This is a genomic window from Hylemonella sp. W303a (assembly GCF_046452315.1).
Taxonomy (GTDB): Bacteria; Pseudomonadota; Gammaproteobacteria; order Burkholderiales; family Burkholderiaceae_C; genus Hylemonella.
On sequence record NZ_JBKFDG010000004.1, the window covers coordinates 283498 to 394957 of the forward strand.

Sequence of the window (111460 nt, forward strand, 5' to 3'; positions counted from 1 at the left end):
GAGGGTGGCGCCGCCGATGCGGGCGCGGACGCGGCCAGCATCAGGGAGGCCGCCAGCATCGCGGTCGACAGAGGGGTCATGCGTGTTTTCATGGCTTCATCCTTTCGAGCATCCCGCCGTGAAAGAGCGGGTGAATGAAGTGTGGGTTGCCTGCGTTTCCCCTGCGTGTGCGCATGCTGATCACAGGTAAAGATGGACAAAGTCAAGTCAAAGAGTGGGAAGCCCGCCCCGGGCCACTCTCACGTCGCAACTGGCGCTGGCGGCTCGTCGTCGTAGTCCCGGGCCCGGCCCTCGTGTTTGGCGCCGTAAAGGGCACGGTCTGCCCGTTGGTACAGCGTTGCCGCCTCAACGTCCTGTGCGTTCATCTGGGCCAGGCCACTGGAAAAGCTCAGGCTGATATCAGGATGGGCGGGCACAGGCACGCTTTGCGCAAGGTCTTCCCTCAGGCGTGCCAGCACCTGACGCGCGCCCTGCACGGTGGTGTTGGGCAGCACCATCAGGAATTCTTCACCGCCGATGCGGCCCACCAGATCCAGCGGTCTGCGCCGAGCCTCGAGTTTCTGGGCGAAGTGAACGAGCACGGCGTCACCGACGCTGTGGCCGTGGCGGTCGTTGACTTGCTTGAAATGGTCCAGGTCGATCACGGCCAGTGTCAGGGGGTAGCGCAGATCACGGGCCTGATGGAACAAGGCGCCAAGCCGAGCAAAGACATGGCGTCGATTGAACAGACCCGTCAGAGGGTCGGTGATGGCCAATTGCACGGCTTGGTCTCGCGCTTGCTGCAGCATGGACTCATGGGCTTTGAGCGCGGTGACGTCGGTGACCACCGTGAGCAGCCAGCCATCGTTGTGCAGGGTTTCGGTGACCCGCATCCAGCGGCCGTCCACCATGTCGGATTCGAAGCAGCGCACAGCGGTTTGGCGCCGCCGTTGCGCGACCTGTCGCAACCAGCTGTTGATGTCGTTCGTCTGGATCAGTAGACCGGCGCGCGCCTGAAAGCAGTTGCGCATCATCTCGGTCCAATACGGGAACGCGCCAGCCGCGATGCCATAGGCTTCGCGCATGTACCGATTGGCGTAACGCAAACGATCGTCGGGATCGAACAAGCCGATCCCACTGGCTGCGTCATCCAGGCACTCGAGCAGTCGAAGGCGTGGGTCGTCGGTAGTCAAGCCGTGGTAGGTGAGTCCTAACTGGCTTGAATTGGAACACAGGCCCAGCGGTCTGGTCGAGACCCCTTGCCCCTTGCGGGTTGTGGGGCCGCGCTCCGCACGGCCCACCGCTCAAGCGGCGTCGCCGGACTTGCTCGCGCAGGTGTTCCAGCCCAACAGCGCGTAGGGCGGGCACCAACCTGACAGGCCCGTGGCCAGAGGAAGCAGGCCCAGCCAGCCCCACCCACCGACGACGCCTGTCAAGGCCAGGCCGATCAGCACCAGGCCGATCGTGATGCGGAGCGCGCGGTCGATGCCGCCAACATTGCGTTTCATGACAATCTCCTCAGTTGAGTGAAGCGGTGCGGCGATCGGTGTCGCCTGCGAGGTCATCCAGGATGGGGCAGTCCGGCCCCTCGTCTCCATGGCAGTCATTCAGCAGCGCCTTGAGGCTGCGTTGCATGGCTTGCAGCGACGCAATGCGGTCGGTCAGTTCGTCCACATGCCGCTGCGCGATGCGTTTGACGCTGGCGCTGGCGCGGCCCCGGTTGCTCCACAAACCCAGCAATACGGTGATCTCATCGAGGGAAAAGCCCAGGTCGCGGGCGCGCCGAATGAAGCGCAATTGGCGCACGTCCGCTTCCCCGTACTGCCGGTAGCCGCTGTCCGTGCGCATGACCCGGGGCAGCAAGCCCAGGGATTCGTAGTGCCGCACCATCTTGGCCGAGATGCCCGCGCGACGGGCGGCCTGACCGATGGCGATCGGCCAGCCGTCCGCGCCGCGTGTCCCTTCAGGCAGCGACGACATACCCTTCTTCCGTGATGGCGCGGCTCAGGGTTTCGCGCGGTTGTTGTGATTGCACCTCGACGAGGTTGTGGCTGCGGTCGATGCGGACTTCGGCTTGCGGATCGACCTGTCGGATCGCCTGGGTAACGGCTTTTTCACAGTGGCCGCAGCTCATGCCGGTGACAGTGAAGGACTGGTTCATACGGTCTTCCTCAGGGGGTCAAATGCCTCATCCGGCGGATGCCGCGGATGGAATGACGTCATTTTCAACCTTGCCACCAGGGCAAGGTCAAGCCCCCCAGGTGGGCGCTGTTTCGTCCGCCGTGAGTCATGCCGCCGAGCCGACGCAGTCGCTTGACCTTGCCCTGGGGGCAAGGTTCAGAATCCTGCGCATGGACACACTCGCCACCCCACTCGCCGCTGCGGCCCGCCCGGACCGTGCCTTGACGACCCTGGACCTCGGCATCGGCGGCATGACCTGTGCCGCTTGTGTGCTGCGCGTGGAAAAGGCCTTGAAGAAAGTGCCCGGTGTGCAAGACGCGGTGGTCAATCTGGCCACCGAGACGGCTCGGATTACCTGCAGCCCTGACACGCCGGATGGGACGGCGCAACTCAGGCGCGCGGTCCGAAGTGCCGGGTACGAGCCACGCGCCGCCGACGCACTGATGCGCGAGGAGGACTCGTCTTGGGCCGGCTTCGCACCCGTGGCCTTGGGCGCGGTGTTCTCCTTGCCCTTGCTGTTGCCCATGCTGCTGGGCTGGTTGAGTCTGGGGCAAGGCGGCGAGATCGGCATGCTGCCTGCCTGGGCGCAGTTTCTGCTCGCCACGCCCGTGCAATTCATCCTTGGTGCACGGTTCTACCGGGGGGCCTGGCATGCCGTGAAGAGTCGCACAGGCAATATGGATCTGCTGGTGGCGCTGGGGACCAGTTCGGGCTGGGGCCTGTCCGTATGGTTGTGGCTGAACGCGTCCTCGAGTCCGCATGCGGTCGCTCACACGTCGATGCAACCCCATCTTTACTTCGAGGCGAGCGCCGTGGTGATCACCTTGGTGCTGCTCGGCAAGTGGCTGGAGGCTCGCGCCAAACGCCAGACCACGGCGGCGATCCGCGCCTTGCATGCCTTGCGGCCCGAGTTGGCCCATTGGCTGGGGTCTGAGCAAGCACCCCATGAGGAGACCGATATCCCGGTCGGCGAGTTGCTGATAGGGGACCGCGTGGCCGTGCGTCCCGGGGAGCGCGTGCCTGCGGATGGTGTTCTGCTGGACGGCGAGACCCAGGTGGACGAGTCCATGCTGACCGGCGAACCCCTCCCGGTCAGCAAGTGTCCCGGCGCGACCTTGACCGGGGGCTCGGTCAATGGAGAGGGCCGTATCGTTGTGCGCGTCACGGCCACGGGCAGCGAGACGGTGCTCGCCCGCATCATCCGCCTGGTGGAAGACGCGCAGGCGGCCAAGGCGCCGATCCAGCGCTTGGTCGACCAGGTCTCCGCGGTCTTCGTGCCTGTGGTGCTGGTGCTCGCCTTGATGACCTTGGTCGGATGGTTGTGGGTTGGCGCGGACGTGGAGGCGGCCTTGATGCATGCCGTGACGGTGCTGGTCATCGCCTGCCCCTGTGCGCTGGGCCTGGCCACGCCCACGGCCTTGATCGCGGGCGCCGGTGTGGCTGCACGGCGCGGCATTTTGATCAAAGACGCACAGGCCCTGGAGTTGGCGCATCGGGTGGATACGGTCGCTTTTGACAAAACAGGCACCTTGACTGTTGGCCAACCGCGACTGACGGCCCTGCTGGTGTCGCCTGGGCAAGATGAGCGCGTGCTCATGCAGGCCGCCGCCGCCCTCCAGAGTGGCAGCGAGCACCCACTTGCAAAGGCCGTGCTGCAGGCAGCACATGACCGGGGTCTGGCCTGGTCTCCGCCGCAGGCGATGCAGGCCGTGCCAGGCCGGGGCAGCCAGGGCGAGGTCGAGGGCGTGACGTGGCGCATAGGCAGTCTGCGTTGGATGGCCGAGTTGGGTGCTGAGCTGGGCGACTTGGAGCCCCAGGCGACCCGCCTGCAATCCGAGGGCGCGACTTTGTCCGTGCTGGCCGAATCGGTGCCGGGCGCCGGGGACGTGACGTCAGTCGTTCAGGTGCGTGCCTTGCTGGCCTTTGGCGACGAGCCCAAGCCCGGCGTCGCAGCGGCCTTGCAGCGCCTGCGTCAGCGGGGTCTAAGGTTGGTGATGATTTCCGGAGACAACCTGGGCGCTGCCGAGGCCATGGCTCGCCGCCTCGGGCTGCGACCCGAGGCCGGCGAGGTGCTGGCCAATGTGCTGCCCGGCGACAAGGCTGCCCAGGTGCGTGCCTTGCGCGAGGGCCAGCACGTCGTCGCCATGGTGGGCGATGGTGTGAACGACGCCCCCGCGCTGGCGGCTGCCGATGTGGGCATCGCCATGGGCAATGGCACCGACGTGGCCATGCACGCGGCAGGCATCACCTTGATGCGCGGTGACCCGGCCCTGGTCGAGGCGGCACTGGACATCTCCCGTCGCACCGTGCGTAAGATCCGGCAGAACCTGTTCTGGGCCTTCATTTACAACGTGGCCGGCATCCCGCTGGCTGCCTTGGGCGTGTTGAGCCCGGTGGTGGCGGGCGCGGCCATGGCCTTGAGCTCCGTCAGCGTCATGGGCAATGCCTTGTTGCTGCGGCGCTGGAAGGGACGCTAGGGCCTGTTCACACTCCGTTCCCTTCGGGTTGCGACCCCGGCTGCGTTTCGCGCCTTGCGCATGGCCTTTTTGATCCGCAACGCATCTCGGGAAATGAGTGTGAACAGGCCCTAGGGCCGACAGGGTGCGGGTGGGCCGACCGGCGAGGGCGAGGTGTCCTGCTCCAGCCAGCCGAGGAAGCGCAGCGCCTGGTCCCGGCTGTCCCCGCACATGTCGAGCGCAGGCATCAGGCTGCCGCAGACGGTGGGCCGTTCTGGGCGACCGAAGAGCTTGCAGCGCAGTTGCTCGTCCAGATGGATGCAGGGCACACCCGCCGGCTTGCTGATGCCGCCGACCACCGGCATGCCCGGGATGGGGCTGGAGATCGAGGGCGCGATGCAGCAGGCGGCGCAGCCGGGGCGGCAGTCCATGGCCGGATGGAGCTGCTCAGCCGTTCAGGCGTTGTGCCGCGAACAGCACCTGGTCGAGCACGGCCTGGACGGCGCCGCGTGCGCGGTCCGACGACAGCTGCCCTGCGGCGTCAAATGCTTCGCCCGCGCGACCCAATGCAAAGCTTTGCGGTGTGACCCAGCATTGCAGGTTCATGAGCAGGGGCACCAGATGGCTTTGCGAGCGCAGGCCGCCGAGCGCACCTGGCGAGGCGCTGAGCACCCCCACCACCTTGCCGCGCGTGGCTTTGTAGCCATCGGACCATTCCGGGTTGTTGGCGACGGGGCGCGAGAGCCAGTCGAAGGTGTTCTTGACCAGAGCGGGGTAGCTGGCGTTGTACTCGGGCGTGCAGATGATCCAGGCCGGGTGCTCGAAAAAGACCTGCTTGAGGCGCACCACGTCGGGCGGTGTACCCCGTGTTTCCAGGTCGCCGTTGTACAGCGGAACATCGTAGTCCCCCAACTCAAGGTGCGTGACCTCGGCGCCGCTGGCGCGGACCATGGCCGCCGTGACACGGGCGAGTTGGCGGTTCAGGGATTGCTGGCGAGTGCTGCCCGCGAAAACGAGGACTTTCATGGCGGGCATTGGACCACAGACTTGGGGGCCGTGGACATCGCCGTGCCGTGTTCGCGCGCGGGGCTGCTGTGGGATCTGCGTCTCGCGGGTCTCAGCGGCGAGACATCAACAACCTGTTGGCGCTGGGCGCCTTCTGCGAGTTGTTCCACGTGAAACACAAAACCTCGCCAGTCCCTGTGATGGCGCAAAAACAGAGGGCCCGGTAAAATTTCGCCCCTCGCACGCCTACTCTGTCTGTGCGTCCCGCCTTGATTCCCAAGGCCGCTGCCACAGGAGAAGCCCCCCATGCTGTACCCCGAAGAATTTGAAGTCATCGTTGTCGGTGGCGGCCATGCCGGCACCGAGGCAGCCTTGGCGGCTGCGCGCATGGGTTGCAAAACCTTGCTGTTGACCCACAACATCGAAACCCTGGGGCAGATGAGTTGCAACCCCAGCATCGGCGGCATCGGCAAGGGGCACCTGGTCAAGGAAGTGGACGCGCTGGGTGGCGCCATGGCCATCGCGACGGACGAGGCGGGCATCCAATTTCGCATTCTCAATGCCAGCAAGGGGCCGGCCGTGCGTGCCACGCGCGCCCAAGCCGACCGGATTCTTTACAAGGCGGCGATCCGTCGCCGCCTGGAGAACCAGCCGAACTTGATGCTGTTCCAACAGGCCGTGGACGATTTGATGGTGGAGGGGGATGGCGACGGTGCGAGGGTGGTCGGCGCCGTCACCCAGGCCGGCATCGCCTTCCGCGGGCGCACGGTCGTGCTCACGGCCGGGACTTTTCTGGACGGGAAAATCCACATCGGCTTGGACAACTATGCGGCGGGCCGGGCCGGGGACCCGCCGGCGGTCAGCCTGTCGGCGCGCCTCAAAGAACTCCAGCTGCCCCAGGGCCGGCTCAAAACGGGCACGCCGCCGCGCCTGGATGGGCGCACCATCGATTTTTCGCTGTGCACGGAGCAGCCCGGGGATGGCATGCCCGGCGCGGCCAGCCAGGGTGCGAACGAGGGCGAGGTGCCCGTGTTCAGCTTCATGGGCCGCCGCGAGATGCACCCCCAGCAGATGCCCTGCTGGATCACGCACACCAATGAACGCACGCACGAGATCATCCGCTCGGGTTTCGACCGCAGCCCCATGTTCACGGGCAAGATCGAAGGCGTGGGGCCGCGGTACTGCCCCAGTGTGGAGGACAAGATCAACCGCTTCGCGGGCAAGGACAGTCATCAGATTTTCCTCGAGCCCGAGGGCCTGACGACGAACGAGTACTACCCCAATGGCATCTCCACCAGCTTGCCGTTTGACATCCAACTGGCCCTGGTGCGCTCCATGCGCGGCCTGGAAAATGCCAACATTTTGCGACCCGGCTACGCCATCGAGTACGACTACTTCGATCCGCGTTCGCTCAAGAGCAGTTTCGAGACTCGCCAGATCCAAGGCCTGTTTTTCGCCGGTCAGATCAACGGCACTACCGGCTACGAAGAGGCTGCCGCTCAAGGCCTGTTCGCCGGCATCAACGCTGCGCTGCAAAGCCGAGGCGAGGCAGCCTGGCTGCCGGGCCGCGACCAAGCCTACCTGGGCGTGCTGGTCGATGACCTGATCACCAAGGGCGTGACCGAGCCGTACCGCATGTTCACCAGCCGGGCCGAGTTCCGCCTGCAGCTGCGGGAAGACAACGCCGACATGCGCCTCACCGAAACAGGCCGTCGGCTGGGCCTGGTGGACGATGCCCGCTGGGAGGCATTCAACCGCAAGCGGGACGCTGTTTCACGTGAAACCGAACGCCTGAAATCGACCTGGGTGAACCCGCGCATCCTGCCGGCCGCCGAGGCTGAGCGGGTGCTGGGGGTGGGCATCGAGCATGAATACCATCTGTTTGACCTGCTGCGCCGCCCGGGCGTGAAGTACGCGGAACTGATGTCCATGGACGGCGGCAAGTACGCCCGTCCGATGCCCAGTGCGCGTGACGGGACGCAGGATGCCGCTTCCGCTGCAGCGCCCCTGGCCGGTGTTTCACGTGAAACCTTGGGCGATCTGTACGAACCCGTGGTGGACCAGATCGAGATCGCGGCCAAGTACGCGGGTTACATCGATCGCCAACGGGACGAGGTGGAACGCGCTGCCCATTACGAGCAGCTTCAGCTGCCTGCGGACCTGGACTACATGGCTGTGACCGCGCTGAGCATTGAGGCCCGGCAGAAGTTGCAGAAGCACCGCCCCGAAACCCTGGGCCAAGCCTCGCGTATCTCCGGTATCACGCCGGCCACCATCTCTCTGCTGCTGATCCATCTGCGCAAGAGCGGCTTCAAGGGCTTTGCCAAGATGGCTGAGGCGGCATGACGACGGCTGTGTTGGCAAGTGATCTGGCCGTTCGTCTGGAGGCGGGTGCCAAGGCACTGGGCTGGGCGCTGACCGACACCCAGCAAACTCAGCTGTTGGACTACCTGGCCCTGATCCAGAAGTGGAACAAGGTCTACAACCTGACGGCGCTGCGGGATGCCCAGGACATGTTCACGCACCACCTGCTGGACAGCCTGGCCGTCGTGGCCCCACTGCGGCGGCAGACCCAGGGACAGCCCAAGCGTTTGCTCGACGTGGGTTCCGGCGCGGGCTTGCCGGGCGTGGTCGTCGCCATCTGCTGCCCGGAGATCGAGGTGACCTGCGTGGACACGGTGGCGAAGAAAGCCACTTTCATCCAGCAAGTGGCCATCGCGCTCAAGCTGCCCCATTTGCACGGTCTGCATGCGCGGGTGGAAAGCCTGACGGGACCTTTTGACGTGGTGACTTCCCGCGCCTTTGCCTCCCTGGCTGATTTCACTGCGTGGTCCTCTGGCGCGTTGGCGGCTCAGGGTGTCTGGATGGCGATGAAAGGGCGGCACCCGACGGAGGAAATGGCCGCCTTGCCCGCCGAGATCGAGGTGTTTCACGTGGAACCACTGAGGGTGCCGGGCTTGGATGCGGAGCGTTGCATGGTCTGGTTACGCAAAAAAGCGGGTGCAAACGCCTCCGGCTGAGTCCCCTGTGCGGCGGGCGTCGTACACTCGACGCCTTCTTTTGAGAGACGGCTCCCATGTTCGGCATTGCAGACTACGGTGCTTTTGTCACCGCCATCATCCTGTTCCTGTTGATCCCCGGGCCGGGCAACCTGGCCATCATCACGTCCACGGGCAAGGGTGGCCGGGCTGGGGGGCTGGCGGCATCGTTTGGCATCATCGTGGGCGACCAAATTTTGATGTGGTCCGCCGTCGCGGGCGTGGCCGCGTTGTTGGCGGCTTACCCCACCGCCTTTCATCTCGTGCAGTGGCTGGGCGCGGCGTATCTCGCGTGGATGGGTTTCAAGATGCTGACGGCGAAGCCCGGCGATGCGCCTGTGCTGCACATCGAACCCCGTCACTACTTCCGGCAAGCCTTCATCATCACCTTGCTCAATCCCAAGGCCATCGTGTTTTACATGGCTTTCTTTCCGCTGTTCATTGATCCGGCCCAGCATCAAGGGGTGCTGACCTTTGGCGTGATGGCGGCCACGGTTGCGCTGCTTGGCTTTCTGTACTCCTTGATTGCCGTGTTGCTGACGCATCACCTTGCCGAGCGCTTGCGCGCCAGCCCGGGCATTGGACGAATGCTGGAAAAAATCGCGGGAATCTTCTTGATCGGTTTTGGCCTGAAGCTTGCGCTGACCAAGTAAGACAGCGCTCCCTAGAGATATACGGATAGTCGAAGTTCAAAACACGAGGGCTGCATGGCCAAGATTTTTTGCGTTGCGAATCAAAAGGGTGGTGTGGGAAAAACCACCACCACGGTCAATCTGGCGGCTGGTTTGGCCAAGTTGAATCAGCGTGTGCTGATGGTCGATCTCGATCCACAAGGCAACGCCACCATGGGCTCGGGCGTGGACAAACGCCAGCTGGCACGCACGGTGTACGACGTGCTGCTGGGCACGGCCTCCGTGGCCGAGGCCCGCGTCAAGAGCGACAAGTTGGTGGAGGCGGGCTACAGCTACGACATCCTGGGCGCCAACCGTGAATTGGCCGGTGCCGAAGTCGAACTGGTCGATCTGGAGCAGCGCGAGCGCCGCCTCAAGAACGCGTTGGCTCTGGTCATGGACGAGTACGATTTCGTGCTGATCGATTGCCCGCCCAGCCTCTCCATGCTGACGCTCAATGGCTTGTGCGCGGCGCATGGTGTCATCGTGCCCATGCAGTGCGAGTACTTCGCGCTCGAGGGCCTGGCCGATTTGGTGAACACCATCAAACAGGTGCACGCCAACCTGAATCCGGACCTGCAAATCATCGGTCTGCTGCGCGTCATGTACGACCCGCGTGTCACCCTGCAGGCCCAGGTCAGCGACCAGCTCAAGGCCCACTTCGGCGACAAGGTCTTCGACGCCGTGATTCCGCGCAATGTGCGTCTGGCGGAAGCACCGAGTTACGGCCTGCCCGGCGTGGTGTTTGATCCGGCCGCGCGCGGTGCCCAGTCCTTCTTCACCTTCGCGGAAGAAATGGTCGGGCGCATCGGCAAGATGTGATGGCAAAGTAAGCGCATGCTATCGGATGAATAATTGCAACGTCTTGCTCCTGCCTGGGTGGTACAACTCCGGCGCCGCACATTGGCAGAGCCTGTGGGAAGCCCAACACGGCTATGTGCGGGTCCAGCAGCATGATTGGGAGCGCCCACTTCGTGGCGACTGGCAGATTCAGTTGGAGGAAGCCATCCTGGCGTGTGACACCGATCGCAGCGGCCCTGTGGTGCTGGTGGCCCACAGCCTGGGCTGCATCCTGGTGGCGGCCTGGGCCGCGCACAGCCGCAACACGCACCGTGTCCGAGGGGCCCTGCTGGTCGCTCCAGGGGATGCGGAGCGTGAGGAGATCCGGGGTCCGTTGCCCAGTTGGTCGCCCATCGTGCGCCAGCGCCTGCCCTTTCCCAGCATCCTGTTGGGCAGCCGCAATGACCCGTACTGCCGCTTCGAGCGCGCACAGGGCCTGGCGACGGACTGGGGCGCGCGCTTCATCGATTACGGCGAGCGCGGCCACATCAACGCCGACTCGGGCCTGGGCGACTGGCCCGAAGGCCACACCTTGCTGCAGACGCTGATGCAGCCGCCCGCCTAGTTCCGAGGCGCGATGAAACAACGACACCTGAAACGGCGGTTGCCCCCCACCGCCTTGGCGGTGATGCCGCCCGATCTGAACCTGAACTTGACGCCACCGGGAGTACATACAGACATGGTCACGAAAAAATCCAGGGGCCTGGGCCTGGGCCTGGAAGCCCTGCTGGGCCCCAAGGTCGAGGAACACCAGGCTGAACCCGCGCCGGACGGCGTCGTGCCCCAGGCCGGTCAGGTCGGCAGCCTGCGCTTGGAAGAGATGGTGCCCGGCATGTACCAGCCGCGCACCCGCATGGACGAGGGTGCCTTGTACGAGCTGGCCGAGTCCATCAAGGCCCAGGGCATCATGTCGCCCATCTTGGTCCGCAAGCTCCATGAAGGACCGAACGCGGGCAAGCACGAAATCATCGCCGGTGAACGCCGGTTTCGCGCCGCCAAGCTCGCGGGCCTGGACAGCGTGCCCGTGCTGGTGCGCGAGGTGCCCAACGAGGCCGCCGCCGCGATGGCCCTCATCGAGAACATCCAGCGCGAGGACCTCAACCCCTTGGAAGAGGCCCAGGGCCTGCAGCGCTTGATCCGCGAGTTCGGCCTGACGCACGAGCAAGCCGCGCAGGCGGTGGGCCGCTCGCGCAGCGCGGCCAGCAACCTGCTGCGCCTGCTCAACCTGGCCGAGCCAGTGCAGGCCATGCTGATGGCGGGTGACCTCGACATGGGTCACGCGCGCGCGCTCCTGGCGTTGGACCGTGCCACCCAGATCACGGCGGCCAATCAAATCGCCGCGAAGAAATATTCCGTGCGCGAGGCGGAGAGCCTGGTCAAGAAGCTGGGCGCCGAATTCAGCCTGGCACCGCAGAAACCTGGCAAGGAAAAATCGCGCGACCTCAAGCGCGTCGAAGAAGAACTGTCGGACCTGCTGACCGCGCAGGTCGAAGTGCGCGTCAAGAAGCGCGTCAAGCGCAATGGGCGCGTGGAGGAAATGGGCGAGCTGTCCGTGCAGTTCGGCTCGCTGGACGAGCTCAACGGCCTGATCGACCGCCTGCGTCGCACGGGCAGTGGCGATTGAGTCCGCCCGGCGCAGCGAGCCCACCATGCGATCTTCCTTGCCTCGGATGTCGTTCCGGTCTTTTGGCTGGCCTTTGCCAGCCTTGATGGCCTGGAGCGTCTGCTGGTTTCTTTATTCGCTGCTTCAGCTCAAGACCAACCTGCCCCTGTGGGCGGTGTTGGGCCTGGTGACCCTGGCGGGCGTGCTGCTCAGTCTGTTGGGTGGCACGTGGTGGCGTCGCTTGGTGATCGGCCTGGGCTTCCCGCTGTCGCTGTTCTTCTCGGGGGCGTTGAGCGTGCCCGCCTGGGCCTGGCTGTTGCCACTGGCCCTGTTGGCCTTGATCTACCCGCTGAATGCCTGGCGGGACGCGCCCTTGTTCCCGACGCCCGAGGACGCCTTGAACGACCTGCCCGAGGTGGCCCCGCTGGAGCCCGGCGCCAAGGTGCTGGACGCCGGTTGCGGCCTAGGCCAGGGCTTGGAGGCGCTGCGCCAGGCCTATCCGCTGGCGGAGCTGCATGGCGTGGAGTGGAGCCGCCCCCTGGCCTGCTGGTGCCAGCGGCGCTGCCAGGGCCTCGGCATCCGCGCGCATGTGGAGCGCGGCGATATGTGGGAGGTCGACTGGTCGGTCTACGATCTGGTCTACCTGTTCCAGCGCCCCGAGACGCTGCCCCGCGCCATGGCCAAGGCCGCGACGGAGCTGCGACCCGGCGCCTGGCTGGTGAGCCTGGAGTTCGAGGCGCGCGGCTTCAAACCCGCGGCCAAGCTGAAAACCGTTTCGGGTAAGCCGGTCTGGGTGTATCGCTGGCCTGTCGAGCCCCTCGACAACGCGGCGCCGACAGAGTCTGCCAGGCGCTGAAACCGCTGCGTCCCTGTGCCATGATGCCCCATGGCATCGACGGCGTTACCAACCTCCGCTGGCCTCGCCGCAGGCGATGCAGGCGTTCGCGTGCTGGTCGTGGACGACGATGTCCTGAACTTGCGCGTCGCGTCGCGCCTGCTGCGCGAGATGGGCTGTCAAGGCGCCCTGGCCCCGGACGGACACACGGCCGTGGAGCTCGCGCGGAAAGAGGCCTTTGACCTCGTGCTGCTCGACATCTACATGCCCACGTTCAATGGCCAGGACACCTTGCTGGCGTTGCGCAAGCTGGCCGGGCGGCATCTGCCCATCGTCATGGTCAGCGGAAACGACGATGAGGTCACGCGCAGGCATTACTTGGCCCTGGGCGCGGATGGTTTGGTTCCCAAGCCTTTGTCCATTCCTGCGCTGCGCGAGGTCATGCGTGGCGCAGGGCTGCGCGTGCCCGGCTGAGTCCTCATGGATGTGGCCGCGCTGATCGGGTTGTCCGCGGTGCTTGCGCAAGCTGGCGTGCTCGGCGCGGCGTGGTGGCTATGGCGGCGCCAGCGCCATGGACGCCCCCCCTTGGACATCGCGCACGTGGTCCGCATGGCCCGCTCACCCCAGGACGCCGTGGCCTTCACGGACGCTGCCGGCCGCATCGTCTGGGCCGACACAGCCTACAGCCATCTGACAGGTTATGGACAAGGCGAGTTGACGCGCATGACCTTGGCTGAACTTCTGCGCAAATCCGTGCTGCCCGGACCGCGTCGCCTCGAACTGGACTCGGCCTTGCACGCTCGCGTGCCCCTGCGCGTGGATGTGCAGTTCCGCCACGCGGGTGGCCCACCACGCTGGATGATTGTTGAACTCCACCCCTTGCAAGATGCAGCTCAGGCGGAGTTCATTGGCTGGATGGTCGTGCAAATCGACATCGACGTCGCGCGCGCAGAGCAAGAGCGCGTGCGGCAGGCCTTGCGGGACCATGAGAACCTCAACAGCATCATGGACCAGCACGCCATTGTTTCCGAAACGGATCTGCAGGGCCGCATCCTCCGTTTCAACGAACGCTTCACGCACATCAGCGGCTATGCCCAGGATGAATTGCTGGGACTGAACCACAACCTGTTGAACTCGGGCCACCACACGTCGGAGTTCTGGCGGGACATGTGGACCACCATTGGGCAAGGGCGCGTTTGGCGTGGCGAGATCTGCAACCGCGCGAAAAGCGGTTCGCTCTATTGGGTGGACAGCGTGATCGCCCCACTGATGGGGCCGGACGGACTGCCCGAGCGCTATGTCTCGGTCCGGACCGACATCACGGCACGCAAAAACCATGAAGTGCTGCTTCAGCGCACGGGCCGCATCGCGGGGGTGGGCGGGTGGCATGGCGACCTGGGTTCGGGGGTGCTGAATTTTTCCGAGGAGGCGCGCGCCATTCTTCGCTTGGACGCGGCGCAGTTGCCAGTCAGCGAGGTCATGCAACGCTTGCCACCGCAGGTGGCGCAAGAGCTGCGGGGCAACGTCGACGCCCTGCTTCAAGGGCGTGCCCAGGTCTTCAGTCAGGCCCTCAAAGTCGAGCAAGTGGATGGGTCCGAAACGTGGCTGCGCTTGAGTGGCGAGGTGGAACTCCACAAGGGCAAGCCGCAACGCCTGATCGGCTCGGTGCAAGACATCAGCGCCTACGTGTTGGCACGCCAGCGCATCCAGGCGGGCGAGCGCCTCTTGCGCTCGGCCTTCGAGGCCCTGGGTGAAGCCTTTGCCGTTTACGACAAGCACGAGCGTCTGTTGTTCTACAACGAAAAATACCGCGAAATCCTGGGGCCCAAGCGCAATGCCATCACCACCGGTGTGAGCTTCGACACGGTGGCTCAGATGCTGATCGATGCCGGTGTGTACCGCGGCAACGCCGATCCACACGCCCAGCTGCGCGAGATGCGTCAGATGATGGAGCGTCCGGACTTCCGCTATCACGTGCAGCTCAGCACCGGGCGTTGGGTGAAATACATCGGCCATGCGACGCCCGATGGCCTGCATGTGCTGTTTCGCATCGACATCACCGACATCCAGGAGGCCCTCCAGGCGGCCGAGGCGGCCGCGGAAGGCAAGAGTCGGTTCCTGGCCAATATGAGCCATGAAATCCGAACACCGATGAATGCCGTCATTGGCATGCTGCAGTTGCTGGAGCAGACCCCGCTCGATGCGGAGCAGGAAGACCTGCTGGGCAAGATTGGGAGTGCCGCGCGCACGTTGTTGGACATCCTCAACGACATTCTTGATTTTTCCAAGATCGAGGTGGGCAAGATGTCCCTGGATCTGGAGCCCTTCGCGCTGGACGCCTTGTATGCCGAGCTCTCACCCATTTTGTCCGGCGCCTTGGGCGACAAGTCCCTGGAGTTGATCTACGACATCGATCCCGCCATTCCCCCCGTGCTGCGGGGCGACATGCTGCGCCTCAAGCAAGTCCTGATGAATCTGGGGGGCAACGCCATCAAGTTCACAGCCCAGGGGCACGTGGTGCTTCGCGTGCGCCAAATGCGCCGTGACGAGGGGACTGTATTACTTGAGTTCGCCGTCCAGGACACGGGCATCGGGATCAGCCCGGACCAGATCCAGCACATCTTCAGCGGCTTCAGTCAAGCCGAGGCTTCCACCTCGCGTCGTTACGGCGGCACGGGCCTGGGTCTGGCCATCAGCCAACGATTGGTGGGCTTGATGGTCGAGGCCAGCGGTGAAGGGCGCGCGCTGACCGTCGAGAGCGCGCTGGGGCATGGCAGCTGTTTTTCCTTTCAGTTGTGTCTGGGGGTCTCTGAGCTGGGCGAGGACGGTCTCGCCAAGAACGGCGACCACGCAACAAGAATCTGGCTGCTGGCGCCTCCCACGCTTGCGCGTTCCGTCCTGATGGGCATGTTGGCTGGCCAGGGTTGGCAGGTGAGAGTGCTTGATGGGGTAGATACCTTGCGCGAGGCGATTCAGCATCTGGAGGCGGCGGCCCCAGAAGCCATCTTGCTGGATCTGGATGGGCTGGCCGCCGAGGCCTGGTCGCGCGAGCTCGAGGCGTGGCCCAAGGAGCGCGTTCCCGCGCCGGATGTCCTGACCATGAGCACGCTCGCGCTGCGAGGCGGTTTGCGCAAGCCCCTGACCCCAGGCATGGTCCGTGCCGCGCTGCAACGCAAGCGCGCACCCGCGCAACGGCCGTCCGCCGCACCCTCCGTCAAGGGGCAGCGCTTGGCAGGCCTGCGCCTGCTGCTGGTCGAAGACAACCTGATCAACCAGGAGGTCGCACGCCGCATGTTGAGCCGCGAAGGCGCCGAGATCCGCGTCGCGGAAAACGGCCAGCTGGCCCTGGATGCGCTGAATGCCGCACCCGAAGCCTACGACCTGGTACTGATGGACATGCAGATGCCGGTGTTGGATGGTTTGCAGGCCACCCGCGCCATCCGCCGCCAGGGCGCGCAGGCGCAAACCGCGCCCGACGCGCGTCCAGGGCAGGCCCGCTGGCTCAAGTTGCCCATCATCGCCATGACCGCCAATGCCATGGTGTCTGACCGGCAGGCCTGCCTCGATGCGGGCATGAATGACCACATCGGCAAACCTTTCGAGCAGGAGCAGCTGATCCAGTGCGTCTTGCACCATGCCCGTGGAGACGCTGACTCAGCTGGGGTATCCGCAATCCTGCCCGGGCCCCCGGCGTCGGCCACTCCCGTACCGCTGCCCGCCCTGGACCAGTGGCCGGTGCTCGACGCCGAGGCCGCGTTGAACCGACTGGCTGCCGATACGGTTTTCTACGACCGCCTGTTGCAGGATTTTTCCGCCCAGGCCCAATCGTTGTGCGCCGAGATCGCCCAAGGTGTCCAGGAACGTGTGGTCGACGCTGCGCATCAGCTCAAGAGCGCCGCGCGCACCGTCGGCGCCTTGCGCTTGGGTGAACTGGCTGCCCGCATCGAGCGCGAGGCGCGGCAGCATCCAAGGGCTGGCGCGCCTGGGCTGTCCGAAGCCCGTTCCGCTCCAGCCACGCCGCCGCCCGCCACCCTGGCGACGTTGAAAGCTCAATTGACGCCGCTCTGGGCGCAAACCGAGGGGGCGCTGGTCCAGTGGAGCGCGACGCGAGGGGCTGCGCCAGCGGTGCCTACGCCCCAGTCCGTGCCGACGGTCCAAGAGTGGGTGCTGGCGCTGGATACCCTGGCGCATTGCCTGCAACGCAAGGATTTGGCCGCGCTGGACCTGGCCGACGCCCTGCCCGCCCGGTTCGCATCCATGCCCGTGCCGCCCGCGCTTGCGGCCAGTCTGCGGGAAGGGTTGCGTGCACTTCAGGATGCCATGGCGGTTTTTGACACTGGCAGGGCATTGACCGCGGTGCAAGCCTTGCGCACAGTGGAGCCGATCCCTGTGCTGGACTGTGAACTTGCAAAAACGAAAAACTGAAAATATGGAACCTGCAAGCCGACCCAAGGCACACAGCCAGGACAAGGTCTCCACAACCGGCGTCGACATGCGTCGTGGTTTGCCCACGCCGCGCGCGCGGAGAACTTTCACCTGCCGCCGACCGGAACATCCAGCCAAGGAGCGCCCAACCTATCAAAGGAGCCACGCATCATGCGTCTCAACCTGCCCGTCACCCAGAACGGCTACACCTTTCCAGCCGACCAGACCCTGATCTCCATCACCGATCTGAAGGGGCGCATAACGTACTGCAACACCAACTTCGCCAGCGTGAGCGGCTACACAGTGTCGGAGCTGATGGGACAGCCGCACAACCTGGTGCGCCACCCCGACATGCCAGAGGAGGCGTTCCGTGACATGTGGGACACCATCCAGAATGGACGGCCCTGGACCGCTCTCGTCAAGAACAGGCGCAAGAACGGTGATTACTACTGGGTGCGCGCCAACGCCACGCCGATGCGCGATGGAGAACGCATCATTGGTTATCTCTCGGTGCGCACCCGCGCACCCGACGCCGAAATCGCGAATGCCGAGGCCCTGTACGCCACCATGCGCGCGGAGGCCGCTGCAGGACGTCGGGTGCATGTGTTGCACCATGGCGAGGTTCGCAACAACAGCGTGGCGGGTCGGCTCTGGCGTTGGCTGCGTCCCGAGCTGCGTGGCAGCTACTTCACGGCCATGCTGGTCACGGCCTTGATTGGGCCCGTGCTGGCCCATTTCGGCTTTTCTCCCTGGGTGGGTACGGCCGCGGCTGTGGCCGCGGCGATAGTCTTTGGCTTTTACCTCGTGCGCATCGGCATCAAGCCTTTGGAGAACGTGATCGAGACGGCGAACTTGCTGGCGGCGGGTGACTTGACGCGCCAGGTGCAGGTCACCAGCAAGGGGGAGATCGGCCGGTTGCAGCTGGCCCTCGCCCAGCTGGCTGTCTCGGTACGCACCGTGGTGCGGGACATCCGCCACGAAGTGGCCAACCTCCTGGGGAGCGCGCGTGAAATCGCTAGCGGCAATGCCGACATGTCCGCGCGCACCGAGTCGCAGGCCAGCAGCCTGGAGCAGACCGCGGCCGCCATGGACCAGATCAACGGCACCATCCAGCAGACCAGCAAGCTGGCGGAGGAAGGAGCTGGCGTCGCGCGCGAGACTGCGGGCGTCGCGCAGCGCAGTCACGAAGCAGTGCAGAGCGTGGCCAGTACCATGGACGAGATCGCCGAATCCTCCCGCCGCATCAACGACATCATCCAGGTGATCGAAGGCATCGCCTTCCAGACCAACATCCTGGCCTTGAACGCAGCCGTGGAAGCCGCCCGCGCGGGGGAACAGGGCCGCGGTTTCGCGGTGGTCGCCGCGGAAGTGCGGACCTTGGCTGGCCGCACGGCGGAAGCGTCGAAGGAAATCAAAGGACTCATCGAGGAATCACGCCAGCGCGTCGAACTCGGGGGACAGCGCGCGGTCGATGCGCGCAGCCGCATGGACGGGGTCATGGAGTCGGTCGGTCGGGTGTCAGCGCTGCTGGATCAGATCAACACCGCGGCGCGTGAGCAGGCCTCTGGCGCGGCACAAATCAACTCGGCGGTGTCTCATCTCGACGGCATCACGCAACAGAACGCCGCCATGGTGGAAGAGCTGGCAGCGTCGGCCAAGTCCCTCAACGACCAAGTGGGCATGGTGCACAACACCGTCCGCGTGTTCCGCCTCACGGACAAGGACAAGACCCTGGCCGAGGCCGATGCCGTGACACTGCGCAAACAGGGGCGCGGGGACCTTGCGGCCGAGGAGGGGCCGGCTCCCACAACCCAGGGCCGCATCGGGATGAGATCGGCATGAGCCTGTCTCGTGCCATCATCGGCCCTGCGCCGAAGCCGCATGCGGCGCACAGCGCACGCCTGACTTCCTGACGACGACGGGCCGCCCAGCCTTGATCCAGGCGGCATCCTGAGGTTTTCCCGGCCTCGGGTTTGTGTACTGTGCGCGGGCATGCGCCTTGCTCGATGATGGCGCCCGCCCGTACATGAAAGCAGACTCCACACCTCATCCCTCCCGTTCCGCATCGGCCGCTGGGCCTCGGACCCGCAGCAATTTGACGCGATCCCGCGGCACCCTGGACGTGGTGCTGATCTACGTGGTTTTCGCGTCCCTGTGGATCTTGCTCTCCGATCGCCTCATGGGCTGGTTGGTGCGGGATCCGGACATGCTGCTGCTGGCATCCACCCTCAAGGGGTGGTTGTTCGTCGCCGTCAGCGCCACCATGTTGCACCTCCTGCTGCGGCGGCGCGTCCGTGGCCTGCTCGCGCAGTCGGCCTCGATCGACGCGGAGGCCTCACGCTACGCATTCTTGCGTTCGATGGCGGTGTTCGCCGTGCTGGCCCTGGTCGTGGTGATGTTCGTGGCGTCGACCATTTGGCAAGCCATGCGCGAGGAGCGCGAACAGGCGCAGGCCCAGCTGCGCGCCGTGGTCCAGTCCAAGTCCCAGGAGCTCTTCGCTTGGCAGCAGCAGCGGGTCACTGACGCCAGCGACTTGGCGAACACGCCGGAACTGCGCGCGCGCTGGACCGCCTGGCGCGAGCAAGGTGACGCGCTGAGTCTGCGCGAAATGCGGCGCTTTCTTGATCGATCCCGTCAAGTGGCCATGCTCGCGCGCGCCGAAATCGTCGACGCGCAAGGACGACGTTGGCTCGATACCGCGGGCGCTTCGCAAGGTGACGCCCAGGTGGACCTGGAACTGTCCGATGCGGTGCGCTTGGCGATCACCCAGAACCAAGCTCGGTCGGTGGGGCCTTGGCGCGACGCGCGTGGCCAATGGCGCTTGGCCTTTGTCGCACCCCTGGTTACCACGAGCTTGAGCGAGGGTGTGCGCCGACCTGCGCAGGCGGCCCTCGTGTTGCATGCCGATGCCGAGGCCTACCTGAAACAGGCGCTCAGCGAATGGCCTCTGCTGCGACAGGGGGCAGAAGCAGTTCTGCTGCGTCGCGACGGTGAGCCGCTCATCTTCAAGGGCGAGGTGCCTGCTGAAAGGGTGGCGGAGTTGCGCCGGGTGCTGAGCCGCATGCCCTGGCCTCGCGATGCCGCCGCGCCGGTCGAGGGGCTGGAACACCATGGCGTGCCGGCGCTGGCCGTGATGCATCGCATCGGTGACACGGAGTGGTGGCTGCTGGTTCAGCAAAGCCGGGAGGAAATGCTGCACGGTGCCGCCGCCAGCGGGGCCTGGATGGCCTTGACGGCCGTTTTGGGCTTGCTGGCGCTGGCCGTGGCGCTGTACCTTCGGCACGAACGTCGGCGGCGCCTGCACTCGCTGCGCGACATCGAGGAGTTGCAGCGCGCCAAACAAGCCCTGCTAGAAAGCGAAGCCTTGTATCGCCTGTTGGCCGACAACAGCAGCGATGTCGTCTGGCTCTACGACCTGGAGGCGGACCATTACCTCTACGCCAGCCCCGCCGTGCGCCTGTTCGGCTACGACCCCGCGCAAGCCACCAGCATGTCGTTCAAGGACGTGCTGCCTGCTGCCGTGGAGCAGGCGACGCTTGAGCGCTTGCGCCAACGCATCGCCGCCTTGCAAGAGGGGGACGAAAGCCAGCGCACCGCTCTGGGTGAGACACCGGTCCTCAGCGGCGATGGCGTGCTCATGCCCACCGAAGTCGTGACCACCCTGCTGACCGACGAAAAGACGGGGCGCGTGACCCGTGTCCTCGGCGTGACACGCGACATCACCCAGCGCAAGCGGGACCAAGACCAACTCATCCGCCTGTCTCAGGCCATCGAGCAAAGCCCGGCCAGCGTGGTCATCACCAACCTCGACGGCAATATCGAGTACGTCAATCCCGCCTTCGAAGCCATGAGCGGCTACACGCAGGCCGAGGTGCTGGGCACGAATCCTCGGCTGTTGAACTCAAGACGCACCCCGGCCGAGGTGTACGACACCCTGTGGCGCACGATCGAGGCGGGACAGGCTTGGCATGGAGAGCTGATCAACCGCGCCAAGGACGGGCGTGATTACGTGGTGAGCATGACCATCGCCCCCGTGCGCAACGCCAAGGACGAGGTGGCGCATTACCTCGCCGTGCAACTGGACGTGACACTGCAGCGCAACGCCGAGGAGAAGGCGCGTCAGTTGGCCTGGTTCCATCCTTTGACCGGACTGCCCAACCGCCATCGTTTGCTGCTGGATCTGAAGGAGACCCTGGAGACGCGGGCCGCGCGGAACGCGCCCGACGACGGGCCCCTCGCCGAACAATGCGCCTTGCTGCTGCTCGACCTGGACCGCTTTCAGACCGTCAACGATGCGCTCGGCCCGGCGGCGGGCGACCAGTTGCTGCGCCAGCTCAGCTGGCGCTTCGCCGCGGCCTTGCCGCCGGAGGCCCAGCTGGCCCACTTGAACGCCGATGAATTCGCCGTCTTGCTTCAGCCCGTGCGTCCGGGCGACCCGGGCGGCGCGCAGGGTGAACCCGCGGCGCGTGAGGCGGTGGGCGCGCAGGCCCTGCGCCTGGCGCAAAGCCTGCATGACACGCTGACGACACCGGTGCAATTGGGACATGGCGAAAGCTTGGCCGTGAGCTGCTGCATCGGCATCACCTTGTTGCCGCACCGCGTCGAAGTCGATGGGCTGGCCCAGGGGCCGGGTGGCGTGCTGGAACAGGACTCGCCCGAGAACGTGCTGCGCCGCGCGGACACGGCCTTGCACCGCGCGAAAGACAGCCGCGGCCGAGAAGGCAGCGCGGGGCACACGGCGTTCTTCGATGCCTCGATGGAGCAAGTCGTCAGCCGCCGCTTCCTGATCGAGCGTGACCTGCGCCGAGGCTTGGCGGCCGGTGAGCTGCGGGTCTTTCTGCAGCCTCAGGTGGATGCTGAAGGCCGGATGGTCAGCGCCGAGGCCTTGGTGCGCTGGCAGCACCCGGAGCAGGGCTTGGTGGCGCCCGGCGCTTTCATTCCCATCGCCGAGGAAAGTGAGCTGATCACGGACGTGGGCCGTTGGGTGCTGCAGGGCGTCTGTGCCCACCTCGGTGCCTTGCGCGCGCGTGGCCTGCGCCTGCCGATTGCCGTCAATGTCAGCACGCGGCAATTCCACCAGCCCAGCTTTGTGCACGAGGTGCAAGAGGCCTTGCGCGTCCATGGCGCAGCCCCGGGCGACCTGATCATCGAAATCACCGAGAGCATCTTGATGGAACAGGTGGAGAACGTGACACGCAAGATGTCGCAGCTCGCGAGCTTGGGCGTCAAGTTCTCGCTGGACGATTTCGGCACCGGGTATTCATCCTTGGCGTATTTGAAGCGGCTGCCGATTGACGAGATCAAGATCGATCGCAGCTTTGTGCAGGACGCACCCACCGACCCCAACGACGCTGCCTTGGTCGACGCCATTTTGTCGGTGGCCCGCCACCTGCGGCTCAAGGTTGTGGCCGAAGGCGTGGAAACGCGCGCGCAGGCGGATTTCCTGCATGCGCGGGGTCAGATCGTGCAGCAAGGCTATTTGCACGGCCGCCCCGCGCCCGCGCAAGACGTGCTTGCGCTTTGGGAAGAGGCGCAGGCCTGAGCGACGATGTAACCCCGGGCGGGTTCCCGCAGGCCAATATCATCGTTTTGCGATATGGGAAATGGCATGCTGCGCAGCAGCATAAATCCACCATACAAAAAAATGGCGTTCCATATCAAAAAATTACCCTGGTAAGCTATTGATTTGAAATGAAAAATTAATTATCCGACACTTTCGTAAAACAAGGACGCGGGACAGGGCTTGCTCGACACTGAAGGCGGTTTTTCATCGCATCAAGGAGCAAGCATGTACATCGAATTCGCACTGCACCACTACATCGGCGACAACGGCGACGACGTCCTGAACGAGGCCCGGGCCGCGCTCGGCGGCGCCGATTACGCCAATTACCTGAACAGCGAGCGCGCGGCCATCGTGGTCAATCCGCACAACCTTGCGCCCGTGGGCGTGAGCTGGACGGACGGCAACGGCATCCAGAACCGCTTCTTCCGCTGAGACGGCATTCGCTGCCGTGGCTCAACAACTCAAGGGCGCCGGTTTCCGGCGCCCTTTTTCTTTCTCTCGCGCGATGGGCTGATCCGTCAACTGACGGCATGCGCGGGCGGGACAAAACGCAGCGTCCCGCGGTTAAGGAACCGTGGCGCTGCGGGCTCAGAGCGCGAAGATCTTGCCGGGGTTCATGATGTTCTTAGGGTCCAGCGCGCGCTTGATCGTGCGCATGACCTGCACTGCACCCTCACCAGTTTCCTCGGGCAGAAACCCCATCTTGTGCAGACCGATGCCGTGTTCTCCGGTGCAGGTGCCACCCAGGCGCAGCGCCCGTTGCACCAATTGGTGGTTCAGCTGTTCGGCGCGCGCGCGTTCCTCAGCGCTGTCCGGATCAATCAGGTAGCCCATGTGGAAGTTGCCGTCGCCCACGTGGCCGACCAAGAAGTAGGGGATGCCGCCGGCGTTGGCCTCCTCCACGCTTTCGACGACGGCCGTGGCGAGTTGTGAGATCGGAACGCAGGCGTCGGTGGTGATGGCCCGGCAGCCGGGGCGGGTCTGCAGCCCTGCGAAGTAAGCGGCATGTCGGGCGGTCCACAGGCGCGTGCGTTCCTCGGGTGTCTCGGCCCATTCAAAAGCCTGGCCGCCCTGGTCCGCCGCCAGGGCCTGCACGGTCTCCGCTTGCTCGCGCACGCTGGCGGGCGAGCCGTGGAACTCCATCAGCAGCATCGGCTCTTCGCGCAGGCTGAGTTTGCTGTGCTTGTTGACCGCGCGCACGGTGTTGGCGTCCAGCAGCTCCACGCGCGCGATGGGCACGCCGAGCTGGATGATCTCGATGGTGGTGCGCACGGCCGCGCCGATGTCGGGGAAGGAGCAGACCGCCGCGGTGATGGCCTCGGGCAGCGGATACACCTTGAGCGTGATTTCGGTGATGACGCCCAGCGTGCCCTCGCTGCCAACGAAAAGACGCGTCAGGTCGTACCCGGCGCTGCTTTTCTTGGCGCGGCTGCCGGTACGGATGACTTCGCTGCCGTTCTCGGGGTGCGGCGTGACGACCTCCAGCGCCAGCACGTTCTCGCGCATGGCGCCGTAACGCACGGTGTTCGTGCCGGACGCGCGGGTGGCGCTCATGCCGCCGATGCTCGCGTCCGCGCCCGGATCGACGGAGAAAAACAGGCCCAGGTGTTTCAGCTCCTCGTTGAGCTGTTTGCGCGTCACACCGGGCTGCACGGTGACCGTCAGGTCTTCCGGGTGGATGGCCAGCACCCGGTTCATGCGACTCACGTCCAGGCTGATGCCACCCTCGATGGCCAGCAGGTGACCTTCAAGCGAAGAGCCCACGCCGTAGGGAATCACCGGGGTGCCATGTTCATTGGCCAGGCGCAGCACCTCGGCCACGTCGGCCGTGCTTTCGGCGTAGACCACGGCGGCAGGGGGCGGCACGGTGGTGAAGGCGGATTCGTCACGCCCATGCTGCTCGCGCACCGCCAGCGCGGTGGCGCAGCGCGCGCCAAAGCGTGCCGAGAGCGCCTCCAACAGCGCAGCGGGCACGGGGCGCTGACGCGCCTGAGGTTGGAGTTGGGCGGATGTCTGGGGTGCGTTCATGGCGGGTCTCCTGGAGGCACGGTCTGGGCGGGCGGTTTGCGTGATCGGAAAGCGAACAGCCCGATGCGAGCCGCTGTGCATGCGTCGATTGTGACGCCAGCCGACTAAGCCCGGTGTTGGGCCGACCCTCTTGCTTTGTCTGTGGCTTGCGTCGCGAGCGGCAGTCGCACTTCCGCGCGCAGCCCACCCTGGGCGAGATTGCTCAGGCGCACGTCACCGCCATGCGCGCGCAGCAGGTTGCGCGCGATGCTCAGTCCCAAGCCGGAGCCGCCCGTGTCCCGGTTGCGCGACATCTCCAGGCGCAGAAAGGGGTCGAACACCCGCTCCAGTTGATCCGGCGGAATGCCCGGGCCGTCGTCCTCGATGCCAATGACGATCTGCCCCGCCTCCTCGTTCAGCCGCAGGCGCGCGCGCTGGCCGTAGCGCACCGCGTTGTCCAGCAGGTTCTGCAAGGCGCGCCGCAGCGCGCGCGGTGCGCCCAAGACGGGCTGCTGGACTTCGCCTTGGCACACGCAGTCCTGCCCTGCGTCGCGCATGTCCTCGGCCATGGCTTCGCACAGTGGCCCGAGGTTCAGCCACTGACGCGGTTCGCGCAGGCTGGCGCTCTCGGCGTAGTCCAGACCGTCCTGGATCATGGCGCGCATCGCATCGATGTCGGCCACGAAGCGCTGGCGTTGGTCCGCCGGTGCATGGTTCTCGGCGCGCAGGCGCAGGCGCGTCAGTGGTGTCTTGAGGTCGTGTGAGATGGCCGCCAAGATCTCCGTGCGCTCGGCCACGTGACGCTGGATGGCCCGTTGCATGGCGTTGAAGGCTTGGGTGGCCCGACCGACCTCCACGGGGCCGTCCTCCGGCAGGGGCGGCGCGTGCAAATCCCGGCCCAAGTCATCGGCGGCCGTGGCCAGCCGAGACAGCGGGCGCGTGGCCTGCCGCACCGCGAGCCAGGCGACCAGCATGACCGCCAGGCTCAAGGCGCAAAGGTAAACAAAGCCGGTGGTCCAGGACGGAAGGGACAAGGGGCGTTCGCCGAAATGCACGAGCAGGGCCTGTTGCTCGTCCATGGGCATCGACAAGAAAGGCTGGTCGGGGATGGCGCACAGGGCCACGACCCGCGAGTCGGGTCCCAAGCGGGCGCGCATGCTGTCGGCGAGCTCCCCGGCGTGCGGGTGGGTGCAGCCCGGAGCGCTGGACTGGCCTTGGATCAGCTCGAAGCCGTAATAGCCGCGGTCCAGACTCTGGAGCCAAGTGGCGCGCTGATCCGGCGGCAAGCTGCGCAGGAAGCGCTGCACGAAGGCGATGTCGGCGCTCATGAAGGCATACATCTGCGCGCGCCCGGCGTTCGCGCTGAGGGCCAGAACGGTGATGAAGCTGGCCGCCTGGATGACCACGGTGGCCAGCACCAGGATCAGCATCACGCGAGCGGTGAGCGAGCGCATGACGCGAGGCCAGGCGGGTTTTTTCACCGTGTCGCCTTCGCGCAGGGCGTCACCGCCATGCAAAAGACATAGCCCTCGTTGCGCACCGTCTTGATGTAGGCCGGTTCGCGCGCGTCGTCGCCCAGGCGTCGCCGCAAGCGACTCACCCGCAGGTCGATGCTGCGGTCATACACCTCGGCATCGCGTCCCGCCAGCTGGGCCAGCAACTGGTCGCGGCTGACGATGCGCTGAGGGTGTCGCAGCAGGAAACGCAGCAGGGCGTACTCGGCACCCGACAGCGGCGTCACGGCGCCGCGCGCGTCCACCAAGTGCCGGGCCACCGTGTCCAGGCGCCAGCTTCCAAAGGTCAGGCACGGGGCGTCGTCTTCGCTGGACCCCGCGCTGCTGGGCAGCGCGCGGGTGCGGCGCAGCACGGCGCGGATGCGCGCCACCAGTTCGCGGGGCTCGAAAGGTTTGGGGATGTAATCGTCCGCTCCCATTTCCAGGCCGATGATGCGGTCCACGTTGTCGCCGCGCGCTGTCAGCATCAGCACCGGCAAGTGGGCCCATTCACTGTCGCGCAGCCAGCGCAGCAGGCTCAAGCCATCCTCGCCAGGCAGCATCAAGTCCAGCACGACGAGGTCCACGGGTCCCGCGCGCAAGGCGGCGCGCATCTGCCGACCCTCGGCGGCGCAGTCCGCGCGCAATCCTTGTCCGCCCAGGTACTCGGCCAGCAGCCCTCGGATGTCGGGGTCGTCATCGACAACCAGGATTCGGTCGTTGCGTTCCATGCCAGTGTGTTGGATGTCTACCGCTTGAAGTGCGGCAGCGGCATTGTCCGCCGAGCGTGCCAGCGGTTTTGTATCCCAGTGTATCGACCGGATGCCTTGACGCGCGACGATACAAAAATCCGGTGCCTGGGATACATCGCTGACAAAACAGCCCGCTGCAATGGCGACTCCTCAACACCCACGGAGTCATCCCATGCATTCGCCCACCAGCCGCCTCATGGCGTGCGTCCTGTTTGCCTTGTCGTCCTTGCCCACGATCGCCGCCGACCTGGTGGTCGAGGTCGAGGGCTTGCGCGGGACCCAAGGCGTCGTCTCGGTCGGTCTGTTCGACACGGCGGAGAGTTTTCCTCAGCAAGTGCTCACGGGTCTGCGCACGCCCGCGGACAAGCCCGTGGTGGAAGTGGTCTTCCGCAATCTTCAGCCGGGTCGCTACGCGGTCTCGGCCTACCAGGACGAAAACGGCAATCTGCAACTGGACCGGGGTCTGTTTGGCATTCCCAAGGAACCCTATGGCTTCAGCCGTGACGCGCGCGGCACGGCCGGGCCGCCCGAGTTCCGTGACGCGCGTTTCGACCTCGGTGCCGACGGTGCCCGCATCCGCGTCAAACTGCGTTGAGGTGTCGCATGGAACCCTCCACAACCCACGCGCACCAGCACATCGCGCGCTTGCGCGGCTTGCGCAAGAACTACCGCATGGGCGATGTCCAAGTGCCCGCTTTGCGCGGCGTCGACCTGGACATCACCGCCGGGGGCTTCACGGTGATCGCCGGTCCTTCGGGCAGCGGCAAGAGCACCTTGCTGCACATCCTTGGGTGCATCGACCGCCCTGACGCGGGTCAAGTCGAGATCGAAGGCATCACGCCGCAAGCGCTGAACGATGACGAGCTGAGCGCCTTTCGCGCCCGCCGCATCGGTTTTGTCTTCCAGAACTTCAATCTGCTCCCCGTGCTCAACGCCTTGGAAAACGTGGAGTACCCCATGCGCCTGCTGACGCGTGATGGCGAGGCCCGTCGGCGGCGCGCACGCGAGCTGCTGGCGGCGGTGGGGCTGCAAGGCATGGAAACTCGCCGACCCAACCAGCTGTCCGGTGGCCAGCGCCAGCGCGTGGCCATCGCGCGTGCCCTGGCCAATGCCCCGGCCTTGGTGCTGGCCGACGAGCCCACGGCCAACCTGGACCGCCAGACCGGCGCCGACATCATCGCCCTGATGCGCCGCATCCAGCGCGAGACCGGCGCGAGCTTCGTCTTCTCCTCGCACGACCCCGCCCTCATCGAGGCTGCGGATGTCCGCGTGCGCATCGCCGACGGCCAGATCGTCCCGCCCCTCAAATCACCCGCGGCACCGACCGTGCCCATCGCCCAGGAGGAGACCCGCCATGAATCTGTTTGACCTTGCCTGGCGCAACCTGCTGCGCAACCGCCGTCGCAGTCTGCTCACCTTGGGTGCCCTCGCGGTGAGCGCGATGGCCCTGGTCATCTTTGGTGGCTATGTCGCCACCATCATCAGCGCCCTGCAGACCGAAACCGTGCGTGAGACCGGTCACTTGCAGATCATGCGCAAGGGCTTTCTCGATTTCGGGCGCGGCAACACGGCGCGCTACGCCATCCGCGATCACGCGGCGTGGATCAACCGCATCCAGGCGGACGCCGAGCTGCAACCCCTGCTGCGCGTCGTCACGCCCGTGCTGCAGGTGCAGGGGGTGGCGGGCAATTTCGCGGCCGGCGCGTCGAGCACCTTCGCTGGCACGGGTTGGCTCGCCGCCGACCGTGACGAGATGCTGGCCTGGGCTGGCGCGGGCTTGCCGCTGCCGCCCCGGGCGAATCTGCTGCGCGCTGACCAGCCTCAGGGCGGGGTCATCGGTCTGGGGCTGGCCCAGCTGCTTGCCTTGTGCGAGGCGCTGGAATTGCGCGACTGCCTGCGTCCGCCTGCGGAGTCTGCGCCCGAGGGGGCAGCCATGGCCGCCGATCTCGGAGCCTTGGTTCAACAGGCCGCAACCGCTGCACCGGGCCGCGCGCCGACGGCGGGTGCGACCCGTGAAGACGTTCCCGGCATCGAGCTGCTGTCGTCGACCCACGGTGGCGCACCCAGTGTGGTGCGCATGGACATCTTGCGCACGGAGCGCCAGGGCGTGCGCGAGCTGGATGTTTCGTTCGTGGCCATGCCTTTGGGTCTGGCCGAGCGCTTGGTGTTTGGCCCGGGCGGGCATGGGGCTTCCGCCATCGTCGTTCAGTTGGCCGACACGGCACAACTGCCACTCGCACGAGCCCGCTTGCTGGCCTTGCTGGCCAGTCATCCCGGCGGCAATGACCTCGAGGTTCGCCCCTACACCGAGGTGCAGCCCCAGTACCTGCAAGTGGTCGGCATGTTCGAGGCGATGTTCCGCTTCGTTGCTTTCCTGATGGGAGCGGTCACGCTGTTCTCGGTCGCGAATGCCGTGGGCATGTCGGTGGGCGAGCGGGTGGGCGAAATCGGTACGCTGCGTTCCCTGGGTTTTCGGCGGGGTCATGTGCGCCGCATGTTCATTCTCGAAGGGGTGCTCATCGGACTGTTGGGGGCGGTGGCCGGCGTGCTGATTGGCGTGCTGTTCAGCGAGTACGTCATCAACCGCGCCGGTTGGTCTTGGACACCGCCCGGCCGCGTGATGCCGGTCCCTGTGGGGGTGGATGTGTTCGGCCATCCGACCCTCTTGTTAGGCACGGTGCTGGCGCTTGCCGGTCTGGCGGCCCTGTCGTCGTTGTTGCCGGCCAATCGCGCCGCGCGCATGCAAATCGTGGAGGCTTTGCGTCATGTCTGAGCATCCAATCCACCCAAGGCCCAGGCGCCGCGCATGGCTGAGTGGCTGCGCCACCTTGCTGTTGTCGGCCTTGGCGTCGCCCATCCTGGCCGAGGAGCGCAGCGCCGAGCACATCTTGCAGGCCGCCGATGCCATCCGCAACCCGCCTGGCAGCTTCTCGGTGCGCTTGCAACTCACCGAATACCGCCAGGGCCGTCAAAGCGCCAATTCCGCGCTGATCGTCTATGCACGTCCCAGTCCAGACAGCGGGCAGTACCGCAACCTGGTGCAGTTCGTCGCGCCCGCTCGCGACGCGGGCAAGCTGATGCTGCGCAACGGCGCGGACCTCTGGTTCTACGACCCCTCCAGCCGGGCCAGCGTGCGCATCTCTCCGCAGCAGCGCTTGCTGGGACAAGCCTCCAACGGCGATGTCATGACCACCCAGCTCGCGCGCGACTACCGCGCGGAGAAGGTCGGGCGCGAGACGCTCAAGGACGGCGAAGGAGCGCAGCGCGACAGCCTGCACCTGCGCTTGACCGCGCTGCGCGAGGACGTCTCCTACGCGCGCGTGGACTTGTGGGTCGACGCCGCCGATGACCGCCCCGTGATGGCACGTTATTTCTCGGCCGAGGACCGCCTGCTCAAGACCGCTTACTTCCGTCGTTATGAGACCACCTTGGGCCGCTTGCGACCGACCGAGACCGTCATCATCGACGGGCTGGACGGGGGTTGGGTCACGGTCATGCGCAGCGCGGAGTACGCGACGCGCGAAGTGCCGGAAGCCTGGCTGCAACGCGACTACTTACCGCGCTTCCGCGCGCAGTGACGAAGGAGCGGAGGACGGCATGCACAAGTTCTTCCCGCCACGCCGAACAAGGGGCGTGTTCAAGGCCGGCCCGGCCCTTTGGGCCGCGATCCTGATGTCGTGGGGGCTGGTCGCGCTCGGCGCGGAGCCGGACCAGGACCCGGACCAGGACTCTCTGGCCTTGGGGGTGGAGGCCTCCGCCCCTGACGAACGCCTGGGCTTGAAGCTGGAGGCTTGGGCCCAAGGCATGGACCTGCGTCGCGAAGCGGGTCAAGCCGAACGCTTGGGACGCGCGGTGTTGGATTTCCGCCGTGAGTGGCCGGTGGGCGAGGGCGGGCGCTGGGTCATGTCGGACCGGTTGGAGGCCGTGGAATATCAGGGCGCCACCGACCCCATGGACGGCACGCGCCGAAACGCCTTGCGCGAGCTGTACTTCAGCGCGCAGGCCGCCCCCGCGTGGTACATCGACGCGGGCCGCATCAACCTGCGCCAGGGTGTCGGTCTGGGCTACAACCCGAGCGACTACCTGCGCGAGAACGCCGTGGTGATGCGCAGCTCGCAGAACCCCGCCGCCTTGCGTGAAAACCGGCTGGGTGCGGTGATGGTGCGTGCGCAATGGCTTTACGACGAGGGCTCCGTCCAGCTGGCGTTGCTGCCTCAGCTCAGTGACACGGACCATTTTGACGACGACACCTGGGCCTTGGGTCTGGAGCGCACCAATCGACGCCGCGCGGCGTTGCTGCGACTGTCTCCACGCACCGGCGAGCGTCTGGGGGTTGACCTCACGGCTTACGCACGCGACGAGGACTCGCCCCAGATTGGCAGCAACCTTTCTTGGACCGCCACCGACGCCTTGTTGCTCCAACTGGAGTGGAGCGGCGGCCAACGCAGGCCCGTGCCCGCCTTGAATGCAGACACGACCGCTGCGAACGAGCGCTGGTTCAACCGACTCGCAGCAGGTGCCTCATGGACCACGCCGTGGGGGCCGGTCTTGAGCCTGGAGCAACATTACGCGGGGGACGCCCTGTCGGAGTCCGAGTGGGACGCCTGGCGCGCGGCCACGGGACGCGCCGCGGGCCGATTGGGCGCCTTGCGCCAAGACGTGCAGGAGCGTCAAGACCTGCTGACACGGCGTTACGCCTTTGCACGCCTGGGTTGGGACCGGGCCTGGGGCCTGGCCAACCTGGACCTGAGCGCCTTCGCGCGCCGCAGCGCCAGCGACGGCAGCGTGTTCTGGCAAGCAGAGGCCGTCTGGCATGTCGACGAGCGCTGGGACCTGGGCCTGCTGCACACGCGCAGCAGGGGCGCTGCCGACAGCGAGTTCGGCGCCGCCCCCGCCCGCGCCACCGTGGCCGTGGTCCTGCGATGCTTTCTCTAAGGGTCTAAGGGGCGGCTGCGCGGGCGGGGGGTGAGGGCGATAATGCCGCGCTGACGACCTCCGAGCCCAGTTTGCCGATGCGGGCCTTGTCTTGCCCGGTCTGCGACATGACCCTCTTCACTTTGTTCCAAGGCCACCACGATGGGCAACCGCCTCACCCAGATCGCGACCCGCACCGGCGACGACGGCACGACCGGACTGGGCGACAACAGCCGCGTGCCCAAGGATGACCTGCGCGTGCAGGCCATGGGCGACGTGGACGAGTTGAACTCGCACCTGGGCCTGCTGCTGTGCGAGCCTTTGCCGGACGGGGTCCGCGAGCTGTTGGTCGAGGTGCAGCACGAGTTGTTCAACCTGGGCGGCGAGTTGTCCATTCCAGGCTTCGAGTTGCTCAAGTCCCAAGCCGTGCTGGCCTTGGACGAGGCCTTGGCCCAGCACAACGAGACCTTGCCCCGGCTCAAGGAATTCATCCTCCCCGCTGGCACGCGGGCGGCCGCGCAGGCCCATGTGTGCCGCACCGTGGCGCGTCGGGCGGAGCGAGCGCTGGTCGCGCTGGGTGCGCGGGAAGCCGTGCGCCCCGAAGCCCGGCAGTACCTCAACCGCCTGTCGGATCTGCTCTTCGTGCTGGCCCGGGTGCTGAACCGCATGGATGGTGGTGACGACGTGTACTGGCGCAGCGAGCGGCTGCGCCGTGGGGAAGAAGCGTGAAGCAATCGTTTGCGCGCGCACGCTGCATCGTGGCCCTTGCGCGTGTCGCGCGTGCCGTCACCCGGGCGTCCTGGATGTTGCTGCCCTTGCTGGGCTTTCAGTCCGGGGCTTGGGCCGAGGAGCTGGTCAGCTACCGCTGCGAGCCCGTCTACCAGCCGGCGCGCAGTGTGTGGGTGCGCACGGTGGGGCTGGTTCACGACGACAAGAAGATCACCGAAGTGCGGATCGATGGCGTGCCGGTCTACAGCTTCAATGTATACGGCGCCCGCGTGCTGACCGCGCTGGACAACGAGCGCATCGCCTTCGACGCGGACCAGCTGAGCTGGCAAAGCGATTGGCGTGGCGTCATGCAGGCCCAGGGCCGTTGCGAGCGCGCCTCGGACTGAGCGCCCTGATGGGTGAACCTCGCTGGGTGCGATTGCCTGAATCCGGGCAATCCGGGTAGATTCACGCCATGACCCTCCAAGCCTGAGACCCGGGAGCGCTTCAGGCGGCTCCCGAACTCCATTCTTCTGTCCCGTTGTCCCCCGCCGACCTTGACGCGTGGGCGGCACGACTTCAACGTCGCCGATCTTTGACGGCGCAGGTTGCCAAATCAAGGCGCGCCCTCTCAATGCGCTCGCGAGGAGCTTGTTGGCATCTTGGGGAATCGTGTCCGGACGAATCTGGGCTGGCCTCAGAATCCTCCTCAGAACCAACCACAACATACTTTGCTTCATGAACTCTGAATCGCCCATCACACACGCGACAAGTTCCGCCCGGTCTGTCCACGCCAGCGACCCTGTCGCGCGGTCCCTGTGGAAAATCTTCCTGCTGTTCCTCGGGCCGATGATCCTGGCCAATCTGTTGCAGTCGCTCTCGGGCACCGTCAACAACATCTTCGTGGGTCAGTTGCTCGGTACGCAGGCCTTGGCCGCCGTGGCGGGCATGTTCCCCATCCTGTTCTTCTTCATTGCGCTCATCATCGGCATCGGCGCGGGCGCCTCCGTGCTGATCGGCCAGGCCTGGGGCGCGCGCGAACCCGGGAAAGTGAAGTCCATCGCGGGCGCGGCCCTGTGCTTGAGCTTGCTGATCGGCCTGGGGGTGGCCCTGTTTGGCGGGCTCTACACCGAGCCGATGCTCCAGGCGCTGGGCACGCCTGCGGACGTGCTGCCCTTGGCTTTGGGCTACGCGCGTCCGGTGATGCTGGCCATGCCAGCCCTGCTGGTATTCATTCTCTACACGCAGCTGCTGCGCGGTGTGGGCGACACGGTCACGCCCTTGTATGCCTTGCTGTTGTCCACGGCCGTCTCCTGCCTTCTGACACCGGCGTTCATTCTGGGTTGGCTGGGTTTGCCGCGCTTGGGCGTGGCCTCGGCCGCCGTGGCGGCGATCTTTTCCTTCGTCATCGCGCTGGCGTACCTGGTCGCTTACCTGAGCTGGCGCGGTCATCCCCTCGCGCCAGACGCACGCCTGCTGCGCGCTTTGCGGCCGGACTGGCACTGGCTCAAGTTGGTGCTGCGCATCGGCCTGCCCACCTCGGTTCAGATGATCGTGATCGCCCTGTCCGAGGTCGCCGTTTTGTCCCTGGTCAATGAATTTGGCTCGGACGCCACCGCCGCGTATGGCGCGGTCAATCAGGTCGTGAACTACGTGCAGTTCCCGGCGCTGTCGATCGCGATCACGGCCTCCATCCTGGGCGCTCAGGCTATCGGCGCCGGTCACTCCGACCGCCTGGCCGCGATCACGCGCACGGGGCTGCTGCTCAACCTGCTCATCACGGGGGGCTTGGTGCTGCTGGGCTACCTGGCGTCGCGGCCTCTGATGCAGATGTTCATCACCGATGAGCGCGTGGTGAGCATGGCGCAGAACCTCCTGCACATCATGCTTTGGAGTTGCCTCGTTTTTGGATTCGCCACCCTGCTCGGCGGCGTGATGCGCGCCAGCGGCTCGGTGCTGGTGCCCACGGCCATTGCCATCGTCAGCATTGCCTTCATCCAAGTGCCGGCGGCTTGGTTCTTGAGCCGGCATGCGGGCATAGACGGCGTGTGGATGGCCTATCCAATCGCCTTCAGCGCCATGCTGTTGATGCAGGCCGCCTACTACGGCCTGGTTTGGCGCAAGCGCAAGATCAAGCGCCTGGTCTGAGCCCAAGAAGCGCGCCGCCGGGTCACGGGGCGCGCCATGAACGCGGTGTTAGCGTGGGGTCAACACCGCCATGGTGATGCGCGAGATGCAGACCATCTCGTCGGCGTCGTTGCGCAGTTCGATTTGCCAGACATGCGTGCTGCGTCCGATGTGGATGGGGCGCGCCACCCCAGTCACCCAACCGGCGCGCGCGCTGCGCAGGTGGTTGGCGTTGATGTCCAGGCCCACCACTTCATGGCCCTCAGGGCTGGCGTAGTAAGCGCCCATGGAACCCAAGGTCTCGGCCAGCACGACCGACACACCACCATGCAGCAGGCGCATGGGCTGCACCGTGCGTGCGTCCACCGGCACGCGCGCTTTGATGTAGTCCGGTCCCACGTCCAGGAACTCGATGCCCAGATGCGTGATGGCGGTGTTTTGCGCGTAGTGGGTGGCCGACTCGACGCTGACGGGCTTCTTCCAGATGGGGGTCATGGTGGCGAGGGATAAAAGAGGATGCGCCGGATTATCCGAACACAGACTTGCGTCGCCAAGCCGCGATTGCAAAAAAGCAATCCCTGCAGACCTTTTCAGGCGAGTCTGTGGGCCTAGGGCCTGTTCGCACTTGGGAAATGAGTGTGAGCAGGCCCTGGGTCAGTAATGCGGTGGGCGCTCCTCGCGTGCATCGCGTTGAGTCGCGCCCTGCGCGGGGTCGCGCTCGGGCAATTGCTTGCGCAGATGTTCGATTTGCCTTTGCAGCGACTCGATCTGCTGCTGTTGGCGATACACCGTCAGATTGAGTTGCTCTAGCAAATCCTCGGCATAACTGGCCTTGATTTCTAGCTCATCCAAACGCAGCGACGTTTCCGGGCTGGTGGGTTCGGCGGTCTCGCGCGCGCGATCGTGTGTCATTCGAAGTTTCTGAATTCGGTGAAACGCTGATTTTGCGGCAGCTTGCGGCGCGTGGGCACGCACCCGACAATTGCGGGCGGGTCGATGAAGCGCATGGGCGCATGCGAGAGGGTTGCACTGGCGTGACAAGGCACACCCTGGTTTTCACTGTTGACGCGGAAAATGAGATCGCGTCCATTTGCATGAGCTGCATTGGCTAACGATGAGGATCGCGTCGGCCCTGGTCTGCGCGTTCAACCAAATTAAGGAAAGGCGAACTCATGTTGTTCTCCAACCTGAAAATCGGCGCCCGTTTGGCCCTGGCCTTCGGTATCCTGCTTTTCATCACTCTGGCGGTGGCGTTGCTCGGCATCTGGCGACTGGACACGCTCAAAAACACCAGCGAGGAAATCGCCACCGTGGAGATGCAGCGTGCCCTGCTGGCGCAGGGCTGGAGCGCGCAGACCACCATCAACTGGATACGCGCCTCCGCCGCGCTCAAGACCAAGGACACCGCCTACCAGGAGCAATTGGCCAAGGACATGGCGGCCACGTCGAAGTCCATCAGCGAGGATCAGAAGGAACTGGTGACCCTGATCACCGACGACAAGGGCAAGGCCTTGATGGAGGAAGTGGCAGCCAAGCGCAAGGTCTACGTCGAAGCGCGCGCAGCCCTCATCAAGCGCCAGCAGGCAGGCGAAGACATCATGAGCGTGGTCGACAAGGACCTGCTGCCCTTGGCGACGGCCTACCTCAAATCACTGGACGACGTGGCCGATCACGCGCGCGGCTTGCTGCTCAAGACCCAGGGTGAGGCCCAGGTCATGGCCCAGCGCAGCCAGATTGGGCAGAGTGTGGGTGTGGCACTGGCCGTGCTGTTGGGTGTGGTGCTGGCCATTGTGGTCACGCGGTCCATCGTGCGGCCTGTCCAGGACGCGGTGACCCTGACCCAGCACATCGCCGAGGGTAACCTGACCGCCAGGCTTGAATCGAACGCCAAGGACGAAATCGGCCAGCTGCTGCGCGCGCTGGACACCATGTCCGACCACTTGAGGCGCGTGGTGACCGAGGTGCGCATCGGGGTGGAATCCGTCACCGCGGCGGCCGGTGAGATCGCCAAGGGCAGCGCCGATCTATCGGCGCGGACCGAGCAAACCGCGGCCAATCTGGAGCAAACCGCGGCCAGCATGGAAGAACTCACCAGCACCATCACGCAATCGGCCGATACGGCCGTGCAGGCCAACCAACTCGCAGGCAGCGCGGCGGGCGCGGCGCAGAATGGCGGCGTCATTGTTGAGCAAGCCATCGTCAGCATGGGGCAGATCACCGAGTCGTCCAAGAAGATCTCGGACATCATTGGCGTGATCGACGGCATCGCCTTCCAGACCAACATCCTGGCCCTGAACGCGGCGGTGGAAGCCGCGCGGGCGGGTGAGCAAGGCCGTGGGTTCGCCGTGGTGGCGGGCGAGGTGCGCGCGCTGGCGGGCCGCAGCGCCGAAGCGGCCAAGGAGATCAAGACGCTCATCAGCAATTCCGTGCAGGCCGTGGACGAAGGCTCGCGCCAGGTCAGCCAGGCAGGCCAGAGCATGGGCGACATCGTCAACAGCGTCAAACGTGTTTCCGACCTGATCGGCGAGATCAGCACGGCCGCCGCCGAGCAGCGCGATGGCATCAACCAGGTCAACCAAGCCGTGGGCAACCTGGACCAGATGACGCAGCAGAACGCAGCCCTGGTGGAAGAGTCTTCCGCGGCGGCCGCCACCATGCGTGACCAGGCGCAACGCTTGGCCAGTGCGGTGGCGGTGTTCAATGTGGGGGACGCCGTGACCCTTCCTGCACAGATGCCTCCACCGCATGTGCCTCGGGTCTCCCCAACGCAACGGGTGACGGCAAACGCAACGCCAGCCCCCAAGCCCCGACCCGCTGCCACCCCATCCGCGCCCTCGGAAACCGCCACGCCCAAGGTGGAGCCGCCTCCTAAGGCGCCGTCCAAACGATTGCCGGCAGCGGCGACTCCCAAGCCGCCTGCGGACGATGGCGATTGGGATGAGTTCTGACCTGGGCTTGGCCCGCCAATTCGCAGGAGCGACGGGCGAGCAGTTCGCTCAGTCAGAGGTCGAGATTTCCGCGGTAACTTGCGCCTGCGCCTGTGTCCGCAGCCAATCGCGCAGCTGACCAACGGCGGTTCGTTCCATCCGGTCCTGGTCCGGTTCTGGCGTGACGTAGTAATACGTCCGGCCGCTTTTCAAGGGGCGGGGGCAGGCGATGACGAGTTCGCCGCGAGCCAGCTCCTCCTCGATCAACATGGTGGGTACCAGGGCCACGCCCAGGCCATGCGCCGCTGCCATGGCGGTCATGGAAAACAGCTCGTGGCGTGGCCCTGCCATCGCACGTGGCGTGTCCACGCCCTGAGCTTCAAACCATTGCCGCCAGGCGGTCGGGCGCGTGCTTTGTTGAAGCAAAGGCAGGCTGGCGATCTGGGCGGGTGTCAGGCCAGGGCGGGTCGGTGCGGACCGGTGGCCCGCCGCGCGCTGCAGCAACGCGGGACTGCACACCGGCAGGACCTCCTCTTCCAGCAAAGGCGTGGCCTGCGTTCCGGCCCAGCGCTGCATCTGATCGGCCGTGCCGGCGTAGAGAGCCGCATCGAACTCCTGGTCCGCGAACAGAAACGGACGGGTACGGGTTTCGATGTGGACCACCATGTCCGGGTGCGCCTGCGTGAGCCGAGGCAGGCGCGGGATCAACCATCGCGTCGCGAAGGTCGCCACGGCGGCCAAGGCGATCACGCCGCCGTGCGCGCCATCGCCCTGCTGCGCCATGGCGTCCAAGGTGTCGCGTTCCAGCGCGGCCAGTCGCTGCGCGACCTGGCGTGCGTAAGCCGCGCCTTGCGCCGTGAGCACGACGCCGTGGCGACTGCGGTTGAAGAGTGTCAGACCCAGGAAGTCCTCCAAGGCCAGTATCTGGCGCGACACGGCGCTTTGAGTCAGAGCCAACTCCTGCGCTGCGCGCGTGTAGCTCTGGTGTCGGGCCGCAGCTTCGAAGCAGGCCAAGGCTTGGGTGGAGGGCAGCTTGCGGCGCATCGAAGGTATGCGTAATGAGGATGATGGGTGACTTGGAGTCCTGAAGCTCCAAAAGAGATAAGGCACGTCCAGTCTGGCAGATATTCTATTTCCGCATGACTGCACAAAAATTTCGCGTTTGCCGCGAACCACCCCGCGCACTACCATGCCGCCACATTCCGAGTGCCATCTTTCAAGGAGACCGCGCATGGCCGACAAAGCGACGTTCCACTGGGACGACCCCTTCCTGCTGGATCAGCAGCTGACCGAGGACGAGCGCATGGTGCGCGACGCAGCGGCGGCCTACTGTCAGGACAAGCTGGCGGCGCGCATGCCGCAGGCCTTTCGCGAAGAAAAAACCGACACGGCCATCTTCCGAGAAATGGGAGAGTTGGGCTTGCTGGGCCCCACCATTCCCGAAGCCTATGGCGGCCCGGGCCTGAACTACGTGGCCTACGGCCTGATCGCGCGCGAGGTCGAGCGGGTGGACTCGGGCTACCGCTCCATGATGAGCGTGCAAAGCTCTTTGGTGATGGTGCCCATCTTCGAATTCGGCACCGAGGCGCAGAAGCAGAAGTACCTGCCCAAGCTGGCCAGGGGCGAGTGGATCGGCTGCTTCGGCCTGACCGAGCCGGACCACGGCTCCGACCCCGACTCGATGTCGACGCGTGCCCACAAGACCGCGGGCGGCTACCGGCTCAAGGGCAACAAGATGTGGATCTCCAACAGCCCCATCGCGGACGTGTTCGTGGTCTGGGCGCGTGAGGTGAGCGAAGGCGGACAGACCGGACCGATCCGTGGTTTCGTGCTCGACAAGGGCATGAAGGGCTTGAGCGCGCCGGCCGTGCACGGCAAAGTGGGCCTGCGCGCCTCCATCACCGGCGAGATCGTGATGGACGATGTGTTCGTGCCCGAGGAGAACGCCTTTCCCGAAGTGCGAGGGCTGAAAGGACCGTTCACCTGCCTCAACAGCGCGCGCTACGGCATCGCCTGGGGCGCACTCGGCGCGGCGGAGGACTGCTGGTTTCGTGCCCGTCAGTACGTGCTGGACCGCAAGCAATTTGGCCGTCCGTTGGCGGCCAACCAGCTGATCCAGAAGAAGCTGGCCGACATGCAGACCGAGATTTCGCTGGGCCTGCTGGGCTGCCTGCGCCTGGGCCGCATGAAGGACGAAGGCACGGCAGCGGTGGAGATCACCAGCATCCTCAAGCGCAACTCCTGCGGCAAGGCCTTGGACGTGGCGCGGCTGGCCCGCGACATGATGGGCGGCAACGGCATCAGCGACGAATTCGGCGTGGCGCGACACCTCGTCAACTTGGAGGTGGTCAACACCTACGAGGGCACGCACGACATCCATGCGCTGATCCTGGGGCGTGCGCAGACCGGCATCTCCGCATTTAATTGAGCATGGCTGGCGCGCTCGAAGGACTCAAGGTCCTGGATCTGTCCCGCGTGCTCGCGGGCCCGTGGTGCACGCAGATGCTGGCGGACCTGGGCGCGGACGTGGTCAAGGTCGAGAAACCCGGTGAGGGCGACGACACGCGCCACTGGGGACCGCCGTTCGTGCACGACGCGCAGGGCCAACCCACCACGCAGTCCACGTACTTTCTGGCATGCAACCGCAACAAGCGCTCCCTGACTCTCGACATCGCCACTCCTGAGGGCCAGGCCCTGGTCCGCCAGATGGCGGCACAGAGCGACGTGCTGGTCGAGAACTTCAAGGTGGGGGGGCTGAAAAAGTACGGGCTGGATTACGAGAGCCTGAAGACCCTCAATCCACGCTTGATCTACTGCTCCATCACCGGCTTCGGGCAGGACGGCCCCTACGCGCAACGGGCGGGTTATGACCTGATGATCCAGGCCATGAGCGGCATGATGAGCATCACGGGCCGCCCCGACCATGAAGCCGGGGGCGGCCCCTTGCGCGTGGGCGTGGCCATCACCGACCTGTTCACTGGCCTGTACGCGGCGAACGCCATCCTCGCCGCTTTGAACGTGCGCGACAACGCCAAGACCGGCACCGGCCAGGGCCAGCACATCGACATGGCGCTGTTGGACGTGGGCATGGCCGTGCTGGCCAACCAGGCCACGGCCTACCTCAACACTGGCGACGTGCCGCAACGCCAGGGCAACAATCACCCGAGCCTGGCGCCGTATCAGGACCTGCCGACGGCGGACGGCGCGATGCTGCTGGCCATCGGCAACGACGGGCAGTTCCAGCGCTTCTGCGTCGCGGCGGGTCGGCCGCAATGGGCGCAAGATCCCCGCTACGCCAGCAACACGTTGCGCGTGCGGCACCGCGAGGTGCTGATTCCGCTGCTCAGCGCGTTGACGCGCACGCGCAGCACCGCGGATTGGGTGGCGCTGCTGGGCGACCAAGCCGTGCCCTGCGGGCCGATCAACGACATCGGCACGGCCTTCGCGGACCCCCAGGTGCAAGCGCGCGGCCTGCGCTTGAGACAGCCTTGCAGCCCGGCCGCCCAGGCGCAACTGCAGGTGGACACCTTGCAGACCGTGGCCAGCCCTCTGCGTCTGGCGGCCACGCCGCCAGTGCTGCGCCATGCGCCGCCCCTGCTGGGCGAACACACCTATCAGGTGTTGGCCGAGTTGGGGCTGGACGCCGCGCGCATCGCGGCCTTGCGGCAAGCGGGCGTGGTCTGAGGTCGTCGCTGACGCCTGCCTCTAGGTTCGAACAAGGGCCAGGTCGTGCCCCCTTCGCTCCGAGCGGCCGCGTCCTCAGGCCTTGCGGTTCACCAGCACGATGCCCAGTGTCACACCCACGAGCGCCACGACCAGTTGCGGCGTCAGCGTTTCGCCGAGCAGCAGCACGCCCGCCAGCAGCGCGCACAGCGGTGTGAGGAAGGTGAAGGAAGAGAGCTGAGTGGCTGGGTAGTGCCGCAGCATCCACATCCAGACCAGGTAGCTTGCGAAGGCGCCCACACCCGCTTGCAGGGCCAGCGACCCCCAAGCCCAGGTCGGGTAATCGAACGACCAGGGTTCGCCCAACGCGAGCGAAATCAAGGGCGACACCACAGCGCTGACGGCCAGTTGGTAGAACAGCGTTTTCTCGGCACTGATCGTCGCCATGCGGCTGCCACGGATGACCAGGGTGGTCAGGCCCCAAAACAGGCCGGCGGCCAGGGCCAGCGCGTCGCCGCGCAAATGGTTCGGCGCGGGGTGCTGCGCGCCGTCGTGCAGAAAGCCTTCGCTGAAAGCCAGCGCCACGGCGAGGAAAGCGATGCCCAGCCCCAGCCATTGCAGGCCCCGCAGGCGCTCCGCGGGCACGAAACGCGGCAGCAGCAAGGCCACCACGAAGGGCGCGCTGTAGAGGAACACCGTCAGGCGCGAAGCGTTCGTGTCGCGCAGGCCCAGGTAGATGCAGACGAATTCCGCCGCGAACAACAGGCCAGCGAGCAAGCCCGCACCCAAGGTGCGATCACGTGAGAACAAGGGCACGCCGCGCCAGCGGCACCACAGCAGCAGCAAGGCCGTGGCAACGGCGAAACGCAGCGTGGCTTGCCACAGCGGTGGGATCGTGCCCACGGTGGATTTGATCAGGATCTGCTGGAGTCCCCAGAACGCGCAGCAGACGATCAGCAGGGCGATGGCCGGGGTATCGAGGTGGGATTTGCGTTCCGTCATGGCAGAGCAGATTGTCACCCTGTCGTTGAGCCGTCCACGGTGGGGGCTTGGGCGCCGCGCCCCTGACGCCGCTGAAATGACCCGACATCGATGGCCTGCGCCCGACTGGGTGAATATCGGAGCGGACTGGCGTGGCGGCGGGTTCTAGAATCCCTGAATGGGCTTTTGGAACAGGACTGTTGCGGACCACTCGGCCGCATTTTTTGTGTGGACTGCAGTGACGCTGGCCGCTTGGACTTCGTTCCCAGGCGGCGCCAGTGCGCAGTCCGCCGACCCGCCGCAAGTGACGGCCCAACCCACGGGGATGCAAGCGTCCGGGGCATCACCGGCGATCGCACCTCCCTACGCCACCTTGGTGGAGCGCGATCTTCCTCCCCCGCTGGAACAGCGCAAGGGCAAGGTCTGTGACGAATTCTGGACCCGCCTGCCCAACGTGACTTGGGCGCTGTGCGAAGCCGCCCGCCTGGAGCACGGCGCGGGGCGTAGCGTGCGTGGTCGACCGATCTATGTGCGCGACGTGGAACCCACCGCGAAGCAGCGCTTGCGCGTGCTGGTCATCGGCGGTATCCACGGGGACGAATTGTCCTCGGCGTCGGTGCCGCTGCATTGGATTCAGTTCGCCCAGGCGGAGCCAGAGCAAGGCATCCTCTGGCGCTTTATTCCGGCGCTGAACCCGGATGGCTTGTTTGATCGGCCCTCACGCCGCGTCAATGCCAACGGCGTGGATTTGAACCGCAACTTTCCCACTCCGAATTGGGAGCACGACGCCACCCACTACTGGACGGTGCGCACCCGCAAGGACCCGCGCCGTTACCCCGGGGTCCAGCCCTTGAGCGAACCTGAATCCCGGTATCTGTTCGAGGAGATGCAGCGTTTCCGGCCGCACTTGATCGTGAGCATTCACGCGCCGTATGGTGTGCTGGACTTCGATGGCCCGCAGGAGCCTCCGCGCAAGCTGGGCCGCTTGAGCCTGAATCAGCTCGGTGTGTTCCCCGGCTCGTTAGGGCATTACGCAGGGGTGCACAAGGGCATGCCGGTGGTCACCGTGGAGCTGGTCAGCGCGACGCTGACGCCACGCAACGTGGAAATCCGTCGCATGTGGGACGACCTCCACCAATGGATGGGCATCACCTTGGCGCAGGTGGAAGCGGGCGAGGCCGTGCAGCCCCACATGCGCCGCTGAGGCGCTGGCTCGGCGAGCTGGTGGCCGAGCCAGGTTCCCGGGATCAGCGCACGATCAGCACGGGGACGTCGCAATTGGCCAGAACTTTGGTCGCTACCGACCCCAGGATCAAGTTCCCCAGCGTGCCGTGACCATGTGATCCCATGACCAGCAGGTCGAACTTGCCACTGGTGGCTAGCTTGGCGATCAACTCGCCGGCGCCGCCAACCTTCCAATCAGCTTTCGGTGTGATGCCCTGCTGCGCCAGGAACTTCGTGACCGGCTTGAGCACCTTTTCAGATTCTTCAGCGTAGTACTTCTCCACGATCTCCTTGCCCAGGGCGGCCCTCGCTCGCGGCGGTATTGCCGGCTGCACCGTGAACAGCACGTACTGGTGCTCGGTACCCAACAGGGTGTCGTGCGCTGCCAGGTAAGCCAGCATCTTCTTGGTGTACTCGCTGCCATCAACGGCCAAGAGAATCTTCATGGAAGGTTTCCTTTCGTGAGGTTGTCGCCAATGAAGACCAAGGTCCCCTGGCGCGTGGGCCGGCGTGGGTCGCCGGATCAATTGTCTCCAAGCCGAGAGTATCAGCCAGGCTTTGGATGATGAGCAGGTTTCGCGAGGCTTTTTTGCGCTGGGTCAAGAAAGTGCGGGTGAGGGCGCAGCGACGCCTTGGGGCGGCAAGCGGGTCATCACTCCGCGCAGCCATGTGTGGGCCGGATGGTGGCGCAGCCGCCGGTGCCAGAGCGCGTCCACGTGGATGGCGGGAACGGCGAAGGGCAGTTCGCGCAGCACCAGATGGTCGGCGATGCCCGTGGCGTTCACGAAGTGCTGGGGCAGGACCGTCAGCAGATTGGAGCCCGCCACCACGCGCCCTGCGGTGAAGAACTGATTGACGGTGAGCACGATGTTGCGCCGTAGCCCCAATCCCTGCAGTGCCTCATCGATGAAGCCCCAGGGTCTTCCCGAGAACGTCACCAGCAGGTGACGTGCCGCGCAGTACCGATCGAGGGTCAATTCCTGCTCGGCGAGCGGGTGACCGCGGCGCATGACGCAGACATATCGGCTCAAGTAAAGACGCTGGTGCTCGTAAGGCACGGTTTCTCCGGCCTGGGCTTGCGCCGTCAAGCCGGCCATCACCGCCGGGAAATAGCCGACGGCCAAATCGGCGCCTTCTTCGTCCAACAGACGGCGCGGATCGCGCGTGGTCAGCGGAACCACGCGGATGGAGACGCCCGGTGCTTCCTGATCTAGAACTTGGACCAGTCCAGGGATCAGCTCGGCCGCGGTGGCATCGGCCATCGCCAGCACGAAAGTCGTTGTGGCCTCGCCGGGGACAAAGTGTCCTGGCGCCAGGGTTTCCTGGAGCTGGCGCAAGGCTTGCTGCACGGCCGGCCACAGGGCCATGGCGCGAGGCGTGGGCTCCAGGCCCTGGCCGTTGCGGCGCAGCAGCTCGTCACCCAGTGCATCACGCAAGCGGCGCAAAGCATTGCTAACAGCCGGCTGAGTGAGCGCAAGCTTTGACGCGGCCTTTGTCAAGCTGCGCTCGGTCATGACTTCGTTAAAAACCCGCAGGAGGTTGAGATCGAGCGTGCGGAAGTTGAGCTGTTCGGGCATGGGAAGTTTGGCTCCGCAGTACATCACCAATATGAATACCAAATATCAACAATATAAAGTTGAGCAGCATCAGAGAAAACCCTAGTATTGCGACCAATCCAATCGCCACATCAAAGCAACTTCGTAGGGAATCACCATGACAACCAACAGCTTCATTCATCTGGACTATCCCCGCAGCCATCCGGGTGCCGAGCGCCTTGAGCGTACGGTCGAGGCCGCTGGTCACCTCGCGACCCGCCTGCGCAAGAATCTGAGTGCCTCGCGCGGTCTGGCAGTCGTTCTGCTGGCGGCGATGGTGGCCACCCTGCTCGTGGTCACGGACCAGCTCGTGGACACCTGGGCCGATGGCCACTTGATGGCGGCATGGGTGTTGACCTGGGTGGTTGGCTTTTCGGCTGTCGCTCTGCTGGCGCCCACGGCGCGCAGCCTTGCGGGTCGCCTGACCCGGGGTCTGGACAGCTGGTCCCGCACCGTGGCGCACCGCCGCGCCGACGAGCGCCTGTGGGCCCTGGCGCACAAGGATCCGCGCGTCATGGCTGACATTCGCGCCGCTGTGCTGCGCGAGGAAGTCGCCTTGGACGCGGTCAAAAGCCCCGTTGCCCTGAAGAGCAGTCTGGGCGAGACCGGGTTTGGCGGTGGCCAGGGTCCCGAACTGGGTCAGGGTGGCAAGAGCAACTCCGCCCTGGACATCAATGCCGCAGAGTTCGTCTCGGCTCTGGCTGCGGCCCGTGGCCTGCGTCCTGAAGTCGCGGCGCGTCTGTCCCGCCTGAGCCGCCGCATCTGGAACGAATGATCACTTCGGCCGGTTCGTGCGCTACACGGGCCTGGCTTCGAAGCCCCTGGGGCATGTGCCGAAAAGGGGCGGGCGATCTGGGCACCTGCCAACCCCTTCGATAAGCCACCGCAAGCCGGTGGCTTTTGTTTTTTACGCTTGTTTACTAGACCGCGCGGCCCTCTCTGCGTGAGAATAACGACGTCGTTGGATCAGGGGTCGATTTGTCAAGGGCTTGCCCCCCGGCGCCAAAATAGCAAATCTACGAATCCGGCGGGTGAGCCTAGCCATCGAAAGTCTCAACAGCGTGTCTTCTTCGTCCAAGCGCACCATATTTTCCGAGATGACGCCTAGCATCGTCATCACAGACCCCATCCCACTCTGGAAAGCCTGGGCGCGGTCTTTTTTCAAGCTGTGCCTCGTCGTGGTGTTGTGCACCATCAGCTTCTACGCGGGGCGTTATTACCAGCCTGGCCTGTCCGGCAGTGGTGACCTTGCTTATTCCACGCAGTTGGAGGTGGACGGCGTGCCACAAGCCGTCGCCATCCCCGACAAGCCGGCTGTCTCTGCGGCCTCCCCAGCACCGCAGCCTCGCGAGGCCGATGGCACGCAACCTCTGGCCGACGTGCTGGCATCGCATTCATTGGAAGGGTTGCAAGTCCAGACCCTGCAAGTCGCGCGCAATGGCGCTGTTCCAGGGCAGCTCAACTACTCCTTTGAGCTGGTCAACAATGGGCGCCTTTTCGAGGGTCGCTTTGAATTCCTCGTGCTGGGGCTCAAGGACGGGCGGCCCGAGCAGCAGGTCATTACTTCCGAGAGTGCTTCCGATCCCAACTACCGCCTGCGCGTGGCGCGCTACATCAAAATGGATGGCAAGCTGATTCTGCCGGCCGGTCTGCAGCCACAGGCCGTGGTGCTGAGCTTGCATGAAACTGCGGGTGTTCGCGCCAGTCGAGGGATGGAGTTGGCACGCTGATCTTCGGTGCTGCCACTCGGTCGGGTGCTCACACACCTGACCTGCAAGCCCAAATGAAAAGGGGACCTTCAAGGTCCCCTTTTTGATCCTGCGGCGTTAGCTTCAGGCCATGAACACGGCGATGAAGGCCAGCAGGAAAATCAACAAGCCGCCCAGAACGGGAATGACCACCGGAGCGGTGTGCGCGATCTGTTCAATCGGATCGTGGGTGGCGGGGGACTGATGCTCGGACATGGGTTTCCTCGTGATCGACTCGTAGGGACGCGAAACATTCTAACCGAGCCCAAAAGGGCGGCGAGTCCGCACGAACCCTGCAAGTTCAGGTGGGGCCTCGGGTTCAATCCATTGCCTGCACCGCGTAACCCCCATGGCCACCCCAAAAGGGCTTAGGTTTGGGCCTCTGTTCGAAACTCTTTCAATCTCGGGGCGTGCTCGCGTTCGTGCTCATCCGTGTCCGGTGCGTGACCATGCGGACATGCAAGCGCGCGACGATCTGGCTTGCCGTCCGAGGGAAAAGACCCGGCAGCATGGCGTGCAAGGTCGCGCAGACAGCAGCGATCAGCAAGGGGCCGGCGAAGGAAAGCGCGGCGCACAGGTGCTGCAGATAACTTTCGCCCACGCTGGCGGGATGCTCCGTGAAAAAGCGGTGCAGGGATTTCATGGGCCGCAGCTTAAGCGCAAGGTCTGGGAACTGGCTTGCAATCTTTCCGAGTTTGCTTGTCAGATTGGTATCGGTTTCTTTATTTCTTGGTTTCTGGGAAAAATTTACCCATTTCTGCTTTTCAGTGGTCTGCGCAGACACGCAGCACATCTTCTCCGTAAGCGTCCAGCTTGCGTGCGCCAATGCCGCCGATTTCCTGCAGGGCGTCCAGGCTGCGGGGCTGGCGACGGGCGATTTCCGCCAAGGTGGCGTCGTGGAAGATCACATAAGCCGGTAGGTTGTGCGCGCGGGCCACTTCGGAACGCCAGGCCTTGAGGTTGATGAACCGTGCTTGGGCATCCACGTCCAAGTCTTGCGCTGCTGGGGCGCTCACCGTCGCTCGTCTGCGGTTGCGGGTGGGCGTTGAGTCCGCCACCGATTCGCGCAGCCGCACCGGCACTTCGCCTTTGAGCACCGCGCGCGACGCCTCGGTCAGCCGCAAAGTATTGAAGGCCTGGGCGTCCACGGCCACCGCGCCGATGGCAATCAGTTGGCGCAGCACGGCGCGCAACTCGCTTTCGCTGGCATCCCTTGCGATCCCAAAGGTGCTCAGGCGCTCATGACCATATTGCCGCACTTTGTCGGTGTCCTTGCCGCGCAGGATGTCCATCAGATGGCCCGCGCCGAAACTGAGGCCGTTGGCTTGCTGCACGCGGTAGATGCAGGAGAGCAGCTTGCGCGCCAGCTCGGTGCCGTCCCGAATCGCAGGTGGGTTCAGGCAGTTGTCGCAGTTTCCGCAGGGCGCTGAGCTTTCGTCGAAGTAATGCAGCAAGCGCACGCGGCGGCAGTCGGTGGCCTCGGCCAGCGCCAACAGGGCGTCGAGCTTGCCGCGCAGCACTTGTTTGAATTCCTCGGCCGCTGGACTCTCGTCGATCATGCGGCGCTGGTTGACCACGTCCTGCAAGCCGTAAACCATCCAGGCGTCGGCCCGTTCACCGTCGCGGCCGGCGCGACCGGTCTCCTGGTAATAGCCCTCAATGTTCTTGGGCATGTCCAGATGGGCGACGAAGCGCACGTCGGGCTTGTCGATGCCCATGCCGAAGGCGATGGTCGCCACCATCACCAGACCTTCCTCGCGCAGGAAGCGGTCTTGGTGACGCTGGCGCACCGAGGCATCCAGGCCCGCGTGGTAGGGCAGAGCGTGGATGCCCGCGTCCACCAGTTGCCGCGCTACTTCCTCGACCCGCTTGCGCGACTGGCAGTAGACGATGCCCGCCTCGCCTTCGTGCTCGCGTTCAATGAAGCGCAGCAATTGTGTCAGGCCGTCTTTTTTCTCGACGATGGTGTAGCGGATGTTGGGGCGGTCGAAGCTGCTGACGAATTGCCGAGCCTCCTGCAGCTGGAGCCGCTCCACGATGTCCGCGCGCGTCAGCGCGTCGGCCGTGGCGGTCAGGGCGATGCGCGGCACGCCGGCAAACCGTTCGTGCAGCACGCTCAGGGCGCGGTACTCGGGCCGGAAGTCGTGGCCCCACTGGCTCACGCAATGGGCTTCGTCAATCGCGAACAGGGCCAGTTGCCCGCGTTCACGCAACGCATCCAGCAGGGCCAGGAAGCGCGGCGTGGTCAGACGCTCGGGCGCGGCGTAGAGCAGGGTGAACTCGCCGCGCAGCAGCTGTTTCTCCACCTGCGCGGCTTCTTCCCCGCCCAGGCTGGAATTCAGGAAAGCCGCCTCCACCCCCGCCTCGTGCAGCGCTCCAACCTGATCGTGCATGAGCGCGATCAGAGGCGAGACCACGATGGTCACGCCCATCCCAGCCTGCTGACGCGCGATGGCTGGAATCTGGTAGCAGAGCGACTTGCCGCCACCCGTGGGCATGAGTACCAGCGCGTCGCCTCCGGCGGTGACGTGCTCCACGATGGCTTGTTGCGGTCCACGAAAAGCCGCGTAGCCAAACACGTCGCGCAGGATGCGCGCGGTCGGTGTGTCGTTCAGGGGAGGGTGCGGCGCGTTCAAGAGGGGGTCCGGGCTATCGCCCGATTGTCGCCTCCCTACAATGCGACCCATGAAACCGATCGTCTACACCCGCGCCCGTGAACTGCCTGGCACGCTCAAACAACGCATCGCCATCCTCGACGGCGCGATGGGCACCATGATCCAGCGTTTCAAGCTGAGCGAGATGCAGTACCGTGGCGAGGGCGGTCCCGCCGAGGCGCTGGCCCGCTTTGGCGACTTTCCGCGTGACCTCAAGGGCAACAACGAGCTGCTCTCGCTCACCCGGCCGGATGTGATCTCCGCCATTCACGAGAAATACCTTGCAGCGGGCGCCGATCTGATCGAAACCAACACGTTCGGCGCCACCCGCATTGCCCAGTCCGACTACGACATGGCAGGTTTGGCGCGCGAGATGAACCTGGCGTCGGCGCGCCTGGCCCGTGCCGCGTGTGACAAGTTCAGCACGCCCCAGCAGCCGCGTTATGTCGCGGGCGCCCTGGGCCCGACCCCGCGCACGGCCAGCATCAGCCCCGACGTGAACGACCCGGGTGCTCGCAATGTTGACTTCGAAGAGTTGCGTGCCTCGTACTTCGAGCAGACCGTCGCTCTGATCGAGGGCGGTTCGGATGTGCTGCTGGTCGAGACCATTTTTGACACGCTGAACGCCAAGGCCGCGCTGTTCGCCATCGACGAGGCCTTCGAAGCCACCGGGGAGTGCTTGCCCATCCTCATCAGCGGCACGGTGACCGATGCCTCAGGCCGCATCCTCAGCGGCCAGACCGTCACGGCCTTTTGGCACAGCGTGCGGCACGCCCGACCCCTGGCGATAGGACTGAATTGCGCGCTGGGCGCGACGCTGATGCGTCCCTACATCCAGGAATTGGCCAAGGCAGCGCCGGACACCTTCATCAGTTGCTACCCCAACGCCGGCCTGCCCAATCCCATGAGTGACACCGGTTTCGATGAGACACCCGATGTCACCAGCCGCTTGTTGCACGAGTTCGCGGCCGAGGGGCTGGTGAACATCGTCGGCGGCTGCTGCGGAACGACGCCCGAGCACATCGGCGCGATCCGACAGGCCATGGTGCCCATGGCGGCTCGCGCTCTGAACGCCTCCGGGCCGTTCTACCGAGAAGCTGCCTGACCCCACACCGTTTGGGGGTTTCGGCGCGACGGCACAATCGCGACTCCCATCAAGGGGAGTAGTCAAGCGACCGGTCCGGCGCAACGCTGGAACAGGTCGACGGGGTCCCGTCAGTACGCCGCTTCAACGCGGCCGGGATTTCGGCCCGGGCACCACGCCCGGGTCAGGCAAGACCTTGCGGGTGTTGTTCAACACTGCAACCGAGGTCTTACTCATGCAAAGCATTGCGCCACTCTGGCTGTGGATCGTTTTTGTCGCCTTCGTTTTGGCGGCCCTCTTCGTCGACTTCGTCGTTCTCAGAAAACAGGGGGCCCACGAGGTGGGCGTCAAGGAAGCCCTGAATTGGTCCTTGATCTGGATCGCCCTGAGCTTCATCTTCAACGGCTTGCTCTGGTGGGCGGTGTTCGACACCTCGGGTTCAAGCGCCCTGGCCCATGAGAAGTCGCTGGAGTTCCTAACGGGCTACCTCATCGAAAAGAGCCTGGCGGTCGACAACATTTTTGTCTTCCTGATGATCTTCACCTATTTCGCGGTGCCGCCCATGTACCAGAAGCGGGTGCTGATGATCGGCATCATTGGTGCCATCGTGCTGCGCACGGTGATGATCCTCGCGGGCAGTTGGTTGCTGGCGCAGTTCCACTGGATCTTGTATGTCTTTGGCGGCTTCCTGGTGCTGACCGGCATCAAGATGTGGTGGGCCGCAGGCAAGGAGGGCAGCCTGGACGACAACCCCGCGTTGCGCCTGCTGCGTCGCATCATGCCGGTGAGCCAGGGTTTTGATGGTGAGAAGTTTTGGACCATCGAGAACGGCAAGCGCATTGCCACGCCCCTGCTCATGGTGGTGGCCTTGGTCGGCCTGACCGACGTGATCTTCGCGGTGGATTCGATTCCCGCCATCTTCGCGATCACGCAGGACCCGTTCATCGTGCTCACCAGCAATGTGTTCGCCATCCTGGGCCTGCGTGCGATGTTCTTCCTGCTGCAGGCCGTGGCCAGCCGCTTCCATCTGCTGAACTATGGCCTGGCCGTGGTCTTGGTCTTCATCGGCACGAAGATGATGCTGATCGACATCTACAAGATCCCGGTCGCCGTTTCCCTGGCGGTGGTGGTGGGCATTCTGGCCGTGACCATGTTCTGGAGCGTGCGCACCTCGTCCAGCCGGTCGAGCGCCAAACAGGTAAGCTAAAGGGTTCGGAGCCCCACTCTCGGGGCTCCGCTTCCCGCCCATGCAGATCGAAACCCTGCGCCGGCGTCTGCGGGCGCTGGGTGCCAATCCCCGTCACGAATACCGCGTCCTGCGGCTTTGGTCTCAGGCCAAGCCGCAAGACGATGGCCCGCGGCCGATCGAGAACTTCCTGCCGGCATCACTGCGCGCCGCTTTGCCGGAAATCACACGCGATCTGGCCGCGCTGGCGACGCTGCACGCCGAACATCCCGGTGAGGACGGGTCGCGGCGCCAGGTCGTGGCGCTGGCCGATGGTCAGTTGGTGGAGAGCGTGCTCATGCCCACGGCGGACTCTCGACAGCGCACCCCCACGCTGTGCGTTTCCACCCAAGTGGGCTGTGCCGTGGGCTGCGTCTTTTGCATGACCGGTCGCACGGGCTTGATCCGTCAGCTCGGTAGCGCCGAGATCGTCGCCCAGGTGGCCCTGGCCCGCGCCCGTGCCACCGTGCGCCGCGTCGTCTTCATGGGCATGGGCGAACCGGCGCACAACCTGGACAACGTGCTCGAGGCCATCGATCTGCTGGGCACAGCGGGGGACATCGGGCACAAGAACCTGGTGTTCTCCACGGTGGGTGATCCGCGGGTGTTCGAGGCCTTGCAAAGCCGGTGCGCCGACCAGGTGCGCCCCGCCCTGGCCCTGTCACTTCACACCACGCGGGCCGACTTGCGCGCGCAGCTGCTGCCGCGTGCGCCGCGCCTCACGCCCGAGGAGCTGGTGGACGCGGGTGAGCGTTACGCGCGGCTCACCGACTACCCCATCCAGTACCAATGGACGCTGCTCGAAGGTATCAATGACGGCGACGAGGAAATCGAGGGGCTGGTGCGCCTGCTGCAGGGCAAGTACGCCATACTCAATCTCATTCCCTACAACGCGGTGGACGACCTGCCTTACCGGCGTCCCGCGCGGGAAGCCGCGGTGGCCATGGCGCGCCGACTGCACCAGCGCGGCATCCTGACCAAGCTGCGCCAGTCGGCCGGGCAGGACGTGGACGGTGGCTGTGGTCAATTGCGCGCGCGTGCCGTTCAAGCAGAGCCCCGCCCAACACGCCGCGTGATTCCGGTCGAGGCCGCCTGAACCCCTACAGAAAGTTCCCATGCAAGGTATTCGACGCAAGATCGTCTATGTCGGTCTCTACGAGGCCATCGCCATCGCTATATGCACCGTGGGTTTCGCCCTGGCCTCGGGCCAAGGTGTCGGGCGCGCCAGCGCGCTGTCCGTGGCCTGCTCGGTCACGGCGGTGCTCTGGAACCTTGTGTTCAACCATGCCTTTGAGCGTTGGGAGTCCCGCCAGTCGGTGCGCGGTCGGGGCCTTGCGCGGCGCGTGGTACATGCGCTCATGTTCGAGGGCGGCTTGGTGCTGATGCTGGTGCCCTTGATCGCCTGGTGGTTGGACGTCGGCCTGTGGCACGCCTTGGTGATGGATTTGGGGCTGGTGCTGTTCTTTCTGGGCTACACCTTCGCCTTCACCTGGGCCTTCGACAAAGTGTTCGGCCTGCCGGCCACTGCCGCCCCTTAAAATCGCGCATCCTCCAAGGAGCGTTGCAGCGCACGCCATGTGCGTCAGGCTTGGAGCCTACTTTCCGCAACGACGCTCACCTGACCCCGTCTTTTCGCAGGTGAGCCGTGTCTGAAGTCTCTCTTCCTCCTTTGAAGTTGTCCGGCCTGGAGCCCCTGGCCATCGGACCGGGCTCGCTCTTCGTCAACATTGGCGAGCGCACCAACGTCACGGGCTCCAAGGCCTTTGCCCGCATGATCCTGAACGGCCAGTTCGAGGAAGCCCTGGCTGTCGCGCGTCAGCAGGTCGAGAACGGCGCCCAGGTGATCGACGTCAACATGGACGAGGCCATGCTCGACAGCCAGGCCGCCATGGTGCGTTTCCTGAACCTGATCGCCAGCGAACCCGACATCGCTCGTGTTCCGGTGATGATCGACAGCTCCAAATGGAGCGTGATCGAGGCGGGCCTGCGCTGCATTCAGGGCAAGGGCATCGTCAACTCCATCTCCATGAAGGAGGGCGTGGACGAGTTCAAACGCCAGGCGCGGCTGATCAAGCGTTATGGCGCCGCCACGGTGGTCATGGCCTTCGACGAAAAGGGCCAGGCCGACACCTATGCGCGCAAGGTCGAGATCTGCGAGCGGGCCTACCGCATCCTGGTGGACGAGGTGGACTTTCCGGCCGAGGACATCATCTTCGATCCCAACATCTTCGCCATTGCCACCGGCATCGAGGAACACAACAACTACGCGGTCGACTTCATCGAGGCCACGCGCTGGATCAAGCACCACCTGCCTGGCGCGAAGGTCAGCGGCGGCGTCTCCAACGTGTCGTTCAGCTTCCGCGGCAACGAGCCGGTGCGCGAGGCCATTCACACGGTGTTCCTCTACCACGCCATCAAGGCCGGCATGGACATGGGCATCGTCAACGCCGGCATGGTGGGCGTGTATGACGATCTGGACCCGGTGCTGCGCGAGCGTGTCGAGGACGTGGTGCTCAACCGCCGAGAGGACGCCGGTGAGCGCCTGGTCGAGATCGCCGAGAGCGCCAAGGGCGCAGCCAAGGACGAAGGCAAGAAGAACGAATGGCGAGCCCTGCCCGTGGCCCAACGCCTGAGTCACGCCTTGGTGCATGGCATCACCGAGCACATCACCGAGGACACCGAGGAGGTCTACCGCGAGATTCTGGCCAAGGGCGGTCGGCCGCTGCACGTGATCGAAGGCCCGCTGATGGACGGCATGAACATCGTGGGCGACCTGTTCGGCGCGGGCAAGATGTTCCTGCCCCAAGTGGTCAAGAGCGCGCGGGTGATGAAGCAGGCCGTGGCCCACCTCGTGCCCTACATCGAGGAAGAAAAGCGCCAGCAGGAAGCCGCGGGCCAGGACGTGAGCGCGCGCGGCAAGATCGTCATCGCCACCGTCAAGGGCGACGTGCACGACATCGGCAAGAACATCGTCACCGTCGTGCTCCAGTGCAACAACTACGACGTGGTCAACATGGGCGTGATGGTGCCCGCCCATGAAATCCTGGCCAAGGCCAAGGCCGAGTCGGCCGACATCATTGGCCTGTCGGGCCTGATCACGCCCAGCTTGGAAGAAATGCAGTACGTCGCGGCCGAGATGCAGAAGGACGAGCACTTCCGCAGTCGCAAGACGCCCCTGCTGATCGGCGGCGCCACCACCAGCCGGGTGCACACCGCCGTCAAGATCGCGCCGCATTACGAAGGCCCCGTGGTGTACGTGCCCGACGCCTCGCGCAGCGTGAGCGTGGCTCAGGGGCTGCTGGGTGAGCAAGCCCAAAACTACATCGCCGAGGTGCAAGCCGACTATGAGCAGGTGCGGCGCTTGCACGCGGGCAAGAAGCAGACGCCGCTGTGGCCGCTGGAACAGGCCCGTGCCAACAAGACCCCCATCGCCTGGAGTGGCTACACGCCGGTGAAGCCCAAGTTCATCGGCCGCCGCGTCTTCAAGAACTTCGACCTGGCCGAGCTGGCCCGTTACATCGACTGGGGCCCCTTCTTCCAGACCTGGGACTTGGCCGGCGCCTATCCGGCCATCCTGGATGACGAGGTCGTGGGTGAACAAGCCCGCAAGGTCTACGCCGATGGGCAGGCCATGCTGCAGAAGATCATCACGGGCCACTGGCTGACGGCCAGCGCCGTGCTGGGCCTGTACCCCGCGCAGAGCATCAATGAAGACGACATCGCGCTCTACACCGACGAAAGCCGGACGCACGAGGCGCTGGTCTGGTACGGCCTGCGTCAGCAGACCGAGAAACAGGAAGTCGACGGGGTGATGCGTCCCAGCCGCGCCCTGGCCGACTTCGTCGCGCCGCGCGACAGCGGCGTGGCCGACTACGTGGGCCTGTTCGCCGTCACGGCGGGCCTGAACATCGAGAAGAAGGAACAGGCCTTTATGGCCGCCCACGACGACTACAGCGCCATCATGCTCAAGGCCCTGGCCGACCGACTGGCCGAGGCCTTCGCCGAATGCCTGCACCAGCGCGTGCGCACCGACCTCTGGGGCTATGCCGTGCAGGAAGCCTTGAGCAACGAGGACATGATCGCCGAGAAGTACCAGGGCATCCGCCCCGCGCCGGGTTACCCGGCCTGCCCGGACCACAGCGTCAAGCGAGAGATGTTCGAGCTGCTGCACTGCGAGGAGATCGGCATGGGCCTGACCGAGAGCCTGGCCATGACGCCCGCCGCCAGTGTGTCGGGCTTTTACCTCGCGCACCCCGAGGCCCAGTACTTCAACGTCGGACGCATCGGCGAGGACCAGTTGCAAGACCAGGCCCGGCGCCGCGGCCTGAGTGAGCAGACCTTGCAACGGCTGCTGGCTCCCAATCTCTAAGCTGCAGGCGTGTCCGCTTGCGCGGGCATGCAAGGTGGACGGATTCGAACTCGACCCCGAGCCTGAATGGCTGAGGTTGGCACGCCTTGTGCTGAATGGATCGCACCTTTCCTAGCACAGGCTTGTCTATACAGCAAGATGGTGCAGGTCCGCATGGAAACCGCCCCAGGCTGGGGCAACATACACCGGACCGGTGCTAAGTCTTGGCGCGAAAGCGTCTGGGGACGATGGGGTGAACGTTTCAGTACGCCCCATCTTGTATAGACAGGTTGGGTCGGCGTGACCTCTGGGCCGGGTTTCGTGCCGCGCGAGCGGTCCTTCATTTCTCAGGCAAAGGAAATTTGTATGCGCAAGTCCCTCGTGAAATCCGCAGCCCTCTGGGCCTCGGCCCTGCTGCTTGCCAGCGCCGCTCAAGCGCAGGACACCAAGATCGCCCTCGGCATGTCGGGCTGGACGGGTTTTGCCCCGCTGACCCTGGCCGACAAAGCCGGCATCTTCAAGAAGAACGGCCTGGACGTGGAAATCAAGATGATTCCGCAGAAGGACCGCCACCTGGCCCTGGCCGCCCAAGCCATCCAGTGCGCCGCCACGACGGTGGAGACCCACGTCGCCTGGAACACCAATGGCGTGCCCATCGTGCAGATCTTCCAATTGGACAAGTCCTATGGCGCCGACGGCCTGGCCGTGCGCAACGACATCAAGAGCATCGCCGAACTCAAAGGCAAGACCGTGGGCGTGGACGCACCCGGCACCGCCCCCTATTTCGGCCTGGCCTGGATGCTGAGCAAGAACGGCCTGTCCATGAAGGACGTCAAGACCGTCACGCTGTCGCCCCAGGCTTCGGCCCAGGCCTTCGTCACCGGCCAGAACGACGCCGCGATGACTTACGAGCCCTACCTCTCGACCGTGCGCGCCAACCCGGCCGCGGGCAAGATCCTCGCGACCACGCTCGACTACCCCATGGTGATGGACACGGTCGGCTGCGCCCCCGATTGGCTCAAGGCCAACCCCAAGGCCGCTCAGGCCCTGGCCAACTCTTACTTCGAGGCGCTGGAGATGATCAAGGCGGACCCAACCAAGGCCAACGAGATCATGGGCTCGGCCGTCAAGCAGACCGGCGAGGCCTTCGCCAACTCCTCCAAGTTCCTGCGCTGGCGGGACAAGGCGGCGAACCAGAAGTTCTTCGCGGGTGATCTGCAGGCCTTCATGAAAGACGCCGCGGCCATCCTGCTGGAAGCCGGCGTGATCCGCAAGCTGCCGGACAACTACGACGCCATGTACGACACCCGCTTCATCAAGTAAAGCCATGACCCTGCCTCCCGTCATGCCGGCCATGCCCAGGCGTCACCGCCGCGGCCTGGCGCCCCTGCAGCCTGTCAGCGCGCGCGCGCGCTGGATGCTGGGCCTGGGCTTCTTCGTCGTGTTCTTCGGTGTCTGGGCCTTCTTCACGCTCGGCGGTTATGTCTCATCCACCTTCCTGGCCAGTCCGCTGACCATGGCTCGGGAAGGCTGGCTGCTGTTCACCGAGTTCAACTTCATCCACGACATCGGCATGACGGTGTGGCGGGTCTTCGGTGGCTTCCTGTTGGCGGCCGTGATCGCGGTGCCCCTGGGCATCGCGATGGGCGCGCACAAGGGCGTCGAAGCCTTTCTCGAACCCTTTGTGTCGTTCTGCCGTTACCTGCCGGCCTCGGCTTTCATTCCGCTGCTCATCCTTTGGGCGGGCATCGGCGAGCTGCAGAAGGTGCTGGTCATCTTCATCGGCTCGGTGTTCCAGATCGTGCTCATGGTCGCGGTCACCGTGGGCGCGGCCCGCAAGGACCTGGTCGAGGCGGCCTACACCCTGGGCGCCAGTCACAAAGGCATCGTCCAGCGGGTGCTGATCCCCGGCGCGGCGCCCGACATTGCCGAGACCCTGCGTCTGGTGCTGGGCTGGGCCTGGACCTACGTCATCGTGGCCGAGCTGATTGGCTCGTCCTCGGGCATCGGCCACATGATCACCGACAGCCAGGCCTTGCTCAACACGGGCCAGATCATCTTCGGCATCATCGTGATCGGGCTGATCGGCCTCATTTCCGATTTCGCCTTCAAGGCCCTCAACCGCCGCCTGTTCGCCTGGAGTTCGCTGTGAGTGCCTCGGCCCATTCATCCAACACCTCGTCCGTGAAGCTGTCCATCCAGGGCGTCTCGCGCGTCTTTACCAGCCCCCAGGGCACTCAGACCCAGGCGCTCACGCCCATCGACTTCGAGGTGCGCGAGAACGATTTCGTCACCATCCTCGGCCCCTCGGGCTGCGGCAAATCCACGCTGCTGCGCATCGTCGCGGGCCTGGACCAGCCCAGCACCGGCCAGGTGCTGCTGGACGGCCAGCCGGTCGAAGGGCCGGGCGCCGACCGCGGCATGGTGTTCCAGAGCTACACCCTGTTTCCCTGGCTCACCATCGAGCAAAACATCCGTTTCGGCCTGCGCGAGCGCGGCCTGCCCGAGGCGCAGCAGAAGGAACGTTCCGACTACTTCATCGCCAAGGTGGGCCTGCGCGGTTTCGAGCAGCACTTCCCCAAGCAGCTCTCCGGCGGCATGCAGCAGCGCACCGCCATCGCGCGCGCGCTGGCCAATGACCCCAATATCCTGCTGCTGGACGAACCTTTCGGCGCGCTGGACAACCAGACCCGCGTGCTGATGCAGGAGCTGCTGCTCGGAATCTGGGAGTCGGCGCAGAAGACCGTGCTCTTCGTGACCCACGACATCGACGAAGCCATCTTCATGGCCAACCGAGTGGCCGTGTTCAGCGCGCGCCCCGGCCGCATCAAGACCGAGATCGCGGTGGACTTTCCGCACCCACGCCACTACACGGTCAAGACCTCGCCCGAGTTCATGGCCATCAAGGCGCGCCTCACCGAGGAAATTCGCGCCGAATCCATGGCCGCCGCCGAGCACTGAACTCTTTGAACCGCATGTCACGTTCCGCCGCCCCCTCTCGTCCACGCGCTCCCGCCGCCGCCAGCTCGGTCGCGCTCTACCAACAGGTCAAGGACTACATCGCCCGCAAGATCCAGGACGGCAGCCTGCGTCCTGGCGACCGCCTGCCCTCGGAGCACGAACTGGTGGCGCATTTCGGCATCGCGCGCATGACGGTCAACCGTGCCCTGCGTGAGCTGACCGAGCAGGGCCGCATCGTGCGCGTGGCGGGCGTGGGCAGCTTCGTCGCCGAAGCCAAGCCGCAGTCCACCTTGCTGCAGATCGCCAACCTGGGCAGCGAGATCCGCGCGCGCGGTCATGACTACCGTTGCGACATGCTGGTGGTGGAGCGCGTCGCGGCGGCGCTGGACATCGCGGCCGCACTGGACGTGCGCACCGGTGAATCGGTGTTCCATTCGGTCTGCGTGCACTTCGAGGACGGCCTGCCCATCCAGCTCGAAGACCGCTACGTCAACGCGCGCGTGGTGCCCGACTACGGCCAACAGGATTTCCGCCAGCAGCAGCCTTCGGAATACCTGGTGCGCAACGTGCCCTTCGACGAAATTGAGCATGTGGTCGACGCGGTGCTGCCCACGGCCGAGCAAGCCCAGCACCTTCAGATGCCCGCCACCCAGCCCTGCCTGCTGTTGACCCGCCGAACCTGGACCCGCAGCACGCCCGTGACCCTGGTGCGCTGCCTGCATCCGGCCAACCGCTACCGGCTGGGCAGCCGTTACCACGCCGACGGCAACCCCGTGTACACCTGAAGCGGCAGAGCCGTGCTTCGCTCATTTGCGTCCGTATTCACGCCCGTACTTGTCTAGACAGGAATGCCATGACCACCCAACCAACGCCGTCCATCCTCACGCTCACGCCCGGCGACGTGCCGCTTGCCCACTGGCGCGCCATCTACCGGGGGGCGGTACCGCGCCTGGACGCCGCCTGCGCCGCTGCCGTGGCCGCCAGCGCCGACACCGTGGCGCGCATCGTCGCGCGCGGTGAACCGGTCTATGGCATCAACACCGGCTTTGGCAAGCTGGCCAGCGTGCGCATTCCCGCCGAGGATTTGGAAACCCTGCAGCGCAACATCGTGCTCTCGCACGCGGCCGGCGTGGGTGAGGCCACGCCGCTGCCGATCACGCGGCTGATGATGGCGCTCAAGCTGGTCAGCCTGGCCCAGGGGGCCTCGGGCATCCGCCCCGCGACCCTGGCCTTGCTCGAAGCCATGCTGGCGCGCGGTGTGATCCCGGTGGTGCCAGCCCAGGGTTCGGTCGGTGCGTCGGGTGACCTCGCGCCGCTGTCGCACATGACGGCCGTGATGATCGGCGTGGGCGAGGCCGACACACCGAGTGGCCGATTGCCTGCCGCTCAGGCCCTCGCCAGCGTGGAGCTGGCCCCCGTCACGCTCGGGCCCAAGGAAGGACTGGCCTTGCTCAATGGCACGCAGTTCTCCACGGCCAATGCGTTGGCCGGATTGTTCGAGGCCGAGCGCCTGTTTCAGTCGGCCTTGTTGACCGGGGCTTTGGCCACCGATGCCGCCAAGGGTTCCGACGCGCCCTTCGACCCGCGCATTCATGCGCTGCGCAAGCACCGGGGCCAGATCGCCACCGCCGAGGCGCTGCGCCAGTTGCTGGCGGGCAGTGCCATCCGCGCCTCGCACCTGCAAGGCGACGAGCGCGTGCAAGACCCGTACTGCCTGCGCTGCCAGCCGCAGGTCATGGGCGCCTGCCTGGACCTGCTGCACCACGCGGCTTCCTTGCTGGAGACCGAGGCCAACGGCGTGTCCGACAACCCGCTGATCTTCAGCAATGACCAGGGTGGCGAGGCGCTGTCGGGCGGCAACTTCCACGCCGAGCCCGTGGCCTTCGCGGCCGACATGATCGCCATGGCGATTTGTGAAATCGGCTCGCTGGCCGAGCGTCGCATCGCCATGCTGGTGGACCCGGCGCTCTCGGGCCTGCCCGCCTTCCTCACGCCCAAGCCGGGCCTGAATTCGGGGTTCATGATTCCGCAGGTCACGGCCGCGGCCTTGGTGTCAGAGAACAAGCAACGCGCCTACCCGGCCAGTGTCGACTCCATCCCCACCTCGGCCAACCAGGAAGACCATGTGTCGATGGCCGCGCATGGCGCGCGTCGCCTCTTGCCCATGGTCGAGAACGCCATGGCCGTGATCGCCATCGAGTGGTTGTGCGCGGCGCAGGGCTGCGACTTCCACGCGCCGCTGCAGACCAGCGCGCCCTTGACCGCGGTGCGCCAGTTGCTGCGCCAGCAGGTGCCGCACCTCGACGATGACCGCCACATCACGCCGGACTTGCAGGCCGCCATCGCCCTGGTGCGCAGCGGTTCCTTGGTCCAGGCGGTTGCGGTCCCGGTCTTGCCCTCGGTGGCTTGAGCGCGCGCCCATCGAGACCGTTCCTTCGTTTCCACCCCTTCCAAGATCTTCTGTCCCAGGAGCTTCCCATGACCACCTCCACCGACCCTCGCCTGGACCCGACCCGCGTGATCCGCGCCCCGCGCGGCAACACCTTGCATTGCAAGAACTGGATCACCGAGGCGGCCTACCGCATGATCCAAAACAACCTGGACCCCGACGTGGCCGAGAACCCGCAGGCCCTGGTGGTCTACGGCGGCATCGGCCGCGCCGCGCGCAACTGGGAATGCTTTGACCAGATCCTGGCCTCGCTCAAGGACCTGAACGACGACGAATCACTGCTTGTTCAGTCGGGCAAGCCGGTGGGTGTCTTCAAGACCCACGCCCACGCGCCGCGCGTGCTGATCGCCAATTCCAACCTCGTGCCCAAGTGGGCCCACTGGGAGCACTTCAATGAGCTGGACCGCAAGGGCCTGTTCATGTACGGCCAGATGACGGCGGGCAGCTGGATCTACATCGGTGGCCAGGGCATCGTGCAAGGCACCTTCGAGACCTTCGTCGAGGCCGGGCGCCAGCACTACAACAACGACCTCTCGGGCAAGTGGATCTTGACGGCCGGCCTGGGCGGCATGGGCGGCGCGCAAACCTTGGCCGGTGTGCTGGCCGGTGCCTGCGTGCTGGCCATCGAATGCCAGCAAAGCAGCATCGACTTCCGCCTGCGCACCCGCTACGTGGACAAGCAGGCCAAGGACATCGACGACGCGCTCGCGCTGATCGAGCACCACACGGCCAAGAAGGAAGCGGTCTCCATCGCGCTGCTGGGCAACGCCGCCGAGGTGCTGCCCGAGCTGGTGCGTCGCGCCAAGGCGGGCGGCCCGAATGCGATCAAGCCCGACATCGTGACCGACCAGACCTCGGCCCACGACCTGATCAACGGTTACCTGCCGCCGGGCTGGACCGTCGCGCAGTGGAAGACCGCGCAGCGCGACCCGGCCCAGCATGCCACGCTCAAGGCCGCCGCCGCCAAAGGCTGCGCGGTGCATGTGCAAGCCATGTTGGACTTCCAGGCCATGGGCATTCCGACGGTGGACTACGGCAACAACATCCGCCAGGTCGCCTTCGACGAGGGCTTGAAGAACGCCTTCGATTTCCCCGGTTTCGTGCCGGCCTACATCCGCCCGCTGTTCTGCGAGGGCAAGGGGCCGTTCCGCTGGGTTGCGCTTTCGGGCGACCCCGAGGACATCTACAAGACCGACGCCAAGCTCAAGGAACTGTTCCCGCACAACAAGCACATGGTGCGCTGGCTGGACATGGCGCGCGAGCGCATTGCCTTCCAGGGCCTGCCCGCGCGCATCTGCTGGCTGGGCTTGGGCGAGCGCCACATCGCGGGTCTGGCCTTCAACGAGATGGTGAAGAAGGGTGAACTCAAGGCCCCCATCGTGATCGGCCGGGACCACCTGGACACCGGCTCGGTCGCCAGCCCCAACCGCGAGACCGAGGGCATGAAGGACGGCACCGACGCCGTGAGCGACTGGCCGCTGCTCAACGCCTTGCTCAACACTGCGGGCGGCGCCAGCTGGGTCAGCCTGCACCACGGCGGCGGCGTGGGCATGGGCTACTCGCAGCACGCGGGCATGGTGATCGTGGCCGACGGCAGCGATGCGGCAGCCGAGCGCCTGGCGCGCGTGCTGGTCAACGACTGCGGCTCGGGCGTGATGCGCCATGCCGACGCGGGCTACGAACTGGCGATCGAGACCGCCAAGAAGTTTGGCCTGAAGCTGCCGATGTTGCGCTGAAGCGCCGCATCCAAATGCCGCTTCCAAACGCCGCATGTGGGTGCCTTGAACTCAGCGCCTTGATTCGTACCGCCCCGACCTGATTCGCGCCATGCCTGTCCATCTCTTCGACCGCCAGCAATTGCCCGCCACGCCGTGGAAAAACGGTGGCGGTGTCACGCGCGAAATCGTGTGCCAACCGCCGGGCGCGGGCATGGACGCGTTCGACTGGCGCGTCAGCATCGCCCACATCGCCAGCGATGGACCGTTCTCGCGGTTCGAGCAGGTGGACCGCGTGATCACCTTGCTCGAAGGCGCGGGCGTGCGCTTGCACAGCCATGACGGCGCCGTGGACCACCGGCTGGACCGGCCCTGGGAGCCGTTCGCCTTTCCCGGCGAAGCGCCAGTGCAAGGCGATCTGATCGCGGGCGACTGCCATGACTTCAACGTCATGACCCGACGCGGTCGTTGCCGCGCGCAGGTGGTGGTGGTCCGCGAAGCCGTGTCGCTGCCGCCCACGGACGCAGGGCTGTTGATGGTGTTGGCGGGACACTGGCAGTTGGCAGGCGCTTCGAACGCGCCGCGCGACGCCACGGCGCCGAGTGCCCACGTCCCCGAGGGGCGGCGAGCCGACCAAGGTGCCGACACGGATGCCAACACGGGGGTCACTTGGACGCTCGCCACCCACCACGGCCTGTGGTGGCACGATGGCGGTGGGCCCGTGCACCTGCGGCCCGCAGTGCAACATGGCCTGGCGGCCTTGCTGGCCGTGTCCATCGAATGGGAGCACGCATGAACATCCAGGAATTGCCCAGTGCCGACGGTGTCTGGACCGATCTCACCCTGGCGCCCGAAGCCTGCGGGCCGGGCTCGGCCGCGCTGCCCGATGCGGCCTTGGTCGTCGGCGAGGGCCATATCCGTTGGCTGGGCGCGCGTGCCGATCTGCCCGCCGAGTACGCAACCCTGCCGCGCCACGACGCACAGGGCGCCTTGGCCACGCCGGGCTTGGTGGACTGCCACACCCACCTGGTCTATGGCGGCCAGCGCGCCAATGAATTCGCCATGCGACTGGCCGGTGCGAGCTATGAAGACGTGGCCCGCGCTGGAGGGGGCATCGTCTCCAGCGTGCGCGCCACGCGGGCCGCAAGCGATGACGAGTTGCTAACGCAGACCGCGCCGCGCCTGCAGGCGCTGCTGGACGAAGGCGTCTGCGCCATCGAGATCAAGTCGGGCTACGGCTTGAGCCTCGAACACGAACGCACCCAGCTGCGCGTCGCGCGTCGCTTGGGCGAACAGTTCGGCGTCACGGTACGCACCACCTTCCTCGGCGCTCACGCCCTGCCGCCCGAATACGCGGGCCGCAGCCAGGCCTACATCGATCTCGTCTGCCAGGAGATGATGCCGGCCCTGGCCGCCGAGGGCCTGATCGACGCGGTGGATGTGTTCTGCGAGCGCATCGCCTTCACGCTGGCCGAGACCGAGCAGGTGTTCCGCGCTGCCCAGGCCCTGGGCCTACCCGTCAAGCTGCATGCCGAGCAGTTGTCGGACATGGGCGGCGCGGCGCTGGCCGCGCGCTACGGCGCTCTGTCTTGTGATCACATCGAACACCTGAGCGCCGAAGGCATCGCGGCCATGCGGCAAGCAGGCACCGTGGCCGTGCTGTTGCCCGGCGCGTACTACTTTTTGCGTGACACGCACCTGCCGCCCGTCGCAGCACTCCGCGAGGCGGGCGTGCCCATGGCCGTGTCCACCGACCACAACCCTGGCACGTCGCCCACGCTCAGCCTGCTCTTGATGATGAACATGGCCTGCACCCTGTTCCGCCTGACCGTGCCCGAGGTGCTGGCCGGGGTAACCCGCCACGCGGCCCAGGCCCTGGGCTTGCAGCACAGCCACGGCACACTGGCCGTGGGGCGGTCGGCCAACTTCGTGCTCTGGCCCGTGCAGGACGCGGCCGAGCTGGCCTACTGGCTGGGCCACAAGCCGCGCTGCGTGATCGTGCGTCAGGGGCGTCGGGTCCGTGCGACGTCGCACGACTCGGCAAGCCTGAGGCCCTGACCCTCGACAGTAAGAGCCCAACGATGTCCTCAAGTCGCTTGCTTGAAGAACTGACGGCCACCCTCGGCGCGGACCTCGTGCTGCCCGGCCCCGAGGTGCCCGAGAGTTACCACACGGACTGGAGCGGCGCGCCGCCCGTGTGCCCGCTGGCATTGGTACGACCCCGCGACACACAGCAGGTCAGCGCGTTGATGCGCCTGTGCAGCGCGCACCGCATGCCCGTGGTGCCGCAAGGTGGACGCACCGGCCTGGCGGGCGGGGCCGTGCCCGTGCCCGGCTGCGTCGTGCTGTCGCTCGAACGCATGCAGGCCATCGAGCAGATCGATGCCCGCACCGCTGTCCTCCAGGCCCAAGCCGGTGCGACCTTGCAGGCCGTGCAGGACGCGGCGCTATCCGTGGGCCTGCAGTTTGGCGTGGACCTGGGCGCGCGCGGCAGTTGCCAGATCGGCGGCAACGTCGCCACCAATGCCGGGGGCAATGGCGTGCTGCAGTTCGGCATGCTGCGCGAGCAGGTGCTGGGGCTGGAAGTGGTGCTGGCCGATGGCACGGTGCTGCCCATGCTGCGTCCGATGATCAAGAACAACACGGGCTACGACCTCAAGCAGTTTTTCATCGGCGCCGAAGGCACGCTGGGTATCGTCACGCGCGTGCTGCTGCGCTTGCGGCCCCGGCCCGGCGCGCGCACCACGGCCCTGCTGGCCTTGCCGCATTTCGACGCTGCGCTGGATGCGTTGGCCCGTCTGCAGGCGCGCTTCGGCAACGGCGTCGCGGCGTTTGAGTTGATGTGGAACGACTTCGTGCAGACCTCGCTGGCGTGGCAGCAGTTGCAGCCGCCTTTTGCGCAGCCCCATCCCTTGCTGGCCCTGGTTGACCTCGACGGACGCGACGACGACAGCTTGCGCGCAGCGGTGGAGGCCGTGTTGGACGAAGCCCTGCAAGCGGGCGAGGCGGTCGATGCCGTGCTGGCCCAGTCAGCCGCGCAAGCGCGTTCCTTGTGGAAGCTGCGCGAGGCCCCGGCCGAGTTCTCGACCCGGCTGCACCCACCGATCAATTTCGACGTCAGCCTGCCCCAGGCCGACATCGGCCGTTTTGCCGAAGTCTGCCGCGCGGCCCTCGACGCACGCTGGCCCGGTCACCACACGCTCTTCTTCGGCCACATCGGCGACAGCAACCTGCATGTCACCACCGACGGCGCGAGCATCGGTCACCAGACCGAGCTTCTGGAGGAACTGCTGTACGAACTCGTCGCGCGTTACCAGGGCAGTGTTTCGGCCGAGCATGGCATTGGCTTGCACAAGAAGCCTTATCTGGGTCTCAGCCGCACGCCCCAAGAACTGGCGACCATGCGCGCCGTCAAGCAGGCGCTGGACCCGCTGAACCTGCTCAACCCCGGAAAGATCTTCGGCCTATGACCGCTTCCCCCACTGCCACGCCCACAGTTGCGTCCGACCGGCTCTTGTCCCTGGCCCGACCGCAGGCGCGCGGCCTGCCGGACTACAACGCCGGCCTGTCGCCCACCGTCGTGCGTCAGCGTTACCACTTGCCGCCCGAGCAACCCTTGGCCTGCCTGGCCAGCAACGAAAACCCTTTTGGCCCGAGTCCCGCCGTGGCCCGGGTGCTGGCTGAGCTGGCCCTGAGCGGTGAGATCAGCCGCTACCCCGACGCGCGTTGCTCGGCCTTGCGCGCGGCCATCGCCCAAGGCCTGAATGTCGCGCCCGAGCGCCTGGTGTTCGGCAACGGTTCGGAAGATCTGCTCAAGCTGCTGTGTGAGGTCTTCTTGCAGCCGGGTGACCGTGTGCTGACCCAACGCCCCGCCTTCGGCTTGCACGAAATCTATCCCCGCATGATGGGCGCGGACCTTGAACTGCTCGACTTGACCGAAGCCATGGCCTTCGATGTCGACGCCTGGTGCGCGGCCTTGGCACGCGGCCCCAAGCTGGCCTTCGTGCCCAACCCCTCGAACCCCGTGGGCTGCGCCTTCGACCGCGCTGCGATGACGCGTTTGCTCGCCGCGACGCCCGACCACACCGTGTTGGTCGTGGACGAGGCTTACTACGAGTACGCTCGCCTGCAGGCCAACTATCCCGAGGTCTTGGAACTGCTGCAAGCGCGCCACGGGCCGTGGATCGTGCTGCGCACCTTCTCCAAGGCCTGGGGCCTGGCCGGTCTGCGCGTGGGCTATGGCGTCGCTCGAGACGCGGGGCTGGTGGCCCTGCTCGACAAAGTGCGCTCGCCCTTCAATGTCAATCACGTCGCGCAATGTGCCGCGCTGGCGGCCTGGAACGACTCCGTGCACATGCAGGCCAGCGTGGCCCGCACCGTGCAGCTGCGCGAGGCGCTGGCCGCGCGCCTGCGTGCGCGCGCGCAGCCCGGCCAGCCTGGGCATCCGTTCGCGGGCCTGCGCATCGCGCCCTCGGCGGCCAACTTCCTCTTCCTGGACTTGGGCCGCCCCAGCGCGCCGGTGGCCGAGGCCTTGCTGGCCCGGGGCGTGATCGTCAAACCCTGGAAGGAGCCGGGGTTCACAAACTGTCTGCGCGTGTCCATCGGCAGCGAAGACGACAACCTGCGTTTTGTCCAGGCGCTGGTGCAGGTCGTCACGCAGGCCCTGGACGCTACTGTGGAGCCCACCCATGGCCATGCCCAAACCGCCTGAAGCCCAGCCCTCTTCGATCCAACCCGCACGGGCGCTGTTCGCCACGGACGCCCTCCTGCCCGGGGGCTGGGCGCGCGACGTGCTGCTGCAATGGGACGCTGCTGGGGTCTTGACCACCGTGCTGCCCGGCAGCCATCGGCCACACGGCGTCACTCAGGCCAGCGGCCCCGTGTTGCCTGGCTTGCCCAATCTGCATTCGCACGCCTTCCAGCGTGCCATGGGCGGACTGACCGAATACCGCGCCACCGCACAAGACAGTTTCTGGAGCTGGCGCGAGCTGATGTACCGACTGGCAGGCGCGCTCACGCCCGAGCAATTGGAGGCCGTGGCCACGGGCCTCTACGTGGAGATGCTGGAAGCGGGCTACACCCACGTTTGCGAGTTCCACTACGTGCACCACGACCGGGATGGTCAGGCTTACGCCGACGACGCCACGCTGTCACTCTGCCTGCTGCGCGCGGCGCAGACGGCGGGCATCGGTCTCACCTTGTTGCCCGTGCTCTACCAGACCAGCGGCTTCGGCGGCACGCCACCGAGCCAAGGTCAGCGCCGCTTCATTCGATCCACCGACAACATGCTCACGCTGCTGGACCGCCTGCGCCCGTTGTGCGCGGCGCAGGGCGCGCGCCTGGGCCTGGCGCCGCACTCGCTGCGTGCCGTGCCGCCCGATGCCTTGCGGGCGGCGCTTGAAGGACTGCGTGCCCAAGACCCGACCGCCCCCATCCACATCCACATCGCCGAGCAGACCGGCGAGGTCGAAGCCTGCCTGGCCTGGAGCGGCCAGCGCCCGGTGCAGTGGCTGCTGAACCACGCGCCGGTGGACGCGCACTGGTGCCTGGTGCACGCGACCCACATGGACGCGGACGAATACCGTCGCGCGGCCGCCACCGGCGCGGTCGCAGGCCTGTGCCCGACGACCGAGGCCAATCTGGGTGATGGCATCTTCGATCTACCGCAGTGGCTGGCCGCTGGCGGCCGCTGGGGTGTGGGCTCGGACAGCCACGCCACGGTGAATGCTGCCGAGGAACTGCTGATGCTCGAATACAGCCAGCGTCTCGCCACTCGCCAACGCAATGTGCTGGCCACGGCGGCGCAGCCCCACGTGGCCACGGCCATGACCTTGGCCGCTGTGGCGGGGGGTGCCCAAGCCAGCGGTCACCTGAACGACGGCGCCTTGACGAGCACGGCCGGTCTGACCGTGGGCCAGCGCGCCGACCTGGTGGAGCTGGACGCCGCGCATCCGCTGCTGCAGGGATTGAACACGCCCGAAGACATGCTCTCCGCCCATGTCTTCGCCAGCCACCGCCAATCGGCCATCGCCCGGGTCTGGGCCGGTGGTCAACTGCGCGTGCAAGACGGACAGCATGCGCAAAGCGCCAGCGCCCGCGCGGCTTTCATCGCGGCACGCCGTCAACTTCTGGAGAACACCCGCCCATGAACTTCACCACGAACGAGCCGCCCTTCCGCTTTTGCCAGGGCACGCGTCCCTTGCTGATCTCCATGCCGCACGTGGGCACCCATGTGCCGCCCGCGCTGGCGCAGCGCCTGACCGAGGAAGCGCGTGGCGTGCCCGACACCGACTGGCACCTTGAGCGGCTTTACGACTTCGCCGACGAACTCGGCGCCTCGGTGCTCGTGGCCACGCATTCGCGCTACGTCATCGACCTCAACCGTCCACCGGACGGCAGCAGCCTCTACCCCGGCCGCAGCGTGACCGGTCTGTGCCCGGTGGACACTTTCGACGATACGCCCCTGTACCGCGATCCGGCCGAGCAACCCGACGAGGCCGAGATCGCCGCGCGTCGTGACGCCATCTGGCACCCCTACCACGCGCAGCTGAGCGCCGAACTCGCGCGGCTCAAGGCCGCGCATGGCGTGGCCGCCCTGTGGGACGCGCACTCTATCCGCTCGGTCGTGCCGCGCTTTTTCGAGGGCCGCCTGCCCGACCTCAACCTCGGCACCGCCGACGGCGCCAGCTGCGCCCCGGCCCTGGCCGAACAACTGCTCGCCATCGGCCGCGAGGCCGCGCAAGGCGGCTACAGCGCCGTGCTCAACGGCCGCTTCAAGGGCGGCCACATCACCCGCCAGCACGGCCAGCCCGCGCAGGGCGTGCACGCCATCCAGCTGGAGATGACGCAGGCCAGCTACATGCTGGAGCAACAACCCTTCGACTACCTGCCCGCGAAGGCCGTGGGTATCCAGCCTTACGTCAGGCAGATGTTGGAGGCGGTGTTGGATTACGTCGAGCGGCGGTGACGCCGCAGCCTTGAGTTCAAAGCCTCTGCGCGCGATGTCGTGCTGAGGCGGAGTGACGGAGCTTGGCAAGGCTGTTCAACGTCTCCATGCATGCGCGTGCCACTTCGTTGCCCTTCTTGACGAAGTGCTCACGGAAGAAGCGCTGGTGCTCTTCGTGCTCGTGAAAGTCTCGGGGCGTGAGCACGGCCGAGAAAACGGGCACGGCCGTCTGCAGCTGGACCTGCATCAAACCGTTGATCACCGCGGCGGCGACGAAATCATGGCGGTAGATGCCGCCGTTGACCACCAGGCCGCAGGCGATGATGGCGTCGTAGTCCCCTGACGCGGCGAGCTGGAGCGCGTGCAGTGGAATCTCAAAAGCGCCGGGCACCTGAAAGAGTTCGACCTGCGGCGGTGAGGTTGAACTTCGCGATAGCTCGTCGCGAGCCGCCGTGACCGCGTTGGCGACGATATCTTCATGCCAGCTCGCGCTGAGGATGGCGATGCGCGGCGCATGCAGGTCTGCCTGCTCCGGCACATCGAGAGTGGGGGTTTTGGTGAGGATCTGATTCATGGATGAACTCGCAAAGAGTGAAGGCCAGAATCAGGGCGCACGCGCAACGGCCGGGTGCGCCATGCGGCGTTCCCGGCCTGAGCACGCGATCTCTTTCATCCGGACTGTCACCGTCGGCTCTGGCATCGCACCAGATCTGCTGACCCCGGCTTCCACAAGGGCGGAGGCCGGGCGCTCGCGGGCTTTTGCAGTTGCCTGCAATTACCGCCGGTGGGGAATTGCACCCCGCCCTGAGAACGCTGCCGATCACGAGGATCGGCTTGTGCATTCTAGTGAGGTGTCATGGGTGCCGCGCCAGCGGCTGGGTCCGTACTGTGTCGGATCACAGCATGGCGTGTGCCGACCTCAAGCAACCTCTGCGTGCAGACGAACGCCGAGTGCGCGAGCTACTTTCAGGACGGTCGCGAAGCTCGGGTTGCCGTTTTCGCTCAATGCCTTGTAAAGGCTTTCGCGGCTCAAACCTGCATCCCTTGCGACCTGGGTCATCCCTTTGGCGCGTGCAATATCGCCGAGTGCTCTGGCAATGCCGGCGGCGTCATCAGGCGCCTCAACAAACCATGCATCCAAGTATGCAGCCATCTCTTCAGGCGTGCGCAGTTGTTCCGCCACGTCGTAGCTAAGCGTCCTCGTCTTCTGGGGTGTCTTGGTTCTCGCCATTTCGGTATTCCTACAAGTTTCGGGCGAGCGCAATCGCAGCCTGGATGTCTTGTTGTTGCCTGGACTTGTCTCCACCCGCGAGAAGGACGATCAATTCGCCATTCCTTTCCGTGTAGTAAACCAGGTAGCCCGGTCCTGTATCGAATTTCAGCAAAAAAGTTCGTGTGCCGACACGGTTGATCGCGATTTACCCGTCGGCTCTCAATCGATTAGCCGCTTGTCGTTGAGAGGAGTCCATATACGACGGGTTAATTGTCATTCTCGGTACTTGCCGATTCGAGCCTTGTGACAAGTGGCCCTAACCACTTGGCGGTAGAGACGGGTACTGTTTGTGAGACCAAGAAAAGCGCGAACACGAAGAAAAGCATACCTAGAGTCATGAGCGATCCTAGTTGCTGTAGCGTTACTCCTTTGAGTGCACTGGGGAGCATGAAGAAGGTAAGCGCGAAAAGCGCCATCGCGATAGCCAGTAGCCAGTTGAGTCCCCATTCGAAGCGTGCTGATCGACTGACGACAACACTCAGTTTTCCGCTCTTCATCCTAAGGAGATTTTTTACCCGACAAAGATGGGAGAGTTGTACTTCACCGGCCGATCGATCAACTATGTCCTTGAGCTTTTCTCGAAGTGCTCGGTTCGCCGATATACCAGTGATTTTTTTGAACAGAAGATAGTTGAGTTCTTCCTCAAAAATTGATCGAGAAGCGTCAGTCAGCGCATCAATCTTGAGTGCCTCTTTGACGAACTCCTCTCGCCGTTGCCTGCGGTGTTCGAAGAAGTCAAGAATCGCGCGAAGATTGAAGATGAGGGCCACTGCGACCACGAGGAAGACGATGCCCCAATTCCCCGTCTCGAGAGCTCTCAGCAGTGGATCGAAAAGCATTTCCATCGCGAGTTGGATTCTGGGCCGCCCGAGGTCGCGGCCTTGTTTTTGTGGAGTGGTGTTTTGGGTATCCGCAGCCCCCACTCACTTGTTCTTCATCTTCCCCTTAGGCATCACCGCCGTGGTCGGCGCGACGGGTCGGGTGGACACGGACGAGGATTCCTGCGGCGGGCTCTTGTCTTTCTTGGGTTTCTTCGCCATCTTGTCGTTGCGCTGTACGCCTTTGGGCATGTTGGGCTCCTGTGGGGTTGAGTTCGCGTGATCTTAATTGCCGCGCCTGCGGAATCAAGCCGGCTTGTGTAATTCATTGGCCTGTCGACTCGCATGGTGTTGCGCCCACACCAGCGCCACCAATCCCACCACGCACAGGCCCAGCATCAACCACAAGCCATTGCGGTAGGCGGCGGCCGGGGTCCACATCACGCCCAGCAGCCAGGGCATGGCCGCTCGGCTCAAGGCCTGGGGCAGGCCGAGTGCGCCGTTCAGGCTGGCGGCGTGTTGGCGGTCCACGTACTCGGCCACGGCCGTGCCTTTGACGATGGTGAGCATGCCGTTGCCCAGACCGTAGATGGCCACGAACAACAGCACCAGCCCGATCTGCACGGACAGCGCATGGCCCGCGAAGGGCGCGGCCAGCAGCGGCGCGAGCAGCAGTGTCAGCAAGGCCAGCGGCACAAGGCCGGGGATGAGGCGGTTGACGGTGTGCAGGCTCCAGCGCGCCTCGAAGAAAAAGAGCAGGGCACGCCCCGCGACCTGGACCACGCCGATCAGGGCGGGCGCCAGGATGGCCCAGGTCTCGGGCAAGCCGTAGCCGCGCAGCAGGCTGACCAGGTGCGGCGGGATCGCCGAGGACACGCCCATGAAGAGCACGATGAACAAGCCCACGAGCAGGTAGGGCGCGCTCAGCAGGTGCTGCCGCAGCGTGGGTGGTGGGGTGCTGGCTTGGGACGCGGTGACTTCTTTTTTCTCGAAGTCTTTGCCTGCAGTGGTTCGCGCCTTGGTGGATTGCGCCTGGGCATGGCTGGGTTCCGGCCGGGCCGCATTGCGCAGCACATGCCAGTGGATGGGCACGCAGACCAGCAGGTGCAGAGCGGCCAGCGGCCAGAGCGCGTGGCGCCAACCTAGCACGTGGATGAGCCCGGCGCTCAAGGGGATGAAGACCGTGCTGGCCAACCCGCCCAGGAAGGTGACGATGATGATGGCGCGGCGGAAGTCTTGCGGGTAGCGGCGGATGATCACCGCGAAGACCGGCGGGTACAGCGCCCCGGCCAAGCCCACGCCCAGCAGCAGCCAGACCGCGTAAAAGGCCGCGAGGCCGTCGATCTGGCTGTGCAAGAGCAAGCCCAGGGCCAGCAGCAGCGAGCCGCCGACCATCACGGCGCGCTCATGCCCTCGGTCGATCCATCGGCCCACGGGCCAGGCCAACAGGCCCTCGGCGAGCAGCGCCAGGCTGAAGCCCAGCGAGGTTTGGGCCCGTGTCAGGCCCAGCTCTAGTTCCACCGGTTCCAGCAACAGGCCGAACAGGTAAAACACGCTCCCCCAGCTGATCAATTGGGCCAAGGACAGCCAGCCAATGAAACGGCCGGTGGATGGAGGCGTTGGCGGTTGCGGGGAGGCGGAGGAAAGAGGTGCGCCTGAGGCAGGGGGGTTTTGCGGCGGTGCGCTGCGCGTGGGCATGGGGCTCATTATGATGAGCGCCGCTGCCGAACAGCCGTGCGCGCATGACTCGCGCGCGACGCCAGGCCCGCTCGCCTACGCCGCTTTTTTCTCACACCTCCCCCATGTCCTCACTCAGCGCCTCCACGCGTCGCAGCGTTCTGCTCTTGTCCTGCGCCACGTTTTCCAGCATGGCCGTGCAGCGGCTGTGCGATGCCATGCTGCCCGAGCTGTCGCGTGAATTCAATGTCGGTCTGGCCGAAGCAGCGCGCACCATTTCTTTTTTCGCCGTGGTCTACGGTCTGTGCCAGTTGTTCTACGGGCCGCTGGGCGACCGGCTGGGCAAGTTCCGCGTGGTCACCTGGGCCACGCTGGGTTGCAGCGTGGGTTGCGTGCTGGCCGTGTTTGCGCTGGGCCTGGACATGCTGGTGGCCGCGCGCATGCTCACCGCGCTGGGCGCGGCCGCCATCATTCCGCTGTCCATGGCCTGGATCGGCGACAACGTGCCCTATGCGCAGCGCCAGGAAACCCTGGCCAAGCTGGCGCTTGGCACGACCCTGGGCCTGACCAGCGGGCAGGTGTTCGGCGGCTTGTTCACCGACACCCTGGGTTGGCGCTGGGCCTTTGTGCTGATGACGCTGCTGTTTGGCGTTGCGGGTGTGCTGCTCTGGCGTGAGGGTCGGCGCATGGCACGTCAGCAAGCGGGCGGCGTGCACGCGGCATCGGCCGAGGCGCCAAGACTGGGTTTCGTGCGGCAGGCCTGGGCCATCGTGACCGGGCGATGGTCGCGCGTGGTCCTCATCGTGGCCTTGATTGAGGGCGCCACGGGGTTTGGCGCGCTGGCCATCTGGGCCACCCACCTGCACGAGGCCCTGGGCCTGAGCCTGAGCGCGGCCGGCGTGGTGGTGGCGTTGTTTGGGCTGGGTGGCGTGCTCTACATGGTCACGGCGCGCTGGCTGATTCCGCGCCTGGGCGAGGCCGGTCTGGTCCGCTTGGGCGTGTCTCTGCTGGGGCTGGGTGCCGTCGTCGTCGCCTACTCGCCTGTGGCGTGGCCCGCGGCCCCGGCCTGCCTGGCGGCGGGCTTCGGTTTTTTCATGCTGCACAACACCATGCAGACCAACGCGACGCAGATGGCGCCCGCCGCGCGCGGCACGGCGGTGTCCCTGTTCGCGGCGTTTCTGTTCATCGGCCAGTCCATCGGCGTGCTGCTCGCCGCTGCGCTCGCGGCACGCCTGGGCTCGGCCCTGACCATCGCCGGGGCCGGCGTCATTCTGTGTGCCTTGGGTTGGGGCTTCGCGGTCTTGCTGCGCCGCCGACATCTGCCCGCCGAAGCGGTTTGAGCGCCCCGCTGCGCAGGTTGGAAATGGTCTGATCCGCGGTGCGCCCCGTGCGCCCCGTGCGCGACTCAGGGTTGGGCCAGGGCAGGGCGGTATTGCAGGGCCTCGGCCACGTGGTCGGTGCCGATGCGTTCGGCACCGGCCAGGTCCGCGATGGTGCGCGCCACCCGCAGGCTGCGGTGCAGGCCGCGCCCGCTCCAACCCAGCCGTTCAGCTGCTTGGCGCAGGAAGCCCAGAGCGTTGTCGTCAGCCTGTGCATGGCGCTCCAACTCCTGCGGCCCCAGATCTTGGTTGATCCGGCCTTGGCGAGCCTGGGCCAGTGCGCGCGCGGCGACGCAGCGCGCACGCACGGTGGCGGAAGATTCGGTGGCACCCCCGCCCAGCAGTTCGCCGGGAGGCAGGGCGGTCACGCCCACATGCAAATCGATGCGGTCCAGCAGCGGCCCGGACAAGCGCGCTTGGTAACGCGTGATCTGGTCGGGCGTGCACCGGCAAGACCGCGTGCCGCTGCCCAGGTGGCCGCAAGGGCACGGGTTCATGGCCGCGACAAGCTGGAAGCGCGCGGGAAACTCCGCCTGCCGCGCGGCGCGGGCAATGCGGATGCGCCCGGTCTCCAAAGGTTCGCGCAGTGCTTCCAATGCGCTGCGCGAGGTCTCGGGTAGCTCATCGAGAAACAACACGCCGTGGTGCGCGAGCGAGATTTCCCCGGGTTTCGGGGGCACGCCGCCCCCGACCAGGGCCACTGCGCTGGCCGTGTGGTGCGGGCGCAGCGTGGGCCGCTGGCCCCAGCGCTCCAAGGTGAAGCGTCCGGCCAGACTGAGCAGGGCCGCGCTTTCCAGCGCTTCGTCCGTGTTCATCGGTGGCAAGAGGCCCGCCAGACGTTCGGCCAGCATGGACTTGCCCGTGCCGGGCGGGCCACTCAGCAGCAGGCTGTGGCCACCGGCCGCGGCGATTTCCAGCGCGCGCTTGGGCCCCGCCTGGCCCTTGACCTCGGCCAGATCGGGCCCGGCCACCAGGGCCTGCGGCAGCGCGGGGCGTGCCTGGCGACTCCAGCCCGCATCGTCGGCTTGCTGCGGGGGCACGCCGTCCGCGGGCAGGAACTGCCGCACCACGTCCAGCACATGCACAGCGCGGTAGATTTCGGTGTCGGGTGCGAGCGCGGCTTCCTCCGCGCTGCCCGGTGGCAGCACCAGACGGGTGGTTTGCCCGCGCAAGGCCAGGGCCATGGCCAGCGCGCCGCGCACCGGGCGCAGCTCGCCCGACAGCGAGAGCTCTCCAGCAAACTCGTAAGCGGCCAAGGCCACGCCGTCGATTTGCCCGCTGGCGGCCAGCAGGCCCAGGGCGATGGGCAGGTCGAAGCGCCCGGAATCCTTGGGCAGATCGGCGGGGGCGAGGTTGACCGTGATGCGGCGGTCATGGGGGAACACCAGGCCGCTGTGCAGCAGGGCGGCACGCACCCGTTCGCGCGCTTCCTTGACCTCGGTTTCTGCCAATCCGACCAGCGTGAAGCTCGGCAAACCGGGCGCCAGATGCACTTCCACGCTCACCGCCGCCGCCTCCAGCCCCCGCAGCGCCCGACTGCGCACCAAAGAGAGGCTCATCCCAAACTCCTTAAAACGGTGCAGGCCTGGGGCGGTAGGGCAAAAGCCGGTGCGTAATCCCCGGCGAAATAGCCCGGGGCTGGGATGTGCTGTGAATATTCGCACACTATTGGTGCAATTTGTTGGGTAACACCGGGCATGGAGCGTGCGAAGGTGAGGAGTCGGATTGACAGGACGAATGGAAGGGAAATGATCAAGCCCGGTGATCGAAACCGGGACCCGGTCATGCATGTGGGGAAAAACCACAGTCCCGGACGAGAGCTGACCAGGGAAACGACACCGCGGCAAGGTGGCACGTTCCTTGCAAATCCACACTACCGTCTGGCGTTTGCCGCGCGCAGCCGGGCTTGATTTCAAACCAGGAGAACGCATGAAACTCGTTACCGCCATCATCAAACCCTTCAAGCTCGACGAGGTGCGTGAGGGCCTCTCGGCGATCGGGGTGCAAGGCATCACCGTGACCGAGGTCAAGGGCTTCGGCCGTCAGAAGGGCCATACCGAGCTGTACCGCGGCGCGGAGTACGTCGTGGACTTTCTTCCCAAGGTCAAGATCGAGGCCGCCGTCGCCGACGAGCTGGTCGAGCGCGTGATCGAAGCCATCGAAGGGTCTGCCCGCACCGGCAAGATCGGCGACGGCAAGATCTTCGTGTATGACCTGGAGCAGGTTGTCCGTATCCGTACTGGTGAAACCGGTAAGGAAGCGCTCTGAGATCCATCCACTTAAGAGACCAAGAGAAACTCCCATGAAAAAACTACTCCTCTCACTCGTCGTGGGGCTGGGCCTGCTGGCTGGCTCCGTGAGCTGGGCGCAGACTGCCGCCCCGGCCGCCGAGGCTGCGCCTGCCGCCGCTGCCGCCGCGCCTGCTGCTGCAGCACCCGCCGCCGCTGCACCGGCACCGTCCGCCAACAAGGGCGACACCGCCTGGATGACGGTGGCCACCGCGCTCGTGATCTTCATGACGATCCCCGGCCTGGCCCTGTTCTACGGCGGCCTGGTGCGCAGCAAGAACATGCTGTCCGTGCTGATGCAAGTCTTCGTCGTGACCTGCCTGATTTATGTGCTGTGGGTGATCTACGGATACACCTTGGCCTTCGGTGGCGATGGTGCCTTCTACGGAACGTTTGACAAACTCTTCCTCAAGGGCGTGACGACCGAGTCGCTCGCGGCCACCTTCAGCAAGGGCGTCTACATCCCTGAACTGACGTTCGTTGCCTTCCAGGCCACGTTCGCGGCCATCACCTGCGCGCTGATCGTCGGCGCCTTCGCCGAGCGCATCAAGTTCTCCGCCGTGCTGCTGTTCTGCGTGATCTGGTTCACCTTCAGCTACCTGCCGACGGCGCACATGGTCTGGTATTGGGCCGGTCCGGACGCGATCACCGATGCGGCTTCGCTGGACAAGGTGGTTGCTGGCGCTGGCTTGCTGTGGGCCAAGGGCGCGCTGGACTTCGCGGGCGGTACCGTGGTGCACATCAACGCTGGTGTGGCGGGTCTGGTGGGTGCCTATGTGCTGGGCAAGCGTCTGGGTTTTGGCAAGGAAGCCATGGCCCCGCACAGCCTGACGCTGACCATGGTCGGTGCCGCCATGCTGTGGGTGGGCTGGTTCGGTTTCAACGCCGGTTCCAACCTCGAAGCCAACGGCCTGACTGCTCTGGCTTTCATCAACACGCTGGTCGCTACCGCTGCGGCCACGCTGTCCTGGATCACCGCTGAAGCGCTGTTCAAGGGCAAGGCTTCGATGCTGGGCGCTGCGTCCGGCGCTGTTGCTGGCCTCGTGGCCATCACCCCGGCTTGCGGTTTCGTGGGCGTCATGGGCGCGCTGATCATCGGCCTGCTGGCCGGTCTGGTCTGCCTGTGGGGCGTCACGGGCCTCAAGAAGCTGCTGGGTGCCGATGACGCGCTGGACGTGTTCGGCGTGCACGGCGTGGGCGGCATCCTGGGCGCCCTGCTGACCGGCGTGTTCGCCGCGCCCTCCCTGGGCGGCACGGGCGTGTACGACTACGTCGCCAACAAGGTGGCCGACGGCTACTCGATCGGTGGCCAAGTCTGGATTCAGTTCCAGGGCGTCATCACCACGGTCATCCTGTCGGCTGTGGTCTCCTACATCGCCTACAAGATTGTTGACCTGACCATCGGCCTGCGCGTGAGTGAAGAAGACGAGCGCCAAGGTCTTGACATCACGGCCCACGGCGAAAGCGCTTACAACCGCTGATACGCCGAGGGACTGCAAAGAGCAAAGGCCGGTAGCCGCGCGCAAGCGGGCTGCCAGCCGGAGCAAGCGAGAGTCTCCTCTGGTTCAGCCCGCAAGAGCTACGGCTCTGGCGGGCTTTTTTTATGGGGGTCCGCCTGGGTCCTCGCCGCTTGGCGGCAGCCTGCCAGGCGGCGTGATGCGTGCATTAACATCGCGCGATGCAAGTAGAACCGGCCCTGCAAGACCTCGTGGCACGCGTGCGCGCTGCCCTCGACGACGAGACTCCTTTGCGCATCCGAGGCGGAGGCAGCAAGGACTTTTACGGGCAAGCGCTGCAAGGTGAGATCCTGGACACGCGTGGCCATGCCGGCATCGTGAGTCACGAACCGAGTGAGTTGGTGGTCACCGTGCGCGCGGGCACGCCTCTGGTCGAGCTGGAGGCCGCTCTGGCTGAGCACCAGCAGTACTTGCCGTTTGAACCACCCCACTTCGCGCAGGAATCGGCGGGTCAAGAGCCGAGCGTCGCGACCGTGGGCGGCATGGTCGCGAGTGGGCTCAATGGCCCGGCGCGCGCCAGCGTGGGGGCGGTGCGTGACTACGTGCTAGGCGCGCAACTGCTCAACGGCAAGGCCGAGCTGCTCACCTTCGGCGGTCAGGTCATGAAGAACGTCGCAGGCTACGACGTCTCGCGCCTGTTGGCGGGCTCGCTCGGCACCTTGGGCGTGATCACACAGGTCAGCCTCAAGGTGCTGCCCTGCGCGTTGGCCGAGGCCACGCTGACCTTTGAACTGCATGAAGCCCAGGCGCTGACCCGACTCAACACCTGGGCGGGGCAAGCCCTGCCGCTCAATGCCTCGTGTTGGCACGACGGTGCCTTGATGTTGCGCTTGCGTGGTGCGCGGGCTGCGGTCGAGTCCGCTTGCAAGAATCTGGGAGGCCAGCGGCTGGACGAGGTGCAAGCAACGCGCCTGTGGCAGGCCTTGCGCGATCAAACCGCGCCGTTCTTCCGCTTGCAAGACGGCGAGGCCTTGTTGCGGCTGAGCGTGCCCGACACCGCACCTCCCCTGAAGCTGGGCCCCACGTTGATCGAATGGCACGGCGCGCAGCGCTGGCTCAAGCTGCCTTTGCACGGGGACGCAGACCGTCTGAACGACATCGAAGGGCATGCCACGCTGTTTCGCGTCACGCGAGAGCAAGACAAGTCGCGGGGCGTGTTCACGCCATTGACCTCTCCCTTGGGCCGCATCCACCGGGCATTGAAGCAGCAGTTTGATCCCGCGGGCATCTTCAACCGGGGTCGGATGTACCCGGACTTCTGAGCCATTCCATGCAAACCCATCTCGCCCCTGAATTCGCAGGCACGGCCGATGGCCAGGCCGCCGAAGCCATCCTGCGCAAGTGCGTGCATTGCGGTTTCTGCACCGCGACCTGCCCGACCTACCAACTGCTGGGTGACGAACTGGACGGCCCGCGCGGCCGCATCTACCTCATCAAGCAGGTGCTGGAGGGCGAGACGCCCACGCGCAGCACCCAGCTGCACCTCGACCGCTGCCTGACCTGCCGCAACTGCGAAAGCACCTGTCCCAGCGGTGTGCAGTACGGCCAGCTGGTCGACATCGGCCGCAAGATCGTCGAGGAGAAAGTGCAGCGTCCCAGCGCAGAACGGCTGACGCGCTGGGCACTGAAAGAAGGTTTGCCTTCGCCCCTGTTTGGCCCGGCCATGAGAATGGGCCAGCTCGTGCGCGGCCTGCTGCCCGCGTCCCTCAAGGCCAAGGTTCCGGCCAAACAGGATGAGGGAGCTTGGCCCACCCGTGAGCATGCGCGCAAGGTGCTCATGCTGGCCGGCTGTGTGCAACCGGCCATGATGCCCAACATCAACAGCGCCACCGCCCGTGTGCTTGACGCCGCCGGTATCCAGACTGTCGTGGCCGCCAAGGCCGGCTGTTGTGGCGCGGTGAAATTCCATTTGAACGACCAGCAGGGGGGCAAGGCCGAGATGCGCGCCAACATCGATGCCTGGTGGCCTTTTGTCGAACCGGGCGAAGGACAGGGCGTGGAGGCCATCGTCATGAACGCCTCCGGTTGTGGCGTCACCGTCAAAGAGTACGGGCACCTGCTGCATGACGATCCCGCCTATGCCGTCAAGGCCCAGCGCATCAGCGAGCTGACCCAGGACCTGAGCGAACTGCTGCCGCAGTTGGTGGGTCCGCTGCGCGACAAAGTGGCCGCCCAAGCGGGCCAGATCGCTTTTCATCCACCCTGCACCTTGCAGCACGGACAGAAGCTTCGGGGTGCTGTGGAGCAATCGATGGGCGAGTTGGGTTTCAAGATCAGCACCTGCCGTGTCGAACCGCACCTGTGCTGCGGCTCCGCCGGTACCTATTCGGTGCTCAACCCCGAGATCGCCTATGAGCTGCGCGACCGCAAGCTCAAGAACCTGGGCGAGATGAAGCCCGAGCAGATTGCCTCGGCCAACATCGGCTGTATCACCCATTTGCAAAGTGGCACCGAGATGCCCGTGCGGCATTGGGTGGAGGTGCTGGACGCGGCGATCACCTCCGCACCCGCTCGCTGAAGACGTCACGGACCATGCGTCAACCCGCGCGCAGCGTTTCGCGGCATTGACGTAAAAAGCGTGCGGCGCGCCGGTCCTGGGTTCCGTGCGCTTTGCCTTGCTCGCGGGGCGCGCACCAGGATCGCTGTCGGCTTCTAGCCCTACGCGTCGGTGGGCAGGCTTGCGGCCAAGCGGCCCAGCGTGCGCACCGCTTCGTCGATGCGCGGGGTCCAGGGGTTGCCGCAGTTGAGGCGCAGGCAGTTGCGGTACAGGCCGCTGGCGGAGAACATGTCGCCGGGCACGAACGCGATGCCTGCCGAGGTTGCCAACTCGTGCAGCCGGTTGCCGTCACGGCCGTCCGGCAGTTCGACCCAGAGCACGAACCCGCCCTGCGGCTGCGACAGCCGAGTGCCGGGCGGAAAGGTCTGTTGAACCAGATCGGACATGCGCAGCACCTGCCGCTCCATGCTGTGCCGTAGATTGCGCAGGTGACGCTCGTAAGCCGTCGACGCCAGGTAGCGCGCCAACACGACCTGCGTGACGGGATTGGTGGCGCCGGAGTTGAGGGCCTTTTGCACCACCACCCTCGCGTGGAAATGGCCTGCGGCGACGTAGCCCAGTCGCAAGGAGGGGCTCAGGGTCTTGGACGTGGAGGCGCACAACAGCACATTGCCATGGGTGTCGAACGATTTGATCGGCCAGGGTCGTTGTGCGCCGAAATGCAGGCCTCCGAACACATCGTCTTCGATGATCGGAATCTGCCGGGCCGCCATCAAATCCGCCAGACGTTTCTTCTCGCTGTCGGGCATCAAGCAACCCAGCGGGTTGCTGAAATTGGCGACCAGCAGGCAGGCCGCGACTCGTCGCGCGCGGGTGGCGAGTTCAAGCGCGTCGACCGACAGGCCGGTGCGTGGATGGGTCGGAATCTCCAGGGCTTTCAAGCCCATGTTCTCCAGCAGCTGCAGCACCAGGTAATACGAAGGCGATTCCACCGCCACCGTGTCGCCAGGCTGGGTGACCGCGCGCAGGCACAAGGCCAAGGCCTCGGTGCAGGAGTTGGTGACCACCAGTTCCTCCGGTGCCAGCGGAGGGCCCCAGTTGAGCGAGTGCCGTACCAGCTGCCTCACCAGCTCTTGCTGATTCAAGGAGGTGTGCGCGGACACCTGCAGCAAGCTGGGTGCGTCGCGGCTGACGGTGCGGTAGAACTTTTGCAACTGTGAAATGGGCAGCAGCTCGTTCGCGGGCAAGGCGGCGCCGAGTGGAACCATGTCGGGTTGATAGTTCAGCGCGCGGATGCCGATCATCCGGTTGCTGATATCGACGGTGACGGGCTGGATGGCGCGGCGCGAAGGCGGCGCCGGGGGCGACAGTTGTTCGAGCGCGGGCAGGCGAACGAAGAAGCCGGACTGTGGGCGTGCCTCGATCTGTCCGTCGTCCTCGAGCTGGCGCAGCGCTTGCACCACGGTCGACACCGACAAGCGCTTCTCGCTGGCCAGGCGTCGCACCGAGGGCAAACGATCGCCCGGGCGCAGGATGCGCGTGGCGATCATGGTGGACAGTTCCTGGGCCAGACGCTGGTAACGCAACTCCATGGGATTCTTCGCGCCGACCTTGGAGGTAGCCATAGCCATGCGGCTGTCCTGGATGGGAGTGAAACGACGGTGGGTGGGTATTGTCGGCGCAGGCCCCGGCCTTGGACAGACACAGTTGGGCGGCGACGCCACCAGCACAGTCGCCTGCATTCACGACTGTGCCGACCACAATTTTGCTGTATTGAGACTGTATGGCACGGGCGTCCCTCCCTAGACTGGCCGTTCTTCATCAACGACACGGCGGAGGTCAGGCATGTGGTTATCGCTGGGGCAGGGTCGCTTGCAATTGGACGGGGACATGCCGGTGGCGTTCCGGCACGCCCGGGGCTGCTGGATCGAATGCACACAGGGGCGGCTCTGGCTCACCGTGCCCGGGCAGCCGGAGGACATCTTTTTGTCTCCGGGTGAGCGTGTGCGGATTGGCAGCAACGGACTGGCCTTGGTCTCCGGCTTTCCATCGGGCACCGTCAGACTGGTTCACGAGGTCTCCTGGCCGCTGTTGCAAGCGGCGTGGTCTCTGATGCGCAGGGGTGGCGCGATGCAGGGGAGCCGGGCTCCAGCAGTGTCCAAGCGCTCCAGGCCTTGGACCGCGTGGCGCCTGCGCCCCGTGCTACGCCGGAGTTGATGTCCGTCGCGCACCCCCGCCCCCAACACGGGGGCTTCGTGCTTTCATGGAACTCAGTCCGCCTTGAATCCCGTGGCGGCCACGGCCTTGCCCCATGTCACGGTGTCGGCCGCGATGATCTTGCCGAACGTGGTGGCGTCGGTGCCCGTCACGCGAAAGCCGCTTTCTTCGAGCTTGGCACGGGCCTCGGGCGCGGTGACCGCCTTGCGCACGTCGGCGCTGAGCTTGGCCAGAACGGCAGGCGGGGTCTGCGCCGGCGCCACGATGCCGAACCAGGAGCTGAATTCCAGGGATGGGTAACCTTGTTCCTTCAGCGTGGGCACGTCGGGCAGCGCCGCGGCACGGCTCGGGCCCGTGGTGCCCAGGGCCAGCAGTTTGCCGGCTTTGACATTCGGCGCGGCCAGGCCCACGCTGGCAAACACACCGTGCACGTCGCCGTTGAAGAGCCCGCCCAGCGCGTCGGCCGTGCTCTTGTAGTGCACGGCTTCGGGTTTGAGCTTGACCGCTTCTCCGAACATGAAGGCTCCGAAATGGCCTGGCGTGCCCGCGCCGAAGGTGGCCATGAACAGCCCTTTCTGCCCTTGCACCCAGCTCACGAATTCCTTGACGTTCTTCGCGGGCACCTTCTGCGGATTCACGAGCAGCGCGAAGTCGGCGCTGACCACTTGGCTCACGGGCGCGAAGTCCTTGGCCGGGTCGTAGGGCAGCTTGTTGTAGCTGCTGGGCGCGATGCTCAACTGGCCGGTCTCGCCCAGCATCAACGTGTAGCCGTCGGGCGTGGCGCGCGCGGCCTCGCTGGCGGCGATGAGGCCTGCAGCGCCGGGTTTGTTGTCCACGATCACGCCCTGGCCGCCCCAGCCCTCGGAGAGCTTTTGCGCCAGCAGCCGCGCCACGATGTCCGGGCCCGTGCCGGCTGCGAAGCCCACGATGATGCGCACGGGGCGGTTGGGATAGTTGCTTTGGGCCTGGGTCTGAGTGGCGCCCAGCAAGGCGAGCAGGGTCGCGCTGGCCAGCAAGGCCCTGCGCAGCGTGGATGGGATGGGCATGGTGTGTCTCCTGTCTTGTTGATGTGGTGATGCCTGCTCGGACAGCGGGCGGTCTTCAGTTCACGGTGAAAAAGCGCACTTCCACCTGTTCGGGTCGGCGCACGCCCGTGCCCACGAACAGACGTTCGGTGATCCAGGCCAGCGAGGCCGAGGCGGTCTCGAAACTCGGGGTGCAGCGGAAATAGACCTGCGCCGGGTCCACGGGTTCGCCGCGCAGCAGCTGCGCGGTGACCTCGGGCGCGGCGGCGCGCAGCGCCCGGTTGTGCACGTAAATCCGGTCGCCGCCGTCGGTTTCGAGCACGTAGCGCGCATCCAGTTCAGTCAGCCGCGGGCTGACGGTCAACTGGAAGTCGGCCCCGCCGGGCAGCACCTGCGCTGTCCACCCCACGCCACGCGCTTCACCGCCCAGGATGGGGATGAGACGGCGCTGGCCATGCAAGGTGGCACCAACCTCCTGCGGCGCGCCCACGCGCACCGACAAGTCGGCGAAGAAATCCAGGGAAGGCGTGGCAAGTGACATTCCGCGAGCTTAGGGCGGCGTGTGGGTGCCTGCTGTCATCCCTTAAGATGACAGCACAACACAAGCAAGCGAGGAGACGCATGCGCAAATGGACCTGCAGCGAGAGCGCTGGCGGTACGCCGCGCCATGCCCAGTTGCTCGCTGGGCTCATCCAGCAACTGGGCCAGCCCCGTTTTCGCTCCCTCTTGCTCGAATCTCTGCAACCGCTCGTGCCCGCCGCCTCATTCTCGGTGTACCGCACGGGTCACCACAGCGTGCCGCAGCTGTACTTGTCCGGCAGCCTTGGCGTGCCCGACACCACGCAAGACTGCTGGCGAGCCTATCTGTCGGGCCCTCATCTGCGAGACCGCACCCTGGTCGACGAGTCGATGGAGGAATCCTTGGACGCGGAGCAATCCCTGCTCTGCCATCTGACGGCGCGCGAAGTGCCGGCCGAGCACCGGACGCTGGTCTATGAAGCGCATGGTGTGGCCGAACGGGTCTCGGTGGTGCAGGCGCGCGAGGACGGCTTGTTCGCCGTCAACTTCTACCGCCATCAGCATCAACGGCCGTTCAGCGATGCGCAGCTCGCCGACTTCGAGACGCTGGCACCGGCTTTGATGGCGCTGGCCTGCAAGCACGTGGACTTGGCCAGTCCGTGTGCCTTCGTCGAGGAGCCCGCCGCGCTGGCGGCGCAGCGTCTGCGCGCCCTGGCGCCCGCGCTCACGCCGCGTGAACTGGACGTCTGCGTGCGCATGCTGCGCGGCATGACCTACGACGGCATCGCCAGCGACTTGGGTTTGAGCGTGCCCAGTGTGAAGACCTACCGCAATCGGGCGTTCGATCGCCTGGGCATCCACTTCCGCAACGAGCTGTACGCCTTGGTTCTGCGTCCCCATGGGACCTTGCAATGAGCCTTTGAATACCAGGTAGGCTTGGGCCGCGGCGGAGTGTGCCGCGGTTGTGCCGATGCCTCAGTGACCGGTGCCTGAGTCTCGCGTGCCGGTTCCGCGTTCGGGCCAAGCGGCCCAAGCCGCCGCCAGCAGAATCAGCCCGCCGCCCACGAGCGTGCGCTCTTGCAACTCGGCAGCGCCCAGCAACACGGAGGAGACACTGGCAAACATCACTTCGGTCAGCAAGATCAGCGACGCCGCCGCGGCGGGCAAATGGGCCGCGCCGTACTGCAGGCCCGCGCTGGCCGCCAGAAACGCCAACCCCGTCAGCAACGCCACCACCAGCCAGCCCAGCGCAGGGGCGCAGGGCGGTGCAGCCAGGCCATGCGACTGTCCGAGCAGTGCGACCACCGCCGCGAGCGAGGCGCCGCCCCCGAAAATCGCAGTCATGCGCGACGTTTCGGGCAGCGCACGCAAGCGGCGCAGCAGCACATTGGTGAGCGCGAAGCTGAAGCCGCCCGCAAGCGCCAGCCAGTCGGGCAGGCCGACCGGCAGCGGCCAATCGGATTGGGGACTCTTGAGCACGATGACCACGCCCGCCAGTGCCAGACCCAGGCGCAGCAACGCGGCCTGCGTTGGCCGTTCGCGCAGCAGCAGCCAAGCCAGCAGCACGGACCAAGCGGGCATCAGATAGAACAGCAGCACCACGCGCACCACATCCCCGATGGTGACGGCCCAGTTGAAGCTCACACTGGTCAGCCCCGACGCCGCCATGAGCAACCAGAGCCAGGGGGATGACAACAGCGGCCGCCAGGCGCCAGGGCGCCAGGTCAGCAGCAGCCCCAGGCACAGCACGTAGATCAAGCACGTGGCCCAGAGCGGGTGCAGGCCCTGTTCCTCAAGGTGGCGGAAGGGATACCAGGAACAGCCCCAGACGAAGGCATTGAGCAACAACGCCAAGGCGGCCCGCTGACGGGACCGGGCAATTGACATCGACACGGTCAGCCGTGGAGGTTGTCGTTGCGCGCGATGTCCAGCAAGCGCTGAACTTCCTGTGCGTGCACGCGCACATTGCGGCGATGCCAGTATTGAATCAGGGCCATCACGCTGGCGACCAGCAGTCCGAAGCAGGCGATGGCGGTGAAGGCCGACACGCCCATGCCCGTGCTGAAGCTGTAGAGGAACCCGAGCCCCAGGATGCAGGCCTGTTCATTGAAGTTCTGCACGGCGATGGACCGGCCCGCGCCCATCAGGTTGTGGCCACGGTGCTGCAGCAGCGCGTTCATGGGCACGACGAGGTAACCGCCCAGGCCACCCAGCAGCACGAGGAAAGGCGCTGCCACCCAGACGTTGTCGATGAAGTTGAGCAAGATGACCAGCAGGCCCATGGCGACGCCAAGGGGAGGCAGGCGCGGCGCGTCTTCCAGGCGGGTGCGCAGCGAAGCGACGATGGCGCCCGCCGCCGTGCCGATGGCCACCACGCCGACCAGTGTCGACGCCTGCGTGACGCTGTAGCCCAGCGCGGCCGCAGCCCAAGCCAGCACGATGTAGCGCAGATTGCCACTGACGCCCCAGAACAAGGTCGTGGTGGACAGCGAAATCTGACCCAGTTTGTCCTTCCACAGCCGGGTGTTGCATGTCCAGAAGTCGGGCAGCAGCGTGAGCCAGTTGCGCGGCATGGGACGCAGTTCAACGCCAGTCAGGGGGATGCGCGTGTTGAACCAGGCCGCGAGCAGGTAGACCAGGATCAAAGTGGAGATGGCCGACTCGGCCGCCGTGTCGATGGAAGGCAGATTCAGAGTCAGCAGCAGACCTGAGATGGTCGGCCCCACCAATTGCCCACCCAGAAGCACTCCCAAGATGATGGAAGAGATCGTCAGGCCTTCGATCCAACCGTTGGCCTTGACCAGCTGCGAGGCGGGCAACAGCTCGGTCAAGATGCCGTACTTGGCCGGCGAATAGGCCGCCGCACCCAGGCCGACGATGGAGTACGCCACCAGGGGATGGGTGCCAAACAGCATCATCAGGCAGCCGATGATCTTGATCGAGTTGCTGATGAGCATGACCCGCCCCTTGGGGAGCGAATCCGCGAACGCGCCCACGAAAGGCGCCAGCACCACGTAGAAGAGCGCGAACAAGGGCACGAGGGCCGCTTGTTGCCACTCGGGCGCCCGCTGGCTGCGCAGCAACTCCACCGCAGCGACGAACAGCGCGTTATCAGCCAGCGAGCTGAAAAACTGCGCTGACATGATGGTGTAGAAGCCGCGTTTCATGGGCGAGGGGGCACAGGCAGGGTGAGGCGAAGCAGCCGGTAAACCGGGGAAGGGATGCGCGCTGGGAAAGAGAGGCTGGACAAGAAGGAATGAGGGGGTGGGACGCCCTGCGCCGCCGGGGTTATAGCATGGTGCATGCTGTCACAATTCCACGCACGTGATTGAAATGACCCGGCCACCCGCGCGTCTGTTGCGTTTATGCCTCGCCCCATACAAGCCCTGATTCACACCGACGCCCTGCGTCACAACCTGGCGCGCGCGCGCGCCGCCGCGCCTGATGCCAAGGTCTGGGCCGTGGTCAAGGCCAACGCCTACGGGCATGGCATTGAGCGCGTATTCGAAAGCTTGCGCGGCGCCGATGGCTTTGCCTTGCTGGACTTGGCCGAGGCGGAGCGGGTGCGCGCCCTGGGCTGGCGCGGTCCCATCCTGCTGCTGGAAGGCGTGTTCGATCCGCGCGACCTGGAGCTGTGCTCGCGCTTGGGGTTATGGCATGTCGTGCATGAGACTCGGCAAATCGATTGGTTGGCCATGCACAAGACCCATGCGCCTCACCGGGTCTTCCTCAAGATGAACAGCGGCATGAATCGCCTGGGGTTCACTCCCGAGGCCTACCGTGCAGCCTGGGCGCGGCTCGATGCCTTGCCGCAGGTGGAAGAAATCACGTTGATCACCCATTTCAGCGATGCCGACGGCCCGCGCGGCATCGCCTCGCAGCTGGCGCTTTTCAACGCCACCACGCAGGACTTGCCCGGTGAACGCAGCCTGGCCAACAGCGCCGCGACCTTGAGGCACATGGGCGCGCATGGCGAGTCCGCCCCAGGCGCCGGGGGGTTGCGTTCCGACTGGGTGCGCCCCGGCATCGCCGTGTACGGCAGCGCGCCAGACTATCCCGAACACGACGCGACGCATTGGGACCTGCGCCCGACCATGACGTTGCGCAGTCGCCTCATCGGCGTGCAACAGTTGCAAGTCGGTGACACGGTGGGCTACGGTTCAGCGTTCACGGCGCCGCAAGCCATGCGCATCGGCGTGGTCGCGTGCGGTTATGCCGATGGCTACATGCGCGTGGCACCCACGGGCACGCCCGTGTTGGTCGACGGCGTGCGCACCCGTCTGGTGGGGCGCGTGAGCATGGACATGCTGACCGTGGACTTGGAGCCTGTGCGGCAGGCCGGCTTGACCGCGGACGTGGGCAGTGAAGTCACGCTTTGGGGCCGGGCCAGCAACGGCGCCGTGCTGGCCATCGACGAAGTCGCGCGCGCCGCGGGCACCTTGAGCTATGAGCTGATGTGCGCGGTCGCGCCTCGCGTGCCTGTGGAGGTCGCGGACTAAGACCTGCTCACGCCAATGTCTCACTCAAGGTTGACTGCGCACAGGTCCTAGTAAAGACCGTGGGTGCGCGCGTGCAAGCGCGCCAAGCCCAGCAGTGCATCGGTCGAGGGCGTGGCGACGCCGGTGAGCTGCCCCAGTTCCCGCACCGCAGCCACGAGCGCGTCCAGCTCCACCGGCCGGTTCGCCTCCACGTCCTGCAGCATCGAGGTCTTGAAGGCGCCGAGCTTGCGCGTGACGGCGTGCCGGTCTTGCGGGCTTTCCGCGATGGGAATACCGAGGCGATGGCCGATCTCCTTGGCTTCCAGCATCACGGCGGTGACGAAGTCGCGCACCAGCTCGTCGTCCAGGATGCGATCCGTGGTCGCTCCGGTGAGCGCGCTGATGGGGTTGACCGTCATGTTGCCCCAGAGCTTGTACCAGACGTCCTTCTGGATCTGCGGTGACACAGGGGCCTCGAAGCCGGCGTGGGTGAGCAGGTCGGCCAAAGCGCGCAAGCGTGCGGTGGTTCCGCCCGCGGGTTCGCCGAGGATGAGCTTGTTGCCCGCGTGCCGCCGCACGTGACCCGGACCGTCCAGCGTGCAACTGGCGTGCACCACGCTGCCGATGACCCGCGAGGCTGGAATCGCCTGGGCGATGGCGCCATCGGGGTCGATGCTGTGCAGCTGCGTGCCTTGCCAGCGTTGCCCAAAGCCATGGAAGAACCACCAGGGCACGCCGTTCATCGCGGTCAGCACCACGGTGTGGGGGCCGAGCAGGGGCGCGATGCGCCGCGCCACGTCAGGCAGGCCCGGGGCTTTCACGGCGATCACCACCAGGTCTTGCACACCCAACTGGTCTGGTTCGCTTTCGGCGCGCACGGCATGGGCGGTCGTGACCTCCTGGTGGCTCAGGCGCAAGCCCTTCAGGCGCAAGGCCTCCAGCGTCGCGCCGCGCGCGACCACGCTGAGTTCACAGCCTGCGGCGGCCAGGCCCACCCCGATCCAGCCCCCGATGGCGCCGGCCCCGTAAATACAGACGTTGCGGTATTCCATAGAACCATCATAGAACTGTGATTTCATACAGCCATCGGCTAAGATGGACAAATGGCAAAAGAAAAGACGGTTTACACCTGCGGCGAATGTGGCGGCACCAGCAGCAAATGGTTGGGCCAATGCCCGCACTGCAAAGCTTGGAACACCTTGGTCGAAAGCGTGGCCGAGACCAGTTCGCCCGCGAAAAACCGTTTCGCCGCGTTGGCCCGGACGGCCGAGGTGCAGGCCCTCGCCGACATCGAGGCCGCCGACGTCGCGCGCACCCCGACCGGTTTGGATGAACTGGACCGCGTGCTGGGCGGCGGCATCGTGGAAGGTGGCGTGGTGTTGATCGGGGGTGACCCAGGCATCGGCAAGTCGACCCTGCTGCTTCAGGCGCTGGACCATCTGCAGCGTGCTGAACTGGGTGTGTCGAGTGCAACCGAGTCTGCGCAAGACAGCGAGGGCTTGGCTCCCAGCCAGGTTCCAGGTCACTCTGAGCGTGGTGGCCCAGCGTCACGCGCGGCGCTAGGCGCTCAACGCGCAGGCGTTCTGTACGTCACCGGCGAGGAAAGTGGCGCCCAAGTCGCCCTGCGGGCTCGGCGCCTGGGCTTGGAAGGTTCCCGGGTGCAGGTGCTGGCGGAAATACAGCTTGAAAAAATCCTGGCCACGCTGGAAGCGCAGCAGCCCACGGTGGCCGTCATCGATTCCATCCAGACGGTTTATTCCGACCAACTCACGTCCGCGCCCGGCTCCGTGGCCCAGGTGCGCGAATGCGCGGCCCATCTCACGCGTGCCGCCAAGGCCAGCGGCACCAGCATCGTGCTCGTGGGCCATGTCACGAAAGAAGGGGCGCTGGCCGGCCCGCGCGTGCTGGAGCACATGGTGGACACGGTGCTGTATTTCGAGGGCGACACGCACAGCAGCTTTCGCCTGATCCGCGCCATCAAGAACCGCTTTGGCGCGGTGAATGAGATCGGCGTGTTCGCGATGACGGAAAAAGGCCTGAAGGGCGTGAGCAACCCGAGCGCGATTTTTCTGTCGCAACACGCGGAGCCCGTCCCCGGCAGTTGCGTGATGGTCACACTCGAAGGCACGCGGCCCTTGCTGGTCGAAATCCAGGCGCTGGTCGACAGCGGGGGCCCGAGCCCGCGCCGCCTGTCCGTGGGCCTGGACCGCGATCGCTTGGCCATGCTGCTGGCCGTGTTGCACCGCCACGCAGGTGTGGCCTGCATGGACCAGGACGTGTTCGTCAACGCCGTGGGCGGTGTGCGCATCAGTGAGCCCGCCGCCGATTTGGCGGTGCTGCTGTCCATCACGTCGAGCCTGCGCGGCAAGCCCCTGCCCAAGGGCTTCATTGCCTTCGGCGAAGTCGGCCTGGCGGGCGAGGTGCGGCCCGCACCGCGCGGGCAGGAGCGTCTCAAGGAAGCGGCCAAGCTGGGCTTCAGCGTGGCGGTGGTGCCCAAGGCCAACGCGCCCAAGAAGGCCATCGAGGGCCTGACCATCCACCCGGTTGAGCGAGTCGAGGAAGCGATCCAGGCTTTGCGCGGGCTGGATTGATCCAGCGCAAACCGCGTGTAAAGAGCCGTTCCGAGCGCGAACAGCTCAGGCGAGAGCCATTATCATTTGCATCGAAGCAATCGCTGTCGGTTGCCTGTTGCACATCGCTCTTCGCCTTTTGCCTATCGCTTGCCTGAACACCTTCAGGCCCTGCCATGTCGCTCGCTCCACATCCTGCTTCCATCCGACTGTCCGATCTGCCGCCAGGCGCTCGCGGCACCGTCATCGGCCTGAACCCTACCGGGGTACCGGACCCCCAACTGCTGCGCCGTCTCGGTGAGCTGGGCTTCCTCCCCGGCGAACCGGTGCAGCTGATGCGCCGCGGCCCTGGAGGTCGCGAGCCGCTCGCGGTGCAGGTGGGTGAAACCTTTTTCGCGCTGCGCCAGGTCGAGGCGCAATGCGTCGAGGTCAGCCCTGAGGCGGGCATGCCGAGGCGGTCCGCATGAGCGCCGCAGCCTTGCGCATTGCCCTGGTGGGCAATCCCAACTGCGGCAAGACGGCCCTGTTCAACCTGCTCACCGGCGCGCGCCAGAAGGTCGCGAATTACGCGGGCGTGACCGTGGAGCGCAAGGTCGGCAGCGCCACTCTGGCCGATGGCCGCACCGTCTCCGTCATCGACTTGCCCGGCGCCTACAGCCTCACGCCATCGACGCCGGATGAGGCGGTCACGCGCGACATGGTGATGGGCTTGCGCGCGGACGAGCCTGCACCTGACGTGATCGTCGCCGTGGTTGATGCCACCAACCTGGTGATGAACCTGCGCCTGGTGTTGGAGCTGCGCCGCCTTGGCCGGCCGATGATGGTGTCCGTCAACATGGTCGATGTGGCTCGAGCCCGCGGCCTGACCATCGACATCGCGCGCCTGTCCGCCGAGTTGGGTGTGCCGGTGGTCGAGACCGTGGCCGTGCAGAGCCGGGGCCACGCGGCCCTGCTCGCCGAACTGGAGCGTCAGGCCCATTGGTCCGTGCCGTCTGCGCAGCCTGTGCCGTCCGTGCCGCCGCAGTCCCAGGCGAACGAGGACGCGCTCAGCCTGTCCGAGACGCAGCGCGAGGTGCGCCGAATCCTGGCCGTGGCAGCCCCCGGTGCCGCCCAGTTCAAGCGCTTCAACCACCGGCTCGACGCCATCGTCATGCATCCGGTGGGGGGGCTGGTTTTGTTGGCCCTGCTGCTGTTTCTGATGTTCCAGGCAGTGTTCTCCTGGGCCAGCGTGCCCATGGATGCCATCAATGAGGCCATGGATTGGGCTGGCGAGACCCTGAGCGCCCACATGGCCGACGGTCCCTTGCGCAGCCTGCTGGTCGATGGCGTCATCGCTGGCGTCGGTGGGGTGCTGGTCTTCCTGCCGCAGATCCTGATCTTGTTCCTGTTCATCCTCGTGCTGGAGGATTCGGGCTACCTGCCGCGCGCCGCCTTCTTGCTGGACAACCTGATGGGCAAGGTCGGCTTGTCGGGTCGGGCCTTCATTCCCTTGCTGTCGAGTTTCGCCTGCGCCATCCCCGGCATCATGGCCACGCGCACCATCCCGAACTGGCGTGACCGGCTGGCCACCATCATGGTCGCGCCGCTGATGACCTGCTCCGCGCGGCTGCCGGTGTATGCCTTGCTGATCGGCGCCTTCGTGCCGCAGCGCACGGTGGGCGGCGTCAACCTGCAGGGGCTGACGCTGTTCGTGCTCTACCTGGCGGGCGTGCTGTCGGCCATGGCCGTGGCCTGGTTGCTCAAGCGCGTCTGGATGAAGAGCAGCTACCAGCCGCTGATGCTGGAGCTGCCGCCCTACCGCCTGCCGAACCTGCGCAACCTGGCGCTCGGTTTGTGGGAACGCGCACGTATCTTCCTGCGCCGCGTGGGCACCATCATCTTCGCTCTCACCGTGCTGCTGTGGTTCCTGTCCACCTTCCCCGCTGCGCCCGAAGGCGCGACGGGTCCGGCCATCCAGTACAGCCTGGCGGGGTCTTTGGGGCGGGCGCTGGAGGTCGTGTTCGCGCCCATCGGCTTCAATTGGCAGATTTCGATCGCTCTCGTGCCGGGCCTGGCCGCGCGCGAGGTTGCCGTCGGTGCTCTGGGCACGGTGTACGCCTTGTCCTCCACCGGGGAAGTGGCCGATGCCTTGGCGCCCGTGATCGCCCAGACCTGGTCCATGGCCACGGCCTACGCCCTGCTGGCTTGGTTCGTGTTCGCGCCGCAATGCATGTCGACGCTGGCCGTGGTGCGGCGCGAGACCAATGCCTGGCGCTATCCGCTGATCATGGCCGCTTACCTGTTCGCGCTGGCCTACTTCGCGGCCTTCGTGACTTACCGCGTCGCCCTGTGGCTGGGCGCTTGAGCAAGAGGAATGGACATGCAGACCGTCGTGGTGGCCCTGATCGTGATCGCCTGCTCGGTCTACGCCGCGCAGGCGCTGCTGCCAGCCGCCTTGCGCCGCGCGCTGGCGCGCTGGCTGGCCCTATGGCCGCGTTGGCCAGCGCCTCTGGCGCGTCGGCTGCAGCGTGCGGCAAATGCGCCCCAGGCCGGCTGCGGTTGCGATGGATGTGATCGACCTGCCACCGCTGCGCAGCGGGGAGCCGCTTCCCAGCCCATCCACATCCTGCGCCGCCGTTCATGAGCACCGTGCGCCTGCCCTCCGGCGAGCAGGTCGCGGCCCTGGGCCAGGGCACGTGGTACATGGGCGAGGACCCTCACGCCCGCAAGGTGGAGATCGCTGCCCTGCAGGCGGGGCTGGACCTGGGCCTGAGCCTGATCGACACCGCCGAGATGTACGCCGAGGGTGGGGCCGAGGAGGTGGTGGGCGAGGCCTTGGCCGGTCGGCGTGCGCAGGCTTTTCTCGTCAGCAAGGTCTACCCGCACAACGCCTCGCGCGAGGGCGTGGTCGCGGCCTGCGAGCGCAGCCTCAAACGCTTGCGCACCGACCGCATTGATCTCTACCTGCTGCACTGGCGCGGTGAACATCCCCTGGCCGAGACCGTGGCGGGTTTCGAGGCCCTGCAAGCTGCCGGCAAGATCCGGCACTGGGGGGTGAGCAACCTGGACCTCGCAGACATGAAGGCCCTGTGGCGTGTGTCGGGCGGCACCGGCTGCGCCGCCAACCAGCTGCTCTACAACCTGGGGCGACGTGGCATCGAGTGGGACCTGCATCCTTGGCTGCGCGAGCACGGCGTGCCGGTCATGGCGTACTCGCCCATCGAACAGGCCCGCCTGCTGCGCCATGCCGGTTTGCGCGCCTTCGCCGACAAGCACGGCTGCACTGTGGCCCAGGCCGCGCTGGCCTGGGTGCTTGGGCAAGACGGCGTCATCGCGATCCCGAAGAGCGCCAACGCCACCCACTTGCGTGAAAACGCAGCGGCGCGCGAGCTGCGCTTCACCCCGGCACAACGCACTGAGCTGGATGCGCTTTTCCCGCCGCCGCGGCGGGCCACGCCGCTGGAGATGCTCTGAGCCCATGAACGGGCTCTGAGACAATCCCGCGCCATGAAGATTCCTCTGCGCAAGATTCTGGTCGCGCTCGGCTTGGCCGTGCTGTTCGTGGGTGGGCATCGCGCTTGGGGCTGGGGCGGCGTGGCCCTGGTGTCGGGCGGCATCGTGATGTGGCTGCTGTTGCATTTCAACCGTTTCATGACAGTGATGCGTCGCGCCAGCGAGCGCCCGCTGGGCTATGTCGACAGCGCCGTCATGCTCAATGTCAAGCTGCGGCCGCGGGTCTCGCTGCTGCACGTCATGGCCCTCACCCGCTCCCTGGGCGAGCTGCGTTCGCCCCAGGGCCAGCAACCCGAGGTCTACCGCTGGACGGACCCGGGCGGCTCCTGGGTCGAGGCGGAGTTTGCCGATGGCCTGCTGGCCCGCTGGACGATGTGGCGACCCCAGCCGGACGACGGTGGCGAAACCTCGGCCCGAGCCGACGTGCCGGCCGCCTCGTAAAATGATCGGCTCGCGCCTTTTTTGCTTGCCTTGAATGTGTCGGGGCAGGGCGTCTTGATGCAGTGCATAGCAGAGGAAAAAGTCTCATGAGTTCCCTACCGACCTCGATGGCCGACCGCGACGGAAAAATCTGGTTCGACGGCAAGCTGGTGGAATGGCGCGACGCCAAGGTTCACGTCCTGACCCACACCCTGCACTATGGCTGCGGCGCCTTCGAAGGCGTGCGCGCCTACAACACGGTCAACGGCACGGCCATCTTCCGTTTGCAGGAACACACCGAGCGCCTGCTCAACAGCGCCAAGATCCTGCGCATGAATGTCCCCTTCACGGCCGAACAGATCAACGAAGCCCAGAAGGAAGTCGTGCGCGCCAACAAGCTGCAGAGCTGCTACATCCGTCCGCTGACCTGGATCGGCGACAAGAAGCTGGGCGTCAGCCCCAAGGGCAACACCATCCACCTGATGGTCGCCGCCTGGGAGTGGGGCGCCTACCTGGGCGAGGAAGGACTCAAGCGCGGCATCCGCGTCAAGACCAGCAGCTACGCGCGTCACCACGTCAACATCACCATGACGCAGGCCAAGGCCGTCAGCAACTACAGCAACTCCATCCTCGCCAACATGGAAGCCACCGAGGATGGGTATGACGAAGCGCTGCTGCTCGACACCGCGGGTTTCGTGGCCGAAGGCGCGGGCGAAAACATCTTCGTCATCAAGGGCGGCGTGATCTACACGCCCGACCTGTCGGCTGGCGCCCTCAACGGCATCACGCGCAACACCGTGCTGCACATCGCCAAGGACCTGGGCCTGGACGTGGTGCAAAAGCGCATCACGCGCGACGAGGTCTACATCGCCGACGAGGCCTTCTTCACCGGCACGGCCGCGGAAGTCACGCCCATCCGCGAACTGGACCGCGTGCAGATCGGCGCGGGCGCGCGTGGCCCGGTGACTGAAAAAATCCAAAGTGCGTTCTTCGACATCGTGAACGGCCGCAACGCCAAGTACGCGCATTGGCTGAGCAAGGTCTGATGACCGGAGCGACGCGTCCAAACCCTGGACGCGTCACCCCAAGCTGAGATCACGGACTAGACACAAGGTGAGACACCATGAGCAAGCCCATCGTTGAACTGCTGGCCAAGGACCTGAACGCCCACGGTGGCGTGTACTGCCCCAGCCCCAAGGCCGACATGAAGTTGTGGAACAGCCACCCCAAGGTCTACCTGGACGTGGCCCACACTGGCGAGGCCAAGTGCCCGTATTGCGGCACCGTCTACCGCCTGAAGGCGGGCGAGCACGTCGCAACCCATCACTGAGGCGCGCGCAGCGCCGCCTTGGCTTCGAAGGCCCCGCATCTTGTGTAGGGGCGAAAAAAAGCCGCTCTCACGAGCGGCTTGTAAAGTCCTCGGAAGGACGTCGTTGGGAGCGTCCATTGTCCAAGTCTTGGCACGGATGAACTATCCCCCCGATGGGGGAAACGGCGCCGATCCGGGTCTCGAATCGCACGATATGTCGGCATCTCGCGCGGAATGAATCCGTATGCTGATTAAGTGCACATAGTGTGCGGTGTGCGGTGTGCGGTGACGCCATTCGTGGGCCAACGCCGTGCGATGGCCCCAGGCCCGGTCACGTCGTCGATGGGGGGGCCTGCGGCGTGGCCCCTGGTTTCAGAGGCAGGCGCAACACAAAGCATGCGCCGGGCCCTGTGTCGGGGGCGCCGGTCTCGGCGTTTGAACCATGGCCGTTCTCGCCGTCCAAGGCACCCGTGGACAGGGGCGCGTCCTCGCAGTGCACGGTGCCGCCGTGGCGTTGGGCGATGGTGCGCACCAGGGCCAGCCCCAGGCCCACGCCGCCTTCGCGCTCAGACGCGCCCGGTAGCCGGAAGAAGGGCTCGAAGATTCTTTCGCGCAAGGCCTGCGGTACGCCGGGACCCTGATCGCAGACGCGCAGTTCAACCATCAGCGTGCGGCCTGGCGACCCGTGCGCACCCGCGCCAGCAGGGTCGGCTTCCGTTCCCGCTCCAGCTTCCATGTCCACGATCTTCAGCGTCAGGGTGACCCCGCCCGCGCCGTGGCGGCGTGCGTTCTCCAGCAGATTGCGCACGGCGCGCCGCAGCAAGCGGGGCTGGCCCACCACGTCGTCCAGCAAGCGCAGGCTGCGCGCATCGGACGGCGGTTCCAACTCGGCGTCCGTGCGCGCGCACTCTTCCGCAGCCAAGCCCAGCAGATCGATAGGCTCCAGCGGTCCCAAGGCATCGGGGCTGGCATCCAGGCGGCTGGCCAGCAGGATTTCGTCGATCAACTGGTCCAACTCGCGGATGTTGCGCGTGATCTCGTCGTAAGCGGCTGGATTGGGTTGCGCCTGTGAGGTGGCGCTGGCGGGTTTTTGCAGCAATTCCAGGCTCATGCGGATGCGCGCCAGCGGCGAACGCAACTCGTGCGAGGCATTGGCCAGCAAGGTCTTGTGTGCCACCAGTAAGGCCTGCACGCGCGACGCCGCCACGTTGAAGCGCTGGGCCAGGAAAGCCACCTCGTCCTCGCCGTCTTCCGGCAAGCGCCGCGCCAAGTCACCCTCGCCCCAGCGTTCCACGCCTTGTTGCAGGGTTTCAATGCGCTGCGTGAGTTGGCGCACGACCGGCCAGGCGCCCAGTGCCACGGCCGCGGCGATCAGCACCAGCAGCACGAAGAGGCCGGGCAGGCTGTACGGAGGCTCCCACCAGGCGGGCGGCGGTGGGCTGCGCATGTCTCCACGCGGAGGCGCCGGTAGCCAGATGTGCAGGATCTGACCGTCGCGCATCGGCACCTCGAAGTTCAACCCAGGGCCCAAGTTGGCGCCGTGCAGCGGTCGTGGCGGCGTGCGTGAAGGACGCAGGGTCAGGGCCCGGCCCAGCACTTCGCCCTCGGCGTTGCGCAGCACGATTTCTCGGCCAGGGCGCTGTGCGCGGTCGCTTTCGCGCGCGCGCTCGGCTTGCACACGTTCGATGTGCGTGATCCAAGCGAAGATCAGGGTCAGCACGCCAATGGCGCCCACCACGGCCAACCAGAGGCGCAGGTAGAGGCGATGGAATGGCGCGATCTTCATGGCCGACGGAGAAGGCATGCCCAGGCGCGCGCAAGCGCCCTCAATCTTGCTGGCGCGCGAAGACGTAGCCCACGCCGCGCACCGTGAGGATGCGCTTGGGCGTCTTGGGGTCGGCCTCGATGGCCGCGCGGATGCGGCCCATGTGCACGTCGATCGAGCGGTCGAAGGCTTCCAGCTCACGCCCGCGCACGGCTTCCATGATCTGTTCGCGCGTCAGCACCCGACCGGCGCGTTCGGCCAGCGTCACCAGCAGGTCGAATTGATAGGACGTGAGTTCGCACGGACGCCCTTGCACGGTCACCGTGCGGGCGTCGCGGTCGATCGTGAGCGAGCCAAAATGCAGGGGCGGGTGGCCGCTGCTGGTTCCTTCGTCCGTGTTCAAGGAGGTCGTGGATTGGGCATGTCGGCGCAGCAGGGCGCGCACGCGCGCCAGCAGCTCGCGCGGCTCGAAGGGTTTGGCCAGGTAGTCGTCGGCCCCGATTTCCAGACCGATCACCCGGTCCATGGGATCGCCCTTGGCCGTGAGCATCAGGATCGGCGTGTGCGCCGTGGTGCCAGGCAGACTGCGGATGCGTCGGCAGATGTCCAGTCCGTCCATGTCGGGCAGCATCAAGTCCAGGACGATGAGTTGCGGCGCGGTCTCCGGGCTCTGCGGAGAGGCGCCCAGCTTGGCCAGCCCCGCGGCGCCCGTGCCCGCGTGCTGCACCGCGAAGCCCGAGGGCGCCAGGTAGTCCCGCACCATCGCCGCCAGCCGGGCGTCGTCCTCGATCATCAGCAGGGGCGTGGGGCTCATGGCGGCGAGTGTATCCATCCCCGCCATGGTGCGGGCCAGCCATGAGTCAGGGTTGTCCTGGCCGTAAAGAAAGGTAAAGCGTCAGCCCTTGCGCGTCACTCGGGACGCCAACGCCACCAGCACCAGCACCGGCACCCCCAGCATGGCCGTGCTGGTGAAGAAGGTACCGTAACCCCAGGCGTCCACGAATTCGCCGGAGAAGCCTGCGACGAATTTGGGCGCGAGCGCGTACATGGAGCTGAACAATGCGTACTGGGTGGCTGAGTAGGTGACGTTGGTCAGTCCGGACAGGTAGGCGATGAAGGCGGCCGAGGCCAGGCCCGAGGCCAGGTTGTCCGCCGAGATGACGTAGATCAGCGCCGTCACATCATGCCCACGCGTGCTCAGCCACGCGAAGAGCAAGTTGGTCGCCGCGCTGAGCACGGCGCCCAGCATCAGCACGCGCATCACGCCCAGGCGCAAGGCCAAAGCGCCGCCGAGGAAGGAGCCGGCCAGGGTCATCAGCAAGCCGTAGACCTTGGTGACGGCGGCGACTTCGTCTTTGCTGTAGCCCATGTCCACGTAGAAGGGATTGGCCATGATGCCCATCACCACGTCACTGACGCGGTAGATGGCGATCAGCGCCAGGATGAGCACGGCCTGCCAGCGGTAACGGCGCAGGAAATCCAGGAAGGGCTCGACGATGGCATCGCGCAGCCAGGCCAGCGGGCCGGGGGCGGTGGGGGCCGTCGCCGAGGCACGCGAGACGGCGGGCGACAGCAGCACGGTCAGCATGCCGGGCAGCATGCTCGCTGCCATCACCAGATAGGCCGTGGTCCAGGCCGCGTTTTGATAGACCGGATTCGCGCCAGGCGCGGTGACCATTTCCGCCCGCGCCGCCAGCCAGAGCACACCAGCCCCGGCCCAGATCATGGCCAGCCGATAGCCGGCCTGGTAGGCGGCCGCCAGCGCAGCCTGGCGTTCGGTGCTGGCGGACTCGATGCGGTAGGCGTCCAAGGCGATGTCCTGCGTGGCCGAGGCGAAGGCCACCAGCACCGCGAATCCCGCGACCGCGTGCAGGCCCTGGCGCGGATCGGCCAGGGCCATGCCGATCAGGCCGCCCGCCACGCCCAATTGCGCCAGCAAGAGCCAGCCGCGGCGCTGGCCCAGCAAACGCGTCAGGCCCGGCAAGGGCAGGCGGTCCACCAGCGGCGACCATACCCATTTGAAGCCGTAGGCCAGGCCGATCCAGCTCAGGTAACCGATGGTGGCGCGGTCGATGCCGGCTTCGCGCAAGCGGAAACTCAGGGTGCCCAGCACCAGCAGCAAAGGCAGGCCGGCCGCGAAACCCAGGGCCAGCATGCGCAACGTGGCCGGCTCCAGGTAGATCCGCCAGGCCGCCAACCAGCTGGGTTTGTCGGAGGTGGTGGGCTCGCTGGATGTGGAGGGCTCGGAAATGGGCGTGGGCATGAGAGGAATGATACGTGGGGGCTGAGGCGTGAGCGGACACCGTGACGGCGCACCGAGGCTTGGGGTTTTTTCGTGGCCCTCGGCCTTGCGGCATCATTGGCGCACCATGAAACGAAGCCATTCCACCCTGACCTGCGTGTTGCTGTGCGCCGCAGCGTTTTCCGCGAGCCTGGGCCATGCCGAAGAGCAAAAGCTGGGCGTGGACGTGGGCAAGACGTCTGCGTTCACCAAACTGGCGCCCGCCGAGGACGTTGAGAAGATGGCGCTGACCCAGTACCAGCAGCAACTCGACGAGGCGCGCAAGAAAAACGCCCTGGCTCCCGACGATGACCCGCAGCTGCGTCGTTTGCGAGCCATCGCTGATCAGATCATTCCCCATGCCCTGAGCTGGAACCCGCGCGCCAAGAACTGGAAGTGGGAAATCAACTTGATCGTCAGCAAGCAGGTCAACGCCTATTGCATGCCGGGCGGCAAGATCGCCTTCTACACCGGCATCCTCGAGCAGCTCAAGCTCACCGACGACGAGGTCGCCATGGTCATGGGCCACGAGATCGCGCACGCCTTGCGCGAGCACGCCCGAGAACGCATGGGCAAGAGCCAAGTCACCAATGGCATCGCCCGGGTCGGCGGCGCGGTGGCATCCGCCTTGTGGGGGATCGACCCCAACCTGACGGAGTCCGTCGCGCGCGGTGGCGCCAACCTGCTGACCCTGAGCTTCAGTCGGGACGACGAGAGCGAGGCGGATCTGGTCGGCATGGAATTGGCCGCCCGCGCGGGTTACAACCCGAGTGCCGGCGTGACGCTGTGGCGCAAGATGAGCGCGGCCAGCAAGGGCGCGCCGCCGCAGTGGCTCTCCACCCACCCCTCGGGCAAGACGCGCATCAAGGAGATCGAGAAAAACCTCCCCCGCGTCGAACCCCTGTACGAGCAGGCGAAAAAGTAAGCCCCCCTGAGGCGCTACGCGCCTTCCCCCCTGAACGCCAACCTGCGGTGGCAGGGGGGACGCACTCAGCGGCTAAGGCTTTGCCAGCTCCGCGAGTGCCCTGGTTTGGGTCCCTTCAAGCAAACAAAGTCACGTCCCACCCACGAAGGGGTTGGTCTCACGTTCCTGGCCGAAGGTGCTTTCCGGTCCATGGCCGGGGATGAACACGGTGTCATCACCCAGGGGCCAGAGCCGTTCGGTGATGCTGCGGATCAGGTCGCCATGGTTGCCACGCGGGAAGTCCGTGCGGCCGATGGAGCCCGCGAACAGCACGTCGCCGACGAACGCGCGCTGAGCCTGGGGCGAATGAAAGACCACGTGGCCCGGCGTGTGACCGGGGCAGTGGCGCACGTTCAGTGTGCAGTGGCCAATCTGCACCGTGTCGCCATCGTGCAACCAGCGCGTGGGCACGAAGGGCTCGCCAGCGGGCATGCCGAAGCGGCGGCCTTGTTCGGCCAGGCCGTCGATCCAGAACTGGTCGTCCGGGTGCGGTCCGATGATGGGCAGGCTCAGCGCCCGGGCCAGCTCCGCCGCCGCGCCCGCATGGTCCAGGTGGGCGTGCGTGATCCAGATGGCCTTGAGCGTGACACCCGCTGCGCTGGCGGCGGCGGTGATGCGCGGCAAGTCACCGCCGGGGTCGATGACGGCGCCTTCCATCGTCTCGTCGCACCAAACGATGGAGCAGTTCTGCTGAAAGGCGGTCACGGGGACGGTCAAGTACTGGAGCATGGTGAGGCACTGGGGTTGAGGCAGCCGGGGCCCTCAGGCACGGCGTTGGTAGCGCGATGCTATCCAAAACCGCCCCGCGCCGAACTCAGGGCTGGCCCGGTCAGCGCAGCCCCGCGTTCGGCGGCTCCCCATGCCCGTGCTGACGCCCCACGGCCCGAATTTGTTCGAAGCCGTCGAGTGGAAGGGGCACAATGGCGCGCATGAGCGCCGCCTACTCCCGGCTCCTGCCATCGGACGATGACCTGCGTGCCGCGCTGCACAACGAGGTGCATGCACGACCGTCCGCACGCATTCGCTTGCCCGCGCTGGTCATCTACGTGGCCGTCCTCAACGCAGGCGTGAGCCGCGAGCAGGAATGCGCGCACCTGCGTCTGCTGCCGGGTCAGCAGGGGCTGGCGCTCGAAGCCTTGCACGCCAACTTCCTGCGCCTGCGTTTCGAGGGCTACACCGTCAAGTGGGAACGCCACACCGAGTACACGCGGTATTCCCTGGTGCAGCCCTTGCCCGGGCACGCCGCTCTGGGCGCGGTCGAGCCCGATTTGTCCTCCGGCCTGGTGCTGCCGCCGAATTGGCTGCGTGATATCCCCGGGCGCGTCTTCGCCGCCATCGAGTTGGCCATGGTGCACGGGGATCTGAGCACTCCCGAAACCACCATGGCGCAAGCGCGCCGTTGGATGGGTGAGCGAGTGGTGGTGGCTTCGGTCATGGGTAACCAGGGACACTCCTGGGCCGTGACCGATTTCCATCTGCGCGAGACGGGCTTCGAGCGCTTCCTGGTGATCGCGCCGCCGGCCACGAGCGAAACCCGCGCCGGACGGATTTCGCAACGGCTGCTGGAACTGGAAACCTACCGCCTGATGGCTTTGCGGGGTCTGCCCGTGGCCAAGGACCTGGGCGCCATGCTGGGCGAGGCCGAGGCCGCGCTGGCGGGCATCACCGCCCGGCTGGAAAACAAATCCGCCTCGGAGCAAGAACTGCTCGACACCCTGATCGGCTTGGCCGCGCGCATCGAACGCGCCATGGCCGAACACGACTACCGCTTCGCGGCCACGCGGGCCTACTCGGCCATCGTCGACCAGCGCCTCGAAGAACTGCGCGAGCAGCCCGTGCCCGGCACCCAGACCGTGGGCGAATTCTTGCAGCGTCGCTTGTCCCCAGCGATGGCGACCGTGACGGCCACCGCGCAGCGGCTGTCGTCCTTGTCCGCGCGGGTGGCTCGCGCCAGCGCTTTGTTGCGCACGCGGGTGGACATCGCGACCGAAGCGCAGAACCAGCAACTGCTGGAGAAACTCACCCGCGGTCAGGAACTGCAGCTGCGCCTGCAAACCACGGTGGAGGGGCTGTCCATCGCGGCCATTTCTTATTACGTGGTCAGCTTGGGGGTCTACGGCGTCAAGGCGCTCAAGGCAGCGGGCTTGCCGGTGAACGTGGAAATCGCCACGGGTGCGCTGATCCCGCTGGTGATCTGGGGCGTGTGGCGCGTCACGCGACGTATCCACCAGAAGTTGAAGGCGGGCGGTGCATAGTCTGCATGCCTGCCAGCAGGCGCTGGGGTTCGGCCACCGGGACCAGGTTCGATCACCGACAGGGCCTAAGTCGCGAGTAAGCGCTGCAACGATTGAATGACCCGACGGGGTTGTTCGTGCACGATCCAATGCGTGGCCTCGGGCACCCGTTCCAGCGTGAGCTGGGGGATATAGTCCTCCAGGCCTTCGATGAGTTCCGCTGGCAGAGCCGTGTCACCCAGGCCCCAGAGCACCAAGGTCGGCACGGCGATGGTCAACATCTCGCGTGGAAGTTCGATCTGGCTGGCCGCCGCGTCGTCCGGCCTGGGCGGTCGCAGGGGCGAGGCCCGGTAGTAATTGAGCCCCCCGGTGAGCCCCTGGTCCCAGACAGCGCGGTAGCGCTCTTTCAAGTCATCGGTCAGCCAGCCGTGGCCATCCGCGCCCGCGCCCATGTTCAGGAAAAAATCCCAGAGGCGGCGGTAGTCGTCTTCAGCCAGCAACGTTTCGGCGTCGGGCCGGATCAGGAAGTTCATGTAGGCGCTGGCGGCTTGCTGCTTCGGGTTGGTTTTCAGCTCGCGCAGAAAGGTGCCCGGGTGTGGTGAGTTGACGATGGCCAGGCGGTGCATCAACGCAGGTTGCTGGTTGGCCAGGTTCCAGGCCACGGCGCCACCCCAGTCGTGGGCAACCAGGCAGGCGAGCGGCTGCCTGGGCGATTCGATGGCGATCAGGGCCGCGATGTCCTGCACCAGATGCTTGGCGCGGTAGGCCGAGGGATCGGGCGGCGCGCTCGACATTTCGTAGCCGCGCAGATTGGGGGCGACGCAGCGGTAGCCGCCGTTTTCTGGCCGGGCGAAGTGTTCGAGCAGTTCGTCCCAGACGAAGGCCGCTTCGGGAAAACCGTGCAGAAAGAGCAGCACCGGTCGACCAGGGGAGCCTGAGGCTCGGCAACTCAGGCGGATGCCGTGGGGCAGGGCTTGTTGCCAGGTCTCGATCATGGGCGCTCTCCGCAGGATGGTCTCGCGGAGATGCTAGTCCCCGACTTCAGTGCGCACAGTCCCGGAGTAGACAGATCGACTCAGAGAGTGAATTCGTAATCCACCCGCAGCGGCGCGTGGTCGCTGAACTTCTCCGCCTTGTAGACGCCTGTCTGACGCGCCAGTGCCGCGAGCGCAGGCGTGGCCAGGTGGTAGTCGATGCGCCAGCCCACGTTCTTGGCATAAGCCTGCCCGCGGTTGCTCCACCAGGTGTAGGCGGTGTCGATGGCCTCGGGCTCCAGCGTGCGGTAGACGTCGACCAGGCCGCCCTGGGCTGGGTCCAGCAGCTTGGTCATCCAAGCGCGTTCCTCGGGCAGGAAGCCGCTGTTCTTGAGGTTGCCCTTCCAGTTCTTCAGGTCCATTTCCTTGTGCGCGATGTTCACGTCGCCGCAGAGGATGAACTCGCGCTGGCCGCGCAGCGACTGCAGGTGCGCCCACATTTCGTCCAGGAAGCGGTACTTGGCTTGCTGGCGGTCTTCCCCGGAGGACCCACTGGGGAAGTAACAGCTGATCAGCGAGAGCTTGCGCTGCGGCGTGTCGTAGCGCAGCTCCACCCAACGGCCCTCGGCGTCGAACTCGGACGAGCCGTAGCCGATGCGCACGTCGCTGGGCACGTGCCGGGTGTAGACCGCCACACCCGAGTAGCCCTTCTTCTCGGCGAAATGGAAATGGCCTTGCAGACCGGCGAGTTGTTCGAACTTGCCCGCCACGTCGGGCGCCTGGGCCTTGACTTCCTGCACGCAAATACAATCCGGGCGCGTCGTTTCAAGCCAGGCTTCCAGCCCTTTGCTGGTGGCGGAACGGATGCCGTTGAGGTTGAGACTGACCAGATTGAACAAGGACTTTGTAGCCATGGCGGGTGAAGAAAAGAAGGAAGCGTTGGCCCAGGAATTCGTGGCCTTCGCGGTGGAATGCGGCGTGCTGCGCTTTGGCGAATTCAAGACCAAGGCGGGGCGGCTGTCGCCCTACTTCTTCAACGCGGGCCTGTTCGACGACGGGGCCAAGCTGGGCCGGCTGGCGGAATTCTATGCGGGTGCGCTGCTGGCCGAGATGCGGGATTCCGGCCTGGAATTCGACATGATCTTTGGCCCCGCGTACAAGGGCATCCCCCTGGGCGCGGCGGTGGCGGTGGAGCTGGCCCGGCGCGGCCACAACAAGCCTTTCGCCTACAACCGCAAGGAAGCCAAGGACCACGGCGAAGGCGGCTCCCTGGTCGGCGCGCCGCTCAAGGGCCGGGTGCTGATCGTGGACGACGTGATGTCCGCAGGCACGGCGGTGCGTGAATCGATCGCCTTGATCGAGGCCGCGGGCGCCCAGGCCCATGCGGTGGTGATCGCGCTGGACCGCCAGGAGATGGCCACCGAGAACGGCGCCGACGTGCCCTACAGCGCGGTGCAGTACGTGCGCGATCGCCTGGGTATGCAGGTGGCCACGATTGCCCGCCTGGAAGACCTGTTGCGTTACTTGGAGCGCCAGGGCAGCGGGGCCTCCGGCGCGGACCACGCGCGCGTGCTGGCCTACCGCCAGCGTTACGGCGTCGCCCAGTAGCGGCTGCGGGCGGTCCAGCGCGGGGGCAAGAGTGAACGAGCGGCATGGCGCTTGCTTGCTGCTTGCTTGCTATTAGGGCCTGCCCACGCCGCCATGTCCTCCCCGCTTGAAACCCCTGCGCTGCACGAAGGCCAGTCCCTGGCCCATCCGCTGTGGCGCGACCGCCTGGCCTTGCTGCTGGAATCGACCGGCGAGGGCATGTTCGGCGTCAATCTCGCCGGGCGCTGCATCTTCATCAACGCGGCAGGCGCGCGCATGCTGGGTTACGAACCGGTCGAGGTGATCGGCCGCAACATGCACGAGCTGATCCACCACACGCACAACGACGGCCGGCCTTATCTCGAAAGCGACTGCCCGATCTTCAACGCCTTCCGTGGTGGTCAGTCCTGCCGCATCGACAACGAGGTGCTCTGGCGGCGCGACGGCACGAGCTTCCCGGCCGAATACACCTCGCACCCCGTGGTCGACAACGGCATGGTGCTGGGTGCGATGGCCACCATCGTCGACATCACGCCGCGCAAGCAGGCGGCCGACGCCTTGCGCCGCGCCAAGGAGGAGTTGGAGCTGCGCGTCGACGAGCGCACGCGCGAGCTGTCCGACGCGCTGTCGCAGATGCGCAAGCTCTCGGCGTGGCTGGACTCGGCGCGCGAGGACGAGCGCACCCGCATCGCCCGGGAAGTGCATGACGAACTGGGCAGCTTGCTGGTCGCGCTCAAGATGGACGTGAACTGGCTGGCCAAGCGCCTGGGTGAAACGCCCCCGTCCGACGAGGCCGACGCGCTGCGTGAACGCCTGCGTTGCAAGTGCCACAACATGGGCCGACTGATCGAGAACGCGGTGGAGAACGTCGGCCGCATCATCACCGACCTGCGCCCGAGCATCCTGGACCACCAGGGCCTGTGGGCCGCGCTGGAATGGCAGGCCCAGGAATTCGTGCAGTCGGCCGAGCTGGAACTGAACTGGCACATGGAGGTGCAAGCCGGTGTGGAGCTGCCCGAGCCCGCCGCCATGGCGGTGTTCCGCATCTTTCAGGAGATGCTGAGCAATGTGGGTCGGCACGCGCAAGCCAGCTCGGTCACCATCCGCATCGAGGCCGATGCGCGCCAGTTGCACCTGAGCGTGCGCGACGATGGACGCGGCGCGGCCGCCGAGGCCTTCGAGGCGGCCACGGCTTATGGGGTGATGGGCATGCGCGAGCGTGCGCGGCATTTCGGCGGGCAGGTGGCCATCCATAGCCAGCCGGGCCGAGGCACGGCGTTTGCCCTGCTGATGCCCGTGACACCATGAGCGAGCTTCTACGCATCCTGATCGGCGACGACCACCGCATCGTGCGCGAAGGTCTGAAGCAAATCCTGTCCGACGATCCCGGCCTGCAAGTGGTGGCCGAGGCCGCGACCGGCCCAGACGTGCTGGAGCAGGTGCGGGCCCTGCAGGGGCGCCTGGACTTGGTGCTGCTGGACATCGCCCTGCCGGGGCGTGACGGGCTCGACGTGCTGCAGCAGCTGCGCATCGCGCATCCGCGCCTGCCCGTCCTCATGCTCAGCACCTACCCGGAGCGCCAGTACGCCGCGCGCTGTATCAAGCTGGGCGCCGCAGGGTACCTGAATAAAAGCGCCGATCCGGATGTCATGCTGGCCGCCGTGCGCAAGGCGGTGGCGGGTGGGGTCTTCGTCACGCCCGCAGCCGCCGAGGCCTTGGCGGGTGCCGTGGCGGGGCGCGGCGGCGCCGAAGCGCTGTCCCACCGCGAGCACCAGGTGTTTCGCCTGCTCATCCAGGGGCACAGCGTGAGCGAGATTGGTGCGCAACTCGGCCTCGCGCCCAACACCGTCAGCACCTACCGGGCGCGCATCCTGGAGAAGACGGGCACCAAGAACGATGTGGAACTGGCGCTCTACGCCGAGCGCGACACCACCTCACGAAATTTGTAGGGCCAGCCCTACAAGGCCGCGATGAATCTGCGGCGACTTTGTGACTCCGCGTCGCAAATCGCCAGCAGGCCAGCACGACTGGCGCACGACTTGCGTAAGGACAGCATCTTTGTTGAAAGAGGTCCGCCATGTCCAGACTGCCTGCCACGTCCGTCCCGTCGGTCTCGTCCGACACCGGCTCCCAGACCTATGCACCGTACGACGCCGATCAGCCCTTGATGCTGCGCTGTTCCTGTGGTCAGGACCACGCGCCTACCGATCACGGCAAAGCGATGGCAGCCGCGCAAACCGCGTCGCTCGCGACCGAGGCCGAAGCCTTGTCGCGCGACTTCGTTGAGGCCAGTCTGATCAAGGCGATCTTTCCGCAGGACAGCGTGCGCCGCCGTTTCCTGAAAGCCGTGGGCGCCAACACCGCGCGCGCGGCCATCGCCTCGGTGTTGCCCGTGACGGCCCTGCAAGCCATGGCGCAGGACAAGGGTGCGCTCGAGAAGAAGGACCTCAAGATCGGTTTCATCCCGATCACCTGCGCCACCCCGCTCATCATGGCCCACCCGATGGGCTTTTACAGCCAGCAGGGCCTGAACGTCGAAGTGGTCAAGACGGCAGGCTGGGCGTTGATCCGCGACAAGATGCTCAACAAGGAGTACGACGCCACGCATTTCCTGAGTCCCATGCCGCTGGCCATGAGCCTGGGCCTGGGCTCGAACGCCGCGCCCATGCAGGTGGCGACCATCCAGAACACCAATGGCCAGGCCATCACCCTGGCGCTCAAGCACAAGGACAAGCGCGACCCGAAGGACTGGAAGGGCTTCAAGTTCGCTGTGCCGTTCGATTACTCCATGCACAACTTTCTGCTGCGCTATTACGTGGCGGAGCATGGTTTGAACCCGGACACCGACATCCAGATCCGCGTCGTGCCGCCGCCCGAGATGGTGGCCAATCTGCGCGCGGGCAACATCGATGGTTACCTGGGTCCCGATCCCTTCAACCAGCGCGCGGTCTACGAGGAAATCGGTTTCATCCACCTGCTGACCAAGGAGCTGTGGGACGGCCACCCTTGCTGCGCCTTCGGCACCAGCGCGGAATTCATCCAGCAGAACCCCAACACCTTCGCGGCCCTGTACCGCGCGGTGCTGACCTCGGCGGCCATGGCCCGCAAGGCCGAGAACCGCGAGCTGATCGCCAAGACCATCGCGTCCGCCCAGTACCTGAACCAACCGGAGATCGTGCTGCAGCAGGTGTTGACCGGCAAGTTCGCCGATGGTCTGGGCAAGGTGCAGAACGTGCCCAACCGCGCGGACTTCGATCCCATGCCCTGGCAGAGCATGGCGGTGTGGATGCTCACGCAAATGCAGCGCTGGGGTTACCTGCAAGGTGACGTCAACTACAAGCAGATCGCCGAGAAGGTCTTCCTCCTCACTGACGCCAAGAAGCAGATGGCCGCCCTGGGCCAGTCCGCACCCGAAGGTAGCTACCCCAAGTTCAAGATCATGGGGCGCGAGTTCGACCCGGCCAAGGCCGCCGACTATGCCAAGAGCTTCAAGATTCGCAAGGCGGCCTGAATTCGCATGAGCAATATCTGGCGCACATACAAAGGACGTTCGTTGGGACTGCGCGCGGCCTTGGTGTCCTTGCTTCTGTTCCTGCTGCTGCTTGCGGTCTGGCACCTGGCCACGCTGCCGGCCGTCAGCGGGGCCGGGGCTGCGGTGACCTTGACCGCCGAGGAGATCGAATACCTCAAGATGATGGGCAAAGACCCGGGTGCCGCGGCGGGGGGTGATGGCTCCAAGCAAGGCGGCTTTCCCGCGCCGGCCGACTTCGGGCGCACGGTGTGGAAGCACCTGAGCAACCCTTTCTACGACAACGGCCCGAACGACAAGGGCATCGCGATCCAGCTCGGGCATTCCTTGGCGCGCGTGGGGCTGGGCTTTGTGCTCGCCTGCCTGGTCGCGGTGCCGCTGGGCTTCGCGATCGGCATGTCGCCCCTGCTGCGCCGCGCGCTCGACCCTTACATCCAGGTGCTCAAGCCCATCAGCCCCTTGGCCTGGATGCCCTTGGCGCTCTACACCATCAAGGATTCGTCCGCGAGCGGCATCTTCGTCATCTTCAT

At 65.9% G+C, this 111460-nt stretch carries 104 protein-coding genes and 2 riboswitches (2 of these 106 running past the window's edge); of the genes, 67 read left to right on the forward strand and 37 right to left on the reverse strand.

Annotated elements, in window-relative coordinates:
* From ACLBKS_RS09745 to ACLBKS_RS09765, 5 genes are all read right to left on the reverse strand, one after another.
* Nucleotides 1-92: the start of a Spy/CpxP family protein refolding chaperone gene (locus tag ACLBKS_RS09745; protein ID WP_410192606.1), read on the reverse strand. The gene continues 439 nt to the left of window position 1, outside the view; the window shows 92 of its 531 coding nt (coding positions 1-92); the start codon lies at nt 90-92; its stop codon lies beyond the left edge, outside the window.
* A gap of 147 nt (nt 93-239) precedes the next feature.
* Nucleotides 240-1172: a GGDEF domain-containing protein gene (locus ACLBKS_RS09750; RefSeq protein ID WP_410192607.1), complete on the reverse strand. Its 933-nt coding sequence runs from the start codon at nt 1170-1172 to the stop codon at nt 240-242.
* 111 nt (nt 1173-1283) lie between these two features.
* Nucleotides 1284-1487 carry a DUF2892 domain-containing protein gene (locus tag ACLBKS_RS09755; RefSeq protein WP_410192608.1) on the reverse strand — a complete coding sequence of 68 codons (204 nt, stop codon included), beginning with the start codon at nt 1485-1487 and terminating at the stop codon, nt 1284-1286.
* A gap of 10 nt (nt 1488-1497) precedes the next feature.
* Nucleotides 1498-1959, reverse strand: a complete 462-nt coding sequence (cueR, locus tag ACLBKS_RS09760; RefSeq protein ID WP_410192609.1) for a Cu(I)-responsive transcriptional regulator — start codon at nt 1957-1959, stop codon at nt 1498-1500.
* Complete coding sequence (locus ACLBKS_RS09765) at nt 1943-2140, reverse strand: heavy-metal-associated domain-containing protein (RefSeq protein WP_410192610.1); 198 nt, start codon at nt 2138-2140, stop codon at nt 1943-1945. The genes cueR and ACLBKS_RS09765 overlap by 17 nt, the downstream gene beginning before the upstream one ends.
* A gap of 190 nt (nt 2141-2330) precedes the next feature.
* Here ACLBKS_RS09765 and ACLBKS_RS09770 point away from each other — a divergent pair, with 190 nt between their 5' ends.
* Nucleotides 2331-4637 (forward strand): heavy metal translocating P-type ATPase, encoded by a 2307-nt coding sequence (locus ACLBKS_RS09770; protein WP_410192611.1) that lies wholly within the window; start codon nt 2331-2333, stop codon nt 4635-4637.
* Between the two features lie 110 nt (nt 4638-4747).
* Here ACLBKS_RS09770 and ACLBKS_RS09775 read toward each other — a convergent pair whose 3' ends face one another.
* Nucleotides 4748-5047, reverse strand: a complete 300-nt coding sequence (locus ACLBKS_RS09775; protein ID WP_410192612.1) for a YkgJ family cysteine cluster protein — start codon at nt 5045-5047, stop codon at nt 4748-4750.
* Nucleotides 5048-5063: 16 nt separating this feature from the next.
* Nucleotides 5064-5642 carry an NADPH-dependent FMN reductase gene (locus ACLBKS_RS09780; RefSeq protein WP_410192613.1) on the reverse strand — a complete coding sequence of 193 codons (579 nt, stop codon included), beginning with the start codon at nt 5640-5642 and terminating at the stop codon, nt 5064-5066.
* A 285-nt stretch (nt 5643-5927) separates the two neighbouring features.
* Here ACLBKS_RS09780 and mnmG point away from each other — a divergent pair, with 285 nt between their 5' ends.
* The 12 genes from mnmG (at nt 5928) to ACLBKS_RS09840 (ending at nt 23028) form a co-directional block, all read left to right on the forward strand.
* Nucleotides 5928-7967, forward strand: coding sequence for a tRNA uridine-5-carboxymethylaminomethyl(34) synthesis enzyme MnmG (gene mnmG / locus ACLBKS_RS09785; protein WP_410192614.1), 2040 nt, complete (start codon nt 5928-5930; stop codon nt 7965-7967).
* Nucleotides 7964-8641: a 16S rRNA (guanine(527)-N(7))-methyltransferase RsmG gene (gene rsmG, locus ACLBKS_RS09790; protein ID WP_410192615.1), complete on the forward strand. Its 678-nt coding sequence runs from the start codon at nt 7964-7966 to the stop codon at nt 8639-8641. The genes mnmG and rsmG overlap by 4 nt, the downstream gene beginning before the upstream one ends.
* Before the next feature lie 56 nt (nt 8642-8697).
* On the forward strand, nt 8698-9312 hold the full coding sequence (locus tag ACLBKS_RS09795) for a LysE family translocator (protein WP_410192616.1): 615 nt from the start codon (nt 8698-8700) through the stop codon (nt 9310-9312).
* Between the two features lie 54 nt (nt 9313-9366).
* Nucleotides 9367-10152: a ParA family protein gene (locus ACLBKS_RS09800; RefSeq protein WP_410192617.1), complete on the forward strand. Its 786-nt coding sequence runs from the start codon at nt 9367-9369 to the stop codon at nt 10150-10152.
* A 25-nt stretch (nt 10153-10177) separates the two neighbouring features.
* Nucleotides 10178-10735: an RBBP9/YdeN family alpha/beta hydrolase gene (locus ACLBKS_RS09805; RefSeq protein WP_410192618.1), complete on the forward strand. Its 558-nt coding sequence runs from the start codon at nt 10178-10180 to the stop codon at nt 10733-10735.
* A gap of 114 nt (nt 10736-10849) precedes the next feature.
* A complete protein-coding gene (locus tag ACLBKS_RS09810) occupies nt 10850-11794 on the forward strand; it encodes a ParB/RepB/Spo0J family partition protein (protein WP_410192752.1) in 945 nt (314 codons plus the stop codon).
* A gap of 25 nt (nt 11795-11819) precedes the next feature.
* On the forward strand, nt 11820-12629 hold the full coding sequence (locus ACLBKS_RS09815; RefSeq protein ID WP_410192619.1) for a class I SAM-dependent methyltransferase: 810 nt from the start codon (nt 11820-11822) through the stop codon (nt 12627-12629).
* 30 nt (nt 12630-12659) lie between these two features.
* Nucleotides 12660-13082 (forward strand): response regulator, encoded by a 423-nt coding sequence (locus tag ACLBKS_RS09820; protein WP_410192620.1) that lies wholly within the window; start codon nt 12660-12662, stop codon nt 13080-13082.
* Nucleotides 13083-13088: 6 nt separating this feature from the next.
* Nucleotides 13089-17033: a PAS domain S-box protein gene (locus tag ACLBKS_RS09825; RefSeq protein WP_410192621.1), complete on the forward strand. Its 3945-nt coding sequence runs from the start codon at nt 13089-13091 to the stop codon at nt 17031-17033.
* Nucleotides 17034-17204: 171 nt separating this feature from the next.
* Nucleotides 17205-18875 (forward strand): methyl-accepting chemotaxis protein, encoded by a 1671-nt coding sequence (locus ACLBKS_RS09830; RefSeq protein WP_410192622.1) that lies wholly within the window; start codon nt 17205-17207, stop codon nt 18873-18875.
* Between the two features lie 253 nt (nt 18876-19128).
* Nucleotides 19129-22575: an EAL domain-containing protein gene (locus tag ACLBKS_RS09835; RefSeq protein WP_410192623.1), complete on the forward strand. Its 3447-nt coding sequence runs from the start codon at nt 19129-19131 to the stop codon at nt 22573-22575.
* A 246-nt stretch (nt 22576-22821) separates the two neighbouring features.
* Nucleotides 22822-23028, forward strand: a complete 207-nt coding sequence (locus ACLBKS_RS09840) for a hypothetical protein (RefSeq protein WP_006299078.1) — start codon at nt 22822-22824, stop codon at nt 23026-23028.
* Between the two features lie 156 nt (nt 23029-23184).
* Here ACLBKS_RS09840 and ACLBKS_RS09845 read toward each other — a convergent pair whose 3' ends face one another.
* The 3 genes from ACLBKS_RS09845 to ACLBKS_RS09855 all read right to left on the reverse strand — a co-directional run bounded on the left by ACLBKS_RS09845 (nt 23185) and on the right by ACLBKS_RS09855 (nt 26827).
* Entirely contained in the window at nt 23185-24624 is a 1440-nt protein-coding gene (locus ACLBKS_RS09845) for an FAD-binding oxidoreductase (protein ID WP_410192624.1), read from the reverse strand.
* Between the two features lie 104 nt (nt 24625-24728).
* Complete coding sequence (locus ACLBKS_RS09850; RefSeq protein WP_410192625.1) at nt 24729-26084, reverse strand: ATP-binding protein; 1356 nt, start codon at nt 26082-26084, stop codon at nt 24729-24731.
* Nucleotides 26081-26827 carry a response regulator gene (locus ACLBKS_RS09855; RefSeq protein ID WP_410192626.1) on the reverse strand — a complete coding sequence of 249 codons (747 nt, stop codon included), beginning with the start codon at nt 26825-26827 and terminating at the stop codon, nt 26081-26083. The genes ACLBKS_RS09850 and ACLBKS_RS09855 overlap by 4 nt, the downstream gene beginning before the upstream one ends.
* Before the next feature lie 193 nt (nt 26828-27020).
* Between ACLBKS_RS09855 and ACLBKS_RS09860 the strand changes: the two genes are divergently transcribed.
* From ACLBKS_RS09860 to ACLBKS_RS09895, 8 genes are all read left to right on the forward strand, one after another.
* Nucleotides 27021-27443, forward strand: coding sequence for a DUF2141 domain-containing protein (locus ACLBKS_RS09860; protein ID WP_410192627.1), 423 nt, complete (start codon nt 27021-27023; stop codon nt 27441-27443).
* Between the two features lie 8 nt (nt 27444-27451).
* Nucleotides 27452-28216 (forward strand): ABC transporter ATP-binding protein, encoded by a 765-nt coding sequence (locus ACLBKS_RS09865; RefSeq protein WP_410192628.1) that lies wholly within the window; start codon nt 27452-27454, stop codon nt 28214-28216.
* Entirely contained in the window at nt 28203-29621 is a 1419-nt protein-coding gene (locus tag ACLBKS_RS09870; protein WP_410192629.1) for an ABC transporter permease, read from the forward strand. The genes ACLBKS_RS09865 and ACLBKS_RS09870 overlap by 14 nt, the downstream gene beginning before the upstream one ends.
* Nucleotides 29614-30426, forward strand: a complete 813-nt coding sequence (locus ACLBKS_RS09875) for an outer membrane lipoprotein-sorting protein (RefSeq protein ID WP_410192630.1) — start codon at nt 29614-29616, stop codon at nt 30424-30426. The genes ACLBKS_RS09870 and ACLBKS_RS09875 overlap by 8 nt, the downstream gene beginning before the upstream one ends.
* A 19-nt stretch (nt 30427-30445) precedes the next feature.
* Nucleotides 30446-31783 carry a hypothetical protein gene (locus ACLBKS_RS09880; protein WP_410192631.1) on the forward strand — a complete coding sequence of 446 codons (1338 nt, stop codon included), beginning with the start codon at nt 30446-30448 and terminating at the stop codon, nt 31781-31783.
* Nucleotides 31784-31924: 141 nt separating this feature from the next.
* Nucleotides 31925-32491, forward strand: coding sequence for a cob(I)yrinic acid a,c-diamide adenosyltransferase (locus ACLBKS_RS09885; RefSeq protein WP_410192632.1), 567 nt, complete (start codon nt 31925-31927; stop codon nt 32489-32491).
* Nucleotides 32488-32877, forward strand: a complete 390-nt coding sequence (locus ACLBKS_RS09890) for a hypothetical protein (protein WP_410192633.1) — start codon at nt 32488-32490, stop codon at nt 32875-32877. Before ACLBKS_RS09885 ends, ACLBKS_RS09890 begins: the two co-directional genes overlap by 4 nt.
* A 331-nt stretch (nt 32878-33208) precedes the next feature.
* Nucleotides 33209-34618 (forward strand): MATE family efflux transporter, encoded by a 1410-nt coding sequence (locus tag ACLBKS_RS09895; RefSeq protein ID WP_410192634.1) that lies wholly within the window; start codon nt 33209-33211, stop codon nt 34616-34618.
* 48 nt (nt 34619-34666) lie between these two features.
* Here ACLBKS_RS09895 and ACLBKS_RS09900 read toward each other — a convergent pair whose 3' ends face one another.
* Nucleotides 34667-35092, reverse strand: a complete 426-nt coding sequence (locus tag ACLBKS_RS09900; RefSeq protein WP_410192635.1) for a hotdog fold thioesterase — start codon at nt 35090-35092, stop codon at nt 34667-34669.
* A 159-nt stretch (nt 35093-35251) separates the two neighbouring features.
* Nucleotides 35252-35509 carry a SlyX family protein gene (locus tag ACLBKS_RS09905; RefSeq protein ID WP_410192636.1) on the reverse strand — a complete coding sequence of 86 codons (258 nt, stop codon included), beginning with the start codon at nt 35507-35509 and terminating at the stop codon, nt 35252-35254.
* A 260-nt stretch (nt 35510-35769) separates the two neighbouring features.
* Between ACLBKS_RS09905 and ACLBKS_RS09910 the strand changes: the two genes are divergently transcribed.
* Nucleotides 35770-37545: a methyl-accepting chemotaxis protein gene (locus ACLBKS_RS09910; RefSeq protein WP_410192637.1), complete on the forward strand. Its 1776-nt coding sequence runs from the start codon at nt 35770-35772 to the stop codon at nt 37543-37545.
* A gap of 48 nt (nt 37546-37593) precedes the next feature.
* Here ACLBKS_RS09910 and ACLBKS_RS09915 read toward each other — a convergent pair whose 3' ends face one another.
* On the reverse strand, nt 37594-38568 hold the full coding sequence (locus tag ACLBKS_RS09915) for a LysR family transcriptional regulator (RefSeq protein ID WP_410192638.1): 975 nt from the start codon (nt 38566-38568) through the stop codon (nt 37594-37596).
* 187 nt (nt 38569-38755) lie between these two features.
* Here ACLBKS_RS09915 and ACLBKS_RS09920 point away from each other — a divergent pair, with 187 nt between their 5' ends.
* Together ACLBKS_RS09920 and ACLBKS_RS09925 are read left to right on the forward strand one after the other, a co-directional pair.
* A complete protein-coding gene (locus ACLBKS_RS09920) occupies nt 38756-39952 on the forward strand; it encodes an acyl-CoA dehydrogenase (protein ID WP_410192639.1) in 1197 nt (398 codons plus the stop codon).
* A gap of 2 nt (nt 39953-39954) precedes the next feature.
* A complete protein-coding gene (locus tag ACLBKS_RS09925) occupies nt 39955-41208 on the forward strand; it encodes a CaiB/BaiF CoA transferase family protein (RefSeq protein ID WP_410192640.1) in 1254 nt (417 codons plus the stop codon).
* A 75-nt stretch (nt 41209-41283) separates the two neighbouring features.
* On the opposite strand, the gene ACLBKS_RS09930 is transcribed toward ACLBKS_RS09925, so the two are convergent.
* Nucleotides 41284-42189 (reverse strand): DMT family transporter, encoded by a 906-nt coding sequence (locus ACLBKS_RS09930; RefSeq protein WP_410192641.1) that lies wholly within the window; start codon nt 42187-42189, stop codon nt 41284-41286.
* A gap of 217 nt (nt 42190-42406) precedes the next feature.
* On the opposite strand from ACLBKS_RS09930, the gene ACLBKS_RS09935 reads away from it, so the two are divergent.
* Nucleotides 42407-43372 (forward strand): M14 family murein peptide amidase A, encoded by a 966-nt coding sequence (locus ACLBKS_RS09935; protein ID WP_410192642.1) that lies wholly within the window; start codon nt 42407-42409, stop codon nt 43370-43372.
* Between the two features lie 43 nt (nt 43373-43415).
* On the opposite strand, the gene ACLBKS_RS09940 is transcribed toward ACLBKS_RS09935, so the two are convergent.
* Nucleotides 43416-43838: a universal stress protein gene (locus ACLBKS_RS09940; RefSeq protein ID WP_410192643.1), complete on the reverse strand. Its 423-nt coding sequence runs from the start codon at nt 43836-43838 to the stop codon at nt 43416-43418.
* A 153-nt stretch (nt 43839-43991) separates the two neighbouring features.
* Nucleotides 43992-44969, reverse strand: a complete 978-nt coding sequence (locus ACLBKS_RS09945; RefSeq protein ID WP_410192644.1) for a LysR family transcriptional regulator — start codon at nt 44967-44969, stop codon at nt 43992-43994.
* Nucleotides 44970-45105: 136 nt separating this feature from the next.
* Here ACLBKS_RS09945 and ACLBKS_RS09950 point away from each other — a divergent pair, with 136 nt between their 5' ends.
* Nucleotides 45106-45762 carry a hypothetical protein gene (locus ACLBKS_RS09950; protein WP_410192645.1) on the forward strand — a complete coding sequence of 219 codons (657 nt, stop codon included), beginning with the start codon at nt 45106-45108 and terminating at the stop codon, nt 45760-45762.
* Nucleotides 45763-46084: 322 nt separating this feature from the next.
* Entirely contained in the window at nt 46085-46717 is a 633-nt protein-coding gene (locus ACLBKS_RS09955) for a DUF6776 family protein (RefSeq protein ID WP_410192646.1), read from the forward strand.
* Nucleotides 46718-46819: 102 nt separating this feature from the next.
* On the opposite strand, the gene ACLBKS_RS09960 is transcribed toward ACLBKS_RS09955, so the two are convergent.
* The 3 genes from ACLBKS_RS09960 to recQ form a co-directional block, all read right to left on the reverse strand.
* Complete coding sequence (locus tag ACLBKS_RS09960; RefSeq protein ID WP_006299103.1) at nt 46820-46951, reverse strand: hypothetical protein; 132 nt, start codon at nt 46949-46951, stop codon at nt 46820-46822.
* A gap of 181 nt (nt 46952-47132) precedes the next feature.
* On the reverse strand, nt 47133-47519 hold the full coding sequence (locus ACLBKS_RS09965; RefSeq protein WP_410192647.1) for a DUF6356 family protein: 387 nt from the start codon (nt 47517-47519) through the stop codon (nt 47133-47135).
* A complete protein-coding gene (gene recQ, locus ACLBKS_RS09970) occupies nt 47500-49422 on the reverse strand; it encodes a DNA helicase RecQ (protein WP_410192648.1) in 1923 nt (640 codons plus the stop codon). The genes ACLBKS_RS09965 and recQ overlap by 20 nt, the downstream gene beginning before the upstream one ends.
* On the opposite strand from recQ, the gene ACLBKS_RS09975 reads away from it, so the two are divergent.
* The 17 genes from ACLBKS_RS09975 (at nt 49421) to hutG (ending at nt 70138) form a co-directional block, all read left to right on the forward strand.
* Complete coding sequence (locus ACLBKS_RS09975; RefSeq protein ID WP_410192649.1) at nt 49421-50494, forward strand: homocysteine S-methyltransferase family protein; 1074 nt, start codon at nt 49421-49423, stop codon at nt 50492-50494. The two genes, recQ and ACLBKS_RS09975, sit on opposite strands and share 2 nt — an antisense overlap.
* 214 nt (nt 50495-50708) lie before the next feature.
* On the forward strand, nt 50709-51680 hold the full coding sequence (locus tag ACLBKS_RS09980) for a TerC family protein (protein ID WP_410192650.1): 972 nt from the start codon (nt 50709-50711) through the stop codon (nt 51678-51680).
* 40 nt (nt 51681-51720) lie between these two features.
* Nucleotides 51721-52794, forward strand: coding sequence for an RNA methyltransferase (locus tag ACLBKS_RS09985; RefSeq protein ID WP_410192651.1), 1074 nt, complete (start codon nt 51721-51723; stop codon nt 52792-52794).
* A 19-nt stretch (nt 52795-52813) separates the two neighbouring features.
* A complete protein-coding gene (locus tag ACLBKS_RS09990) occupies nt 52814-53236 on the forward strand; it encodes a PACE efflux transporter (protein WP_410192652.1) in 423 nt (140 codons plus the stop codon).
* A gap of 9 nt (nt 53237-53245) precedes the next feature.
* Nucleotides 53246-53321: riboswitch (S-adenosyl-L-homocysteine riboswitch) on the forward strand.
* Between the two features lie 22 nt (nt 53322-53343).
* Nucleotides 53344-56067, forward strand: a complete 2724-nt coding sequence (gene metH / locus ACLBKS_RS09995; protein ID WP_410192653.1) for a methionine synthase — start codon at nt 53344-53346, stop codon at nt 56065-56067.
* 345 nt (nt 56068-56412) lie between these two features.
* Complete coding sequence (locus tag ACLBKS_RS10000) at nt 56413-57369, forward strand: ABC transporter substrate-binding protein (protein WP_410192654.1); 957 nt, start codon at nt 56413-56415, stop codon at nt 57367-57369.
* Nucleotides 57370-57373: 4 nt separating this feature from the next.
* A complete protein-coding gene (locus ACLBKS_RS10005; protein WP_410192655.1) occupies nt 57374-58198 on the forward strand; it encodes an ABC transporter permease in 825 nt (274 codons plus the stop codon).
* Nucleotides 58195-59007, forward strand: coding sequence for an ABC transporter ATP-binding protein (locus tag ACLBKS_RS10010; RefSeq protein WP_410192656.1), 813 nt, complete (start codon nt 58195-58197; stop codon nt 59005-59007). The genes ACLBKS_RS10005 and ACLBKS_RS10010 overlap by 4 nt, the downstream gene beginning before the upstream one ends.
* Before the next feature lie 14 nt (nt 59008-59021).
* Nucleotides 59022-59792 carry a histidine utilization repressor gene (hutC, locus tag ACLBKS_RS10015; RefSeq protein ID WP_410192657.1) on the forward strand — a complete coding sequence of 257 codons (771 nt, stop codon included), beginning with the start codon at nt 59022-59024 and terminating at the stop codon, nt 59790-59792.
* A 68-nt stretch (nt 59793-59860) separates the two neighbouring features.
* Nucleotides 59861-61417 carry a histidine ammonia-lyase gene (gene hutH / locus ACLBKS_RS10020; protein WP_410192658.1) on the forward strand — a complete coding sequence of 519 codons (1557 nt, stop codon included), beginning with the start codon at nt 59861-59863 and terminating at the stop codon, nt 61415-61417.
* 68 nt (nt 61418-61485) lie between these two features.
* Complete coding sequence (gene hutU / locus ACLBKS_RS10025) at nt 61486-63192, forward strand: urocanate hydratase (protein ID WP_410192659.1); 1707 nt, start codon at nt 61486-61488, stop codon at nt 63190-63192.
* 91 nt (nt 63193-63283) lie between these two features.
* Nucleotides 63284-63967 carry a HutD family protein gene (locus tag ACLBKS_RS10030; RefSeq protein WP_410192660.1) on the forward strand — a complete coding sequence of 228 codons (684 nt, stop codon included), beginning with the start codon at nt 63284-63286 and terminating at the stop codon, nt 63965-63967.
* Nucleotides 63964-65229, forward strand: a complete 1266-nt coding sequence (gene hutI / locus ACLBKS_RS10035; RefSeq protein WP_410192661.1) for an imidazolonepropionase — start codon at nt 63964-63966, stop codon at nt 65227-65229. The genes ACLBKS_RS10030 and hutI overlap by 4 nt, the downstream gene beginning before the upstream one ends.
* A 23-nt stretch (nt 65230-65252) precedes the next feature.
* Complete coding sequence (locus ACLBKS_RS10040; RefSeq protein ID WP_410192662.1) at nt 65253-66641, forward strand: FAD-binding oxidoreductase; 1389 nt, start codon at nt 65253-65255, stop codon at nt 66639-66641.
* A complete protein-coding gene (locus tag ACLBKS_RS10045; protein WP_410192663.1) occupies nt 66638-67882 on the forward strand; it encodes an aminotransferase class I/II-fold pyridoxal phosphate-dependent enzyme in 1245 nt (414 codons plus the stop codon). The genes ACLBKS_RS10040 and ACLBKS_RS10045 overlap by 4 nt, the downstream gene beginning before the upstream one ends.
* Complete coding sequence (locus tag ACLBKS_RS10050) at nt 67860-69320, forward strand: formimidoylglutamate deiminase (RefSeq protein ID WP_410192664.1); 1461 nt, start codon at nt 67860-67862, stop codon at nt 69318-69320. The genes ACLBKS_RS10045 and ACLBKS_RS10050 overlap by 23 nt, the downstream gene beginning before the upstream one ends.
* Nucleotides 69317-70138 (forward strand): N-formylglutamate deformylase, encoded by an 822-nt coding sequence (hutG, locus tag ACLBKS_RS10055; protein WP_410192665.1) that lies wholly within the window; start codon nt 69317-69319, stop codon nt 70136-70138. Before ACLBKS_RS10050 ends, hutG begins: the two co-directional genes overlap by 4 nt.
* A 16-nt stretch (nt 70139-70154) precedes the next feature.
* On the opposite strand, the gene ACLBKS_RS10060 is transcribed toward hutG, so the two are convergent.
* From ACLBKS_RS10060 to ACLBKS_RS10080, 5 genes are all read right to left on the reverse strand, one after another.
* Nucleotides 70155-70691: a 6,7-dimethyl-8-ribityllumazine synthase gene (locus tag ACLBKS_RS10060; RefSeq protein WP_410192666.1), complete on the reverse strand. Its 537-nt coding sequence runs from the start codon at nt 70689-70691 to the stop codon at nt 70155-70157.
* 83 nt (nt 70692-70774) lie between these two features.
* Nucleotides 70775-70933, reverse strand: a riboswitch (FMN riboswitch).
* A 103-nt stretch (nt 70934-71036) separates the two neighbouring features.
* Nucleotides 71037-71348: an addiction module antidote protein gene (locus tag ACLBKS_RS10065; protein WP_410192667.1), complete on the reverse strand. Its 312-nt coding sequence runs from the start codon at nt 71346-71348 to the stop codon at nt 71037-71039.
* Nucleotides 71349-71596: 248 nt separating this feature from the next.
* A complete protein-coding gene (locus ACLBKS_RS10070) occupies nt 71597-72235 on the reverse strand; it encodes a hypothetical protein (RefSeq protein WP_410192668.1) in 639 nt (212 codons plus the stop codon).
* Nucleotides 72236-72313: 78 nt separating this feature from the next.
* A complete protein-coding gene (locus ACLBKS_RS10075; RefSeq protein WP_410192669.1) occupies nt 72314-72460 on the reverse strand; it encodes a hypothetical protein in 147 nt (48 codons plus the stop codon).
* A gap of 54 nt (nt 72461-72514) precedes the next feature.
* Nucleotides 72515-73906, reverse strand: coding sequence for an MFS transporter (locus ACLBKS_RS10080; protein WP_410192670.1), 1392 nt, complete (start codon nt 73904-73906; stop codon nt 72515-72517).
* A 104-nt stretch (nt 73907-74010) separates the two neighbouring features.
* On the opposite strand from ACLBKS_RS10080, the gene ACLBKS_RS10085 reads away from it, so the two are divergent.
* Nucleotides 74011-75225 (forward strand): MFS transporter, encoded by a 1215-nt coding sequence (locus ACLBKS_RS10085; RefSeq protein WP_410192671.1) that lies wholly within the window; start codon nt 74011-74013, stop codon nt 75223-75225.
* Nucleotides 75226-75290: 65 nt separating this feature from the next.
* Here ACLBKS_RS10085 and ACLBKS_RS10090 read toward each other — a convergent pair whose 3' ends face one another.
* Nucleotides 75291-76823, reverse strand: coding sequence for a YifB family Mg chelatase-like AAA ATPase (locus tag ACLBKS_RS10090; RefSeq protein ID WP_410192672.1), 1533 nt, complete (start codon nt 76821-76823; stop codon nt 75291-75293).
* A 370-nt stretch (nt 76824-77193) separates the two neighbouring features.
* On the opposite strand from ACLBKS_RS10090, the gene glnK reads away from it, so the two are divergent.
* From glnK to glcF, 4 genes are all read left to right on the forward strand, one after another.
* Nucleotides 77194-77532 carry a P-II family nitrogen regulator gene (gene glnK, locus ACLBKS_RS10095; RefSeq protein WP_006298241.1) on the forward strand — a complete coding sequence of 113 codons (339 nt, stop codon included), beginning with the start codon at nt 77194-77196 and terminating at the stop codon, nt 77530-77532.
* Between the two features lie 34 nt (nt 77533-77566).
* On the forward strand, nt 77567-79033 hold the full coding sequence (locus ACLBKS_RS10100; protein ID WP_410192673.1) for an ammonium transporter: 1467 nt from the start codon (nt 77567-77569) through the stop codon (nt 79031-79033).
* Nucleotides 79034-79230: 197 nt separating this feature from the next.
* Complete coding sequence (glcE, locus tag ACLBKS_RS10105; RefSeq protein ID WP_410192674.1) at nt 79231-80331, forward strand: glycolate oxidase subunit GlcE; 1101 nt, start codon at nt 79231-79233, stop codon at nt 80329-80331.
* 8 nt (nt 80332-80339) lie between these two features.
* On the forward strand, nt 80340-81587 hold the full coding sequence (glcF, locus tag ACLBKS_RS10110; protein WP_410192675.1) for a glycolate oxidase subunit GlcF: 1248 nt from the start codon (nt 80340-80342) through the stop codon (nt 81585-81587).
* Between the two features lie 140 nt (nt 81588-81727).
* Here glcF and ACLBKS_RS10115 read toward each other — a convergent pair whose 3' ends face one another.
* The gene (locus tag ACLBKS_RS10115) at nt 81728-83197 is read right to left on the reverse strand and encodes a PLP-dependent aminotransferase family protein (RefSeq protein ID WP_410192676.1); all 1470 of its coding nucleotides are present in this window, start codon (nt 83195-83197) and stop codon (nt 81728-81730) included.
* Between the two features lie 259 nt (nt 83198-83456).
* Between ACLBKS_RS10115 and ACLBKS_RS10120 the strand changes: the two genes are divergently transcribed.
* Entirely contained in the window at nt 83457-83783 is a 327-nt protein-coding gene (locus ACLBKS_RS10120; protein WP_410192753.1) for a DUF2917 domain-containing protein, read from the forward strand.
* Nucleotides 83784-83836: 53 nt separating this feature from the next.
* Here ACLBKS_RS10120 and ACLBKS_RS10125 read toward each other — a convergent pair whose 3' ends face one another.
* Nucleotides 83837-84829 carry a Bug family tripartite tricarboxylate transporter substrate binding protein gene (locus tag ACLBKS_RS10125; protein WP_410192677.1) on the reverse strand — a complete coding sequence of 331 codons (993 nt, stop codon included), beginning with the start codon at nt 84827-84829 and terminating at the stop codon, nt 83837-83839.
* A 55-nt stretch (nt 84830-84884) separates the two neighbouring features.
* The gene (locus ACLBKS_RS10130; RefSeq protein WP_410192678.1) at nt 84885-85349 is read right to left on the reverse strand and encodes a DUF3237 domain-containing protein; all 465 of its coding nucleotides are present in this window, start codon (nt 85347-85349) and stop codon (nt 84885-84887) included.
* Nucleotides 85350-85429: 80 nt separating this feature from the next.
* Here ACLBKS_RS10130 and ACLBKS_RS10135 point away from each other — a divergent pair, with 80 nt between their 5' ends.
* Complete coding sequence (locus tag ACLBKS_RS10135) at nt 85430-86242, forward strand: helix-turn-helix transcriptional regulator (RefSeq protein ID WP_410192679.1); 813 nt, start codon at nt 85430-85432, stop codon at nt 86240-86242.
* 60 nt (nt 86243-86302) lie between these two features.
* Here the strand turns inward: ACLBKS_RS10135 and ACLBKS_RS10140 are convergent, their stop codons facing one another.
* Both ACLBKS_RS10140 and lplT read right to left on the reverse strand, forming a co-directional pair.
* The gene (locus ACLBKS_RS10140; RefSeq protein WP_410192754.1) at nt 86303-87214 is read right to left on the reverse strand and encodes a DMT family transporter; all 912 of its coding nucleotides are present in this window, start codon (nt 87212-87214) and stop codon (nt 86303-86305) included.
* A gap of 8 nt (nt 87215-87222) precedes the next feature.
* On the reverse strand, nt 87223-88494 hold the full coding sequence (lplT, locus tag ACLBKS_RS10145) for a lysophospholipid transporter LplT (RefSeq protein WP_410192680.1): 1272 nt from the start codon (nt 88492-88494) through the stop codon (nt 87223-87225).
* 198 nt (nt 88495-88692) lie between these two features.
* On the opposite strand from lplT, the gene alr reads away from it, so the two are divergent.
* Nucleotides 88693-89826 carry an alanine racemase gene (gene alr, locus ACLBKS_RS10150; protein WP_410192681.1) on the forward strand — a complete coding sequence of 378 codons (1134 nt, stop codon included), beginning with the start codon at nt 88693-88695 and terminating at the stop codon, nt 89824-89826.
* A 47-nt stretch (nt 89827-89873) separates the two neighbouring features.
* Here the strand turns inward: alr and ACLBKS_RS10155 are convergent, their stop codons facing one another.
* The gene (locus ACLBKS_RS10155) at nt 89874-90857 is read right to left on the reverse strand and encodes a 2-dehydropantoate 2-reductase (protein WP_410192682.1); all 984 of its coding nucleotides are present in this window, start codon (nt 90855-90857) and stop codon (nt 89874-89876) included.
* 51 nt (nt 90858-90908) lie between these two features.
* Here ACLBKS_RS10155 and radA point away from each other — a divergent pair, with 51 nt between their 5' ends.
* From radA to ACLBKS_RS10195, 8 genes are all read left to right on the forward strand, one after another.
* Nucleotides 90909-92396, forward strand: coding sequence for a DNA repair protein RadA (gene radA / locus ACLBKS_RS10160; RefSeq protein WP_410192683.1), 1488 nt, complete (start codon nt 90909-90911; stop codon nt 92394-92396).
* Nucleotides 92397-92551: 155 nt separating this feature from the next.
* Nucleotides 92552-92842, forward strand: a complete 291-nt coding sequence (locus ACLBKS_RS10165) for a ferrous iron transport protein A (RefSeq protein WP_410192684.1) — start codon at nt 92552-92554, stop codon at nt 92840-92842.
* On the forward strand, nt 92839-94719 hold the full coding sequence (locus ACLBKS_RS10170; protein ID WP_410192685.1) for a ferrous iron transporter B: 1881 nt from the start codon (nt 92839-92841) through the stop codon (nt 94717-94719). Before ACLBKS_RS10165 ends, ACLBKS_RS10170 begins: the two co-directional genes overlap by 4 nt.
* Nucleotides 94720-94734: 15 nt before the next feature.
* Nucleotides 94735-94998: a DUF6587 family protein gene (locus tag ACLBKS_RS10175; protein ID WP_410192686.1), complete on the forward strand. Its 264-nt coding sequence runs from the start codon at nt 94735-94737 to the stop codon at nt 94996-94998.
* Complete coding sequence (locus tag ACLBKS_RS10180; protein ID WP_410192687.1) at nt 94995-95828, forward strand: aldo/keto reductase; 834 nt, start codon at nt 94995-94997, stop codon at nt 95826-95828. Before ACLBKS_RS10175 ends, ACLBKS_RS10180 begins: the two co-directional genes overlap by 4 nt.
* Before the next feature lie 33 nt (nt 95829-95861).
* Entirely contained in the window at nt 95862-96308 is a 447-nt protein-coding gene (locus tag ACLBKS_RS10185) for a glycerate kinase (protein ID WP_410192688.1), read from the forward strand.
* A gap of 86 nt (nt 96309-96394) precedes the next feature.
* A complete protein-coding gene (locus ACLBKS_RS10190; protein ID WP_410192689.1) occupies nt 96395-97333 on the forward strand; it encodes a branched-chain amino acid transaminase in 939 nt (312 codons plus the stop codon).
* Nucleotides 97334-97410: 77 nt separating this feature from the next.
* Complete coding sequence (locus tag ACLBKS_RS10195) at nt 97411-97617, forward strand: zinc-finger domain-containing protein (protein WP_410192690.1); 207 nt, start codon at nt 97411-97413, stop codon at nt 97615-97617.
* A gap of 310 nt (nt 97618-97927) precedes the next feature.
* On the opposite strand, the gene ACLBKS_RS10200 is transcribed toward ACLBKS_RS10195, so the two are convergent.
* The 3 genes from ACLBKS_RS10200 to ACLBKS_RS10210 all read right to left on the reverse strand — a co-directional run bounded on the left by ACLBKS_RS10200 (nt 97928) and on the right by ACLBKS_RS10210 (nt 101624).
* Complete coding sequence (locus ACLBKS_RS10200) at nt 97928-99400, reverse strand: sensor histidine kinase (protein WP_410192691.1); 1473 nt, start codon at nt 99398-99400, stop codon at nt 97928-97930.
* 22 nt (nt 99401-99422) lie between these two features.
* On the reverse strand, nt 99423-100193 hold the full coding sequence (locus ACLBKS_RS10205; RefSeq protein WP_410192692.1) for a response regulator transcription factor: 771 nt from the start codon (nt 100191-100193) through the stop codon (nt 99423-99425).
* A 63-nt stretch (nt 100194-100256) separates the two neighbouring features.
* The gene (locus tag ACLBKS_RS10210) at nt 100257-101624 is read right to left on the reverse strand and encodes an AmpG family muropeptide MFS transporter (protein ID WP_410192693.1); all 1368 of its coding nucleotides are present in this window, start codon (nt 101622-101624) and stop codon (nt 100257-100259) included.
* Nucleotides 101625-101730: 106 nt separating this feature from the next.
* On the opposite strand from ACLBKS_RS10210, the gene ACLBKS_RS10215 reads away from it, so the two are divergent.
* On the forward strand, nt 101731-102567 hold the full coding sequence (locus tag ACLBKS_RS10215) for a M48 family metallopeptidase (protein ID WP_410192694.1): 837 nt from the start codon (nt 101731-101733) through the stop codon (nt 102565-102567).
* A gap of 129 nt (nt 102568-102696) precedes the next feature.
* Here the strand turns inward: ACLBKS_RS10215 and ACLBKS_RS10220 are convergent, their stop codons facing one another.
* The gene (locus ACLBKS_RS10220; RefSeq protein WP_410192695.1) at nt 102697-103335 is read right to left on the reverse strand and encodes an MBL fold metallo-hydrolase; all 639 of its coding nucleotides are present in this window, start codon (nt 103333-103335) and stop codon (nt 102697-102699) included.
* Nucleotides 103336-103535: 200 nt separating this feature from the next.
* Here ACLBKS_RS10220 and ACLBKS_RS10225 point away from each other — a divergent pair, with 200 nt between their 5' ends.
* A complete protein-coding gene (locus ACLBKS_RS10225) occupies nt 103536-104861 on the forward strand; it encodes a DUF3422 family protein (protein ID WP_410192696.1) in 1326 nt (441 codons plus the stop codon).
* A 65-nt stretch (nt 104862-104926) separates the two neighbouring features.
* Here the strand turns inward: ACLBKS_RS10225 and ACLBKS_RS10230 are convergent, their stop codons facing one another.
* Both ACLBKS_RS10230 and ACLBKS_RS10235 read right to left on the reverse strand, forming a co-directional pair.
* A complete protein-coding gene (locus ACLBKS_RS10230; protein ID WP_410192697.1) occupies nt 104927-105835 on the reverse strand; it encodes an alpha/beta fold hydrolase in 909 nt (302 codons plus the stop codon).
* A gap of 80 nt (nt 105836-105915) precedes the next feature.
* Nucleotides 105916-106713 (reverse strand): exodeoxyribonuclease III, encoded by a 798-nt coding sequence (locus ACLBKS_RS10235; RefSeq protein ID WP_410192755.1) that lies wholly within the window; start codon nt 106711-106713, stop codon nt 105916-105918.
* 13 nt (nt 106714-106726) lie between these two features.
* Here ACLBKS_RS10235 and pyrE point away from each other — a divergent pair, with 13 nt between their 5' ends.
* From pyrE to ntrB, 5 genes are all read left to right on the forward strand, one after another.
* Complete coding sequence (pyrE, locus tag ACLBKS_RS10240) at nt 106727-107422, forward strand: orotate phosphoribosyltransferase (RefSeq protein WP_410192698.1); 696 nt, start codon at nt 106727-106729, stop codon at nt 107420-107422.
* A gap of 93 nt (nt 107423-107515) precedes the next feature.
* Nucleotides 107516-108709 (forward strand): PAS domain S-box protein, encoded by a 1194-nt coding sequence (locus tag ACLBKS_RS10245; protein WP_410192699.1) that lies wholly within the window; start codon nt 107516-107518, stop codon nt 108707-108709.
* Entirely contained in the window at nt 108706-109350 is a 645-nt protein-coding gene (locus ACLBKS_RS10250; RefSeq protein WP_410192700.1) for a response regulator transcription factor, read from the forward strand. The genes ACLBKS_RS10245 and ACLBKS_RS10250 overlap by 4 nt, the downstream gene beginning before the upstream one ends.
* A 128-nt stretch (nt 109351-109478) precedes the next feature.
* Complete coding sequence (locus ACLBKS_RS10255) at nt 109479-110912, forward strand: CmpA/NrtA family ABC transporter substrate-binding protein (protein ID WP_410192701.1); 1434 nt, start codon at nt 109479-109481, stop codon at nt 110910-110912.
* A gap of 6 nt (nt 110913-110918) precedes the next feature.
* Nucleotides 110919-111460, forward strand: partial view of a nitrate ABC transporter permease gene (ntrB, locus tag ACLBKS_RS10260; protein ID WP_410192702.1) — the 5' portion only. Its footprint extends 364 nt past the window's final position; 542 of the gene's 906 nt are visible here — the first part of the coding sequence; the start codon lies at nt 110919-110921; the stop codon falls past the right edge of the window.

Excerpts from the sequence above, each read along its gene's own strand:
- ACLBKS_RS09755 (WP_410192608.1), bottom strand. The coding sequence starts at position 1,487 with ATGAAACGCAATGTTGGCGGCATCGACCGCGCGCTCCGCATCACGATC.
- cueR (WP_410192609.1), bottom strand. The coding sequence starts at position 1,959 with ATGTCGTCGCTGCCTGAAGGGACACGCGGCGCGGACGGCTGGCCGATC.
- ACLBKS_RS09765 (WP_410192610.1), bottom strand. The coding sequence starts at position 2,140 with ATGAACCAGTCCTTCACTGTCACCGGCATGAGCTGCGGCCACTGTGAA.
- ACLBKS_RS09770 (WP_410192611.1), top strand. The coding sequence starts at position 2,331 with ATGGACACACTCGCCACCCCACTCGCCGCTGCGGCCCGCCCGGACCGT.
- ACLBKS_RS09775 (WP_410192612.1), bottom strand. The coding sequence starts at position 5,047 with ATGGACTGCCGCCCCGGCTGCGCCGCCTGCTGCATCGCGCCCTCGATC.
- ACLBKS_RS09780 (WP_410192613.1), bottom strand. The coding sequence starts at position 5,642 with ATGAAAGTCCTCGTTTTCGCGGGCAGCACTCGCCAGCAATCCCTGAAC.
- mnmG (WP_410192614.1), top strand. The coding sequence starts at position 5,928 with ATGCTGTACCCCGAAGAATTTGAAGTCATCGTTGTCGGTGGCGGCCAT.
- rsmG (WP_410192615.1), top strand. The coding sequence starts at position 7,964 with ATGACGACGGCTGTGTTGGCAAGTGATCTGGCCGTTCGTCTGGAGGCG.
- ACLBKS_RS09795 (WP_410192616.1), top strand. The coding sequence starts at position 8,698 with ATGTTCGGCATTGCAGACTACGGTGCTTTTGTCACCGCCATCATCCTG.
- ACLBKS_RS09800 (WP_410192617.1), top strand. The coding sequence starts at position 9,367 with ATGGCCAAGATTTTTTGCGTTGCGAATCAAAAGGGTGGTGTGGGAAAA.
- ACLBKS_RS09805 (WP_410192618.1), top strand. The coding sequence starts at position 10,178 with ATGAATAATTGCAACGTCTTGCTCCTGCCTGGGTGGTACAACTCCGGC.
- ACLBKS_RS09810 (WP_410192752.1), top strand. The coding sequence starts at position 10,850 with ATGGTCACGAAAAAATCCAGGGGCCTGGGCCTGGGCCTGGAAGCCCTG.
- ACLBKS_RS09815 (WP_410192619.1), top strand. The coding sequence starts at position 11,820 with ATGCGATCTTCCTTGCCTCGGATGTCGTTCCGGTCTTTTGGCTGGCCT.
- ACLBKS_RS09820 (WP_410192620.1), top strand. The coding sequence starts at position 12,660 with ATGGCATCGACGGCGTTACCAACCTCCGCTGGCCTCGCCGCAGGCGAT.
- ACLBKS_RS09825 (WP_410192621.1), top strand. The coding sequence starts at position 13,089 with ATGGATGTGGCCGCGCTGATCGGGTTGTCCGCGGTGCTTGCGCAAGCT.
- ACLBKS_RS09830 (WP_410192622.1), top strand. The coding sequence starts at position 17,205 with ATGCGTCTCAACCTGCCCGTCACCCAGAACGGCTACACCTTTCCAGCC.
- ACLBKS_RS09840 (WP_006299078.1), top strand. The coding sequence starts at position 22,822 with ATGTACATCGAATTCGCACTGCACCACTACATCGGCGACAACGGCGAC.
- ACLBKS_RS09845 (WP_410192624.1), bottom strand. The coding sequence starts at position 24,624 with ATGAACGCACCCCAGACATCCGCCCAACTCCAACCTCAGGCGCGTCAG.
- ACLBKS_RS09855 (WP_410192626.1), bottom strand. The coding sequence starts at position 26,827 with ATGGAACGCAACGACCGAATCCTGGTTGTCGATGACGACCCCGACATC.
- ACLBKS_RS09860 (WP_410192627.1), top strand. The coding sequence starts at position 27,021 with ATGCATTCGCCCACCAGCCGCCTCATGGCGTGCGTCCTGTTTGCCTTG.
- ACLBKS_RS09865 (WP_410192628.1), top strand. The coding sequence starts at position 27,452 with ATGGAACCCTCCACAACCCACGCGCACCAGCACATCGCGCGCTTGCGC.
- ACLBKS_RS09870 (WP_410192629.1), top strand. The coding sequence starts at position 28,203 with ATGAATCTGTTTGACCTTGCCTGGCGCAACCTGCTGCGCAACCGCCGT.
- ACLBKS_RS09875 (WP_410192630.1), top strand. The coding sequence starts at position 29,614 with ATGTCTGAGCATCCAATCCACCCAAGGCCCAGGCGCCGCGCATGGCTG.
- ACLBKS_RS09880 (WP_410192631.1), top strand. The coding sequence starts at position 30,446 with ATGCACAAGTTCTTCCCGCCACGCCGAACAAGGGGCGTGTTCAAGGCC.
- ACLBKS_RS09885 (WP_410192632.1), top strand. The coding sequence starts at position 31,925 with ATGGGCAACCGCCTCACCCAGATCGCGACCCGCACCGGCGACGACGGC.
- ACLBKS_RS09895 (WP_410192634.1), top strand. The coding sequence starts at position 33,209 with ATGAACTCTGAATCGCCCATCACACACGCGACAAGTTCCGCCCGGTCT.
- ACLBKS_RS09900 (WP_410192635.1), bottom strand. The coding sequence starts at position 35,092 with ATGACCCCCATCTGGAAGAAGCCCGTCAGCGTCGAGTCGGCCACCCAC.
- ACLBKS_RS09905 (WP_410192636.1), bottom strand. The coding sequence starts at position 35,509 with ATGACACACGATCGCGCGCGCGAGACCGCCGAACCCACCAGCCCGGAA.
- ACLBKS_RS09910 (WP_410192637.1), top strand. The coding sequence starts at position 35,770 with ATGTTGTTCTCCAACCTGAAAATCGGCGCCCGTTTGGCCCTGGCCTTC.
- ACLBKS_RS09915 (WP_410192638.1), bottom strand. The coding sequence starts at position 38,568 with ATGCGCCGCAAGCTGCCCTCCACCCAAGCCTTGGCCTGCTTCGAAGCT.
- ACLBKS_RS09920 (WP_410192639.1), top strand. The coding sequence starts at position 38,756 with ATGGCCGACAAAGCGACGTTCCACTGGGACGACCCCTTCCTGCTGGAT.
- ACLBKS_RS09925 (WP_410192640.1), top strand. The coding sequence starts at position 39,955 with ATGGCTGGCGCGCTCGAAGGACTCAAGGTCCTGGATCTGTCCCGCGTG.
- ACLBKS_RS09930 (WP_410192641.1), bottom strand. The coding sequence starts at position 42,189 with ATGACGGAACGCAAATCCCACCTCGATACCCCGGCCATCGCCCTGCTG.
- ACLBKS_RS09940 (WP_410192643.1), bottom strand. The coding sequence starts at position 43,838 with ATGAAGATTCTCTTGGCCGTTGATGGCAGCGAGTACACCAAGAAGATG.
- ACLBKS_RS09945 (WP_410192644.1), bottom strand. The coding sequence starts at position 44,969 with ATGCCCGAACAGCTCAACTTCCGCACGCTCGATCTCAACCTCCTGCGG.
- ACLBKS_RS09950 (WP_410192645.1), top strand. The coding sequence starts at position 45,106 with ATGACAACCAACAGCTTCATTCATCTGGACTATCCCCGCAGCCATCCG.
- ACLBKS_RS09955 (WP_410192646.1), top strand. The coding sequence starts at position 46,085 with ATGACGCCTAGCATCGTCATCACAGACCCCATCCCACTCTGGAAAGCC.
- ACLBKS_RS09960 (WP_006299103.1), bottom strand. The coding sequence starts at position 46,951 with ATGTCCGAGCATCAGTCCCCCGCCACCCACGATCCGATTGAACAGATC.
- ACLBKS_RS09975 (WP_410192649.1), top strand. The coding sequence starts at position 49,421 with ATGAAACCGATCGTCTACACCCGCGCCCGTGAACTGCCTGGCACGCTC.
- recQ (WP_410192648.1), bottom strand. The coding sequence starts at position 49,422 with ATGGGTCGCATTGTAGGGAGGCGACAATCGGGCGATAGCCCGGACCCC.
- ACLBKS_RS09980 (WP_410192650.1), top strand. The coding sequence starts at position 50,709 with ATGCAAAGCATTGCGCCACTCTGGCTGTGGATCGTTTTTGTCGCCTTC.
- ACLBKS_RS09985 (WP_410192651.1), top strand. The coding sequence starts at position 51,721 with ATGCAGATCGAAACCCTGCGCCGGCGTCTGCGGGCGCTGGGTGCCAAT.
- ACLBKS_RS09990 (WP_410192652.1), top strand. The coding sequence starts at position 52,814 with ATGCAAGGTATTCGACGCAAGATCGTCTATGTCGGTCTCTACGAGGCC.
- ACLBKS_RS10000 (WP_410192654.1), top strand. The coding sequence starts at position 56,413 with ATGCGCAAGTCCCTCGTGAAATCCGCAGCCCTCTGGGCCTCGGCCCTG.
- ACLBKS_RS10005 (WP_410192655.1), top strand. The coding sequence starts at position 57,374 with ATGACCCTGCCTCCCGTCATGCCGGCCATGCCCAGGCGTCACCGCCGC.
- hutC (WP_410192657.1), top strand. The coding sequence starts at position 59,022 with ATGTCACGTTCCGCCGCCCCCTCTCGTCCACGCGCTCCCGCCGCCGCC.
- hutH (WP_410192658.1), top strand. The coding sequence starts at position 59,861 with ATGACCACCCAACCAACGCCGTCCATCCTCACGCTCACGCCCGGCGAC.
- hutU (WP_410192659.1), top strand. The coding sequence starts at position 61,486 with ATGACCACCTCCACCGACCCTCGCCTGGACCCGACCCGCGTGATCCGC.
- ACLBKS_RS10030 (WP_410192660.1), top strand. The coding sequence starts at position 63,284 with ATGCCTGTCCATCTCTTCGACCGCCAGCAATTGCCCGCCACGCCGTGG.
- hutI (WP_410192661.1), top strand. The coding sequence starts at position 63,964 with ATGAACATCCAGGAATTGCCCAGTGCCGACGGTGTCTGGACCGATCTC.
- ACLBKS_RS10040 (WP_410192662.1), top strand. The coding sequence starts at position 65,253 with ATGTCCTCAAGTCGCTTGCTTGAAGAACTGACGGCCACCCTCGGCGCG.
- ACLBKS_RS10045 (WP_410192663.1), top strand. The coding sequence starts at position 66,638 with ATGACCGCTTCCCCCACTGCCACGCCCACAGTTGCGTCCGACCGGCTC.
- ACLBKS_RS10050 (WP_410192664.1), top strand. The coding sequence starts at position 67,860 with ATGGCCATGCCCAAACCGCCTGAAGCCCAGCCCTCTTCGATCCAACCC.
- hutG (WP_410192665.1), top strand. The coding sequence starts at position 69,317 with ATGAACTTCACCACGAACGAGCCGCCCTTCCGCTTTTGCCAGGGCACG.
- ACLBKS_RS10060 (WP_410192666.1), bottom strand. The coding sequence starts at position 70,691 with ATGAATCAGATCCTCACCAAAACCCCCACTCTCGATGTGCCGGAGCAG.
- ACLBKS_RS10065 (WP_410192667.1), bottom strand. The coding sequence starts at position 71,348 with ATGGCGAGAACCAAGACACCCCAGAAGACGAGGACGCTTAGCTACGAC.
- ACLBKS_RS10070 (WP_410192668.1), bottom strand. The coding sequence starts at position 72,235 with ATGGAAATGCTTTTCGATCCACTGCTGAGAGCTCTCGAGACGGGGAAT.
- ACLBKS_RS10075 (WP_410192669.1), bottom strand. The coding sequence starts at position 72,460 with ATGCCCAAAGGCGTACAGCGCAACGACAAGATGGCGAAGAAACCCAAG.
- ACLBKS_RS10080 (WP_410192670.1), bottom strand. The coding sequence starts at position 73,906 with ATGCCCACGCGCAGCGCACCGCCGCAAAACCCCCCTGCCTCAGGCGCA.
- ACLBKS_RS10085 (WP_410192671.1), top strand. The coding sequence starts at position 74,011 with ATGTCCTCACTCAGCGCCTCCACGCGTCGCAGCGTTCTGCTCTTGTCC.
- ACLBKS_RS10090 (WP_410192672.1), bottom strand. The coding sequence starts at position 76,823 with ATGAGCCTCTCTTTGGTGCGCAGTCGGGCGCTGCGGGGGCTGGAGGCG.
- glnK (WP_006298241.1), top strand. The coding sequence starts at position 77,194 with ATGAAACTCGTTACCGCCATCATCAAACCCTTCAAGCTCGACGAGGTG.
- ACLBKS_RS10100 (WP_410192673.1), top strand. The coding sequence starts at position 77,567 with ATGAAAAAACTACTCCTCTCACTCGTCGTGGGGCTGGGCCTGCTGGCT.
- glcE (WP_410192674.1), top strand. The coding sequence starts at position 79,231 with ATGCAAGTAGAACCGGCCCTGCAAGACCTCGTGGCACGCGTGCGCGCT.
- glcF (WP_410192675.1), top strand. The coding sequence starts at position 80,340 with ATGCAAACCCATCTCGCCCCTGAATTCGCAGGCACGGCCGATGGCCAG.
- ACLBKS_RS10115 (WP_410192676.1), bottom strand. The coding sequence starts at position 83,197 with ATGGCTATGGCTACCTCCAAGGTCGGCGCGAAGAATCCCATGGAGTTG.
- ACLBKS_RS10120 (WP_410192753.1), top strand. The coding sequence starts at position 83,457 with ATGCCGGTGGCGTTCCGGCACGCCCGGGGCTGCTGGATCGAATGCACA.
- ACLBKS_RS10125 (WP_410192677.1), bottom strand. The coding sequence starts at position 84,829 with ATGCCCATCCCATCCACGCTGCGCAGGGCCTTGCTGGCCAGCGCGACC.
- ACLBKS_RS10130 (WP_410192678.1), bottom strand. The coding sequence starts at position 85,349 with ATGTCACTTGCCACGCCTTCCCTGGATTTCTTCGCCGACTTGTCGGTG.
- ACLBKS_RS10135 (WP_410192679.1), top strand. The coding sequence starts at position 85,430 with ATGCGCAAATGGACCTGCAGCGAGAGCGCTGGCGGTACGCCGCGCCAT.
- ACLBKS_RS10140 (WP_410192754.1), bottom strand. The coding sequence starts at position 87,214 with ATGTCAATTGCCCGGTCCCGTCAGCGGGCCGCCTTGGCGTTGTTGCTC.
- lplT (WP_410192680.1), bottom strand. The coding sequence starts at position 88,494 with ATGAAACGCGGCTTCTACACCATCATGTCAGCGCAGTTTTTCAGCTCG.
- alr (WP_410192681.1), top strand. The coding sequence starts at position 88,693 with ATGCCTCGCCCCATACAAGCCCTGATTCACACCGACGCCCTGCGTCAC.
- ACLBKS_RS10155 (WP_410192682.1), bottom strand. The coding sequence starts at position 90,857 with ATGGAATACCGCAACGTCTGTATTTACGGGGCCGGCGCCATCGGGGGC.
- radA (WP_410192683.1), top strand. The coding sequence starts at position 90,909 with ATGGCAAAAGAAAAGACGGTTTACACCTGCGGCGAATGTGGCGGCACC.
- ACLBKS_RS10165 (WP_410192684.1), top strand. The coding sequence starts at position 92,552 with ATGTCGCTCGCTCCACATCCTGCTTCCATCCGACTGTCCGATCTGCCG.
- ACLBKS_RS10170 (WP_410192685.1), top strand. The coding sequence starts at position 92,839 with ATGAGCGCCGCAGCCTTGCGCATTGCCCTGGTGGGCAATCCCAACTGC.
- ACLBKS_RS10175 (WP_410192686.1), top strand. The coding sequence starts at position 94,735 with ATGCAGACCGTCGTGGTGGCCCTGATCGTGATCGCCTGCTCGGTCTAC.
- ACLBKS_RS10180 (WP_410192687.1), top strand. The coding sequence starts at position 94,995 with ATGAGCACCGTGCGCCTGCCCTCCGGCGAGCAGGTCGCGGCCCTGGGC.
- ACLBKS_RS10185 (WP_410192688.1), top strand. The coding sequence starts at position 95,862 with ATGAAGATTCCTCTGCGCAAGATTCTGGTCGCGCTCGGCTTGGCCGTG.
- ACLBKS_RS10190 (WP_410192689.1), top strand. The coding sequence starts at position 96,395 with ATGAGTTCCCTACCGACCTCGATGGCCGACCGCGACGGAAAAATCTGG.
- ACLBKS_RS10195 (WP_410192690.1), top strand. The coding sequence starts at position 97,411 with ATGAGCAAGCCCATCGTTGAACTGCTGGCCAAGGACCTGAACGCCCAC.
- ACLBKS_RS10200 (WP_410192691.1), bottom strand. The coding sequence starts at position 99,400 with ATGCCTTCTCCGTCGGCCATGAAGATCGCGCCATTCCATCGCCTCTAC.
- ACLBKS_RS10205 (WP_410192692.1), bottom strand. The coding sequence starts at position 100,193 with ATGGATACACTCGCCGCCATGAGCCCCACGCCCCTGCTGATGATCGAG.
- ACLBKS_RS10210 (WP_410192693.1), bottom strand. The coding sequence starts at position 101,624 with ATGCCCACGCCCATTTCCGAGCCCTCCACATCCAGCGAGCCCACCACC.
- ACLBKS_RS10215 (WP_410192694.1), top strand. The coding sequence starts at position 101,731 with ATGAAACGAAGCCATTCCACCCTGACCTGCGTGTTGCTGTGCGCCGCA.
- ACLBKS_RS10220 (WP_410192695.1), bottom strand. The coding sequence starts at position 103,335 with ATGCTCCAGTACTTGACCGTCCCCGTGACCGCCTTTCAGCAGAACTGC.
- ACLBKS_RS10225 (WP_410192696.1), top strand. The coding sequence starts at position 103,536 with ATGAGCGCCGCCTACTCCCGGCTCCTGCCATCGGACGATGACCTGCGT.
- ACLBKS_RS10230 (WP_410192697.1), bottom strand. The coding sequence starts at position 105,835 with ATGATCGAGACCTGGCAACAAGCCCTGCCCCACGGCATCCGCCTGAGT.
- pyrE (WP_410192698.1), top strand. The coding sequence starts at position 106,727 with ATGGCGGGTGAAGAAAAGAAGGAAGCGTTGGCCCAGGAATTCGTGGCC.
- ACLBKS_RS10245 (WP_410192699.1), top strand. The coding sequence starts at position 107,516 with ATGTCCTCCCCGCTTGAAACCCCTGCGCTGCACGAAGGCCAGTCCCTG.
- ACLBKS_RS10250 (WP_410192700.1), top strand. The coding sequence starts at position 108,706 with ATGAGCGAGCTTCTACGCATCCTGATCGGCGACGACCACCGCATCGTG.
- ACLBKS_RS10255 (WP_410192701.1), top strand. The coding sequence starts at position 109,479 with ATGTCCAGACTGCCTGCCACGTCCGTCCCGTCGGTCTCGTCCGACACC.